This window comes from Streptomyces sp. YKOK-I1, from assembly GCF_054660435.1.
Map to the genome: position 1 here is coordinate 455,907 of NZ_BAAGDR010000001.1, position 111,233 is coordinate 567,139.

Annotated in this window: 103 protein-coding genes and 6 pseudogenes (2 of these 109 cut by a window edge); 41 read left to right on the forward strand and 68 right to left on the reverse strand. The window is 72.0% G+C overall.

Features of this window, described 5'->3' with window-relative positions; genetic code table 11:
* Nucleotides 1-203: the beginning of a VOC family protein gene (locus tag ACYQ8Q_RS02090; protein ID WP_460061237.1), read on the reverse strand. The gene continues 280 nt to the left of window position 1, outside the view; only the first 203 of its 483 coding nucleotides appear in the window; it begins with the start codon at nt 201-203; its stop codon lies beyond the left edge, outside the window.
* Between the two features lie 235 nt (nt 204-438).
* On the opposite strand from ACYQ8Q_RS02090, the gene ACYQ8Q_RS02095 reads away from it, so the two are divergent.
* A complete protein-coding gene (locus tag ACYQ8Q_RS02095; protein WP_460061240.1) occupies nt 439-1,077 on the forward strand; it encodes an ATP-dependent Clp protease proteolytic subunit in 639 nt (212 codons plus the stop codon).
* Between the two features lies 1 nt (nt 1,078).
* Nucleotides 1,079-1,681: a ClpP family protease gene (locus tag ACYQ8Q_RS02100; RefSeq protein WP_460061241.1), complete on the forward strand. Its 603-nt coding sequence runs from the start codon at nt 1,079-1,081 to the stop codon at nt 1,679-1,681.
* A gap of 7 nt (nt 1,682-1,688) precedes the next feature.
* Here the strand turns inward: ACYQ8Q_RS02100 and ACYQ8Q_RS02105 are convergent, their stop codons facing one another.
* A complete protein-coding gene (locus tag ACYQ8Q_RS02105) occupies nt 1,689-2,075 on the reverse strand; it encodes a helix-turn-helix domain-containing protein (RefSeq protein ID WP_460061244.1) in 387 nt (128 codons plus the stop codon).
* A 75-nt stretch (nt 2,076-2,150) separates the two neighbouring features.
* A complete protein-coding gene (locus ACYQ8Q_RS02110) occupies nt 2,151-4,844 on the reverse strand; it encodes a hypothetical protein (protein ID WP_460061245.1) in 2,694 nt (897 codons plus the stop codon).
* Nucleotides 4,845-5,069: 225 nt separating this feature from the next.
* Here ACYQ8Q_RS02110 and ACYQ8Q_RS02115 point away from each other — a divergent pair, with 225 nt between their 5' ends.
* Nucleotides 5,070-5,957, forward strand: coding sequence for an RNA polymerase sigma factor SigF (locus ACYQ8Q_RS02115; protein WP_460061247.1), 888 nt, complete (start codon nt 5,070-5,072; stop codon nt 5,955-5,957).
* Between the two features lie 15 nt (nt 5,958-5,972).
* Here ACYQ8Q_RS02115 and ACYQ8Q_RS02120 read toward each other — a convergent pair whose 3' ends face one another.
* Together ACYQ8Q_RS02120 and ACYQ8Q_RS02125 are read right to left on the reverse strand one after the other, a co-directional pair.
* Complete coding sequence (locus ACYQ8Q_RS02120) at nt 5,973-6,425, reverse strand: ATP-binding protein (RefSeq protein WP_460061249.1); 453 nt, start codon at nt 6,423-6,425, stop codon at nt 5,973-5,975.
* A 118-nt stretch (nt 6,426-6,543) separates the two neighbouring features.
* Entirely contained in the window at nt 6,544-7,953 is a 1,410-nt protein-coding gene (locus tag ACYQ8Q_RS02125; protein ID WP_460061251.1) for a DUF6777 domain-containing protein, read from the reverse strand.
* Between the two features lie 169 nt (nt 7,954-8,122).
* On the opposite strand from ACYQ8Q_RS02125, the gene ACYQ8Q_RS02130 reads away from it, so the two are divergent.
* A complete protein-coding gene (locus tag ACYQ8Q_RS02130; protein ID WP_460061253.1) occupies nt 8,123-9,427 on the forward strand; it encodes a streptophobe family protein in 1,305 nt (434 codons plus the stop codon).
* On the opposite strand, the gene ACYQ8Q_RS02135 is transcribed toward ACYQ8Q_RS02130, so the two are convergent.
* The 5 genes from ACYQ8Q_RS02135 to mgrA all read right to left on the reverse strand — a co-directional run bounded on the left by ACYQ8Q_RS02135 (nt 9,418) and on the right by mgrA (nt 15,013).
* Entirely contained in the window at nt 9,418-10,392 is a 975-nt protein-coding gene (locus tag ACYQ8Q_RS02135) for a serine/threonine-protein kinase (RefSeq protein ID WP_460061257.1), read from the reverse strand. The two genes, ACYQ8Q_RS02130 and ACYQ8Q_RS02135, sit on opposite strands and share 10 nt — an antisense overlap.
* Nucleotides 10,392-10,904 carry a hypothetical protein gene (locus ACYQ8Q_RS02140; RefSeq protein ID WP_460061259.1) on the reverse strand — a complete coding sequence of 171 codons (513 nt, stop codon included), beginning with the start codon at nt 10,902-10,904 and terminating at the stop codon, nt 10,392-10,394. The genes ACYQ8Q_RS02135 and ACYQ8Q_RS02140 overlap by 1 nt, the downstream gene beginning before the upstream one ends.
* Nucleotides 10,905-10,912: 8 nt before the next feature.
* A complete protein-coding gene (locus ACYQ8Q_RS02145) occupies nt 10,913-13,252 on the reverse strand; it encodes an ABC transporter ATP-binding protein/permease (RefSeq protein ID WP_460061261.1) in 2,340 nt (779 codons plus the stop codon).
* Between the two features lie 61 nt (nt 13,253-13,313).
* Nucleotides 13,314-13,724: a hypothetical protein gene (locus tag ACYQ8Q_RS02150; protein ID WP_460061263.1), complete on the reverse strand. Its 411-nt coding sequence runs from the start codon at nt 13,722-13,724 to the stop codon at nt 13,314-13,316.
* A gap of 296 nt (nt 13,725-14,020) precedes the next feature.
* Nucleotides 14,021-15,013 carry an L-glyceraldehyde 3-phosphate reductase gene (gene mgrA / locus ACYQ8Q_RS02155; protein WP_460061265.1) on the reverse strand — a complete coding sequence of 331 codons (993 nt, stop codon included), beginning with the start codon at nt 15,011-15,013 and terminating at the stop codon, nt 14,021-14,023.
* A gap of 120 nt (nt 15,014-15,133) precedes the next feature.
* On the opposite strand from mgrA, the gene ACYQ8Q_RS02160 reads away from it, so the two are divergent.
* Nucleotides 15,134-16,018, forward strand: coding sequence for a LysR family transcriptional regulator (locus ACYQ8Q_RS02160; RefSeq protein ID WP_460061267.1), 885 nt, complete (start codon nt 15,134-15,136; stop codon nt 16,016-16,018).
* Nucleotides 16,019-16,030: 12 nt separating this feature from the next.
* Here ACYQ8Q_RS02160 and ACYQ8Q_RS02165 read toward each other — a convergent pair whose 3' ends face one another.
* The gene (locus ACYQ8Q_RS02165; RefSeq protein WP_460061269.1) at nt 16,031-16,315 is read right to left on the reverse strand and encodes a hypothetical protein; all 285 of its coding nucleotides are present in this window, start codon (nt 16,313-16,315) and stop codon (nt 16,031-16,033) included.
* Nucleotides 16,316-16,523: 208 nt separating this feature from the next.
* On the opposite strand from ACYQ8Q_RS02165, the gene ACYQ8Q_RS02170 reads away from it, so the two are divergent.
* Nucleotides 16,524-17,045, forward strand: a complete 522-nt coding sequence (locus tag ACYQ8Q_RS02170) for a mycothiol transferase (protein WP_460061271.1) — start codon at nt 16,524-16,526, stop codon at nt 17,043-17,045.
* Here ACYQ8Q_RS02170 and ACYQ8Q_RS02175 read toward each other — a convergent pair.
* From ACYQ8Q_RS02175 to ACYQ8Q_RS02185, 3 genes are all read right to left on the reverse strand, one after another.
* Nucleotides 17,027-18,097, reverse strand: coding sequence for an adenosine deaminase (locus tag ACYQ8Q_RS02175; RefSeq protein WP_460061273.1), 1,071 nt, complete (start codon nt 18,095-18,097; stop codon nt 17,027-17,029). The two genes, ACYQ8Q_RS02170 and ACYQ8Q_RS02175, sit on opposite strands and share 19 nt — an antisense overlap.
* A gap of 55 nt (nt 18,098-18,152) precedes the next feature.
* The gene (locus ACYQ8Q_RS02180; protein ID WP_460061275.1) at nt 18,153-18,545 is read right to left on the reverse strand and encodes a VOC family protein; all 393 of its coding nucleotides are present in this window, start codon (nt 18,543-18,545) and stop codon (nt 18,153-18,155) included.
* Between the two features lie 259 nt (nt 18,546-18,804).
* Nucleotides 18,805-19,209 (reverse strand): type II toxin-antitoxin system PemK/MazF family toxin, encoded by a 405-nt coding sequence (locus ACYQ8Q_RS02185; protein ID WP_460061277.1) that lies wholly within the window; start codon nt 19,207-19,209, stop codon nt 18,805-18,807.
* 165 nt (nt 19,210-19,374) lie between these two features.
* Here ACYQ8Q_RS02185 and ACYQ8Q_RS02190 point away from each other — a divergent pair.
* Nucleotides 19,375-19,512 (forward strand): annotated as a pseudogene (locus ACYQ8Q_RS02190) (IS701 family transposase); the annotation flags it as partial.
* 100 nt (nt 19,513-19,612) lie between these two features.
* The gene (locus ACYQ8Q_RS02195; RefSeq protein WP_460061278.1) at nt 19,613-20,071 is read left to right on the forward strand and encodes a pyridoxamine 5'-phosphate oxidase family protein; all 459 of its coding nucleotides are present in this window, start codon (nt 19,613-19,615) and stop codon (nt 20,069-20,071) included.
* Between the two features lie 46 nt (nt 20,072-20,117).
* Here ACYQ8Q_RS02195 and ACYQ8Q_RS02200 read toward each other — a convergent pair whose 3' ends face one another.
* The 5 genes from ACYQ8Q_RS02200 to ACYQ8Q_RS02220 all read right to left on the reverse strand — a co-directional run bounded on the left by ACYQ8Q_RS02200 (nt 20,118) and on the right by ACYQ8Q_RS02220 (nt 24,731).
* Entirely contained in the window at nt 20,118-21,023 is a 906-nt protein-coding gene (locus tag ACYQ8Q_RS02200; protein WP_460061280.1) for an aldo/keto reductase, read from the reverse strand.
* 52 nt (nt 21,024-21,075) lie between these two features.
* On the reverse strand, nt 21,076-21,441 hold the full coding sequence (locus tag ACYQ8Q_RS02205) for an ATP-binding cassette domain-containing protein (RefSeq protein WP_460061282.1): 366 nt from the start codon (nt 21,439-21,441) through the stop codon (nt 21,076-21,078).
* Between the two features lie 265 nt (nt 21,442-21,706).
* Nucleotides 21,707-23,062, reverse strand: coding sequence for an aldehyde dehydrogenase family protein (locus ACYQ8Q_RS02210; RefSeq protein ID WP_460061285.1), 1,356 nt, complete (start codon nt 23,060-23,062; stop codon nt 21,707-21,709).
* 112 nt (nt 23,063-23,174) lie between these two features.
* On the reverse strand, nt 23,175-24,371 hold the full coding sequence (locus ACYQ8Q_RS02215) for an RNA polymerase sigma factor (RefSeq protein ID WP_460061288.1): 1,197 nt from the start codon (nt 24,369-24,371) through the stop codon (nt 23,175-23,177).
* A gap of 9 nt (nt 24,372-24,380) precedes the next feature.
* The gene (locus ACYQ8Q_RS02220) at nt 24,381-24,731 is read right to left on the reverse strand and encodes a YciI family protein (protein WP_460061291.1); all 351 of its coding nucleotides are present in this window, start codon (nt 24,729-24,731) and stop codon (nt 24,381-24,383) included.
* A gap of 101 nt (nt 24,732-24,832) precedes the next feature.
* On the opposite strand from ACYQ8Q_RS02220, the gene ACYQ8Q_RS02225 reads away from it, so the two are divergent.
* Nucleotides 24,833-25,861, forward strand: coding sequence for an acyl-CoA dehydrogenase family protein (locus ACYQ8Q_RS02225; protein WP_460061293.1), 1,029 nt, complete (start codon nt 24,833-24,835; stop codon nt 25,859-25,861).
* 73 nt (nt 25,862-25,934) lie between these two features.
* On the opposite strand, the pseudogene ACYQ8Q_RS02230 reads toward ACYQ8Q_RS02225, so the two are convergent.
* The 4 genes and pseudogenes from ACYQ8Q_RS02230 to ACYQ8Q_RS02245 form a co-directional block, all read right to left on the reverse strand.
* A pseudogene (locus tag ACYQ8Q_RS02230) lies at nt 25,935-26,105 on the reverse strand (LLM class flavin-dependent oxidoreductase); the annotation flags it as partial.
* A gap of 199 nt (nt 26,106-26,304) precedes the next feature.
* Nucleotides 26,305-26,472 (reverse strand): hypothetical protein, encoded by a 168-nt coding sequence (locus ACYQ8Q_RS02235; RefSeq protein WP_460061294.1) that lies wholly within the window; start codon nt 26,470-26,472, stop codon nt 26,305-26,307.
* 73 nt (nt 26,473-26,545) lie between these two features.
* Entirely contained in the window at nt 26,546-28,681 is a 2,136-nt protein-coding gene (locus tag ACYQ8Q_RS02240; RefSeq protein WP_460061296.1) for an MMPL family transporter, read from the reverse strand.
* A 77-nt stretch (nt 28,682-28,758) separates the two neighbouring features.
* Nucleotides 28,759-29,271 (reverse strand): MarR family winged helix-turn-helix transcriptional regulator, encoded by a 513-nt coding sequence (locus tag ACYQ8Q_RS02245; protein WP_460061297.1) that lies wholly within the window; start codon nt 29,269-29,271, stop codon nt 28,759-28,761.
* A gap of 158 nt (nt 29,272-29,429) precedes the next feature.
* On the opposite strand from ACYQ8Q_RS02245, the gene ACYQ8Q_RS02250 reads away from it, so the two are divergent.
* The 3 genes from ACYQ8Q_RS02250 to ACYQ8Q_RS02260 all read left to right on the forward strand — a co-directional run bounded on the left by ACYQ8Q_RS02250 (nt 29,430) and on the right by ACYQ8Q_RS02260 (nt 33,216).
* Nucleotides 29,430-30,959, forward strand: a complete 1,530-nt coding sequence (locus tag ACYQ8Q_RS02250; protein WP_460061299.1) for an SDR family oxidoreductase — start codon at nt 29,430-29,432, stop codon at nt 30,957-30,959.
* A gap of 86 nt (nt 30,960-31,045) precedes the next feature.
* Nucleotides 31,046-32,419, forward strand: coding sequence for a cryptochrome/photolyase family protein (locus ACYQ8Q_RS02255; RefSeq protein ID WP_460061300.1), 1,374 nt, complete (start codon nt 31,046-31,048; stop codon nt 32,417-32,419).
* 101 nt (nt 32,420-32,520) lie between these two features.
* The gene (locus tag ACYQ8Q_RS02260; protein ID WP_460061302.1) at nt 32,521-33,216 is read left to right on the forward strand and encodes a type 1 glutamine amidotransferase domain-containing protein; all 696 of its coding nucleotides are present in this window, start codon (nt 32,521-32,523) and stop codon (nt 33,214-33,216) included.
* 153 nt (nt 33,217-33,369) lie between these two features.
* Here the strand turns inward: ACYQ8Q_RS02260 and ACYQ8Q_RS02265 are convergent, their stop codons facing one another.
* A complete protein-coding gene (locus ACYQ8Q_RS02265) occupies nt 33,370-34,335 on the reverse strand; it encodes a MerR family transcriptional regulator (protein ID WP_460061305.1) in 966 nt (321 codons plus the stop codon).
* Between the two features lie 148 nt (nt 34,336-34,483).
* Between ACYQ8Q_RS02265 and ACYQ8Q_RS02270 the strand changes: the two genes are divergently transcribed.
* Nucleotides 34,484-35,101: a sigma-70 family RNA polymerase sigma factor gene (locus ACYQ8Q_RS02270; RefSeq protein WP_460061306.1), complete on the forward strand. Its 618-nt coding sequence runs from the start codon at nt 34,484-34,486 to the stop codon at nt 35,099-35,101.
* 177 nt (nt 35,102-35,278) lie between these two features.
* Nucleotides 35,279-35,722, forward strand: coding sequence for an SPW repeat protein (locus ACYQ8Q_RS02275; RefSeq protein WP_460061308.1), 444 nt, complete (start codon nt 35,279-35,281; stop codon nt 35,720-35,722).
* An 80-nt stretch (nt 35,723-35,802) separates the two neighbouring features.
* Here ACYQ8Q_RS02275 and ACYQ8Q_RS02280 read toward each other — a convergent pair whose 3' ends face one another.
* Nucleotides 35,803-37,248, reverse strand: a complete 1,446-nt coding sequence (locus ACYQ8Q_RS02280) for a hydrolase (protein ID WP_460061310.1) — start codon at nt 37,246-37,248, stop codon at nt 35,803-35,805.
* 243 nt (nt 37,249-37,491) lie between these two features.
* On the opposite strand from ACYQ8Q_RS02280, the gene ACYQ8Q_RS02285 reads away from it, so the two are divergent.
* On the forward strand, nt 37,492-37,755 hold the full coding sequence (locus ACYQ8Q_RS02285; RefSeq protein ID WP_460061313.1) for a GlsB/YeaQ/YmgE family stress response membrane protein: 264 nt from the start codon (nt 37,492-37,494) through the stop codon (nt 37,753-37,755).
* A gap of 85 nt (nt 37,756-37,840) precedes the next feature.
* Here the strand turns inward: ACYQ8Q_RS02285 and ACYQ8Q_RS02290 are convergent, their stop codons facing one another.
* Nucleotides 37,841-38,800, reverse strand: coding sequence for an NAD-dependent epimerase/dehydratase family protein (locus ACYQ8Q_RS02290; protein WP_460061314.1), 960 nt, complete (start codon nt 38,798-38,800; stop codon nt 37,841-37,843).
* A gap of 178 nt (nt 38,801-38,978) precedes the next feature.
* Here ACYQ8Q_RS02290 and ACYQ8Q_RS02295 point away from each other — a divergent pair, with 178 nt between their 5' ends.
* Entirely contained in the window at nt 38,979-39,686 is a 708-nt protein-coding gene (locus ACYQ8Q_RS02295; protein ID WP_460061316.1) for a TetR/AcrR family transcriptional regulator, read from the forward strand.
* A 404-nt stretch (nt 39,687-40,090) separates the two neighbouring features.
* Here ACYQ8Q_RS02295 and ACYQ8Q_RS02300 read toward each other — a convergent pair whose 3' ends face one another.
* Nucleotides 40,091-40,867 (reverse strand): GNAT family N-acetyltransferase, encoded by a 777-nt coding sequence (locus tag ACYQ8Q_RS02300; protein WP_460061318.1) that lies wholly within the window; start codon nt 40,865-40,867, stop codon nt 40,091-40,093.
* Between the two features lie 122 nt (nt 40,868-40,989).
* Here ACYQ8Q_RS02300 and ACYQ8Q_RS02305 point away from each other — a divergent pair, with 122 nt between their 5' ends.
* Complete coding sequence (locus tag ACYQ8Q_RS02305) at nt 40,990-41,466, forward strand: nucleoside deaminase (RefSeq protein ID WP_460061320.1); 477 nt, start codon at nt 40,990-40,992, stop codon at nt 41,464-41,466.
* A gap of 290 nt (nt 41,467-41,756) precedes the next feature.
* Here the strand turns inward: ACYQ8Q_RS02305 and ACYQ8Q_RS02310 are convergent, their stop codons facing one another.
* Complete coding sequence (locus ACYQ8Q_RS02310; protein WP_460061323.1) at nt 41,757-42,470, reverse strand: chaplin; 714 nt, start codon at nt 42,468-42,470, stop codon at nt 41,757-41,759.
* A 275-nt stretch (nt 42,471-42,745) separates the two neighbouring features.
* Here ACYQ8Q_RS02310 and ACYQ8Q_RS02315 point away from each other — a divergent pair, with 275 nt between their 5' ends.
* Together ACYQ8Q_RS02315 and ACYQ8Q_RS02320 are read left to right on the forward strand one after the other, a co-directional pair.
* Nucleotides 42,746-44,338, forward strand: coding sequence for an alpha/beta hydrolase (locus ACYQ8Q_RS02315; protein ID WP_460061325.1), 1,593 nt, complete (start codon nt 42,746-42,748; stop codon nt 44,336-44,338).
* Complete coding sequence (locus tag ACYQ8Q_RS02320; RefSeq protein WP_460061328.1) at nt 44,339-45,802, forward strand: glutamate synthase-related protein; 1,464 nt, start codon at nt 44,339-44,341, stop codon at nt 45,800-45,802.
* A gap of 27 nt (nt 45,803-45,829) precedes the next feature.
* Here ACYQ8Q_RS02320 and ACYQ8Q_RS02325 read toward each other — a convergent pair whose 3' ends face one another.
* A complete protein-coding gene (locus ACYQ8Q_RS02325; protein WP_460061329.1) occupies nt 45,830-46,600 on the reverse strand; it encodes an alpha/beta fold hydrolase in 771 nt (256 codons plus the stop codon).
* Between the two features lie 198 nt (nt 46,601-46,798).
* Here ACYQ8Q_RS02325 and ACYQ8Q_RS02330 point away from each other — a divergent pair, with 198 nt between their 5' ends.
* Together ACYQ8Q_RS02330 and ACYQ8Q_RS02335 are read left to right on the forward strand one after the other, a co-directional pair.
* Entirely contained in the window at nt 46,799-47,893 is a 1,095-nt protein-coding gene (locus ACYQ8Q_RS02330) for a baeRF3 domain-containing protein (RefSeq protein ID WP_460061331.1), read from the forward strand.
* 98 nt (nt 47,894-47,991) lie between these two features.
* The gene (locus ACYQ8Q_RS02335) at nt 47,992-49,017 is read left to right on the forward strand and encodes a Gfo/Idh/MocA family protein (protein ID WP_460061333.1); all 1,026 of its coding nucleotides are present in this window, start codon (nt 47,992-47,994) and stop codon (nt 49,015-49,017) included.
* A 12-nt stretch (nt 49,018-49,029) separates the two neighbouring features.
* Here ACYQ8Q_RS02335 and ACYQ8Q_RS02340 read toward each other — a convergent pair whose 3' ends face one another.
* Nucleotides 49,030-49,443, reverse strand: coding sequence for an SsgA family sporulation/cell division regulator (locus tag ACYQ8Q_RS02340; protein ID WP_460061335.1), 414 nt, complete (start codon nt 49,441-49,443; stop codon nt 49,030-49,032).
* A 349-nt stretch (nt 49,444-49,792) separates the two neighbouring features.
* Here ACYQ8Q_RS02340 and ACYQ8Q_RS02345 point away from each other — a divergent pair, with 349 nt between their 5' ends.
* Entirely contained in the window at nt 49,793-51,172 is a 1,380-nt protein-coding gene (locus ACYQ8Q_RS02345) for a PP2C family protein-serine/threonine phosphatase (RefSeq protein ID WP_460061337.1), read from the forward strand.
* 31 nt (nt 51,173-51,203) lie between these two features.
* Here the strand turns inward: ACYQ8Q_RS02345 and ACYQ8Q_RS02350 are convergent, their stop codons facing one another.
* Complete coding sequence (locus ACYQ8Q_RS02350) at nt 51,204-52,706, reverse strand: DNA-binding protein NsdB (protein ID WP_460061340.1); 1,503 nt, start codon at nt 52,704-52,706, stop codon at nt 51,204-51,206.
* Nucleotides 52,707-52,937: 231 nt separating this feature from the next.
* On the opposite strand from ACYQ8Q_RS02350, the gene ACYQ8Q_RS02355 reads away from it, so the two are divergent.
* Both ACYQ8Q_RS02355 and ACYQ8Q_RS02360 read left to right on the forward strand, forming a co-directional pair.
* Nucleotides 52,938-54,077 (forward strand): aminoglycoside phosphotransferase family protein, encoded by a 1,140-nt coding sequence (locus ACYQ8Q_RS02355; RefSeq protein WP_460061342.1) that lies wholly within the window; start codon nt 52,938-52,940, stop codon nt 54,075-54,077.
* Nucleotides 54,078-54,201: 124 nt separating this feature from the next.
* Entirely contained in the window at nt 54,202-56,151 is a 1,950-nt protein-coding gene (locus ACYQ8Q_RS02360; protein WP_460061345.1) for an N-acetylmuramoyl-L-alanine amidase, read from the forward strand.
* 4 nt (nt 56,152-56,155) lie between these two features.
* On the opposite strand, the gene ACYQ8Q_RS02365 is transcribed toward ACYQ8Q_RS02360, so the two are convergent.
* The 8 genes from ACYQ8Q_RS02365 to ACYQ8Q_RS02400 form a co-directional block, all read right to left on the reverse strand.
* Nucleotides 56,156-56,653, reverse strand: coding sequence for a hypothetical protein (locus ACYQ8Q_RS02365; protein ID WP_460061347.1), 498 nt, complete (start codon nt 56,651-56,653; stop codon nt 56,156-56,158).
* A gap of 158 nt (nt 56,654-56,811) precedes the next feature.
* Nucleotides 56,812-57,060, reverse strand: coding sequence for a hypothetical protein (locus ACYQ8Q_RS02370; protein ID WP_460061349.1), 249 nt, complete (start codon nt 57,058-57,060; stop codon nt 56,812-56,814).
* Nucleotides 57,057-57,965, reverse strand: coding sequence for a universal stress protein (locus ACYQ8Q_RS02375; RefSeq protein WP_460061352.1), 909 nt, complete (start codon nt 57,963-57,965; stop codon nt 57,057-57,059). The genes ACYQ8Q_RS02370 and ACYQ8Q_RS02375 overlap by 4 nt, the downstream gene beginning before the upstream one ends.
* A gap of 114 nt (nt 57,966-58,079) precedes the next feature.
* Nucleotides 58,080-58,322: a DUF397 domain-containing protein gene (locus tag ACYQ8Q_RS02380; protein ID WP_055637141.1), complete on the reverse strand. Its 243-nt coding sequence runs from the start codon at nt 58,320-58,322 to the stop codon at nt 58,080-58,082.
* A gap of 83 nt (nt 58,323-58,405) precedes the next feature.
* Nucleotides 58,406-59,572, reverse strand: coding sequence for a thiolase domain-containing protein (locus tag ACYQ8Q_RS02385; RefSeq protein WP_460061354.1), 1,167 nt, complete (start codon nt 59,570-59,572; stop codon nt 58,406-58,408).
* A complete protein-coding gene (locus ACYQ8Q_RS02390; RefSeq protein ID WP_460073137.1) occupies nt 59,569-60,618 on the reverse strand; it encodes a thiolase domain-containing protein in 1,050 nt (349 codons plus the stop codon). Before ACYQ8Q_RS02390 ends, ACYQ8Q_RS02385 begins: the two co-directional genes overlap by 4 nt.
* A gap of 8 nt (nt 60,619-60,626) precedes the next feature.
* Nucleotides 60,627-61,568, reverse strand: a complete 942-nt coding sequence (locus tag ACYQ8Q_RS02395; protein WP_460061355.1) for a Zn-ribbon domain-containing OB-fold protein — start codon at nt 61,566-61,568, stop codon at nt 60,627-60,629.
* Nucleotides 61,569-61,682: 114 nt separating this feature from the next.
* The gene (locus tag ACYQ8Q_RS02400) at nt 61,683-62,483 is read right to left on the reverse strand and encodes a crotonase/enoyl-CoA hydratase family protein (protein WP_460061357.1); all 801 of its coding nucleotides are present in this window, start codon (nt 62,481-62,483) and stop codon (nt 61,683-61,685) included.
* 177 nt (nt 62,484-62,660) lie between these two features.
* Between ACYQ8Q_RS02400 and ACYQ8Q_RS02405 the strand changes: the two genes are divergently transcribed.
* Both ACYQ8Q_RS02405 and paaK read left to right on the forward strand, forming a co-directional pair.
* Entirely contained in the window at nt 62,661-64,280 is a 1,620-nt protein-coding gene (locus ACYQ8Q_RS02405) for an acyl-CoA synthetase (protein WP_460061359.1), read from the forward strand.
* A 97-nt stretch (nt 64,281-64,377) separates the two neighbouring features.
* Nucleotides 64,378-65,679: a phenylacetate--CoA ligase PaaK gene (gene paaK / locus ACYQ8Q_RS02410; protein ID WP_460061360.1), complete on the forward strand. Its 1,302-nt coding sequence runs from the start codon at nt 64,378-64,380 to the stop codon at nt 65,677-65,679.
* On the opposite strand, the gene ACYQ8Q_RS02415 is transcribed toward paaK, so the two are convergent.
* From ACYQ8Q_RS02415 to ACYQ8Q_RS02445, 7 genes are all read right to left on the reverse strand, one after another.
* On the reverse strand, nt 65,674-67,170 hold the full coding sequence (locus tag ACYQ8Q_RS02415) for an acyl-CoA synthetase (RefSeq protein ID WP_460061362.1): 1,497 nt from the start codon (nt 67,168-67,170) through the stop codon (nt 65,674-65,676). The genes paaK and ACYQ8Q_RS02415 overlap by 6 nt on opposite strands.
* Nucleotides 67,171-67,203: 33 nt before the next feature.
* Nucleotides 67,204-68,115, reverse strand: coding sequence for a hypothetical protein (locus ACYQ8Q_RS02420; protein WP_460061364.1), 912 nt, complete (start codon nt 68,113-68,115; stop codon nt 67,204-67,206).
* Between the two features lie 117 nt (nt 68,116-68,232).
* Nucleotides 68,233-68,880, reverse strand: coding sequence for a response regulator (locus ACYQ8Q_RS02425; protein WP_460061366.1), 648 nt, complete (start codon nt 68,878-68,880; stop codon nt 68,233-68,235).
* Nucleotides 68,877-69,956 carry a sensor histidine kinase gene (locus ACYQ8Q_RS02430; RefSeq protein ID WP_460061368.1) on the reverse strand — a complete coding sequence of 360 codons (1,080 nt, stop codon included), beginning with the start codon at nt 69,954-69,956 and terminating at the stop codon, nt 68,877-68,879. The genes ACYQ8Q_RS02425 and ACYQ8Q_RS02430 overlap by 4 nt, the downstream gene beginning before the upstream one ends.
* A gap of 52 nt (nt 69,957-70,008) precedes the next feature.
* Nucleotides 70,009-71,568 carry an acyl-CoA synthetase gene (locus tag ACYQ8Q_RS02435; RefSeq protein WP_460061371.1) on the reverse strand — a complete coding sequence of 520 codons (1,560 nt, stop codon included), beginning with the start codon at nt 71,566-71,568 and terminating at the stop codon, nt 70,009-70,011.
* Entirely contained in the window at nt 71,565-72,674 is a 1,110-nt protein-coding gene (locus ACYQ8Q_RS02440) for an NAD(P)H-dependent flavin oxidoreductase (protein WP_460061373.1), read from the reverse strand. Before ACYQ8Q_RS02440 ends, ACYQ8Q_RS02435 begins: the two co-directional genes overlap by 4 nt.
* A 77-nt stretch (nt 72,675-72,751) precedes the next feature.
* Entirely contained in the window at nt 72,752-74,317 is a 1,566-nt protein-coding gene (locus ACYQ8Q_RS02445; RefSeq protein ID WP_460061375.1) for a phytoene desaturase family protein, read from the reverse strand.
* A 49-nt stretch (nt 74,318-74,366) separates the two neighbouring features.
* Here ACYQ8Q_RS02445 and ACYQ8Q_RS02450 point away from each other — a divergent pair, with 49 nt between their 5' ends.
* Nucleotides 74,367-75,200 (forward strand): NUDIX hydrolase, encoded by an 834-nt coding sequence (locus ACYQ8Q_RS02450; protein ID WP_460061377.1) that lies wholly within the window; start codon nt 74,367-74,369, stop codon nt 75,198-75,200.
* A 43-nt stretch (nt 75,201-75,243) separates the two neighbouring features.
* On the opposite strand, the gene ACYQ8Q_RS02455 is transcribed toward ACYQ8Q_RS02450, so the two are convergent.
* Entirely contained in the window at nt 75,244-76,041 is a 798-nt protein-coding gene (locus ACYQ8Q_RS02455) for an oxygenase MpaB family protein (protein WP_460073139.1), read from the reverse strand.
* A gap of 307 nt (nt 76,042-76,348) precedes the next feature.
* Here ACYQ8Q_RS02455 and ACYQ8Q_RS02460 point away from each other — a divergent pair, with 307 nt between their 5' ends.
* Nucleotides 76,349-77,377, forward strand: a complete 1,029-nt coding sequence (locus tag ACYQ8Q_RS02460) for an SDR family oxidoreductase (protein ID WP_460061379.1) — start codon at nt 76,349-76,351, stop codon at nt 77,375-77,377.
* 18 nt (nt 77,378-77,395) lie between these two features.
* Nucleotides 77,396-78,199 (forward strand): helix-turn-helix transcriptional regulator, encoded by an 804-nt coding sequence (locus tag ACYQ8Q_RS02465; RefSeq protein ID WP_460061382.1) that lies wholly within the window; start codon nt 77,396-77,398, stop codon nt 78,197-78,199.
* Nucleotides 78,200-78,389: 190 nt separating this feature from the next.
* Here the strand turns inward: ACYQ8Q_RS02465 and ACYQ8Q_RS02470 are convergent, their stop codons facing one another.
* Nucleotides 78,390-79,064 (reverse strand): MmyB family transcriptional regulator, encoded by a 675-nt coding sequence (locus tag ACYQ8Q_RS02470; RefSeq protein WP_460061385.1) that lies wholly within the window; start codon nt 79,062-79,064, stop codon nt 78,390-78,392.
* A 517-nt stretch (nt 79,065-79,581) separates the two neighbouring features.
* Nucleotides 79,582-80,787, reverse strand: a complete 1,206-nt coding sequence (hppD, locus tag ACYQ8Q_RS02475) for a 4-hydroxyphenylpyruvate dioxygenase (protein ID WP_460061388.1) — start codon at nt 80,785-80,787, stop codon at nt 79,582-79,584.
* 979 nt (nt 80,788-81,766) lie between these two features.
* Here hppD and ACYQ8Q_RS02480 point away from each other — a divergent pair.
* Nucleotides 81,767-82,586 (forward strand): IS5 family transposase gene (locus ACYQ8Q_RS02480; RefSeq protein ID WP_460061391.1). Its coding sequence is split into 2 segments (ribosomal slippage): nt 81,767-82,108 and nt 82,110-82,586, totalling 819 coding nucleotides; the frame shifts between segments, so codons are not numbered across the junction.
* A 326-nt stretch (nt 82,587-82,912) separates the two neighbouring features.
* Here ACYQ8Q_RS02480 and ACYQ8Q_RS02485 read toward each other — a convergent pair.
* The 3 genes from ACYQ8Q_RS02485 to ACYQ8Q_RS02495 form a co-directional block, all read right to left on the reverse strand.
* On the reverse strand, nt 82,913-83,668 hold the full coding sequence (locus ACYQ8Q_RS02485) for a class I SAM-dependent methyltransferase (RefSeq protein ID WP_384432826.1): 756 nt from the start codon (nt 83,666-83,668) through the stop codon (nt 82,913-82,915).
* 311 nt (nt 83,669-83,979) lie between these two features.
* Nucleotides 83,980-84,702: a hypothetical protein gene (locus tag ACYQ8Q_RS02490; RefSeq protein WP_460061393.1), complete on the reverse strand. Its 723-nt coding sequence runs from the start codon at nt 84,700-84,702 to the stop codon at nt 83,980-83,982.
* Nucleotides 84,699-85,232 carry a recombinase family protein gene (locus ACYQ8Q_RS02495; protein ID WP_460061394.1) on the reverse strand — a complete coding sequence of 178 codons (534 nt, stop codon included), beginning with the start codon at nt 85,230-85,232 and terminating at the stop codon, nt 84,699-84,701. Before ACYQ8Q_RS02495 ends, ACYQ8Q_RS02490 begins: the two co-directional genes overlap by 4 nt.
* On the opposite strand from ACYQ8Q_RS02495, the gene ACYQ8Q_RS02500 reads away from it, so the two are divergent.
* Nucleotides 85,219-85,593 carry a hypothetical protein gene (locus tag ACYQ8Q_RS02500; RefSeq protein WP_460061397.1) on the forward strand — a complete coding sequence of 125 codons (375 nt, stop codon included), beginning with the start codon at nt 85,219-85,221 and terminating at the stop codon, nt 85,591-85,593. The two genes, ACYQ8Q_RS02495 and ACYQ8Q_RS02500, sit on opposite strands and share 14 nt — an antisense overlap.
* A 34-nt stretch (nt 85,594-85,627) precedes the next feature.
* Here the strand turns inward: ACYQ8Q_RS02500 and ACYQ8Q_RS02505 are convergent.
* Nucleotides 85,628-85,777, reverse strand: a pseudogene (locus ACYQ8Q_RS02505) (ATP-binding protein); the annotation flags it as partial.
* A 146-nt stretch (nt 85,778-85,923) separates the two neighbouring features.
* Here ACYQ8Q_RS02505 and ACYQ8Q_RS02510 point away from each other — a divergent pair.
* The 4 genes from ACYQ8Q_RS02510 to ACYQ8Q_RS02525 all read left to right on the forward strand — a co-directional run bounded on the left by ACYQ8Q_RS02510 (nt 85,924) and on the right by ACYQ8Q_RS02525 (nt 89,353).
* Nucleotides 85,924-86,988, forward strand: coding sequence for a tyrosine-type recombinase/integrase (locus ACYQ8Q_RS02510; protein WP_460061399.1), 1,065 nt, complete (start codon nt 85,924-85,926; stop codon nt 86,986-86,988).
* Nucleotides 86,985-87,299 (forward strand): helix-turn-helix domain-containing protein, encoded by a 315-nt coding sequence (locus ACYQ8Q_RS02515; protein ID WP_316784810.1) that lies wholly within the window; start codon nt 86,985-86,987, stop codon nt 87,297-87,299. Before ACYQ8Q_RS02510 ends, ACYQ8Q_RS02515 begins: the two co-directional genes overlap by 4 nt.
* 412 nt (nt 87,300-87,711) lie before the next feature.
* Nucleotides 87,712-88,959: a tyrosine-type recombinase/integrase gene (locus ACYQ8Q_RS02520; RefSeq protein WP_460061402.1), complete on the forward strand. Its 1,248-nt coding sequence runs from the start codon at nt 87,712-87,714 to the stop codon at nt 88,957-88,959.
* Nucleotide 88,960: 1 nt separating this feature from the next.
* The gene (locus ACYQ8Q_RS02525; RefSeq protein ID WP_460061405.1) at nt 88,961-89,353 is read left to right on the forward strand and encodes a hypothetical protein; all 393 of its coding nucleotides are present in this window, start codon (nt 88,961-88,963) and stop codon (nt 89,351-89,353) included.
* Between the two features lie 35 nt (nt 89,354-89,388).
* On the opposite strand, the gene ACYQ8Q_RS02530 is transcribed toward ACYQ8Q_RS02525, so the two are convergent.
* The 4 genes and pseudogenes from ACYQ8Q_RS02530 to ACYQ8Q_RS02545 form a co-directional block, all read right to left on the reverse strand.
* The gene (locus ACYQ8Q_RS02530; protein ID WP_460061407.1) at nt 89,389-89,691 is read right to left on the reverse strand and encodes a hypothetical protein; all 303 of its coding nucleotides are present in this window, start codon (nt 89,689-89,691) and stop codon (nt 89,389-89,391) included.
* A 3-nt stretch (nt 89,692-89,694) separates the two neighbouring features.
* On the reverse strand, nt 89,695-90,231 hold the full coding sequence (locus ACYQ8Q_RS02535; protein WP_460061409.1) for a hypothetical protein: 537 nt from the start codon (nt 90,229-90,231) through the stop codon (nt 89,695-89,697).
* A gap of 143 nt (nt 90,232-90,374) precedes the next feature.
* Nucleotides 90,375-90,998: pseudogene (istB, locus tag ACYQ8Q_RS02540) on the reverse strand (IS21-like element helper ATPase IstB); the annotation flags it as partial.
* A complete protein-coding gene (locus ACYQ8Q_RS02545; RefSeq protein ID WP_460061411.1) occupies nt 90,995-91,585 on the reverse strand; it encodes a Mu transposase domain-containing protein in 591 nt (196 codons plus the stop codon). The pseudogene istB and the gene ACYQ8Q_RS02545, both read right to left, overlap by 4 nt.
* 36 nt (nt 91,586-91,621) lie before the next feature.
* Between ACYQ8Q_RS02545 and ACYQ8Q_RS02550 the strand changes: the two genes are divergently transcribed.
* Nucleotides 91,622-91,798 carry a hypothetical protein gene (locus tag ACYQ8Q_RS02550; RefSeq protein ID WP_460061414.1) on the forward strand — a complete coding sequence of 59 codons (177 nt, stop codon included), beginning with the start codon at nt 91,622-91,624 and terminating at the stop codon, nt 91,796-91,798.
* Between the two features lie 20 nt (nt 91,799-91,818).
* Here the strand turns inward: ACYQ8Q_RS02550 and ACYQ8Q_RS02555 are convergent.
* The 3 genes and pseudogenes from ACYQ8Q_RS02555 to ACYQ8Q_RS02565 all read right to left on the reverse strand — a co-directional run.
* Nucleotides 91,819-92,412: pseudogene (locus ACYQ8Q_RS02555) on the reverse strand (transposase); the annotation flags it as partial.
* A gap of 141 nt (nt 92,413-92,553) precedes the next feature.
* A complete protein-coding gene (locus ACYQ8Q_RS02560) occupies nt 92,554-93,030 on the reverse strand; it encodes a DUF6924 domain-containing protein (RefSeq protein WP_460061416.1) in 477 nt (158 codons plus the stop codon).
* Nucleotides 93,031-93,075: 45 nt separating this feature from the next.
* Nucleotides 93,076-94,674, reverse strand: a complete 1,599-nt coding sequence (locus ACYQ8Q_RS02565) for an ISL3 family transposase (protein ID WP_460061419.1) — start codon at nt 94,672-94,674, stop codon at nt 93,076-93,078.
* A 114-nt stretch (nt 94,675-94,788) separates the two neighbouring features.
* On the opposite strand from ACYQ8Q_RS02565, the gene ACYQ8Q_RS02570 reads away from it, so the two are divergent.
* Nucleotides 94,789-95,412, forward strand: coding sequence for a hypothetical protein (locus ACYQ8Q_RS02570; protein ID WP_460061420.1), 624 nt, complete (start codon nt 94,789-94,791; stop codon nt 95,410-95,412).
* Nucleotides 95,413-95,552: 140 nt separating this feature from the next.
* On the opposite strand, the gene ACYQ8Q_RS02575 is transcribed toward ACYQ8Q_RS02570, so the two are convergent.
* Both ACYQ8Q_RS02575 and ACYQ8Q_RS02580 read right to left on the reverse strand, forming a co-directional pair.
* Nucleotides 95,553-96,128: a hypothetical protein gene (locus ACYQ8Q_RS02575; protein ID WP_460061422.1), complete on the reverse strand. Its 576-nt coding sequence runs from the start codon at nt 96,126-96,128 to the stop codon at nt 95,553-95,555.
* A gap of 739 nt (nt 96,129-96,867) precedes the next feature.
* Entirely contained in the window at nt 96,868-97,365 is a 498-nt protein-coding gene (locus tag ACYQ8Q_RS02580; RefSeq protein ID WP_460061424.1) for an aldehyde dehydrogenase family protein, read from the reverse strand.
* A gap of 1,480 nt (nt 97,366-98,845) precedes the next feature.
* Here ACYQ8Q_RS02580 and ACYQ8Q_RS02585 point away from each other — a divergent pair.
* On the forward strand, nt 98,846-99,943 hold the full coding sequence (locus ACYQ8Q_RS02585) for a HEAT repeat domain-containing protein (RefSeq protein WP_460061425.1): 1,098 nt from the start codon (nt 98,846-98,848) through the stop codon (nt 99,941-99,943).
* Between the two features lie 134 nt (nt 99,944-100,077).
* Here the strand turns inward: ACYQ8Q_RS02585 and ACYQ8Q_RS02590 are convergent, their stop codons facing one another.
* Entirely contained in the window at nt 100,078-101,256 is a 1,179-nt protein-coding gene (locus ACYQ8Q_RS02590; protein WP_460073140.1) for an acyl-CoA dehydrogenase family protein, read from the reverse strand.
* A 114-nt stretch (nt 101,257-101,370) separates the two neighbouring features.
* Here ACYQ8Q_RS02590 and ACYQ8Q_RS02595 point away from each other — a divergent pair, with 114 nt between their 5' ends.
* Entirely contained in the window at nt 101,371-103,269 is a 1,899-nt protein-coding gene (locus tag ACYQ8Q_RS02595) for a PE-PGRS family protein (protein WP_460061427.1), read from the forward strand.
* A 6-nt stretch (nt 103,270-103,275) separates the two neighbouring features.
* Here the strand turns inward: ACYQ8Q_RS02595 and ACYQ8Q_RS02600 are convergent.
* Nucleotides 103,276-103,596 (reverse strand): annotated as a pseudogene (locus ACYQ8Q_RS02600) (ferredoxin); the annotation flags it as partial.
* Between the two features lie 166 nt (nt 103,597-103,762).
* On the opposite strand from ACYQ8Q_RS02600, the gene ACYQ8Q_RS02605 reads away from it, so the two are divergent.
* Complete coding sequence (locus tag ACYQ8Q_RS02605) at nt 103,763-104,128, forward strand: DUF6479 family protein (protein WP_460061429.1); 366 nt, start codon at nt 103,763-103,765, stop codon at nt 104,126-104,128.
* Between the two features lie 15 nt (nt 104,129-104,143).
* Here the strand turns inward: ACYQ8Q_RS02605 and ACYQ8Q_RS02610 are convergent, their stop codons facing one another.
* Entirely contained in the window at nt 104,144-105,013 is an 870-nt protein-coding gene (locus ACYQ8Q_RS02610; protein ID WP_460061432.1) for a fructosamine kinase family protein, read from the reverse strand.
* 178 nt (nt 105,014-105,191) lie between these two features.
* Between ACYQ8Q_RS02610 and ACYQ8Q_RS02615 the strand changes: the two genes are divergently transcribed.
* Nucleotides 105,192-107,147: a PAS domain S-box protein gene (locus tag ACYQ8Q_RS02615; RefSeq protein ID WP_460061434.1), complete on the forward strand. Its 1,956-nt coding sequence runs from the start codon at nt 105,192-105,194 to the stop codon at nt 107,145-107,147.
* On the opposite strand, the gene ACYQ8Q_RS02620 is transcribed toward ACYQ8Q_RS02615, so the two are convergent.
* From ACYQ8Q_RS02620 to ACYQ8Q_RS02630, 3 genes are all read right to left on the reverse strand, one after another.
* Nucleotides 107,131-108,108: an ATP-grasp domain-containing protein gene (locus tag ACYQ8Q_RS02620; protein ID WP_460061437.1), complete on the reverse strand. Its 978-nt coding sequence runs from the start codon at nt 108,106-108,108 to the stop codon at nt 107,131-107,133. The genes ACYQ8Q_RS02615 and ACYQ8Q_RS02620 overlap by 17 nt on opposite strands.
* A gap of 339 nt (nt 108,109-108,447) precedes the next feature.
* Entirely contained in the window at nt 108,448-110,832 is a 2,385-nt protein-coding gene (locus tag ACYQ8Q_RS02625; RefSeq protein ID WP_460061438.1) for a phosphoketolase family protein, read from the reverse strand.
* Between the two features lie 171 nt (nt 110,833-111,003).
* Nucleotides 111,004-111,233, reverse strand: the 3' portion of a protein-coding gene (locus tag ACYQ8Q_RS02630) for an RpiB/LacA/LacB family sugar-phosphate isomerase (RefSeq protein WP_460061440.1). The gene runs 220 nt beyond the window's last position; the window shows 230 of its 450 coding nt (coding positions 221-450); the start codon falls outside the window, past its right edge — the gene reads right to left on this strand; the stop codon is at nt 111,004-111,006.

The following is a 111,233-nucleotide window of genomic DNA, read 5'->3' on the forward strand; positions in this document are numbered from 1 at the left end:
GGGCCGCCGTTGAGCGCGACGAACTTCTGTCCGTTCGCGGTGAACTCCACCGTGACCACGGCGCCGACGGGACCGGGTCCGGCCTCGGTGTAGTGGCTCACGCGCCCGACGGCGGCGTTCTTGAAGATCGACACATAGTGGTGGGCGGCCTCCTCGGCCTGGCCGTCGAACCAGAGGCACGTGGTGAATCCGTCGGTGGTCATGAGGTCCCTCCTGGGGCGTGGAGCGCGGTCACCAGTGTCGACCGGGGGACGACCGGAAACTCATCGCTCCGGCCGGAAACAATCCGGATGGCGCAGAGCCCGTCAAGCCGGCATCCGGGCCCGTGGGGTGGGCTCTGCCGTCGGCGGATCTGCCGCGGGCAGAGAAACCGGCCGAGGGCGCGGTCCGGGGCCGACAGTGAAGGCGACGGCATCCCCGCGACCACGAGGAGAACCGATGCCCGCACCGACCACGCTCACCCCACGGGCCGAGGACGGCGACACCCCGTCCACCCCGTTCGACGACCAGCTCGCCGCCCAGCTCCTCGCCCAGCGGATCGTGCTGCTGGGCACCCAGGTCGACGAGGTGTCGGCGAACCGGGTCTGCGCCCAGCTGCTGATCCTCTCGGCGGAGGACCCGCACACCGACATCGCCCTGTTCATCAACAGCCCGGGAGGCTCGGTGCACGCCGGGCTGGCCGTGTACGACACCATGCGGCTGATCCCCAACGACGTCTCGACGCTCGCCCTGGGCTTCGCGGCCAGCATGGGCCAGTTCCTGCTGAGCGTGGGCGCGCCCGGCAAGCGCTACGCGCTGCCGAACGCCCGGGTGATGATGCACCAGCCGTCGGCCGGGATCGGCGGCACCACGGCCGACATCGAGATCCAGGCGGAGAACCACGAGTTCACCAAGCGGACGATCGAGCGGCTCACCGCCGAGCACACGGGGCAGACGCCGGAGACGATCGCGCGGGACGGCGACCGCGACCGCTGGTTCACGGCCGAACAGGCCAGGGAGTACGGCATCGTGGACCGGCTGGTGGACTCGTTCACCGAGGTCCGGCCGGCCCCGGCGCGGCGACGGATGGGGCTGTGACATGGGGAGCTACACGATTCCGCACGTGGTCGAGCGCACCGCGCACGGCGAGCGGTCCTCGGACGTGTTCAGCCGGCTGCTGTCGGAGCGGATCATCTTCCTCGGCACCGAGATCGACGACGGGGTGGCCAATGTCGTCATCGCGCAGCTCCTCCATCTGGAGTCGGCGGCTCCGGAGCAGGAGATCGCGCTCTACCTCAACTCCCCCGGCGGCTCGTTCACCTCGCTGATGGCGATCTACGACACGATGACGTTCGTCCGGGCGCCGATCTCCACGTTCTGCGTGGGGCAGGCGGCCTCGACGGCGGCCGTGCTGCTGGCGGGCGGCGATCCGGGCCGCCGGTTCGTGCTGGAGCACGCGCGGGTGCTGCTCGGGCAGCCGGCCAGCGGCGGCCGTCAGGGCACGGTCTCGGACCTGGCGCTCCAGGCGCGGGAGATGGTCCGCATCCGCGCCCAGGTGGAGGAGGTGCTCGCCCGGCACACCGGTCACGAACCGGCCGTCCTGCGCGCGGACATGGACCGCGACAAGGTGTTCACCGCAGGGGAGGCGGTGGCGTACGGGCTGGCCGACGAGGTGCTGAGCCGGCGCCTCGTCGGCTTCTGATCCACCGTCAGGCGACCAGGCAGAGGCCGTCGTACGAGGAGGTCGTCGTCGTACGGCCGTGCCGGGCGGGCCGGCCGAGGCGGACCAGTTCGCCCTGGGCCCGGGCGAGCAGGTCGCCGAGGCTCAGGCCGAGGGCGTGGGCGGCGGCCGCGAGGACCTCGGAGGAGGCCTCCTTGCGGCCGCGCTCCACCTCGGAGAGATAGGGCATGGAGATCCGGGCGGCGTCGGCGACGTCCTTCAACGTGCGTTCCTGGGACTGGCGTTCGCGGCGCAGGACGTCTCCGACGAGGTCGCGCCAGAGGGGCTCCCGGGGCGCGGCCCGCTCGGGGGCCGGGCGTCCGGCGGGCGGGCGCAGAGGGATCACACGGGCTCGGTTCGGCGCTTGATCGGTCACCGCACCAGCCTAGGAGCCGGGGGCGTGCCGGGCAGGGGTTCCGGTTGCGCCCTGGGGGGAATCGGGCGCCCGCCGTCAGGGGCCGGACGAATAGGAGGACTGCTGCTGGAGGCTGCCGCCGTCGGTGGGCTGCTGGGTCATGGAGACGGCCGCCGCGCCGGCCAGGACGGTGGCGACGGCGGTCGCGGCGGCCACGACCACGGCGGTGACCGGCGCGGTCAGCGAGGCCCAGGAGCGGAAGGAGCGCACCAGCCGCCACTGCACCCCCGCCCGCGCCACCAGCCGCCACTCCCAGTACATGCCGAGGACCAGGCAGAACACGATGAGCCACCCGACGCGCAGCCCGCTCGCCAGCCCGAGGTCCGTCACCTGGCGGGAGTAGGGGTAGAACAGCAGGAGCAGTTCGGGCACGAGCAGGGCCGCCAGCAGGAACTGGGCCTTCATCACGGGGGTGCGGCCGGGCAGCCGGGTGCTGAAGTAGCCGTAGAACGCCCCGTACGCCGACCAGCGCAGGGTGTGCTCGGCGAGGGCGAGCAGCTGGCCCAGGGTGAGTTCGGGCAGCAGTCTGCGCACCGAGTACCACTCGATGGCCATGACGGGCAGGGCGAGGAGGAAGGCGACGAGGGCGCCGTGCACCCCGTTGCGCCAGGGGCTGCGGGCACCGCCGGTGGACAGCGGCGGGGGTGCCTCGCCCCCGCCGAGGCGGCGCCAGTCCTCGTCGAAGCGGTCCAGTGCGAGGCTCCCGTCGGCCAGGCCGTCGCGGGCCTTGAGGAACATCGGGCGCTGGGCCGACTGGAGCAGCGCCCAGCGTGCGTAGCGGCGGACGACGGCGGCGTACTCGGTCCGGTCGACTGCGGCCAGCCGACGGCCCTCGACGCGCCGCTCTTCGCCGCGCAGCAGGAGGGAGAAGCCGAGGAGGGCGGCGGCCACCGGCAGGACGTCGGTGACGTTGCTGTGCTCGGCGGCGACCACCGGGTTGACCGTGAGCACGACGAAGGCGACGCCCAGGGCGGCCGCGCGCTCCTTCTCCATCGTGCGGGCGTGTCCGGTCAGGGGCATGGGCAGCCGGGAGCTGTGCCAGCGTCCGCGGACCATCACGGCGATCGCCACCACCATGAAGGCACCGGCCGCGTGGAAGGCGATGTCCACCAGGGTGGCCTCGAACAGCCGGGGATGCGGGGTGGAGGCCAGCACGGTCTCGGGGGTGCCGAAGGCGCGGGTGACGTCGACCGGGAGATACATCAGCAGCGCGGTCACCCCGGCGGCGAGCAGCCACAGCCTGCCCCGCGCGCCGAGGAGCAGTGTCGCGCGGGTGAGGGCGGGCCACCACAGCAGTCCGAGCCCGATCAGCAGCAGCGCCTCGGAGGTGGGCGAGTCGCCGCCCTCGGCGGCGATCAGCCGTCCCCAGCCGGTCACCACACAGGCCGCCACGGCCGCAACCACGCCGATCGCGCTCCACAGGTACGGCTCGCGGAAGCCGACGGGGGCCACGAGGGGCACCGCCGCCGCGGCCGCCACCGCGAGAAGCGGGCCGCCCACCGCCTCGGGCGGCGACACCCCGCCCGACCCGTACGTGAGGACGAGGGCGGCCTCGACGGCCACGCCCAGGCCGGTGACCGCGCCGAGGGCCAGGAACGCGCGGCGGTGCAGCACCTCCTGGACCGGTTCCCCGGGTCGCTTCAGGACGTTGTACAGGGCGGGCAGCAGATACAGCAGTCCGACGGGGACGGCCACGCCCCACCAGGTGATCAGGGCCGTGGCCACCGCGGAGCGCGCGGCGTCGTCGGTGAGGCGCGGTGACTCCCAGGCGACGACCGCGAACAGGATGCCGAGGAGGGTGAAGATCCACAGGGGGGTGCTCACGGCGGGCCGTCGTCCGTCGGTGCCGAGCGCGTCGAAGCTGCGCAGGCCGTAGGCGGCCCCGACGCCGATGAGCAGGAAGCCCAGCACGATGCCCAGGGTGACGGGGACGGGTTCGGTGAAGGACGGGGTGAAGCGCGGGCCGGTCTCGGCTGAGGGCTCCGGCAGGAAGCCGAGGTCACGGGTGCCGGCCGCCCGGAAGACGACCGAGGTGGCTCCCGCGGCGTCGAGAGGTGCCAGGACGGCACGCCCGGGGGTCTGGCGGATGGGCCGGGCTCCCGTGACGCCGGTGATCCCGGTGTCCGTCCCGTGGACCCGTACGTCCAGGGTCCAGCGGGTGCCGCTCGGCCTCGGGGTCTCGGCGGGGCGGACGGTGAACCGGAAGTCGCCGTCCCAGGCGCAGGGGCGGCGGCAGGTCTCCTCCAGCGTCCAGGCGACGACCGCCCGCTCCCGCGGCCCGTCCTGGGTCACCTCGGGTGCCGTGAGCCGGCGGGCGGTGCCGCCGTCGGTGCGCAGGCCCTCGCCCGCCACATAGCGGACGTCGCCGGCGAGCCGGTCGTCGAGGCGGGCGGCGCCGGCCGCGGTCCGGCCCTCCCTGATCACGCTCAGGAGGGGGTCTCCCGGGTGCAGGAGCAGGGTGTGCCGGACCGTGGCCCGCCAGGTGCCGGGGCCGACGGTGAGGTCCGCGCGGGTGGTGAGGGCGCGGGGCGGGTGCGGGGAACGGACGGCCCGCTCCCAGTCCACCCGTTCCGCGGGACTCCCGCCCTTCCCGGTACCGGTCCCCGTCCCGTCGTGGCCGAGGCGGCCCGTGGACAGGTGCACGGCGGCGACGCAGACCAGCGCCAGCAGGCCCGTGCACAACCACCGCGTCCACACCCCGTACGGGCCCCGCTCCCCCGCCGCGCTCATCCGCCGCTCCCCCGTGTACCTGCCGTGAATGTAGCGCCGGCGCGGGCGGACGGGGAGACTTCTGTCACGAACCGGGTACGGAGCGTGGCGGACGGGGTCGTTCCCCTCGGTACGCATGTCCCGGCGAAGTCGGGGTAACCGCCCCGTGAGCGGGTCGGGCCATCGCGCGTCCGCTCACGCAACGAGAACAGAACACGTCGAACCGTGACTTCGTGGGGAGAGGTAATGCACACCGCCGTGATCGGGTCGGAGGGCAAGGTCGTCGAGGACACCGCCGGGACCAGCACGGGTGGAGCATCGTTGCCGGGAGTCGAGGACCCGCGGAGCGTCGCTCCGCGCGACGCACGGGAGCTGTCCCGCCAGTTCTTCAAGCGGCTGACCGAACTCGAAGAGGGCACGCACGACTACCAGTACGCCCGCAACACGCTCATCGAGATGAACATGTCCCTGGTGCGGTTCGCGGCCGGACGGTTCCGCGGCCGCGGGGACGACATGGAGGACATCGTCCAGACCGGGATGATCGGGCTGATCAAGGCCATCGACCGGTTCGAGATCTCCCGTGAGGTGGAGTTCACGTCCTTCGCCCTGCCGTACATCGTCGGGGAGATCAAGCGGTTCTTCCGGGACACCACCTGGGCGGTGCACGTGCCGCGGCGGCTCCAGGAACTCCGGGTGGAACTGGCCAAGGCACGCGACGAGCTGGCCGGCCGGCTCGACCGGGAGCCCACCGTGGCGGAGCTGGCCACACTGATGAACCTGCCGGAGAACCAGGTCGTCGAGGCGCAGATCGCCGCCAACGGCTACAACTCCTCCTCGCTCGACGCCGCGCTCACCGGTGACGGCCCGGAGAACGGCGAGTCGGTCCTCGCGGACTTCATCGGCGTGGAGGAGGACGGGCTGCGGCTGGTCGAGGACTTCCAGTCGCTCGCCCCGCTCATGGCCGAACTCGGCGAACGTGACCGGCGGATCCTGCATCTGCGGTTCGTGGAGGAGGCCACCCAGGCGGAGATCGGCGAGCAGCTCGGCTGCTCCCAGATGCATGTGTCCCGGCTGATCAAGCGGATCATCACCCGGTTGCGCGAGGGCATGCTGGGCGAGCTGGGCTGCGCCTGAGCCCGTCGGCCGGGGTCAGGCGCCGAAGGTGAGCAGGGCACGGACCCGCTTGCCGACCGGCACGCGCTCGGCGCTGACCTCGGCCGCCAGCGCGTGCACGATCTCCAGGCCGTGCCGGCCGACGCGCTCGGGGTCCTTGGGGAAGCGCAGGGGCAGCGCGTCGCTGCTGTCGTAGACGGACACCGTGACGGTGGAGTCGGTGCCCTCCAGTTCGAGGATGTACGGGCCGTTGCTGTGCCGGTCGGCGTTGGTGATCAGCTCGCTGACGACGAGCATCACCTCACCGCTCGCGCGCTCACCGATGCGCGCGCACCACTCGGTCCTGAGCTGGTCGACGAAGTGCGCGGCGAAACTGCGGGCCTCGGCGATGCATCCGGGTTCACCGGTGTAGTGCGCCGCTCGCCTCAGCGGTTCCACGGGTACGTCGAAACCAGTCGGTATCACTGCCCCGTCCAGGTGCTCGATCATGCGTGTCTCTCTGGGAAGCCGGACTGGCCGGACGCTGCTGCACCTGTGCTCGTACCCCGTGCCGCGCCGCACAGTCCCCGTCCGGCGCACCCCGTGCCCGCGGCGGGCACGGGGTGCCTCACAGGGTCGGTGAGCCCGAGGAGGATCCGGAGGACGTCAGCACCGAGGTGCTCGGCGGCTGGGGCTCCGGCGGCTTCTGCCCGGAGGACGACGGCGGGGTCGACGACTCCTCCACCAGGCCGTTCTTCGGCGGCGAGGAGGACGGCGACTCCGGGCTCGGGGACTTCGAGGACGGCGACTTCGAGCCCGGCGACTTCGAACTCGGCGACTCCGAGGACGGGGACTTCGAGCCCGGCGAGGACGAGGTGGGCGGGCAGGAGTTCTTCCGGCCCGGGTCACAGGGCGACGCGGACGTGGACGGGCTCGGGCCGGAGCCGGTCGGGTTCGGCGGCGGCTTGATGATCACGAACACCAGGGGATGCTTCGGGGGATGCGTGGTGCGGTCCTGCTTGCCCCCGGTGTCGCCCCGGTGCCGCGCGAACCAGTGGTGGCCGTGGTCGGGGTCGTAGAGGACGAACTCCTTGACCACCTTCGCGGCGGGGGTGACCACGACGATGTTCGAGGGCTCGTACGAGGCCCAGGTGTCGCCGGTGCGCTCCGGCGCGGTCTGCTGCGGGACGGGCTTGGTCAGCGGGTTGCCGCAGGCGCAGCGCACCCGGGGCACGCCGCGTCCGTCGACGAGGACGGCGGTGCCGGACTGGAGGACGGACTGGTAGGTGGTGACGGCGCCGTCGCGGTAGCCGTGGTTGGTGACCCAGGTGTCCATGCGCAGCTGCACCGGGGTGAGCGAGCGCAGGTAGTCGGGGACCCCGGAGGGCTCGACACCGGCCACCGAGGCGAACGCCTTGTTCTTGGCGGGGGCCGCCCGGAGAGCGCCGATCTGCTTCTCCACGTCGCAGCCGGCGGTGTCGCGGGTGCCGCCGTACAGCCCCGCGGCTCCGCCGTCGACACCCTTGAGGGCGTTGCCGGTGGGCTCGGTCATGCCTGGTGCGGGGGCGGCGGAGGCCGTCGTGGTGGAGCTGTCGTTGGCCGTGGACTCGGTGAACGGGTCCGGGCCGGTGTGGGCGGCGGCCAGGGTGAAGATCTTGGCTCCGCCCGAGCGGCCCGCGCCGCCGGAGCCACCGCTGCCGGGCAGGGTGAGCAGGACGGCGAGGGCCACGGCGGCCACGAGGGCGGTGCCGAGCAGCGCGAGCCGGGGAGCGGACCGCCACCAGGGCCGGCCCGAGTCGGGGCCGGGCCCGGGCCCCGGTCCGGGTGGGCCGTCCGGACCGCCACCCCCCGGCCTCCCGCCCGAGGAACCACCCGAGGAACCACCGGACGAACCGCCGGACGCACCGCTCGAGGACACCGCGTCCACCGGTTCGGTGGGGGGTCCCGAAGAGGGCGGCGGGGGTGGTTGCGAGGGGCCCGAGAGGGGGCCGGAGGGCGGTCCCGTGGGGCGGTCGGAGGACGGAGGTTCGACGCTCACATGCTCTCCCGATGTGGAATACATCCCGCGATGCCCGGCTTTCGGAAAGACGCACCGCTTTCTGCCACAACGGACTCATTGTGTGCTCCGCCCGGGTGCCACCCGCAAGCCGGACGCGGACGGCCCCGCTCGACGGGCGGGCGCCCCCGGCCCTGCTTAGCGTGGCAGCGTGAGCCCACGCACCCCCACCGACCAGGCCGCCGGCCGGTCCGGCACCGGCCGGGCGACCGGCCGCCACGGATGGCCTACGGCGCTCGGCGTGGCGCTGACGGGGCTCGCCTCGATGGTGGTGGTCGCGGCGCTCGGCCTGTGGGCGGCGGGGGCCACGGATCTGCCGCAGGACGCCTTCCCCCGGGTGGTCGCGGCGACCGTGGTCACGGCGGTCGGGGGCACCGTGGAGCTGTCCGGGGACGCCGGCGGACTCGCCGACACCCGGGCCGGGCTGACGGTGGTTCCGCTGTCCGTGACCCTGGTGGGGGCGCTGGTCACCGCCGCGGGGTTCCTGCGGCCGTTGCGGCACCGGGCGGTCGCCGGGGCCCGGGAGCTGGCCGGCTGGGCGGCCCGGATCGCCGTGCTGTGGCTGCTCGGTCTGCTGGGGCTGGCGCTCGCCGCCCGCCAGACGTTCGCGGTCGACCTGGGCAGCGACACGCTGAACGACCTGGGCGATCTGTTCGGCGTCCACCCGGAGGTCGGCTTCACCACGGACGTGCCGCTCACGCTGGTGATCGGGCTGGTCTGGCTGGCCGGGGTGCTGCTGCTGGCGCTGCTGGTCTCGCGGGGCGCGCCACTGCCCGCCCGGCTGCTGCGGTTCCAGGAGTCGGTGCGACCGGCCGCGTACGCGATGGTCGCGCTGCTGCTCGCGTGTGTCGTCATCGGCCTGGTCGTGGCGCTGGTGGTGGCGGCGACCCGCGGGCACGCGCCGGAGACCCTGGCGGTGGTCCTCCTCGGGCTGCCCAACCTGGTGTGGATGGCGTTCACCCTGGGGCTGGGGGCCACCTGGAACGGCCGGGTGGACGGCCCGTTCGGGCTGCCCATGCCCGAGGTCCTGGACGAGGTGCTGCGCGGCAAGGAGACCGCCGCGCTGAATCTGAACAGCATGGCCGAGTACGACGGCCGGGTGTGGTGGCTGGTCGTGGTGGACGCGGTGCTGCTGCTGGGTGCCGCGTTCGTGATGGCGGCCCGCTCCCCGGCCCGTATGCGTGCCTGGCAGCACGCCGTGCACATGGCGGCCGCGCTGGTGCTCACCGTGCTGACGATCTGTCTGGTGGGCCGGGTCTCGGCGCACTACGGCCTGACCGTGCTCGGCATCAACGATCTCGCCGGTCTCTCTGGAGACCTGTTCCTGCACCCCGAGGTGTGGTCCGCGCTCGGGCTCGCGGCGCTGTGGGGGCTGGTCACCGGGTTCCTGGGCGCGCTGCTGGCGCGGCCGGTGCACCGGCGCGGCGCGACGGGCCCGCCCCCGGGTCAGGTCTGACGGCCGCGCAGGACGGGCCGGGCCCAGGCGGGCGGAGGCGGGGGTACGGCGGGGAGACCTGCCGGTTCGGTCGGCGGGCGCCCGGCACCGCGGTCGCCCCGGCCCGCCGCCCGCAGGGCCGCGACGAAGGCCCGGCAGGTGTCGTGACGGGCCTCGGGGGCCTTGGCCAGGGCCTTCGTGAACACGGCGTCGACCTGATGCGGCAGGTCGGGCCGGGACGCGGTGAGCGGAGGCGGCTCGTCCTCCTGGTGGGCCCAGAGCAGGGCCATGTCCTCCTCGCGGACGAAGGGCGGATGTCCGGCGAGGGTCTCGTAGACGACGCAGGCGAAGCTGTAGACGTCACAACGGCCGTCGACGGGGCGGCCGGAGATCTGTTCGGGGGCGACGTAGTCGAGGGTGCCGACGAACTGGCCGACGGTCGTGAAGCCGGTCAGCGACAGCGACTTCTTCGTCAGGCCGAAGTCGGTGAGGTAGACGTGCTCGGGGTGGTCGCTGTCGGTGCCCCGGGAGACCAGGATGTTCCCGGGTTTGACGTCCCGGTGGACCAGGCCGTGGTCGTGGGCCGCGTCGAGGGCGGAGGCGACCTGCGCGGCGATCCGTACGGCCGTGGCGAGGGGCAGCGGGCCCCGGCGGTCGAGGAGGTTGCGCAGATCGCTGCCCTCGACGTAGCGCATGGCGATGTACAGCACGCCCTCGGTCTCCCCGGCCTCGAAGACCGGCACGATGTGCGGGTGGTCGATCGCGGCGGCGACCCGGGACTCATGGGTGAAACGCTTGCGGAAGGTGTCGTTGCGGGCCAGTTCCGGGGCGAGCAGCTTGAGGGCGACGGTCCGTTCCAGGCGCAGGTCGCGGGCGCGGAAGACGACGGCCATGCCGCCCCGGCCGATCTCGTGCTCGACGCGGTAGCCCGCGATCTGCCGGCCCACCAGGTCGGAGGGGCGCCCGGCGAACGCGCTGGTCCCCATCAGGGGGCTCCGGGGGCGGGGGCCGCGTCGGGCGGGTGGTCGGTGGCGTAGGTGCTGAGGCGGGTGCCGTCGCCGTAGACCCAGCGCTCCTCGGCGGAGTCGTACAGCCACACGGACTCGCCGTCGACGACCACCCCGATCCTCAGGTCCCGGGTCCGCCGCCGGAAGGACTCGCCGTCCAGGGCGCCGCCGGCCAGTTCCCCGACCGCGGCCCGGTAGCGCGCGAGGGCCTCCTCGGCCCGGGCGAGCAGGGCCCGCGGGTCGGCGACGGTGGCGGGCGGGGCGTCGGCCAGGGGCGGGTCCTGCGGTACGGCGACGAGATGACGGCCGTCGACCCAGGCCCGCCAGCCGTTGGCGCACAGCACGTGCCCCCAGTCGCCGCGGCGCTCCAGGAGCCGGACGGGCAGCAGCGGATCCAGCGGCACGGTGGGCCGGGCGGGGTCGGGGGCCTCCCAGGCGGGCATCCCCGGCGGGGGGACGACGTGCGTGGGCGCGAAGGCGGTGGTCGTCATGGCCGGCCCTACTTCCGCATCACGGCGGGTTCGTGGCGGCGCAGCAGCCGGGACACGACGAATCCGAAGACGACGGAGAGCACGACGAGCATGCCGATGTCGAGCAGCCACACCGCCGCCCGGTGCTCGAACAGGGGGTCCGAGGTGATGTCTCCGGGTACGATCCGGGACAGCCCGATGGTGCCGGCCATCGCGCCGAGAGCCCACCGCGAGGGCACGAGCCAGGACAGCTGGGCCAGGCCGGGCACCCCGTCGAGTTTCAGCAGGGCTCCGCAGAAGACCACTTGGACGATGGCGAGCAGCACGAGCAGCGGCATGGTCACCTCCTCCTTGCGCACCAGCGCGGAGACCAGCAGGCCGAGCATCATCGCGGTGAACGCCAACAGGGCGACGGCGACGGCGATCTCGACCAGGGGTGGCAGCAACACGCCGTCGCCGCCGGGCGCGTTGAGGTCGACGCCGAGCAGGGCGACGAGGGTGAGGACGACCGCCTGGACCACGGTGACCGTGCCGAGGACGACGACCTTGGACATCAGGTACGCCGATCTGGACAGGCCGACGGCTCGCTCCCGCCGGTAGATGACGCGTTCCTTGACGAGTTCGCGCACGGCGTTGGCGGCGCCGGTGAGGACGCCGCCGACGCACAGGATCAGCAGCGCGTTCATGGCGGTGTCCCGGGTGAGTTCGCCGCCGGCGAGGGCGCGGGCCATGGCGCCCATCACGAACGGCAGGGCGATCATGATGGCCAGGAAGGTGCGGTCGGCGCCCAGCGCCGCGGTGTAGCGGCGGACCAGGGTGCCGAGCTGGGCGGCGCGGCTGCGGGGCCGGGGCGGCGGCAGCAGGATGACGGGGCCCTCGCGGGGCAGCCGGGGCTGGGCGCTGGAGTTGACGACGTAGCGGTGGTGGAACGCCGAGTCGCGGTACTGTCCGGCCCAGTCCCGGTCCTGGTCCCGTTCGAACGCCTCGAAGGCCTCGGGCCACTGCTCGAAGCCGAAGAAGCCGAGGGCGTCGCCGGGCGGTCCGTAGTAGGCGACCCGGCCGCCGGGGGCGAGGACCAGGAGCCGGTCGCAGACGTCGAGGCTCAGGACGCTGTGGGTGACGACGATGACGGTGCGGCCGTCGTCGGCGAGGCCGCGCAGCATGTGCATCACCGAGCGGTCCATGCCGGGGTCGAGGCCGGAGGTCGGCTCGTCGAGGAAGAGCAGCGAGGGCTTGGTGAGCAGTTCCAGCGCCACGCTGACGCGTTTGCGCTGGCCGCCGGAGAGGCTGTGCACCGGTTGTCCGGCGCGCTGTTCGAGGCCCAGTTCGCGGATGACCTCGGTGACCCGCTCGCGGCGCTCGGCCTTGGCGGTGTCCTGCGGGAAGCGCAGTTCGGCGGCGTAGGTGAGGGCGGAACGGACGGTGAGCTGGGCGTGCAGGATGTCGTCCTGGGGGACGAGGCCGATGCGCTGGCGCAGTTCGGCGTAGTCGTGGTACAGGTCGCGGCCGTCGTAGACGACGGTGCCGTGGTCGGCGGGGCGCTGGCCGGTGAGGGCGTTGAGCAGGGTGGACTTCCCGGCGCCGCTGGGGCCGACGACGGCGAGCAGGCACTTCTCCCCCACCGGGAACGACACATGGTCGAGCAGGGTCTTGCGGCCGCGGTCGACGGCGACGGTGAGGTCCTGGACGTCGAGGGAGACCTCACCGGTGTCGACGTACTCCTGGAGTTCGTCGCCGACCAGGCAGAACGCCGAGTGGCCGATGCCGACGATGTCGCCGGGGCCGATCGGGGCGCGGGTGACGGGGAAGCCGTTGAGATAGGTACCGTTGTGGCTGTCGAGGTCGGCGATCTCGTAGCCGCCCTCGGGCAGGGCACGCAGTTCGGCGTGGCGGCGGGAGACGACCAGGTCGTCGATGACGAGGTCGTTGTCGGCGGCGCGGCCGATGCGGACGGTCCGGGTGGGCAGCGGCCGTACGGAGGTGGGCCGGCGGAAGGTGCCGGTCAGGGAGGGCATGGACACCGCCGAGGGCCGTTCCGGGGCCGGTGGCGGGCGGCCGGCGAGGACGGCGCGGGGGCCGTCGGCGGGGCTGCCGAAGCGGATCACGCTGCCGGGTCCCACGTCGAGCACCCGGACCCGGCGGCCCTCGGACCAGGTGCCGTTGGTGCTGTCCTCGTCGGTGAGGGTCCAGTGGTCGCCGTCGGGCCGCAGCACGGCGTGGTGCCAGGAGACCCGGGCGTCGTCGATCACGATGTCGCTCAGCGGGTCCCGGCCGAGGTAGTAGGCACGTCCGGGGATCATTACCGTGGCGCCCGTCTCGGTCTCCAGCACGAGTTCGGGCGCAGTCGGGGCGACGGGGCGCTCCACCATGCCGGAATTCTATCGATTCGCGCCTGGGGACGCCCAGTGGTGTGCACGCTCGGCGTGGAGTTCAGCCGACGGGGAGGACGAGCGCCGGGAGCGTCCGCTGCATCCGCAGCGCGTCCACGGACTCGGCGAGGAGTTCGTACTCGGTGGTGTCGTCAGCGACGGCGACCCGCACCAGCCGTCCGCCCGCCAACTCGTCGCCCACCAGCTCCTGCTGGTCGATGTCCGCGCACCAGGACCGCAGCAGAGCGGGTACGTCGGGGACACTGTCGCCGACGGGCACGAGGGCGCCCTGCGGGACGTGCGAGGCGTCGGGTTGCGGATCGAGGCGCTCGGCCATCCATAACGCGCGGTCCCGTAACCACCACAGCGCGAGCGCCAGCGTCGGCGCGCGGTACGTCCCGAGCGGTACGCCGATGCGGCGGCCGTCGCAGTATCCGTACGCCGTGACATGGCACAGGAATTCGTCGTGCATGTCTCCACTCCCCCGAGTGCTCGTATGCCGGCCCTGCCTCGCTTTCCGTGCGGCTCCTGTGGGACGGAGTGCCCCTGAGGTTCGAGTATGTTCACTTCTAAAACACTGTCACCATGACTTTCCGGCCAGTCTCTTGGCATATTCAGCGCCACGACTGGCCGAAATCCGGCAGCGGACCCGGCCCCTCCGCCCACCTGCGGACCGTTTCGCCTGGTAACCGCCCGATGACACGGCGAATTCGGCTGCGGTGGCCGGATAGCGCCCTGGCCGACGATGCGTTCTTTTCCGTAAGCGGCTCAGCCGTTGATCACCGCGTCGATACGGTCCAGCTCACCGTCCTCGAAGTCCAGGTTGGCCAGCGCGCCGACGCTGTCCTCGATCTGGCGGGCGCTGCTCGCGCCGACCAGCGCGGAGGTGACCCGGCCGCCGCGCAGCACCCAGGCCAGGGCGAGCTGGGCCAGGGACTGCCCGCGGGACTTCGCGATGCCGTCCAGGGCGCGCAGCTTGCCGACCAGGTCCTCGGTGAGCGCGTCGGAGTTCAGGAACGGGCTGTCGCTCGCCGCGCGCGAGTCCTCGGGGATGCCGTCGAGGTAGCGGGAGGTGAGCAGGCCCTGCTCCAGCGGGGAGAAGACGATCGAGCCGACCTGGAGCTCGTCGAGGGCGTCGAGCAGGCCCCCACTCTCCGGGCGGCGGTCGAGCATCGAGTAGCGCGGCTGGTGGATGAGGAGCGGGGTGCCCAGCTCGCCGAGGATGCGGGCGGCCTCGCGGGTCTGCTCCGCGGAGTAGTTGGAGACGCCGACGTAGAGCGCCTTGCCCTGCTGGACGGCGGAGTGCAGGGCGCCCATCGTCTCCTCCAGGGGAGTCTCCGGGTCGGGGCGGTGCGAGTAGAAGACGTCGACGTAGTCGAGGCCCATCCGCTTCAGGCTCTGGTCCAGCGACGACAACAGGTACTTGCGCGAGCCCCACTCGCCGTACGGCCCGGGCCACATCAGGTAGCCGGCCTTGGTGGAGATCACCAGCTCGTCCCGGTAGGACGCGAAGTCCGTCTTCAGGAAGTGACCGAGCGCGGACTCGGCGGCGCCGGGCGGCGGGCCGTAGTTGTTGGCCAGGTCGAAGTGGGTGATGCCGAGGTCGAAGGCGCGGCGCAGGATGGCCCGCTGGGTCTCGGCCGGGCGGTCCGGACCGAAGTTGTGCCACAGTCCGAGCGACAGCGCGGGGAGCTTCAGGCCGCTGCGTCCGGAGCGCCGGTAGGGCATGTCCGCGTAGCGGTCGGGGTGTGCGGTGTACAACGCGACTCCATCCGGGGTTGTCCCACGATCTTCACGATCTTCCGCCTCCACTGTTCCCGAGTGCCGTGCAGCGGTCCAACAGAAGAATCCGATGGAATTGTGCGGCTACGCTTCTCAATCATGGAACTGCGCCACCTCCAGCACTTCGTCGCGGTCGCCGAGGACCAGCACTTCACCCGGGCCGCCGAACGGCTGCTGGTGTCCCAGTCGGGCCTGTCGGCGTCCATCCGGGCGCTCGAGCGCGAGCTGCGGGCCCCGCTGTTCGTACGGACCACCCGGCGGGTGACGCTGACCGAGGCGGGGCGGGCGCTGCTGGTGGAGGCGGAGCGGATCCTGGCGCAGGTGCGGGCCGCGCACGAGGCGGTCGCCGCGGTGCAGGGCGTGGTGCGCGGGACGCTCTCCGTGGGCACCGAGCAGTGCATCGCGGGCGTGCATGTGGCGGGGCTGCTGGCCGCGTTCCGGCGGCGGCACCCGGACGTGGAGATCCGGCTGCGGCAGACCGGCTCGGGGGCCCTCGGCGAGGAGGTCGCGGCGGGCCGGCTCGACCTGGCCTTCGCCTACCGCACCCAGGCGGACTCCGACCAGCTGCGCTGCGTACCGCTGGCCACCGAGCCGATGTACGTGCTGTGCCATCCCGACCACAGGCTCACCCGGGCGGCGGCGGCCCTCGTGCCGGAGGACCTCGCGGGCGAGGTGTTCGTCGACTTCCACCCGGACTGGGGGCCGCGCCGGGCCACCGACGCCGCCTTCGCGGAGGCGGGCGTACGCCGTACGGTCGCGCTCGAGGTCAACGACGTGCACAGTCTGCTGGACCTGGTGGGCGAGAACCTCGGGGTGGCCGTCGTACCGCGGCACTTCCGGCACAAGCGCGAGGCGCTGACCGCGCTGCCCCTGAAGGACACCGGCGAGGCGGCCTACGAGACGGTCGCCCTGCTGCCGGCCCCCGACGCGACGAGCCCGGCGGCCCGGGCGCTGATGGCGCTGCTGGAGGCCGGGGAGGCCTGAGCCGTCGGGATCTCAGGCGAAGGCGACCACCTCGCCGGCCATGATCTGCGGAGGGTTGGGCAGGAGGGCCGCGAGGTGCTCCCGTACGAAGTCCGCGGCCCGCGCGATCGACTCCTCGGCGCCCGCCCGGTCCTGGAAGACGCTGGTCGAGACCATCACCCCGTCCCCGGCGTCGAGCCAGTAGTACGCGACGAAGCCGGGGACCTCGCGCATGAGCGGGACGAACCCCTCGTGCACGAGCCGTCCCGCCTCCGCCGGATCGGTCACGCCTTCGTACCGCCGCACCGCTGCGTACATCGCCGAGCTCCTCACCTGAGGCCAGGGTCCGGCTGCTGCCGGACGTCCTGGATGCCGTACCCCCGCCGCGCGGGCCGGGCTCGCACGGCGTGCGGCAATCACCTCAAGGGCCGCCCGGGGTGATCCGAACGGCCGCCACCGGCCCCGGGTCCTGCCAGGGGCGGGCAAAGAAGCGGCGGACGGGCGCGGGCTGCGCGATGGTGGAGTCATGCATGCGAAGGACATCCTCATCGACGGGTTCAACCGCATCCGGGAAGAAGTCCACGCCGCCGTCGAGGGCCTGGACCCCGACGCCCTCAACGCCCGGCCCACCCCCGCGACCAACTCGGTCACCTGGCTCGTCTGGCATCTCACCCGGGTCCAGGACGACCACCTGGCCGACGCCTTCGACCTCGATCAGGTGTGGTGGGGCCGGGACGGCGACTGGGAGAAACGGTTCGGCCTCGACCTGCCGCGCCATGACACCGGGTACGGGCACGGTCCGGCGGAGGTGGCGAAGGTGCGGGTCGCCGACCCCGAGCTGCTGACCGGCTACCACGACGCGGTGCACGAGCAGAGCCACCAGGCGCTGCGCGCGCTGACGGCGGCGGATCTCGAGCGGGTCGTGGACGTGCGCTGGGATCCGCCGGTCACGCTGGGCGTACGGCTGGTCAGCGTCCTGTCCGACGATCTCCAGCACGTCGGACAGGCCGCGTATGTGCGCGGGCTGCTTCAGAGCGCGGCGGCGTAACCCGGCAGCACGACGTCCTCGATGAGGGCGTTGCGCTCGTCGAACGGGATGAACGCGCTCTTCAGGGCGTTCACCGTGACCGTGCGCAGGTCCTCGACGCCCCAGCCCGCCTGCTCGACGAGCAGCGCCATCTCACGGGTCATCGTGGTGCCGGACACCAGACGGTTGTCGGTGTTGAGGGTGACCCGGAAGCCGAGGTCCTTCAGCGCGGTGATCGGGTGCTCGGCGATGGAGGCGGCGCAGCCCGTCTGGAGGTTGGACGTCGGGCACATCTCCAGCGCGATGCGGCGGTCGCGCACCCAGCTCGCGAGCCGGCCGAGCTTGCCGTCGACGATGTCCTCGGTGATCCGCACCCCGTGCCCGAGGCGCTGGGCGCCGCACACCTGGACGGCCTGGTGGATGCTGGGCAGTCCGAAGGCCTCGCCGGCGTGGATGGTGAAGGGCACGCTCTCGCGGCGCAGGTGCTCGAAGGCGTCGAGGTGGTCGGCGGCCGGGAAGCCGTCCTCGGCGCCGGCGATGTCGAAGCCGACGACGCCGCCGTCACGGTAGGCGACGGCCAGGTCGGCGGCCTCGCGGACGTGGTCGAACATCCGCATGCCGCAGAGCAGGGTGCCGACGCGGACCGGGGTGCCGGCGGCGGCGGCCTTCGCCATTCCGGCCGCGAGCCCCTCCTGCACGGTCTCCACGACCTCGTTCAGGGTCAGCCCGCCCTTGACGTTGAGTTCGGGCGCGTAGCGCACCTCGGCGTAGACGACGCCGTCGGCGGCGAGGTCGAGGACATACTCCTCGGCGACGCGCAGCAGGCCCTCGCGGGACTGCATCACGGCGAGGGTGTGCTCGAAGGTGGCTATGTAGCGCACCAGGTCGCCGGAGTTGGCGGCCTCGAAGTACCAGGCGGCCAGTTCGTCGGGGTCGGTGGTGGGCAGGGTGTGGCCGATCGCGGCGGCGAGCTCGACGACCGTGGCGGGGCGCAGGCCGCCGTCGAGGTGGTCGTGCAGGACGGCCTTGGGGAGGCGGCGGATCACTTCGGCGTCTACGCGCGTAGCAGTCATGGCGGGTCTTTCCTCGGGCGGAGCTGGGCGGGGTGGTTCGGGTGCGGGAGGCGGATCAGCCGGCGGGCTGGAGCAGGTCCCAGCGGTTGCCGTACAGGTCCTGGAAGACGACGACGGAGCCGTACGGCTCGTGGCGGGGCTCCTCCAGGAAGGTCACACCGGCCGCGCGCATCCGGGCGTGGTCGCGGGCGAAGTCGTCGGTGTGCAGGAAGAAGCCGACGCGGCCGCCGGTCTGGTCGCCGATCCGGTCGCGCTGGGCGTCGCCCTTGGCACGGGCGAGCAGCAGCCCGGTGCCGTCCTGGCCCTCACCCGGCCGGACGACGACCCACCGGGCCCCGTCGGGCCGGGGCTCGTCCTCGGCGAGCCGGAAGCCGAGCGCGTCGGTGTAGAAGCGGATCGCCTCGTCGTAGTCGTCGACGACGAGGGTGACCAGGGCGATGCGGGACATCGGGGCCTTTCGGGAGGCACGGCAGGGCGATTGACGGGAGAGGTTATACGTAAAACGTCAGGGACGCCAGTTGCCGTAGGGGCGGACTGGCGGCTTCTGCCGTGCGCCGCTGACGACGGAGGCCGGATCCGGCATCGCGGCCTGGTACTCCAGCCGTAGATCGTGATCTCGGTGGTGAGGGGCGCCGAGGCGACAGTCGGCCAGTGTCGATCATCTGGCCGAGACCGCCCAGCCGTCGCGGGCGTCGGCTCCTTCTCCCCTACCCGAGTTCGCCGAGACGGAGGGCGTCCCTTATCGCGCTGAGCTTCGCGGTCGTCGCCGGGGTCTGCTCCTGCGCTTGTTCGGCGAGTCGGAGGGCGTCGTCAATCTCGCTGAGCTTCGCGGAGGACAGGACGGCCGCCCGCTCTATCAGGTCGTCCCGTGACACAGTGGTCAGCCATGTGCAAGGAGTGAAGCCTGGACGCGGGAACGCGAGCCGCAGCACGCCTTCGAACGGCACTCCTTCACCGGCGCCCACCGTCACTTCGATGCCCAGACCGCTGATGTCGACGCCTGCCGGAGCGACGACCTGCATCACCCGGATCCCGGACGCGTCGTCTCCCGACAGCAGTACGACCAACCTCCGCTCGTCGAACTGGACCCACCAGACTTCGCCACGGTGCACAAGTCCTCCAGACGTAGACGGCAGACAGACGCTGCGCGACCCTGACGCGCTGTGGAGACGGGTGAGGCCACCGTTGATCATCGGTGGGTGGAGACTGAGGATCATGCGGTGGCCGCAGGGCAGAGCGTAGACCCTGCCCGCTGGCAGGAGGCGTTCGAGGGTGTGATGAGCCGGATGGCGGGACGGTTCACGCGGGTCGAATCCCGCCGCCGGGCACGGAAGTTGGTACTCGGCCTGCTGTCGGACCTGCCACGCGAGAACTGCTGGACCATTGCCGAGTGCGCCGGGGACAGGACCCCGGAAGATCACGATCTACGGCTGGAGTGACTAGGTCCCCGGTCCGAGGCGGGGAGGGGACCCGGGGTGGAGGCGGTGAGGCCGCGGGAATCGTTAGTGTCCGGACATGGAGATCACTGAGCCGGTGCGCGGGCCGGAGCGCCGGAAGATGGACGTTCTGACGCGGCTGGAGCGGGAGAGCGATGTCTGGGTCGCCACCGCGGACGCGGCGGGCGTGCCCTGTCTGGTCGCCCTGTGGTTCGTCTGGGACGGGGAATCCGTGTGGCTGGCCACCCGGCTCTCGAACCCCACCGGCCGCAACCTGCGGACCGGCGGGCGCACCCGGCTGGCGTTCGGCGACACCCGGGACGTGGTGCTCATCGACGGGGAGACCGTGACGTATCCGTCCGACGACGTCCCGGAGGAGGCCGCCGGGGCGTTCCTGGCGAAGACCGGATGGGATCCGCGCCGGGAGAGCGCGTCGTACGCCTTCTTCCGGGTACGGCCGGTGGCGGTGCAGGCGTGGTGCGGGACGGGTGAGCTGCCGGGGAGGCAGGTGATGCGCGACGGGGTGTGGGTGGACTAGTCGGGCGGACCGGCCCGCGCGGTGACGGTGCGCGGGTGCGGGTCGGTCACGCCTGACCCCGGTGGGCCGCGTCGAGGCGCTCCCGTTCCCCGGGGGTGAGGCGCAGGGCGCCCGCCGCGATGTTCTCGGCGAGGTGGCCGGGGTTGCCCGTGCCGGGGATGGCGAGGACGTGGGGGCCCTGGGCGAGGGTCCAGGCGAGGCGGATCTGTGCGGGGGTGCAGGCGTGGGCACGGGCCGCGGCGAGGACGGCCTCGTCGTGCGCGTTCGTCGCGCCGAGGGCCCCGCCGTCGCCGGCGATGGCGAAGAAGGGGACGAAGGCGATGCCCTGGTCGCGGCAGGCGATGAGGAGTTCCTCGGTCGCGGGGGTGGAGGCGCCGAGGCCGTACTGGTTCTGCACGCTCACCACCGGGGCGATGGCCTGCGCCTCGGCGAGATGGCGGGGTTCGACGTCGGAGATGCCGAGGTGGCGGATCAGACCGGCCTGGCGCAGTTCGGCGAGGGCCCCGAAGTGCTCGGCGATCGAGTCCTGGCGCATCCGGCGCAGATAGACGAGGTCGAGGTGGTCGCGGCCGAGCTGGCGCAGGTTCTCCTCGACGTGGCCGCGCAGGTCCTCGGGGCGGGCCGCGGTGCCCCACTCCCCCGCCCAGGTCCGGAAGGGGCCCACCTTCGTGGCGATGAGCAGGCCGTCCGGGTACGGGGAGAGCGCGCTGTTGATGAGCTCGTTGGCCGAGCGGAGGGAGGAGAAGTAGAAGGCGGCGGTGTCGATGTGGTCGACGCCGAGCTCGACGGCCCGGCGCAGGACGGCGATCGAGCGGTCCCGGTCGCTCGGGGTGCCGTGGTGGAAGGCGGCGCTCCCGGTCAGCCGCATCGCGCCGAAGCCCACGCGGTGGACGGTGAGGTCGCCGAGGGTCCAGGTGCCCGCGGCGTCCGCGGTGATCGCTGCGCTGCTCATCGGCGCAGTCTCGCACGCGCCGCGGACGTCGGCAGCTTCTCTTGGCATGCCGTCAACAGATCATGTTCTTCCCGCACTTGCGCAGCACCGCTGGACCCTGGGCGTCGTCGTGGGCCTGATCGGGTGTCGAGGCCAGTCGGAGTGACCTCCCGACCCGGTGGCGGGGCAGTGCGGCCGGTGCGGCCAGCGACCGCAGGTGCGCCCGGCCGGACCGGCCGGGATGGGCCCCGCACGGCTCGATGTGCACGCCGCGCAGACGGGCGTCGGGCCTGGTCTTCGTGACCGTCGTGCCCCGCAGGAACACCCGGCCGGCTGTCGGCCGCGCCGGTCCGACGATCGCCTTGAGCGCCGTGGTCCTACCCGCCCCGTTCGGGGCGAGGAACCCCGTCACCCGTCCGGGCCCGAGCGTGAACGACAAGTCGTCGACAGCTGTTCTCCGGCCATGACGCTTGGTCGGTCCTTCGACTCCGATGGCCGCCGGGCCCCCAGCGGATGTGCGTGAAGAAGTCGTGCCGGAAGCCTCCGGCGCGGTGATCTCCCGGTCATCCGCCCACGGTCGAAACCTGCCTCCGGCCTGAGGGGGAGATCACCACGGCGCGCGGCCGGGGCGACGCGCGTCTTCTCCGGGAAGAACTCCTGCCGTGCGACGGCCTTCTCGGCGTTCGCCCGGCATGTCCGGGGGTTCAGCCCAGCGGCTTGTCCAGGACCGCCTTGCGGTGGCTGAAGGTCTCGATGGAGTAGCGGCCGTGGTAGTTGCCCATGCCGCTCTCGCCGACACCGCCGAACGGCAGGTCGGAGACGGTGAGATGGGCGAGGGGCAGGCCGAACCCGAGGCCGCCGGAGGACGTTTCGGCGGCGATCCGGGTGCGCGTGGTGTCCGACTCGGAGAAGACGTACAGGGCGAGGGGCTTGTCGCGGTCGTTGATGAACCCGATCGCCTCGTCGAGCCCGGCGACGGTCACGATCGGCAGGACCGGGCCGAAGATCTCCTCGGCCATGACGGGCGAGGCGGGGTCGACGTCGGCGAGGACGGTCGGCGCGATGTACTTGTCCGTACGGTCGTGACGGCCGCCGGTCACGGTCCGCCCGGAACCGAGCAGGGCGGTGAGCCGGTCGAAGTGGCGTTCGTTGACGATCCGGCCGTACTCGGGCGAGGTCTGCGGGTCGGTTCCGTAGAGGGTCTCGACGGCGCGGGCCAGCAGGGGTTCGAGGGCGGCGGCGGTCTCCGGGTCGGTGAGGACGTAGTCGGGGGCGACACAGGTCTGGCCGGCGTTGAGGAACTTGCCGCGGGCCAGCCGGTCGGTGACGACCGCGAGATCGGCGTCGCGGTCGACGAACGCCGGTGACTTGCCGCCGAGTTCGAGGGTGACCGGGGTGAGGTGCTCGGCGGCGGCGCGCAGCACGATCCGGCCGACGGTGCCGTTGCCGGTGTAGAAGACATGGTCGAAGCGCTCGGCGAGCAGGGCCGTGGTCTCGGGGACACCGCCCTCGACGACGGCGACCGCCTCGGTGTCGAGGTGGGCGGGCAGCAGCCGGGCCAGGGCGGCGGAGGTGGCGGGCGCCAGCTCGCTGGGCTTGACGACCACCGCGTTGCCGGCGGCGAGGGCGCCGACCAGCGGGGCCAGCAGCAGCTGGGCGGGGTAGTTCCAGGGCGCGATGACGAGGACGACGCCGAGCGGGTCGACCTGCGTCCAGGCGCGTGCGTCGGCGCCGAGGTGGGCGGGGACCGGGGCGGGTTCGGGGGCGAGCCAGGCGTCCAGGTGGTCGAGGGTGTGGTCGATCTCGCGGATCGTGAAGTCGATCTCGGTGCGGTACGCCTCGGTGGCGCTCTTGCCCAGGTCGGCGTGGAGGGCGGCGGCGAGGTCGGCGCCGTTCTCGGTGAGCAGCGCGCGCAGCCGGCGCAGCTGGTCCGTGCGCCAGGCGACGGGCTTGGTGCGGCCCGTGCGGAAGGCGGCGCGCAGCCGGGCGACGACGTCGGCGGGCCGCTCGGGGGCGGCGAGGGGGCCGGTGGACTGCTCGGGGGTGGCGGCGGTGGTCACGGTGCCTCGCTGGGGTTGCGCGGGCCTTGCGGCCCTGGGTTCGGACGGCGAGCGGTCAGCTCGGTGTATATGCCAACCTTTCATGGACCAAAATACATTCCCCGGGCAACCACTACGTTCCGTGCAGGGTGCGCAGGCGCTTCTCCAGGTAGGCGCGCTCGGCCGGGTTCTCGGCCAGCGCGAGGGCGGACGCGTACGCGCGGGCCGCCTCGGCGCGGCGGCCGAGGCGGCGCAGCAGGTCGGCCCGGACGGCGTGGAAGACGTGGTAGCCGTCGAGATCCAGCGCGTCCAGCAGGTCGAGGGCGGTCCGCGCGCCCTCGGCCTCGGCGACCGCCACCGCCCGGTTCAGCGCCACCACCGGGCTCGGGGCGAGGGCCGTCAGCTGGTCGTAGAGCCGCAGGATCTGTCCCCAGTCGGTGGCCGCGGCGGTCGGCGCGTCGCTGTGGACGGCCTGGACGGCGGCCTGGATCTGATACGGCCCCGGCCGGTCGCGGCGCAGACAACGGCGCACCAGGTCCTGCCCCTCGGCGATCAGCGCCCGGTCCCAGCGGCCCCGGTCCTGTTCGGGCAGCGGGACGAGCGTGCCGTCGGCGTCCTGACGGGCGTCCCGGCGGGACTCGACGAGCAGCATCAGCGCGAGCAGCCCGGTGACCTCGGGCTCGTCCGGCATCAGCTCACCCAGCAGCCGCCCGAGGCGCAGGGCCTCCGCGCACAGGCCGGGATCACCCTCGTACCCCTGGTTGAAGATCAGGTAGACGACGGCGAGCACGCCGTGCAGCCGGTCCGGGAGGTCGGCGTCGCGGGGCACCCGGTAGGGGATGCGGGCGTCGCGGATCTTCGCCTTGGCGCGGACCAGGCGCTGGGCCATCGTGGGTTCGGGGACGAGGAACGCGCGGGCGATCTGCGCGGTGGTGAGGCCCCCGAGGAGCCGCAGGGTGAGGGCGACCCGCGCCTGCGGGGCGAGCGCGGGGTGACAGCAGGTGAAGATCAGCCGGAGCCGGTCGTCGCGCACGGGGCCCTCCTCCAGGGGCGGGTCGGGGGCGTGGAGCCGGGCCGCCTCGGCGTGCCGGGCGTCCCGGCCGGCCTCGCGGCGCAGCCGGTCGACGGCCCGGTTGCGGGCGGTGGTGATGATCCAGCCGGCCGGGCTGGGCGGCGGGCCGGTCTCCGGCCAGGTCCGCAGGGCCGTGGTGAATGCCTCCTGGACCGCCTCCTCGGCGAGGTCGATGTCACCGAGCCGACGGACCAGGACGGCGACGGCCCGGCCGTACTCCGCGCGGAACACGGCCTCGACGTCGACGGGGTCACCCATCGTCCGGCCTCAGTGCCGGTCCACGAACGGCCGCACCTCGATGGGGAGCGTGGTGGCCAGGGCGGCCTTGCGGCCCCACTCCAGTGCCTCGTCGAGGTCGGCGGCGCGGATCAGGCACAGACCGCCGAGGTACTCCTTGCCCTCGGCGTACGGCCCGTCGGTGACGAGCACGTCACCGTCCTTCGGCCGGAGCACGGTGGCCGTCTCGGGTCCGTGCAGACCACCGGCGAAGACCCAGGCCCCGGCGGCCCGCAGCTCGTCGTTGTAGGCCTCCACCCGGCGCATGATCTCGGCCATCTCCTCGGGCCCGGGCGGTGTTCCGCCGGCCGGCTGGACCACGCTGAGCAGGTAGTGCTGCATGACGTCCTCCTTGGCGTCGTGTGCCGTTCTCTCACCTCCTACACGAACGGCACTCCCCCGGATCGACACCCGGGCCCCCGACACGGGAAAGAATCCTGGCCATGACCGCACCGCACCCTCTCGTCCTCCGCGCCCGCCGTCTCGCCGACGACCTCCTCGTCCCGCACGCCGAACAGGTCGACCAGGGCGAGGTGCCGGTGGGCCATCTGACGGAGATCAGACGCTCGGGCCTGCTGGGGCTCAACGCCCCCAAGGAGTACGGCGGCGCCGAGGCGCCCGGCGCGGTGGTGCGGGAGACCGCGGAGATCCTGGCCGGGGCCTGCTGCTCCACCTGGTTCGTGCAGACGCAGCACCACACGCCGGTGCTGACCCTGACGAAGAGCGAGGGCCCGGTGCGCGAGCGCCTGCTCGGCCGGCTGGCCACCGGCGACCTGCTGTCCGGGGTCGCGTACGCCCATCTGCGGGCCCACCCCCGCATCCCCGTGCGGGCCACCCGCGAGCGGGGCGGCTGGCGCTTCGACGGGAAGGTCCCCTGGTACACGGGCTGGGGCCTGAACGACGTGCTGCTCCTCGCCGGCCTCACGGACGCCGACGAGGCCCTCTTCGCCTTCGCGGAGGCCCGCGACCAGCCGGGCCTGCGCGCATCCGCGCCGCTCCGCCTGGCCGCCCTCACCGCGGCCCGCACGGTCTCCCTGGACCTGGACGGCCTGTGGCTCCCCGACGAGGCGGTGGCCCTGCGCACCCCGTACCGGACCTGGGCCGCGGCCGACCGCCTCAGAACGGTGAACGCCAACCCCGCGGTCTTCGGCATCACGGAGGCCGCCCTCGGACTGTCCGACGAGGAGACGGCCGGCCGTCTGCGCACCCGCCTCGCACGGGTACGCGCCGAGGCCTACGCCCTGACCGACGAGGTGAAGCCCCACGAGCACCTGGAAGACCGCCTGGCCCTGCGTTCCCAGGCCTACGCGCTCATGCAGACGGCGACCACGGCGGCGGTGGTGACGGGAGGGGGCCGCGCGATGCTCCTGACGAGCAGAGCCCAACGCCTGGCGAGGGAAGCCCTGTTCCTCCTGGTCCAGGGCCAGACGGGAGAATCCCGCGGCGCCCATTTGAACGCCCTTGGCGCCTAGGGGCGCGGGGAACCGCGCGAAGGGCCAGGACGAACCCGCACCCGCCGGAGCACCCCGGCCACCCCCTCAGCCGTGCGAACGGCACCTGGAAGGAGGGCACCGGCCTGCCCGACAGGTGCCGCCACACCCCCTCTCCGAACCAGTACGCCTCCCCCAGATGCGGATACCCCGACAGCACGAACTCCGAGATCCCCAGCGCCGCATACTCCTTGATCCGCTCGGCCACCTCCGCATGGCTGCCCACAGGCAGCCGGTTCGCCTCCGCCCATGCCTCCTCGGGGGTGTTGAGGGGCGCGGGCTTGAGGGAGAAGCCCCGCAACCGGTGGAAGCGAACCCGCCCTTGAACCAGCCTTTCGAGTCCACCGGGTTGTTGCGCGGGCGCCCGGTCGGGCTGTGTCATGCACCGCTTGTGCACCGGCTCCTCGGTGGCCGCGATCCGGCGCTCACTCCTCGTCGTGCGCCGGGACGACCACGAGGAACGCGTCGGACTTCAGGTCCATGACGACGGTCGCGGGGCGGCCCTCGGCGCGCAGCCTGGCCGCGTACTCCTCGGCCGGCCAGGAACCGCGGGGCGCACCCGCGGGAAAGCGTTCCAGCACCGTCGCGCACATGGGGCAGACACCTCCGGTTCGGGGTCCGTGGGGACGACTACGCTGCGTCTGCCCCGGATCGCGGCGGGCATGTTCACGCGGAGGGGACGGGGTCCTCCTCCGTCGCGGGCCGGGATGGGCCGTCGGCCGTCGTGGCCCGGTGGTCCCCGGTCAGGCGGCTCGGCCACCAGGCGCGCGGTCCGATGTCCAGGACCAGCGCGGGCACCAGCAGGGAGCGGACCACGAGGGTGTCGAGCAGGACGCCGAACGCCACGATGAACGCGATCTGGACGAGGAAGGCCAGGGGGATCACGCCGAGCGCGGCGAAGGTCGCGGCGAGCACCACGCCCGCCGAGGTGATGACCCCGCCCGTGCTGACCAGACCGCGCAGGACGCCTCGGCGCGCTCCGTGCCCGAGGGACTCCTCGCGGACCCGGGACATGAGGAAGATGTTGTAGTCGACGCCCAGCGCCACCAGGAACACGAACCCGTAGAGCGGCACGGACGGATCGGTGCCGGTGAAGCCGAACACGTACCGGAAGACGAGCGCGGAGACGCCCAGCGTGGCGAGGAAGTTCAGGGCGACCGTGGCGACCAGCAGGGCGGGCAGCAGCAGGGAGCGCAGCAGCCCCGTCAGGATGAGCAGGATGAGGGCGAGCACCACGGGGACGATGAGCGTGCGGTCGCGTTCGGCGGTGCGCAGGGTGTCGTACCGCTGGGCGGTGTAGCCGCCGACGAGGGCGTCCGCGCCGGGGACGGCGTGCAGGGCGGTGCGCAGCCGGGCCACGGTCCGCAGGGCGTCGTCGCTGTCCGCGGCGGAGGCGAGGGTGACGTCGATCCGGACATGTCCGCCGACGACCAGCGCGGACCCGCCGGGGCGACCGCTCGCGGTCCCTGCCGCCGCGGAGGCGACGCCCTCGGTGGCGCGGGCCACGCCGAGCACCCGCTCCAGCCGGTCCGCGTCCGCGACGACCACGGTGGGATTGCCGGCGCCGCCGGGGAAGTGCTCGCCCAGGGTCTTCTGGGCGGCGACGGAGGGGGCGGCGTTGACGAAGGTCTCGTCGAGGGGGATGCCCTGGGAGCGGAGCACCGGCGCGAAGGCCGCTCCGGCCAGCAGTACGGCGAGGGTCGCGGCCCAGACCCGGCGCGGCCGCCGGTCGACCAGCCCGGCCACCCGGCCCCACACCCCACGGCCGGCAGCTTCGTCCCCCGCGCCGGCCGCCGTGGGTTTGGCGGGCCAGTACGCGGCGCGGCCCAGGACCACGAGGACGGCGGGCAGGAAGGTGAGCGAGGACAGGACGGCGCAGCCGATGCCGATGGCACCGACCGGTCCGAGCGCGCGGTTGTTGGTGAGGTCGCTGAGCAGCAGGGCGAGCAGCCCGAGCGCGACGGTCGCGGCGCTGGCCACGACGGCGCCCCAGGACTGCCGCAGCGCGGCCCGCACCGCCGCGAAACGGTCGCCGCCCCGCGCGAGTTCCTCGCGGAAGCGGGCGGTCAGCAGCAGGGCGTAGTCGGTGGCGGCGCCGATGACGAGGATCGAGAGGATGCCCTGGACCTGTCCGTCGACCCGGACCATGGCGTGGTCGGCGAGGACGTACACGACCGCACAGGCGAGGCCCAGCGCGAAGACCGCGCCGAGGATGATCACCAGCGGGAGCAGGACGCTGCGGTAGACCAGCAGCAGGATCACCAGGACGGTGAGCAGGGCGACGCCGAGCAGCAGTCCGTCGATGCCGGCGAAGGCGTCGGCGAGGTCGGCCTGGCCGGCGGCGGGACCCGCCAGGTGGACGGTGGCGCCGGGGACGCGCTCGGCGGCGGCGCGGATCCGGTCGAGGGCGGCGGCGAGTCCGTCGCCGAGGTCGGGGCGGAGCGGGACCACGGCCTGGAGGGCGGCGCCGTCCTCGGCCAGGACGGCCGGGGAGATCCGGCCCCGCACGCCGGGGGTGCCGCTGAGGGAGGCGAGGGCCCGGTCGGCCGTCGCGCGCCGGTCGGCGAGGCCGGAGCCCGTCCACACCACGACGGCCGGGAGCGTCTCGTCCCGGCGGAAGGCCCGCTGGGCGGCGACGACCTCGGTGGACTCGGCGCTGCGTGGCAGGAACGCGGCCTGGTCGTTGGTGGCCACCTCGCCGAGGCGTCCCGCGTAGGGGCCGAGGACGCCGCCGACGGCGAGCCAGACGGCGATCAGGAGGAGCGGGACGAGCCGACGGGCTCGTCGGGATGAGGAGGGCATGGGGCTCCGGGCTCCAGAAATCTCAGTGATGAACAATCTCAATGATTGAGTTAACTTTGGCTGGATCCTAGCCCGGCTCAGCGGCCGTGCGGCGCGATGGTGCCGAGTTCCTCGTTCATCGCCGTCAGGAACCGCACCACCACCGCGAGTTCGTCCCCCGTGAACCGGGAGCGGGCCGCGTCGGTCGCCTCGGCGAGCGGGCGGAAGTAGGTGCGGGCCGCGGACCGGGCGTCGGCCGCGTAGTACAGGTGCACCACCCTGCGGTCGGCGCTCTCCCGGACGCGGCGGATGTGCCCGGCCCGCTCCAGCCGGTCCACGCACGCGGTGACGGCCCCGGAGGTGAGCCCGAGGTGTTCCCGCAGCCGCTTCGGCGTCATCGGCTCCTCGGAGTCGAGGATCGCGGCCAGCGCCTGGACGTCCGTGGCGTGCAGTCCGTGGTCGCCGGCGAACGCGTGCACCAGGCGGTTGATCTCGCCGTTCATCCGGCGCAGCACCACCGCGAAGGAGTGCAGATCGGTCCCCGCCCCGGGCTCGCCGGACGGCCCTTCCCGCTCCGTCGGCTGCCGGTCCTGGTCGTTCGCTGTGGCCACGCGATCAGCCTAGTCGCCCGCCCCGCTCGGCCGATCGGGCGGCACCGGCGGGAGCGGCGCATCCGGGACGGTGTTCCGGCGGGAAGGGGTAGGCACGGGAAGGGGTAGGCAGTGGAGAGCGGTCACCAGGGGGGACCGACGCGAAGGACCGGAAGTTCATGACGGCAGACGACCTCGGCGCCGGGCCCCTGTGCCTGGTGACCGGAGCCACGGGGTACATCGGCGGACGGCTCGTCCCGGAACTGCTGGCGGCGGGCCTGCGGGTGCGCTGTCTCGTCCGCTCGCCCGGGCGGCTGCGCGACCATCCGTGGGCGGGCCGGGTGGAGGCGGTCCGTGGGGACGTCACGGACGCGGAGTCCGTCGCGGCGGCGATGCGGGGCGTCGATGTCGCGTACTACCTGGTGCACGCGCTGGGCACCGGAGAGGACTTCGAGGAGACGGACCGGCGGGCCGCGCGGATCTTCGCCGGGGCCGCGCACGGCGCGGGCGTGCGCCGGCTCGTCTATCTGGGCGGGCTCACCCCGTACGGCGTCCCTGAGGAGCGGCTGTCGCCGCATCTGCGCTCGCGCGCCGAGGTCGGCCGCATCCTGCTCGGCTCCGGTGTGCCCACGGCCGTGCTGCGGGCGGCGGTCGTCATCGGCTCGGGGTCGGCCTCCTTCGAGATGCTGCGCTATCTGACCGAACGGCTGCCGGTGATGGTCACCCCGAGCTGGGTGCACACCCGGATCCAGCCGGTCGCCGTGCGGGACGTGCTGCGCGCGCTGACCGGCGCCGCGCGGATGCCGGCCGAGGTCAGCCGGGCCTTCGACATCGGCGGCCCCGACATCCTGACGTACCGCGAGATGATGGAGCGTTACGCCGCCGTCGCGGGGCTGCCGCACCGGCTGATCCTGCCCGTGCCGATGCTCTCCCCCGGCCTGTCCAGCCACTGGGTCGGACTGGTCACCCCGGTTCCGGCGTCGATCGCCCGGCCGCTCACCGAGTCGCTGCGGCACGAGGTGGTGTGCCGTGAGCACGACATCGCCCGGTACGTCCCGGATCCGCCGGGTCATCCGATCGGCTTCGACGAGGCGCTCCGGCTCGCCCTGCGGCGGGTGCGCGAGGCCCGGGTGACCACCCGCTGGTCCTCGGCCTCGCTGCCGGGGGCGCCCAGCGATCCGCTGCCCACCGACCCCGACTGGGCCGGCGGAAGCCTCTACTGCGACCACCGCGAGCTGGGGGTGGACGCCCCGCGGGCCTCGCTGTGGCGGGTGATCGAGGGCATCGGCGGCGACAACGGCTGGTACTCCTTCCCGCTCGCCTGGGCGGTACGGGGGTGGCTGGACCGGCTCGCGGGCGGGGTGGGGCTGCGCCGGGGACGCCGGGACGCCGCCCGGCTCCGGGTGGGCGACTCACTGGACTTCTGGCGGGTCGAGGAGATCGAACCGGGGCGGCTGCTGCGGCTGCGGGCCGAGATGCGGCTGCCGGGTCTGGCGTGGCTGGAGATGTACGCGGAGACGGACGGCTCCGGGCGCACGCGGTTCCGGCAGCGCGCCCTGTTCCATCCGCGCGGGCTGCTCGGCCACGCCTACTGGTGGAGCGTGTCTCCGTTCCACGCGGTGGTGTTCGGCGGCATGGCCCGCAACATCGCGCGGGCCGCCCTGGCGGACGCGGCGGCGCGGGCGGACGAACGGACACCCGCCGGCTGACGGCGGGCGCATCCGCCGGGCCCCGCCGGACGGAAGCGCCTGACAGTCCGACATCCCCTCGTCGTCCCTTCGTCCCGGAGCCCGCCATGAACGTCTCGGTCGTCCTGTACACCTCAGATCTGCGGCTGCACGACCACCCTCCGCTGCGCGCGGCCCTCGACGGCTCGCGCGAGGTGGTCCCGCTGTTCGTGCGCGACCGCGCGGTGGACGGCGCGGGGTTCGCCGCGCCCAACCGGCTGGCGTTCCTCGCCGACTGTCTGCGCGATCTGGACGCGGGGCTGCGGCAGCGGGGCGGCCGGCTGGTGCTGCGGTCCGGGGACCTGGTGGAGGAGGTGTGCCGGGTGGCCGCCGAGGCGGAGGCCGACGAGGTCCATCTGGCGGCGGACGGGAGCGCGTACGCCCAGCGCCGTGAGGAGCGGCTGCGGCGCGCGCTGGAGGGGGAGGGGGTGCGGCTGCATGTGCACGGCACGGTGACGACCGTGGTGGACCCCGGTGTGCTGGCCCCGGGTTCCTCGGACCACTTCGCGGTCTTCACGCCGTACTTCGGTCACTGGTCGCGGCAGCGGCCGCGGGACGTGCTCGGCGCGCCGCGGGTGGTACGGGTGCCGGAGGGCGTCGGCTCGGAGGAACTGCCGGACCGTAAGGGCCTGTCGGGTCTGTCACCGGCCCTGGCCGAGGGCGGCGAGACGGAGGGCCGGGCGCGGCTGACCGCCTGGCTGCGCTCGGGCGTCCCGGCGTACGAGGACCGGCACGACGACCTGGCCGGGGACGCCACCTCACGGCTCTCGCCGTATCTGCACTTCGGCGCCCTCTCCCCCGTCGAGCTGGTGCACCGGGCGCGCGCCGTGGGCGGGCCGGGCGCCGAGGCGTTCGTACGGCAGGTCGCCTGGCGCGACTTCCACCGTCAGGTGCTGGCCGCGCGGCCGGGGGCGGCACTCGCGGACTACCGCACCAAGCACGACCGCTGGCGCACGGAGCGCACGGCGGGTGAGGACGTCGAGGCGTGGCGGGCGGGCCGTACCGGCTATCCGGTGGTGGACGCGGCGATGCGGCAGCTCCTCCACGAGGGCTGGATGCACAACCGGGGGCGTCTGCTGACGGCGAGTTTCCTCACCAAGACGCTGTACGTCGACTGGCGGATCGGCGCCCGGCACTTCCTGGACCTCCTGGTCGACGGGGACGTGGCGAACAACCAGCTCAACTGGCAGTGGATGGCCGGGACCGGCACCGACTCCCGGCCCAACCGGGTGCTCAACCCGGTCACCCAGGCCAAGCGCTACGACCCCGACGGGGCGTACGTACGGCGCTGGGTGCCCGAACTGGCGGACGTGGACGGTGCGGCGGTGCACGAACCGTGGCGGCTGCGGGGTCTGGACCGGGCCGCCGTCGACTACCCCGACCCGATCGTGGACCTCACCGACGGCCTGGCCCGTTTCAAGCGGGCGCGTGGCCGAGACTGACCCGCTCACCGTACGGGCGGGCGCGCGCGTCCGTCCCGCCGGACCGGACCGGACTAGATTCGAGGGGCACGACCCACGCGACACCTCCGGAGGCACCCCCCATGGCCAAGATCCTCTTCGTGATGACCGGCAGCGACCGCTGGACGCTCGCCGACGGCACCCCCCACCCGACCGGCTTCTGGGCGGAGGAGGCCGTCGCCCCGTACGGCCTCTTCCGCGCGGCGGGCCACGAGGTGGTGGTCGCCACGCCGGGCGGTGTGGTGCCGCCGGTGGACAAGGGCAGCCTGGCTCCGGAGGCCAACGGCGGTCAGGAGGGGGCCGACCGGATCGCCGCGGGGCTCGCCGGGATGGACGAGCTGGAGCGGCCGGTGCGGCTGGAGGACGTGGATCCCGCCGACTACGCGGTGGTGTTCTACCCGGGCGGGCACGGCCCGATGGAGGACCTGGCCGTCGATCCCGTCTCGGGCCGGGTACTCGTCGCGGCGCTGGACTCCGGCAGGCCCCTCGGTGTCGTCTGCCACGGTCCGGCCGCGCTGCTGGCGGCGGTGCGGGAGGACGGTTCGAACGCCTTCGCCGGCTACCGGGTGGCCGCCTTCACCAACGCCGAGGAACGGCAGGCCGGTCTCGCCGAGCGGGCCAAGTGGCTGCTGGAGGACCGGCTCACCGAGGCGGGTGTGGACGTGCGGGTGGGCGAGCCGTGGGCGCCGCACGTGGTCGTCGACCGCAACCTGGTGACGGGCCAGAACCCGGCCTCGTCGGCCCCGCTCGCGGAGGAACTGCTGAAGCTGCTCGGCTGAGCGGGGCGCGGCTACTCGGCTGCCCGCATGGGCAGCTGGACGGCCACCCGGCTGCCCCGACTGAGCGGCGACCTCGGCTGCCCGGCCGGCTGAGGGGCGGCTGCTCGGGTGTCCCTGCTGGGCGGCTGAGCGGTCGCACGACTGAGCGTTGCCTCACCCGGCGTCGTAGACGGCCGCCAGCGTTTCCAGGGCGTCGTCCAGGGCGGTCGGGCGGGGCAGGCCGGGGGCGCGGCCGGCCCAGCCGGGGCCGCCGAGTACCACGGACGGGGTGCGGCGGGCCCCGCGCATGCCCCAGCGGGTCGCTGCGACATGCCGGGCGAGGGCCAGGCTCGCGGTGGAACGGGCCTGGGCCCACAGCACGACGGCCACCGGGCCGAGCCGCTGGACGGCCGCGGACAGCGCCTCCGCGGGCACGGCGGCGCCGAACATCCGGGTGGGCACGTCGAGCCGGCTGAGTCCGGCGTTGAGCGCCTCCAGCGGCAGGGTGTGCTGCTCCCCCGGCACGCAGGCGAGGAGCACCGGCCCCGGCCCGCCCGTGACGTCGCCGGGCGCGGCAGGGCGGGTGGCGCGGCGCAGGGCCGTGGAGACGTGCCAGGACAGCAGGTGCTCGACCTCGACGTAACGGTCCCCGGACGAGGCCCACTTGCGTCCCACGGCGTGCAGGGTCGGCACCATCACCTCCTGCCAGGCGGCGGTCAGCCCGTGCAGGTCGACGGCCTGCGCCAGCTGTTCGGCGACGGCCGGCGCGTCGAGTCGTACGGCGGCGCGGGCCAGGCCCCTGCACTCCTGGCGGGCGTCACCGCCCAGCGGGAGCCCGCCGGCCTCCCGGGACCGTTCCCGCACCCCGCCGGCCGGTGTGCCCGGGGGCGGGCCGGCGCCCTCCTTCGCGGCGCGGGCGGCCTCGGCGGGCGGCACCCCGGCGGAGGTCAGCCGGCACATGGCCTCCAGCACGGCCACGTCGTCCGGGCGCCAGCGGCGGTGCCGGCCGTCTCCGCGCACGGCGGGACCGATGCCGTAGCGCCGGTCCCAGGAGCGCAGGGTGGTGGGTGCCACACCCAGGCGGCGGGCCAGGGCGCCGGTGGTCAGTCCGGTGTCGTCGGAGGCGGTGGACTCGCTCATGTGCCGACTTTACGGCTGATACGACGCAGAAACGACGCGTGTTGAGGGGAGCCGCGTTCCGCTCGGACGATGACCTCACGGGGTCACGCCCCGTGAGGACGTCCCGCACCGGCCCGGGACGGGTCGCCCGACGTGAGGAGCCGTCGTCATGAGCCCGCAGCCGTCCCCCGCCGTCCCGTCCGCGTCCGCGCCCGCGCCCGCGCCCGGCGCGGAGCCGCTCGCCGACGAGGAGATCGCCCGTGGTCTGATGGCGGGCGACGAGGCCTGCCTGGCCGCCGCCCACCGGCGCTGGTCCGCGCTGGTGCACTCGTTGGCCTGGCGGTCCCTGGGTGATGCGCGGGAGGCCGAGGACGTCAGCCAGCAGGTGTTCCTGGGCGTGTGGCGGGGCCGGGCGGGTTACCGGCCCGAGCGCGGCACCCTCGGCGGCTGGATCGTGGGGATCACCCGCCGCCGGATCGCCGACAGCCTGGCGGCCCGGTCCCGGCGGCTCCGTCTCGTCGCCGCGGCCGGCTCCCAGCTCGCCCTCACCGACCCGGACCGGGACCGCCCCGAGGCCGCCCTCGACCGGGTGCTGGTACGCGGCGAACTCGCCCGGCTCCCCGCGCCCCAGCAGCGGGTGCTGCGCCTGACGTTCTACGAGGACCTCACCCAGACCCAGATCGCGGAGCGCACCGGCTGGCCGCTCGGCACGGTGAAGAGCCATGCGCGGCGCGGCATGCAGCGGCTGCGGGTCCGTCTGGAGCCCGAATCTCTTTTCGACGCATAAACGCTGCACACACCGTTGCCGCCCGAGCCCCTCTCCCCGGCATCGCGCCGCACCCGGCACATTGGACTGTTCCGGCCTCTACACATAAAGGCTGAATAAGCGCAGAATGTCTGTGCGCGGCGCTTACCGCACACCGCACCAGACGCGGTCAGGCCTGCCAGTCGAAGGAGACGAGTGATGGCCAACGTCTCGCCAGACAGAAGTGACATATCGACCCACCCCGACGTATCCGAGATGCGGGCACGCTACGAGGCCGTGCTCGGCGGCGGCCGTGACGTGGCACTCGTGGACGGACCGGTGTTCCTGCTCGGTCTGTACTGCGCGGTCTCGCCGTGGGTGCTCCACTACACCACCAGCCAGCCCGACCTCATGACCCACAACCTGATCGTGGGCATCGCGATCGGTCTGCTGGGCCTCGGATTCACCGCCGCTCCGGCCCGGATGTACGGCCTGAGCTGGGCCATGTGCGCACTCGGCGTGTGGATGATCATCGCGCCGTGGGTCGTCGGGACCAGCCCGGACGCCGGTGTCGTGGTCAACAACATCATCATCGGCGCCCTGGCCGTGGTCCTGGGGATGATGTGCGCCTTCACGGCGGCGAGGAGCGCCCCGCGGGAGTAGCCCCTGTCCCACCGGAACGAGAAAGGCGGCCCGGCCGGCCCGCACAGGCGGATCGGCCGGGCCGGGTCGTGCGCGGCAGGTCAGCTCACGTTGAGCGCCGTGTCGTCGATGACGAAGGACGTCTGGAGCGTGGAGCCTTCGGTGCCGGTGAACTTGAGCGTGACGGTCTGGCCGGCGTAGCTCGCCAGGCTGAAGCTGCGCTGGGTGTAGCCGCTCGCGGCGTTGAGGTTGGAGTAGGTCGCGAGCGTGCTCAGGACCGTGCCGGAGCTGTTGAGCACCTGGACCTTCAGCGTGTCGTACGCCGTGCTGGTGGTGGTCTCCGCCGTGTCGATGTGGAGGTAGAAGCTGAGCGCGGCGGTGGTGCAGCCGGACGGGATGGTCACCGACTGGGAGAGCGTGTCGGTGGTGGCGGAGCCGTATCCGTCGAGCCAGGCGTAGTAGGAGCCGGTACGGGCGGACTGGCTGGAGGAGTTGGTGATGACCCCGCTGGTCGCGCTCCAGGTGCTGGCGCCGGACTCGAAGCCGTTGTTGCCGAGGAGCTGGGCGGAGGTGCAGGTGCCGGAGCCGCCGTCGTCACCGCCGCCACTGCTGCTCCCGCCGGCGAGCCACTCGGTGGCGTTCAGGGCGAGGGCGGCGTTGGTGGCGCCTGAGTCGTTCCAGCCGTCGTAGAGCGTGTTGCCGGACTGACCGGTGCCGTCGTCGATGGGCGAGCTGTCGCCCCAGAAGGCGACCCGGCCGCTGCCGAAGGTGCTGGTGGCGAAGAAGGCGCCGGTGTTGCCGGAGTAGCCGGTGCGGTAGAGCAGGCCCTTCACGCTGGAGTTGTCGGCGGGCTTGAGCGTGGCCGTCGTACCGCTGGCGATCAGGCTCTTGCTCACGGTGCCGAAGGAGCCGTGCAGCACCGGGTCGGTGCTGTCGCTGATGGCCGAGGGGTAGTCCGAGCTGATGCTGAGGGAGTCGACGGAGAAGCCGAACGGGTCGGTGGAGTCGACGCTGTTGTTCGTCATCAGGTCGTTGAGGATCTCGACCGCGTCCTCGCCGTCGTTGTTGCGGTCGGCGCCGGTGTGGTCGGAGATCATGAACAGACCGCCGCCGTTCTTCACGAAGTTCATGATCGCCGTCTTCTCGGCGGTGGTGAACAGCGTGTTGGGCTCCGGCAGGACCAGCGTGTCGAAGTTCGACAGGTCGGTCGTGGACGAGCCGCCGTAGGTGAGGGCGCTCGTGGCGGTCTTGAGGCTGTAGTCGCCGGTCTTCTGCAGGGCGACGCCCCACGCCGACAGCGCTCCGGTCCAGTCCGTCTCCGAGGACGGGGAGGAGTCCTGGGAGAGCGGGTCGGGCTTGCTGGTGGAGATGATCCAGTCCGCGTTGCCCGCCTCCTCGGCGTGGCCGTCGTCGAAGAGGATCCGGTGGGGGGTGGCCGCGTGGGCGGGGGTGGCGGTGGTGACCTGGAGCGCGGCTCCGGTGACGAGCAGGCCGAGGCCGGCCAGGAGCGTGGTGACCTTGCGGGGGTGTCTCGGTGATCCGGGCATCCGGCGAACCTCCGTGAGGGGGTGGGGAGAGGGCGGGTGCGGCGGCGATCTGCGCGCGTAGATCTCGCAAGGAAGGGTTCTACACGCGTGGACTGATTGAAAGGTACATGGCATGACAGCCCTGTGAACATCAAGCGCGGGCAATAACGCGCGCAAAAACGTCGGCAACGGGACCGGAACCGACTGCCCCACCGCGGAACGGGCACAAGCCAAGGGACGGGCTCTCACCAAGGAGGGGCGGAGATGGAGATCGACGGAATCATCAGTGCCATCTTCATCGGCATCATCATCGGCGTGCTCGGACGGCTGGTCGTGCCGGGCCGCCAGCGGATCGGCGTGCTGTGGACGATAGGGGTCGGCATCGTGGCCGCGCTGATCGGGTCGGCCCTCGCCTCGGTGCTCGGCGTGGCCGACACCAAGGGCGTCGACTGGATCGAGTGGCTGATCCAGATCGGCCTCGCGGCGTTCGGAGTGACGGCGCTGGACCGGGCGAAGACACGCCGGTGAGCACGCCGGGGCCGGGGCGGGCGCCGATCCTCGCCCGCGCGGGCGGTCCGCCGCCCGCCCCGGCCCCCGGCCCGCCGGGCGCCTCTCACCGTCCGCCGAGCAGCCCCTCGTACCACGTCAGCGTCGCGGCCACCGTCTCCTCCAGCGGCGTCGGTGCGACGCCGAAGGCCTGCTCGAAGGCGGAGGAGTCCATGATCTGGGGCTCGATGTGCTGGTACCACATCTCGGCGTACTCGGCCATGAACTCCGCGTCGAACGGACCGTAGGGACGGGGCTCCCCGACGACCAGGACGTTCAGCGGGCCACCGATGCGGCGCTCGATCAGCGCGTGGACCGCGCGGGTGCTGACGGCGGGCGCGGTCGGAAGGTGCCAGACCCGTCCGTCGCCCTCGGGGTGTTCGCCGAGAGCGGCCAGGCCGGTCGCCACGTCCAGGATGCTCGTGTAGCTGTGCGGCAGGTCGATGTCGCCGATGCCGAGCACCTCGCCGCCGGTCAGCGCGGCCGGGAAGACCGCTCCGCCGAGGGTGGAGTTGAGCACGCCGGGGCCGACGAAGTCGGCGGAGCGGCCCAGCACCACCCTGGCCCGTCCCTCGCGGTGGGCGGCGAGGTACCGCTCGTCCAGCCGGGCCCGCATGCGCCCCTTGCGGGTCGTCGCCCGCCACGGCGTCTCCTCGGTCATCACCGCTCCCCCGGTCTCGCCGTACGGGTAGAGCGTGTCGAGGACGACGAGCCGGGCGCCGGAGTCCTCGACGGCGCCGAGGACGGCCTCCTGGATCCGGGGCATCGCCTCGACCTGGAGGTGGTAGCCGACGTTGACGCAGTGATACACGACCCCGGCGCCGGCTACGGCCGCCCGCGCGCCCTCCGGGGTACTGACGTCGGCGGCGTACCGCTCGACCCCCTCGAGCGCGGGGCCCTCGCCCTTGCGGTCCACGAGGCGTACGGCATGTCCCCGGCGGACGAGCTCCCGGGCGAGCGCGGTACCGGCGGGGCCGGAGCCGAGGACGGTGTGCAGGGTGCGGTTCTCGCTGGTGACGGCAGACATGACGGTGGTCCTCTCGCGGGTTTCCCGGCCATCCGGTTCTGATGGCCAGTCGCAACAGTTAGAGACTGTAACTCTTGCGATGATGGCTAGCAAGCGTGGGAGGTCCGGGTCTTCGTTAGGGTGTGTCACCTGGAACACGGATGCCGTGGTGACAGCCGCGGAGGAGAGAGGAGCGCCGGTGGCCGGCAGTGCGCAGAGCCCGAGGGCGCGGTATCGCGAGCAGACCCGGACCGAGATCAAGGACATCGCGCTCCGGCAGCTCGCCGAGGGCGGGACGGGGGCCGTGGCGCTGACCCGGATCGCGAAGGAGGTCGGCCTGTCGGGCCCGGCGCTCTACCGGTACTTCGACAGCCGGGACGCACTGCTGACGGACCTGATCAGGGACGCGTACGCCGATCTCGCGGGGGCCGTCTCGGCGGCGGCCGGGGTGCTGCCCGCGGGGACCGCGCCCCGGGTCCGGCTCCAGTCGCTCGCGGCGGCCGCCCGGACCTGGGCCGTGGCCGAGCCGCACCGCTATCTGCTGATCCAGGGCACTCCGGTGCCTGGCTACACGGCGCCCGCGGACACGCTGGACAGCGCTCGGGCGGTGCTGGGGCCGTTCCTGCTCGCGTTCGCGGAGGCGTCCCCCTCGGCCTCGGTGCGGCCGGTGGTGAGCCAGATGACGGAGTGGGCGGCGAAGGATCCGGCGGTCGCCGAGTGGGCCCGCGCGCAGGTGCCCGCCGGTACGGAGGGTGTCGCCCTGGCGGGCGCCGTACTCGCCTGGACACATATGCACGGCGCCACCGGCCTCGAGGTGTCCGGCCAGTTCGAGGGCATGGGACACGACGGGGCCACCCTGCTCACGGCCCAGCTCGACCTGCTGGCGGACGGCTTCGGCCTGCGCTGAGCCGCCGGGGGTCGCGGCGCGACAGGTCTTTCCAGCGCGGCGCGGCGCGGGCACGACATGAGGCCAGGGGGTAACCGGGTTTCGGCGCGACCGGGACGTGACCTGCTTTCACGGCGCGACGGGGCGCTGCGGTCTGACGGTTCTTGCGGCCCGACCGGGTCTTGCGGCGCGACCCGCTCCTACGGATCGACCGGGTCCTCCGGCACGACCGGCCCTTACAGCTCAACTGACCCTACGGAGCGGCCCGCTCCTGTGGCCCGGCCCACTCTTGTGGCACGACCGGTTCTACGGCATGACCGGCCCTTGCAGCTCGACCGGCCCTGCGGAGCGGTGCGCTCCTGTGGCGTGAGCGGTGCTGCCTGGCCGCGTGGTGCGACCTGGTTCGGTTTTCGGCGCGGCCAGGGCTACGGCGTGTAGAGGTACGGCGTGGTGGTGGTCAGCGCGGCGAAGCCGAGGCGTTCGAGGATGGGCCGGCTCTGGTCGGAGGCGTCGACCTGGAGATAGCGGTAGCCGCGCTCGGCGGCGATACCGGCGCGGTGGGCGATCAGAGCGCGGTAGATGCCGCGGCCACGCCACTGCGGAACGGTGCCGCCACCCCACAGACCCGCGAACCGCGTGCCCGGGATGAGCTCCATGCGCGCCGAGCTGACCGGTTCGTCACCGGCGAGCGCGACCAGGGCGACGATGGTGTCCGGGGCCGCGGTGAGCCGGGCGAGCACGAGGTCCCGCAGGAAGGAGCCGTCGTGGCCGAAGGCCTTCTCGTTGGCCGCGACCATGAGCTCGACGCCCGCCGCGTCGGTCACCCGTTCGATCCGCACGCCCTGCGGCGGCGGCACGTCGACGAGCTGCTCGCTCGTCTCGCCGATCATCAGCGTCTCCTCGGGCTCGGCGGTGAACCCGGCGCCCGTGAGCCGTCGTCCCAGGTCGGCGGGGCGGTCATGGCCGTGGTGCTTCCACTCGAACTCCGCCCCGCGCCCCGCGAAGAAGGCGACCTGCGCGGCGATCGCGGCGTCCGCGTCCGCGCCGTCCAGGTCGGACCAGAGGACCCCGTTCCAGCCGCCCTCGCCGCCGACGTGGCGGACCACGCCCCCGGTCCGCTCGATCCGGGCGTCGGAGCTCTCGGGGCGGGCGCCTTCGCGCATGTCCCGGTCGTACAGGGCGAGTACCGCGGCATGATCCATACGGCCCACTCCAGCATCCCGGCGCCACGCCCCACAACGGAATTTACGGCGCCGGGACTCGGCCGTGCCGCCTAGGCTGTGCGGCGCCGAAGATCGACACGCCCGCGAGGAGGCCGTACACCGTGATCGAGGAGAGCGAGCTGCCGTATCTGCGCCGCTGTGTCGAGTTGGCCGCCGAGGCGCTCGAGGCCGGGGACGAGCCGTTCGGGTCGGTGCTGGTCGGCGGGGACGGGACGGTGCTCGCCGAGGACCACAACCGGGTGGCGGGCGGCGATCGCACCCGGCACCCCGAGTTCGAGCTGGCCCGTTGGTCGGCGGCGCGGCTGACCCCCGAGGAGCGGGCTGCGGCCACGGTCTACACCTCGGGCGAGCACTGCCCGATGTGCGCGGCCGCCCACGCCTGGGTCGGCCTCGGCCGGATCGTCTACGTCGCCTCGTCCGCCCAGCTCGTCACCTGGTTGGAGGAGTGGGGGGCGGCGGCAGCCCCGGTACGGCCCCTGCCGGTGCACGAGGTGGCCCCCGGAGTGACCGTGGAGGGCCCGGTCCCGGAGCTGACCGACGAGGTACGCGCACTGCACCGCCGATTCCACGGCACCTGAGGTCAGCGGCATCCCTCCACCCTCCGGCGGTGGGGCGCCACCGACTCCGTCGTGCGATTGAATGCGGCGCCGCCTCTGCCCGCCGGACGACTCGGCCCGCCCGACACCGCCCACCCCCCGCCGGCGGGGGCCCGGCACCGCCCGCCAGCCCGGCGGTGAGGCCGGGATTTCGGCCTGCGGCTGAGTGCGGCGCTTCCGTCGCGGGAGAGCCGATGCGCCCCGCAGGTCCCCGTTCCGTGGGGGCCTGCGGGGCGGATCGGCGGAGGTTCAGGAGGTTCGAGCCCGTGCGCTCAGCCCTGGGCGCCCGGGCGGAAGCGGCGGTAGAGGACCGCGCCGGCCAGGACCAGGGCCGCGCTGCCGGCCAGGGCGGGCACGGTCGCGTCGGCGCCGGTGTGGGCGAGCGCGGACACGGTCCGTTCGGAGGCCGGGGTCTGGGGCGCCCGGGCGTGCGGGACGGTCTTCGTGCCCGGGGCGGGACGCTGCGGCTCGGGCTCGGGAGCCGAGGGCTGGCGGGTGGGCGGCACCGGCGTGCTCGGACGGCCCGGCTGCGCCGGGTGCTCGGGCTTGTCGACCGGGCCGTTCACCGACTGGTTGCCGAACACCGGGTTCAGGACCCCGACGACGTCCACGCTGTTCCCGCTGGCGTTCAGGGGCAGGTCCACCGGTGCCTGGAGGCCGTTGCCGGAGACGGCTCCGGGCGACCCGGTCGTCGTGCCCGTCGCGCCCGCCCCGGACGCCGGAGCGTGCTTCTTCGGCGCGGCGCCCTTGTTCGCACAGCTGTTGCCGAACGCGGGGTTCAGCAGGCCCACCAGGTTCACGGTGTTGCCACAGAGGTTGACCGGGAGGTGCACCGGAAGCTGCACGCCGTTGCCGGAGGCCACGCCGGGCGAGCCGGCCGCGGTACCGGCGGCGGAGGAGTCGGCGAACGCCGGCATCGTCACGGCGGCCATCGCGCCGGAGGCTGCTGCTACGGCGAGCACACCGTTTCGGGTAGCCCGTCTCATGGGTCCCTGCCTTCCATACAAGCCATACAGGTCGCGGGCACTCGCCCGCACCAGGTAAAACGCGGGCGAACCGAACGAGTTATGCCCAATCCGTCATTCACCCCATCGGGCGCTCCCGGTCGAACGGCCTCACGCCCCCGCGGGCCGCCCCCCGCGAGGCCGCCGGACGGCCCGGCGGTGACCGCCGCCCGTCCGGAGGCGCGCCTTCCGGAGGCCGCCTATCGTGATCGGGACGCCGGTCCCCGGTCCGCTGCGGGGCGTCCCTGGAGGCATTGATGCTGGCCATGCTGTCGACGCGACGCCGCCGCGCACTCGCCACGGGCGCCGCACTCACCCTGCTGGGGACGGGACTGCCGACGGCCGCCGCGGCGGCCGGGGCCGACCCGTCCGGCCTCGACCGGTTCTACGACCAGAAGATCTCCTGGTCGGCCTGCGACCTCGACGGCGTGCCCGAGGACCTCCAGTGCGGCAGGGTGAGCGTGCCGCTCGACTACGCGCACCCCGGGGCGGGCTCCCTCGACCTGGCGCTCGCCCGCTACCGGGCCACCGGCGACAAGCGGGGCTCGGTGCTGCTGAACTTCGGCGGCCCCGGAGGCGCGGGCGTCCCCGGGCTCGCCTACGGCGGCAAGGACTTCATGGAGCTGACCGACGGCTACGACGTGGTGACCTTCGACCCCCGGGGCGTCGGCCGCTCCTCCCCCGTCAGCTGCGGGGACACCGGGGAAACGGACGAGGGGCTGAGCGCCCTGGAGGACGACACCGCGCTCGACGATCCCCGCGCGCTGCTGACGCGGCTGCAGCGGACCGCCGCCGACTGCGCACGGCATTCCGGGCCCGTCCTGACCCACATCGGCACGGTCGACGCGGCGCAGGACATGGACGTCATACGCCAGGCCCTGGGCGACAAGAAGCTCAACTACCTGGGATTCTCCTACGGCACCCGACTGGGCGCCGTCTACGCGGCCCGGTTCCCCGGCAAGGTCGGCCGGGTGGTCCTCGACGGCGTCGACACCCTCACCGAGCCGCTCACCGAGCAGGGACTCGCGGGCGCCCGGGGCCAGCAGGTGGCGCTCGACGACTTCGTCGACTGGTGCGTCAAGGACATCGCCTGCCCGTTCGGCACCGACGCGCGGACGGCCCGCGAGGAGGTGCTCCGCACGGTCCACTCGCTCGACGAGGACCCCGTCCCGACGGACTTCGGTGACGACTTCACCGGACAGGACCTGGTGGCCGCCCTCGGCCAGGGTCTCTACAGCGAGGAACTGTGGCCCTCGCTGGAGCGCGCGCTCGCCCGGCTCGTCGAGGACGGCGACACCTCCGGGGTGCTGGCCTTCGCCACCGGCGGCGTAGTCTTCCCCGCCCGTGCCGCCGGCCCCGCCCCCTCCCCCAGCCCGCTCGTCGACGCCGAGGACGTTCCGCTGGACAACCTCCCGGCCGCGCTGATGGCGATCAACTGCGCCGACGACCCCGACCGCCCCACCGCCGAGCGGATCACCGCCGACCTGCGACGACTGCGCGCCGACTACGACAAGGCGTCACCGGTGTTCGGCCGGTACCGCCTGGCCGAGGTCCTGCTCTGCTACGGCCGGCCCCGGGGCACCGACTTCATCCGCGAGAAGGTGAGGGACGTCGACACGGCGAAGATGCTCCTCGTCGGCACCCGCGGCGACCCGGCGACGCCGTACCGCTGGACCGTGGAGACGGCCGCACGGCTCGGCGACGCGGCCGTGGTGCTCGACAACCGGGGCGAGGGCCACACCGGCTACGGCTCGTCCAAGTGCGTGCACCGCAAGGTCGACGACTTCCTGCTGTACGGCTCCCTGCCCCGCACCGGCAGTTCCTGTCCGTCCGACGAGGACGGCGGCTGAGTGCGCCGGTTCGTGCCGTGGCTGCTCGTCGTCCTCTGCGCGGCCGGGGCGCTGACCGCGGCGTGGGCGGTGTCCGCCCGGTGGTGGTGGGCGGTCGGCCCTCTGCTCGCCCTGGCCGTGCTCGGCGCCTGGGACCTGCTCCAGCGCCGGCGTGCGCTGCTGCGCAACCATCCCCTGGTGGGCCGTCTGGGATACCCGGTGCGGGAACCGGCGCCCCCCGTTCCCGTCCCGCACGACGGGCAGGAGTTCTTCGCGGCCTCGGCGGGCCCGGTCCCGCCGCCCGAGGAGGAGCCGAGGGTGCGCGTGGGCGGGCCCGACTGCACGCTGCCGTACGACATGGCCCTGCTCAACGTGTCGGCGCTGAGCTTCGGGGCGCTGTCCGCCCGCGCGGTCCTCGCCCTCGGCCGGGGCGCGGCGCTGGGCCGTTTCGCCCAGGACACCGGGGAGGGCGGGCTCTCCGATCACCATCTGCGCGGCGGCGGTGACCTGGTCTGGGAGATCGGCACGGGCTACTTCGGCTGCCGCGCTCCCGACGGGGGTTTCGAGGAGCGGGAGTTCGCGGACCGGGCGGCGCTGCCCGAGGTGAAGTGCGTGTCGCTGAAGCTGTCGCAGGGGGCCGCTCCGGGTGGCGGCGGGGTGCTGCCGGGGGCCAAGGTGAGCGCGGAGATCGCGCGGGAGCGGCGGGTGGTCCCGGGGCGGACGGTGGTCTCGCCGCCGGGTCACCGGGTGTTCTCGACACCGCGTGAACTGGTGCTGTTCCTGGCCCGGATGCGGGAGCTGGCGGGCGGCAAGCCGACCGGGTTCAAGCTGTGCGTGCGGTCGCGGCGGCAGGTCCTCGCGGTGTGCAAGGCGATGCTCGCGGAAGGCGTCACGCCCGACTTCGTCGTGGTGGACGGGGCGGAGGGCGGGTCGGGCGCCGGGCCGGCGGACCTGGTCGACCGGCCGGGGATGCCGCTGACCGAGGGGCTGATGACCGTGCACAACGCGCTCGTCGGCGCCGGTCTCCGGGACCGGATCCGGATCGGCGCGAGCGGCGGGATCGCCACCGGCGCGGACATCGTCCGGCGGCTCGCCCAGGGAGCCGACTACACCAACGCGGCCCGCGCGATGATGACCGCCGTCGGCTGTGTCGGCGCCGGCCGCTGCCCCACCGGCGCCTGTCCGGTCGGCGTCGCCACCCAGGACCCGTGGCGGGTGTGGGCGCTGCACGTCGGCGACAAGGCCCGGCGCGTGCGCCACTACCAGCGGGCGACGGTCCGCAGCGCGGTCCGGATCATGGCGGCGCTGGGCGTGCGCGAGCCGGGCGGGCTCACCCCCGGGCATCTGCTGCGCCGTACGGACGCGCGGACGGTCCGTTCCTACGCCGAGCTGTACGAGTGGCTGGAGCCGGGCGCCCTCACCGCCGGGCCACCCGCGGGCTGGGCGGCCGACTGGGCGGAGGCGGACCCGGACGCCTTCGGCTGAGTCCGCCGGGACGCGCCGGGCGCCGGCTCAGCCGACGAACGCGCCGATCGCCGCCGTCAGCTCGGCCGGCTTCTCCACGGGGAGTTCATGGCCCGCGTCCAGGATGCGGACGGTGGCGTCCGGGTACGCCTTCGCCATCCGGAGCATCTGCTGCACCGGCAGCTGGATGTCGTAGTACCCGTGGATCATGAGGGTGGGGGCCTTGATCTCCCCGACCCGGTCCAGGACGTCGAAGGCCCGCATGGCGCCGTACAGCGTCATGACCACCTCGCGCGGGGTGTCGGCGGAGGAGTCGACGTACCGGCGGATCTCCTCCCGGGGGAAGCCCGGCGCGAAGGCGCGCTGGATGTTGGTGGCGACGAACAGCTTGAAGGGGACCAGGGTGGAGGCGGCCATCAGCAGGCCCCGGCCCCTGCTGTACGTCATCCGGGCGATGGAGTTCACCAGGACCATGCGCTCCACCCGGCCCGGGTGGGAGAGGGCGACGGTCTGCGCGATCATCCCGCCCATCGAGTGGCCGACCAGGACGCAGCGCTCGATGCCGAGGTGGTCGAGGAGGGCGACGAGGTCCGTCGCCAGCTCGGCCACCGTCCTCACCCCGGCGCCACCGCTCTCGCCGTGTCCGCGCAGGTCGAGTCGGACCACCCGGCGCGTCTCGGCGAAGTGGGCGACCTGGTGGTCCCAGCGGCGCCGGTTCGCCGTCCAGCCGTGCACGAAGACCAGCGGCGTCCCGCCGCCGTCGCGCGGTCCCTCGTCGTCGTACGTCAGCGGTGCGCCGTCGACTTCGAGCTGCGGCATGGGTGCCTCCTGCGGTACGTCCCGGTTACTGACGCGTACGGTAACCGTCGGCCGGGGTCGTCGTCACCGTCGTACGCCGAGGAAATCCGGGACTTTGCCGGGGAACCGCCGTGGGCGCGCCCAACAGGACGGCCCACCGAACGTTTTGCGCGCGTTACCCCGAATGCCCCATAGGTGAATCGGTCCTATGGTGCTCATATGGAGCACGCACTCAGTCCCGCGACCCTCTCCGAACTGCGCCGCCCGCGCCCCTATCCCGCGGTCTCCGTGCTGACCCCCACGCACCGCCGGGAACCGGACAACGCCCAGGACCGGGTCCGGCTGCGCAATGTCGTGGCCGACGCGAAGAAACAGCTCGAATCCGACCCGGGGGTCACCCGCGAGCGGCGCGCCGACGTCGCCGACCAGCTCGACCGGGCGCTCGCCGAGGTCGACCTGACGTACACCGAGGACGGGCTGGTGATCTTCGCCGCGCCCGGGGAGCACCAGGTGTGGTCGCTGGGCCGTCCGGTGCCGGAGCGGGTCGTGCTCTCGGACACCTTCCTGACCCGCAACCTCGTCTCCGCGCAGGCCGCCGAGCGGCCGTACTGGGTGCTGTCGGTCTCCGCCGACCGGGTCACCCTGTGGAGCGGCGGGCCGGAGCGGGTCACGGAGGAGCACCTCGGCGGCTTCCCGATGCTCCGTCGGCAGGAGAACTTCGACGCCGAGCGGCGGGAGCAGATCGGCGACACCCCGAGCACCTTCCGCGACGAGGACACCCGTCACTTCCTGCGCGAGGCCGACACCGCGATGAACCGGCTGCTGCGCCTGGCCGCGCGGCCGCTGTACATCACCGGTGAACAGGCGGCCCTCTCCGCCCTGGACGAGATCGGCACGGTCACCCGGGCCGCGGTGCACGTCCCGCACGGCGGGCTGTCGCACGGCACCCCGGACTCGGTGTGGCAGGCGGTGCGGCCGATGGTCGCCGCCGAGGCCCGCCACAGCGTGGACACGGTCAGCCGCGCGCTCGAATCGGCCCTCGGCCGCAAGGAGTTCGCGGCCGGCGTGGACGAGGTGTGGCAGAGCGCCCGCGAGGGCCGGGTCCGGCTGCTCGCCGTCGAGGAGAACTACCGGGTGACCGTGCGCGACGACGGCGACCATCTGATCCCGGCCCTGAGCGGCGACCTCGACGCCCGCGAGGACATCGTGGACGAGATCGTCGAACAGTGCCTGGAGACCGGCGCCGACGTGCGCTTCGTCCCGGACGGCACGCTCGGGAACGAGGCGGGGATCGCGGGAGTCCTGCGGTACTGAGAACCGCCGTCGCTTCTGCCCCCCCTCCCCGCCCCTCCGCACCCCCTGCCCCCGCGCGTACGCTACGACAAGATCGTCGGCCGGGAGGGAGCGGGCACGTGGGGGATCTGCTGGGTGTGGCGGTGCTGGGGGCCGGGCACATGGGCGCGGACCACATACGGCGCCTGGACCGCGTGGTGAGCGGGGCCAGGGTCGCCGCCGTGGCCGATCCCGACCCGGCGCGGGCGGAGGACGCCATCGCCGGCATCGACGGGGTCGTCGTGCACACGGAGACGGAGGCCGCGCTGGACGCCCCCGGAGTGGCGGCCGTGCTGATCGCCTCGCCCGGTCCCGCGCACGAGGAGGCCCTGCTCGCGGCGCTCTCCCGGGGGCTTCCGGTGCTGTGCGAGAAGCCGATGGTGCCGGACTCGGCAGGGGCCCTGCGGATCGTCGAGGCGGAGGCCCGGCTCGGCCGACGGCTCACCCAGGTCGGGTTCATGCGCCGCCACGACGCCGAGTACCGGCGGCTCAAGGCGCTCCTGGACGGCGGGCGGCTGGGACGGCCCCTGATGCTGCACTGTGTGCACCGCAACGTCTCCTCGCCGCCCGACTTCACCAGCGCGATGCTGATCGACAGTTCGGTGTCGCACGAGATCGACGCGGCCCGCTGGCTGCTCGGCCAGGAACTGACGGCGGTCTCCGTGCTGCGGCCGCGCCCCTCCTCCGGCGCTCCGCAGGGGCTGCTCGACCCGCAGTTCGTGGTCTTCGAGACCGACGGGGGCGCCCTGGTGGACGTGGAGGTCTTCGTCAACTGCGGCTTCGGGTACCAGGTGCGCTGCGAGGCCGTGTGCGAGGCGGGCAGCGCGCGCATCGGCGACGACCACGGGATGCTGGTGACCGCGCGCGGCGACGCGGCGACCGAGGTGCCGCAGGACTATCTGGTCCGCTTCGTGGCGGCCTACGACCGTGAGGTGCAGAGCTGGGTCGACGCCGCCCGGCGGGGCCGCGTCACCGGCCCGACGGCCTGGGACGGCTACGCGGCCTCCGCCGTCGCGGAGGCCGGCATCCGGGCGCTGGAGAGCGGGGGCCGCGTCGGGATCGCCCTCGCCGGGCGTCCCGCGCTGTACGCCGGGCACGACGACTGAGACCGCCCGGACTCAGACATTGCCGAGCAGGGCCTGGAGGCCCTCGTCGACGGCGGCCCCGACGTCCTCCCGTCCCGCGGGGACCACGGCGTAGCTGCGCAGCAGGAAGCGGCGCAGGGCGAAGGTGTCGAACTGGAGCAGTGCCATCCCGAACGGCGAGTGCAGCTCCACCACCGTCCGGGCCGGGCCGCAGGGCCAGATGTGCACATCGCCGGTGCCGGCGGGGCCGTGGAGGCCCTCCTCCAGCAGGGTGCGGCCGAAGGTCCAGGTCGCGGCCTCCTCGGCGAGGGAGATCTCCGCCGGGAAGTCGAGGTGCACGGCGAACGGGTCGTGGGCGGCGTAGCGGAGCGTCGCGGCGACGGGCAGTTCCTGGTCCTCGGCGGTGATCAGGCGCGCGCGGACGGGCTGTTCGAGGGTGATGTCCATGCTTGTAGGACCCCGGATGCACCGCTCGCATTACGCGAAAGCGGGTGCTACTTGATGTGATCTGCGTCACGGCACCGATGACCTGAACATACGGCCGCCGAACAGGCGACCGGCGGTCTTCCCGTAGCCCCCTCCGCTCCCTCAAGTCACGTACGTCACCTACGACTTCACCCCGCTCCCGGCATATGACCAGCACCGCCGCGAGCCCGCCTCGGGGACGGAGGCATATGCCAGAGACACCACTGAATCGTGTGTTGCCAAATCCCTTACACGCCGTCGCGGGCTGTGCAACAGTCGTAACGGCCCTTCCGTCCCCGTTCGTCGTACCGTCCCCGCATCGGAGTGCGTCATGCCGTCCCATCTGTCTGCGGACCATCCCGCCGCCCAGCCGCCGGGACGCGGCTCGGTCGACGCGCTGATCTCGCAGACGCGACGGCTCAAGGTCGACGTCGACGCCGTACGCCGGGACGCCCGGGACATCGACACCGCAGACCCGCAGGGCCGCTGGCAGCGCGCGCTGTACGACCTGGCGCTCCATCAGCTCGAGGACCTCGACGCCCATCTCGCCCAGCTCCGGGACGGCCCGCCGCCGGCCCCCGCCGCCCCCCGGGACTCACTGCTCAGCCGGGTCGGCAGCGCGGAGTGGAATCTGCTGGCGGACCACGCCCTCTGGTCCGAGGAGCTCTACGGCATCCTCGGCCGCGACCCGGCCACCCCCGCGCTCACCCTCGACGAACTGCCCTCGCTCGTCCTCGACGAGGACCGGCCCAAGCTCACCGCGATGGTCACGGACTGTCTGGTGGACGCCCGGCCCATCGACGGCGAGTTCCGCGTCGTACGGCCCGACGGCGGGGTGCGGACCGTGCACATGATGGGTGAGCCCGTGCTGGACGGCGAGGGCGGCACCGCCTCGATGTGGGCCGTGCTGCGGGACGTCAGCGCGCTGCGCCGCAGCCAGAGCGAGGTGCGCGAGACCCGTGAGTCGCTGCAGCGCCACCGGCAGCGCACGCGGAGCGACCACCGGCTCGCGGTCGAGCCGCACGAGGCCGTGCTCCCACCCGGACACGGCGCCCTGCGGCTGCCGCACCGGGACACCGGCACCCTCGACCTCGCCGCCGCCCGGCTGCCCGCCGCGACCGGCTCGCCGCTCGGCGGGGACTGGTACGACGCTCTCGAACTCCCCGACGGCCAGACACTGCTGAGCGTCGGGGATCTCACCGGCCACGGCCCGGCCGTCGCCGCGGACACGGCGATGCTGCTGGGCGCCCTGCGCGGCATGGGCATGGCCGGCACCGCACCCGCCCAACTGATGGGCTGGCTCAACCAGTTACTGGACGCCACCGTGCAACCGGTGCTGGCCGGCGCCCTGTGCTGCCGCTACCGGCCCGACACCCGCACCCTCACCTGGGCGCAGGCCGGACACCCCACCCCGCTGCTGTTCCGCGACGGGACGGGGTGCCGGCTCGACACACCCGACGGTGTCCTCCTGGGCGCCACCACGGGCGCCGTCTACGGGCAGGCCGAAACGACCCTCGGCACGGGCGACCTGCTCCTGCTGCACACCGCCGGACTGGTACCCGGCGACCGGACGCACCGACTGCTCGACCTCGCCCCCCGCTTCCACGAGGCGCGCACCGCACAGGACTGCCTGCGGACGGTCGTGGAGGAGTTCGGCGAGAGCGCGCGCGACGACGACGCCTGTGTGCTCGTCGCCCGCGTCACCCGGTGATCAACTGCTCGTCAACGTACCGCCGACGCACTCACGTCTGAGCGGTGTTGCCGCCCCGTCCTCCCCTCGGCCTCGGCAGCGCCTGCCTGATCTGCTCACGCAGCTCGCTGATGCTCGGGTAGCCGGCGTACTCCGCGGTGAGCCGGTACATCTCGCGCAGCCGGTCCCAGGTGCGACGGGAGGAGTTCGAACCCATCGACATCAGGGCCAGCCGGGCGTAGCGGTCCGCCTGTTCCGGGTCGTCGGCGATGAAGCAGGCCGAGGCCATGGACAGATGGTCGAAGATCTTCGACCGCTCCCGGCCGTCGACCCGGAGCGCCAGGGCCTTCTCCGCGTAGTACTGGGCGTGGACGGCCGCCTGCGGCTCGAACTCGGCCAGGGTGCGGTAGGCCAGGGCCTGCATGCCGTACAGATCCTCGTCCTTGAAGGTCTGCATCCAGGACGGCGGTTCCGCATCGGCCCGGTCGGAGACGAAGAGGTCCTCCGCCTGGCCCAGGGTGCGGCGCATGGCCTGGCCCTTGCCCATCGACGCCTGCGCCCAGGCCTCGATGGTGTGGAACATCGCCCGGGTCCGCGGCAGCACCTGGCTGCCGGAGCCGGACTGGGCCAGCTTCATCAGGTCCAGGGCCTCGTCGGGCCGGCCCAGATGGACCATCTGACGGGCCGCGCGGGAGAGCGCCTCCCCCGCCCGCGGCCGGTCGCCGCCCTCCCGTGCGGCATGGGCGGCGATGACGAAGTACTTCTGGGCGGTGGGTTCGAGGCCGACGTCGTGCGACATCCAGCCGGCGAGGACGGCGAGGTTGGCGGCGACGCCCCACAGGCGCCGCTGGAGATGGGCAGGATGGTGGTAGGCGAGCATGCCGCCCACTTCATTGAGCTGTCCCACGACGGCCTTGCGTTGCAGCCCGCCCCCGCGGGCCGCGTCCCAGGCTCGGAACACCTCGACCGAGCGCTCCAGTTCCTCGATCTCCTCCGTCCCGATGGGGGCGGCCTCATAGCGGTCGAACCCAGCGGGGTCGGCATGCGGGAGGAGGGGGTTGTCGAGGACGGGAGCGTCGGCGGAGAGGGTGGGGTCGGTGTGCAGCCATTCGTACATGGCGCTGCTGAGTGCTGATCCCGCGGCGAGCGCGGCACCCGCGCCCACCAAGCCGCGTCGGTTGAGCATGAGGTCCATTCCCGTGAATTCGGTGAGGACCGCGGCAGTCCGTTCGGGCGCCCACGGCAAGCCGTCGGGATGTTCTGCGCTCCCGCCGCCCGGCCGTTTCCCCGTACGCCCGTGCCGGACCAGACCGAGGTCCTCAATGGTCACGACACGGCCGAGACGCTCGGTGAACAGGGCCGCCAGCACCCGCGGCACCGGATCGCGCGGGATCTCTCCCGTGTCGATCCACCGCCGCACCCGGGAGGTGTCGGTCGACAGCTGGGGGTGGCCCATGGCCGCCGCCTGCCGGTTGACCAGCCTCGCGAGTTCACCCTTGGACCAGCCGGCCAGGCCGAACAGGTCCGCAAGGCGGGTGTTGGGTTGTCCGCTCACGTAAGCCCCCAGGTTCTCGGCTGAGTTGACAGTAGCCCGGTGAAAGTTGCCGAGCGACTATTCGCCAGGGTTCGCCAGGGTCCGCCAGATGGTGTGCCACTGGGCGACGGGTGTCAGGTAGGAACGCGCCACCCCGACCCGGTCGCCGAGGGACATTCCCCAGGGTGCACCCGGGTGATCGGTCGGGGCAGCGCTTTGACTCGCAGGCACACGAAGGGATCTGTTCCGCCCATGTACGCAGCATCGTCCTCCGTGTCCGCCCCGCCCCGGCCGCTGCACCCCCGCCAGGGCGGCGGCGGCCCCTATCTCGCCCCCGCACGGACGGCGGCCCCCGCGCTCGGCGCGGCCGGTGTCCGCCGTCCCGCGGGGCTCGGCACCCAGCCGCTCAGCGGCAGACTCGACCTGAGCGGCCCGCAGGGCGCGCAGCTGCGCACCGCGATCGCCTCGGTGCACCGGATCTGTCCGGAGTTCGCCCCCGTGCAGGTGCTGCGGCGCAGCGGACGCTCGGTGCTGCTAGTCGGCACGACCGGACGCAGTACGGCCGTCGCGAAGTGTTTACTGGACCACTCGCCCGTCTGGGCCGAGCGAATCCGGCACGAAATAGCGTCATACCGCACGTTCGTCCGGCAGCGCCCCCCGGTGCGGGTGCCGAGACTGATCGCGGCGGACCCGGACAACTGCACCCTGGTGATCGAGCGGATGCCGGGGCGGGTGGCGGCCCTCCAGCGGCACCCGGCCGAGGCTCCGCCGCGGGCGGACATCAGGGCGGCGCTCGGCGCGATCTGCCGGCTGAACGCCTGGCGTCCGCCGGCGGGCACCTTCGACGCACCGCTGGACTACGCGGCCCGGATCTCCCGCTACCACGAGCTGGGTCTGCTCACCGACCGGGACCTGGGCGACCTGCAGAAACTGCTGCACGGCATCGCCGCCTCCGCGGGCCGGCAAGGCATGGGGCAGTTCTGCCACGGCGACGCCCTCCTGTCGAACATCCTCGTCTCACCGGCCGGTCCAGTGCTGGTGGACTGGGAGCACGCGGGCTGGTACCTGCCGGGCTACGACCTGGCGACGCTGTGGTCGGTCCTCGGTGACGCGCCGGTGGCGCGCCGTCAGATCAGCCAGATCGCCCAGTCGGCGGGACCGGCCTCCCGGGACGCCTTCCTGGTGAACCTGATGCTGGTGCTGACCCGGGAGATCCGCACCTACGAGACGGCCGTGCAGCGTTCGATGCACGACCCGGCCCCGACGGCCCCGGGCGCGGCCCACCCGAGTGCCGCGCCGTCCGGCGAGGAACAGCGGCTGCTCCTGCGGCGGCTGCACGACGACTGCCAGCTGGCCCGCCGGGCCGTGCGCGCGGCGGTCGGCACTCGCTGAGGGGACGGAGGGCCGCGGTGCGCCAGAACGGCGGTGCACCGCGGCCCTCCGTGCGTTGCTACCACGGCAAATGTCCTTTATATGGTCATGATTGACGGGTTATCGGCAGACCGAGGAGGCCGCGTTGCCAGGACCCGTCACCCACCCCCGACCACCCGTCCCTGCCCGAAGAGCCGCCGGGGCCCTCGCCTCAGCGGCTCTGCTGCTGCCCCTGCTCGGCGCGGCGCCGTCGGCCGCCGAGACCGGGGCGTCCGGTCTGCAGCAGGCCTTCGCCACGGCGTCCGCCCGGTACCACGTGCCGCAGAGCGTGCTGCTGGGCGTCTCCTACCTCCAGTCCCGCTGGGACACCCACGCCGGGGCGCCCAGCGTGACCGGCGGCTACGGCCCGATGCACCTCACGGACGCCCGGACCGCCCTGGCCGGCACCCCGCACCACAGCGAGGCCACCGAGGACGCCCGGGGCGACGACGCCCGCCGGGCCCGGCATCCGCGGGTGCGGCTCCCCGAGGGCGACGAGATCCCGGCCCGGCTGCGCACCCTCCCCCGGGCCGCGAAGCTGACCGGGCTGAGCGCCGCGAAGCTGCGCAAGGACCCGGCGGCCAATGTGGCGGGCGGCGCCGCGCTGCTCGCCGACGCCCAGCAGTACCTGGGCGAGCCGCTGAGCGAGGACCCCTCGGACTGGTACGGCGCGGTGGCCCGGTTCTCGGGCGCGGACGACAGCGAGACCGCCGCCGCGTACGCCAACGACGTGTACGAGGTGATGCGCACCGGCGAGCGGCGGGTCACCGACACCGGCGAACTCGTCGCGCTGACCGCGCAGCCGAACCTGGACCCCCGCATCACCCAGATCGACCGGGCCGGTCTGCGCCAGGGCTCGGCCGAGGGCACCGAGTGTCCGGCGGGGGTGTCCTGCGAGCGGATCCCGGCGCCGTACGAGGCGTTCGGCGCCGACGACTACGGCAACCACGACGAGGCCGACCGGCCCGCGTCCTCGCCGATCAGGTACATCGTCATCCATGACACCGAGGGCGGCTGGGAAGGGGTCATCAACCTGGTCCAGGACCCCACCTATGTGTCCTGGCACTACTCGCTGCGCTCCACCGACGGGCACATCGCCCAGCACGTCCGGACGAAGGACGTGGCCTGGCACGCGGGCAACTGGTACGTCAACGCGAACTCGATCGGTCTGGAGCACGAGGGCTTCCTCGCCCAGCCCGACTCCTGGTACACGGAGGCGATGTACAAGTCCTCGGCGCGGCTGGTGGCGTTCCTGGCGGCGCGGTACGGCGTTCCGCTGGACCGGCAGCACATCCTCGGGCATGACACCGTGCCCGGCCCGACCGCGGCGAACGTGGGCGGTATGCACACCGACCCGGGGCCGTACTGGGACTGGCGGCACTACTTCGAACTGCTGGGCCGGCCGCTGGAGCCGACGGCGCCCGCGGGCAGCCAGGTGGTGACGATCCGGCCGGACTACGCCACCAACCGGCCCGCGTACCTGGACTGCGGCGGCAAGGGCAAGACGTGCGCGGCGCACGGCTCCAGCGCGGTGCGGCTGTACTCCGACCACGACGAGAAGGCGGCGCTGGTCACCGACCCCGGTCTGGGCACCCCGACCACCGGGGTGAACGACCTGTCCTCACGGGTCTCCACCGGCCAGCAGTTCGCGGTCGCGGGCACCTGGGGCGACTGGACGGCCATCTGGTACCTGGGGCGCAAGGCCTGGTTCAGGAACCCGCAGTCCAAACCGACGGCGGTGCCCTCCCACGGGGTGCTGATCACTCCGCGGTCGGGCCTGGACGGCGTTCCGGTGTACGGGCGCGCCTACCCGGAGGCCTCCGCCTATCCGGCGGGGGTGCCGGTGCAGCCGGTCTCCGCGCTGCCGTACACCCTGCCGAAGGGCCAGCGGTACGTGGCCGGGGACAGGGTGCCGGGCGAGTACCTCTACGCGGGCTCCTTCGACCCCAGCACGCATCGGGTGGTCGAGGGCAAGGACCAGTACTACGAGATCCAGTACGGCCACCGGGTGGCGTTCGTCCGCGCGGCGGACGTGACGGTCGTGCCGGCGTCCTGACGCCTCAGCCCTGCTGGAACAGCTCCGCCGGGAGAGGCTTCAGCAGGGCGTACAGGTCGTCGGTGATGGGGCGGTCCCAGGCGGCGATGGTCACCAGGACGTTGTCGCTGCGGTCGAACTGGACGCAGGCGATCCGGCCCTCGGAGAGCTTCAGCCGCCGCACGATGAGCAGGTTGTCGCCCTGCATCACCGGCATGTCCTCGGTGCCGACGACGGTCACCTCCTCGTCGTTCTCCAGCGCGAGCAGCAGCTGGGCGACCTCGAAGGGGATCTCGCCGTCGGCGACCTCGCGGGCCGGGGAGCCCTCGGGGAGGTTCCCGATGATCATCGCGGGGCCGCGGCCGCCGAACAGGTCGTAACGCAGGAACACGCCCTGGCAGCTGCCGTCGGGGGCGGGCAGCAGGCCGGCGCCGAGGTTGCCGGGCCAGTCGCCCGGGTCCATGGCCAGCACGTCGAAATCGGGGCCGGCGGGGGTGGCGCTGCGGCGGCGGAGGAACGACATGCGGCCATCGTACGGCCCCGGGGGTTCGGTCGTGTTTCGGGTGCGGCTCGTGTGCGGCTGGTCGCGCCCACGCGGCGGAGCCGCATATCGATGCGGAGCCCCATATCGATACAGACCCGCGCCCCTTGAGCCGGCTGGACCGGCCCCCGGTTGTCAGCTCACTGTCCTGGCAGGACGGCCCGCACCTGGGGCGGCGGTATGGCGGTCAGGTCGGCCCGGTAGGCGTCGGTGCCGGGGAAGAGGTCGGGGCGGGCCCTGACCCAGGTGGTGAGGCCGGACGGGTCGCAGAGGTCGTCGGCGATGCCGCCGTCGTGGCGGACGGTGAGGGCCAGGTCGAGGGCGAGCCGGGTGTCCAGGGGAAGCGAGAGGGGTCCCTGGCGGCACGGACCACCGGCGTCGGTGGTCATTCCTCGGCCGGTACCGGTGGCACCACGGCGATCGGGCTTGCCGCGTGGAGCAGCACCGCCTGGGTGACGGAGCCGAGCATGCGGGCGGGGGCGAGGAGCCGGCGGCGGTGGCGGCCGACCACGACCAGTTCGGCGTCGCGGGAGGCGGCGACGAGGAGTCCGGCCGCGTCGCCGGGGGTGGGGACGGTGTCGACGCGGACGCCGGGGTGCCGGGCGCGGTGCGGGGCGAGGAAGCCGTCGGCGAGGGTGCGGGTCTCGTGCTCGATGGCGTCCTGGTCGTAGACCGTCGTGGGCAGGTCGCCGGGGGCGACCCAGGTCTGGATCGGCCACGGGTAGGCGGCGACCACGTGCAGACGTGCGTCGCGCAGGGCCGCCTCGGTGAAGGCGAGGTCGAGGGCGGCGTCGTCGGGGCCGTCGGTCTTGAGGCCGACCACCACGCGGGGGCCGGGCTCCACGGGCAGCGTGAGGTCGACCGTGCGGTCCGGCCGGGGCACGATCACGACGGGGCACTCGGCGTCCCGGGCCGCGCTCAGTCCGTTGGAGCCGAGCAGCAGACTGGCGAAGCCGCCGCGGCCGCGGGAGCCGAGCACCAGCAGCTGCGCCTCGGCGCCGAGCGCGGGCAGCAGGGCGCCGGGGGCGCCGTCGAGGCCGGCGTACTCCACGTCCGGCATCCCGGACCCACCGTCCCCCGCGAGGCGGGCCCGGGCGTCGGCGAGGACGCGGTCGCCCTCCGGAGGAGGGGGCACGGGGACCGGCGCGCCGGGCGGCGCCCAGGCGGAGTGGTGGCGTACGTGCGCCACCCGCAGGGGCGCCCCCCGGCGGCGGGCGGCGTCGGCGGCCCAGTCGAGGGCGCGCAGGCTGTCGTCGGAACCGTCGACCGCCGCGACGACCGGCAGGGTGCTCATGGTCCTCACCTCCGGAGGACGACCTTCGTCCCGCCGGGGCCAGCCTCGCTCAGCCGGGGCCCCGGGGCGACGTACGCGGTCGCGTGTCCGGAAAAACGGACCGAACGCCCCGGGTCAGGTCAGGTCGAACTCTCCCTCCCGCGCGCCCGAGACGAACGCGCCCCACTCCGCGGGGGTGAAGATCAGGGAGGGACTCTCGGGGCGCTCGCTGTTGCGCATCGCGATGAATCCCTCGACGAAGGCGATCTGGACATCCCCCCGCCCCCGGCTGCTGGACTGCCACTCGGCGTTGCTGAGGTCCAGCTCAGGCTTGTCCCAGCCCATGAGCGGCTGCTGCTGGATGGTGCTCTCGGCCACGTCCGTGCTCCTCCCGGTTCGTCGTCCGCGGGTCAGCCTAGCGATCGGTTCCGGGTGCCGACAGAGCACGTGAAGGGTGCCTTTCAGGACTCCGGTGGCCGCGCTCCCACGAGCCACATCGAGAAGAACTGCGAACCGCCGCCGTAGGCGTGTCCGAGCACCTTGCGGGCCCGCTCCAGCTGGTGTTCCCCGGCCAGGCCGCGCACCTGGAGGGCGGCCTCCGCGAAACGGATCATGCCGGAGGCGCCGATCGGGTTGGTGGACAGGACCCCGCCCGACATGTTGACGGGCAGGTCCCCGTCGAGCTCGGTGACCCCGGACTCGGTGAGTTTCCAGCCCTCGCCCTCGGCGGCGAAGCCGAGGTTCTCCAGCCACATGGGCTCGTACCAGGAGAACGGCACGTACATCTCGACGGCGTCGATGTCCCGGCGCGGGTCGCCGATGCCGGCCTGGCGGTAGACGTCGGCCGCGCAGTCCTTGCCGGCCTGCGGGGAGACGGCGTCCTTGCCCGCGAACAGGGTCGGTTCGCTGCGCATCGCGCCGCCCAGCATCCAGGCGGGCGGCCGGGGTGAACGGGCCGCGCCCGCACGGTCGGTGAGGACCATCGCGCAGGCCCCGTCGGAGGAGGGGCAGGTCTCCGAGTAGCGGATGGGGTCCCAGAGCATCGGCGAGGCCTGGACCTTCTCCAGGGTGATGTCGTGCTCGTGCAGATGCGCGTACGGGTTCTTCAGCGCGTTGCGCCGGTCCTTGTACGCCACCAGCGAGCCGACGGTGTCGGGCGCGCCGCTGCGCCGCATGTAGGCGCGGACGTGCGGGGCAAAGAAGCCGCCGGCGCCGGCCAGCAGGGGCTGCTGGAAGGGGATCGGCAGGGACAGGCCCCACATGGCGTTGGACTCGGACTGTTTTTCGAAGGCGAGGGTGAGGACCGTGCCGTGCACCCGGGCCGCGACCAGATTGGCGGCAACCAGTGCCGTGGAGCCGCCGACGCTGCCCGCCGTGTGCACCCGCAGCATCGGTTTGCCCACCGCGCCGAGCGCGTCGGCGAGGTACAGCTCGGGCATCATCACGCCCTCGAAGAAGTCGGGCGCCTTGCCGATGACCACGGCGTCGATGTCCGCCCAGGTCAGCTCGGCGTCGTCGAGGGCGCGCCGGGCGGCCTCACGGACCAGTCCGGCGAGGGAGACGTCCCGGCGGGCCGCCACGTGCTTGGTCTGGCCGATGCCGACGACGGCCACGGGTTCCTTGCTCATCGCGGATCCCCTTCGAGTACGGCGACCAGGTTCTGCTGCAGACACGGGCCGGAGGTGGCGTGGGCGAGGGCCCGGTCGGACTCGCCCCGGTGGACGGCGGCGGCGGCCTCGCCGATGCGGAGGAGCCCGGCGGCCATGATCGGATTGGCGGCGAGTGCGCCCCCGGACGGGTTGACGCGTACGTCGTCGCCGAGCCGGAGGGCCTTGCGCAGGACGACCTCCTGCGAGGTGAAGGGCGCGTGCAGTTCGGCGGTGTCGACGGGCCGTTCGAAGGCACCGGCCTTCTCGGCGGCCAGCCGGGTGGAGGGCGAGTCGGTCAGGTCGCGCACGCCGAGCGCGTGGGCCTCGATGCGGTGGTCGATGCCGCGGATCCAGGCGGGGCGTTCGCACAGCTCACGGGCGCGGTCACCGGCGGCGAGGACCACGGCGGCGGCGCCGTCGCCGATGGGCGGGCAGTCGCCGGTGCGCAGGGGCCGGACGAGGTAGTCGCCGTGCGGGACCGCTCCCCGCAGCTGGGCGTGCGGGTTGCCCGCCCCGTCGGCCCGGCTGCGGGCGGCGATCCCCGCGAGGGCGGGTTCGTCGGTGTCGCCCGCGTCGATCAGCGCCTGTGCCTGCAGGGCGGCGAGGGCGACGGAGTCGGGCCACAGCGGGGCGAGGTAGTAGGGGTCGAGCTGCCGGGTGAGCACGTCCCGCACCGACCCGGGCGAGGACTTGCCGTAGGAGTACACCAGCGCGGTGTCGGCGTCCCCGGTCAGCAGCTTCGTCCACGCCTCGTACAGCGCCCAGGCGCCGTCCATCTCCACATGGGACTCGGAGATCGGCGGCCAGGCGCCGACGCCGTCGAGGGCGAGGGTGAAGGAGAAGGCGCGGCCGGCGAGGTAGTCGCTGGAGCCGGAGCAGGTGAAGCCGATGTCGGCGGTCTTCAGTCCGGTCCGCTCCAGCACGTCGTGCAGGACCGGCATGAGCATCTCCACCTCGGAGTGCTCGGCGGTGCCGCGCAGGGTGTCGCTCTGTCCGAAGGCGACGACGGCGATCTCCCTGTCGATCTCCCGGGTCACAGCAGCTCCTTGTACGTCTCGTAGTCCGCGTCGGGCTCGCCGGTGGGCCGGTAGTGGTCGGGGTAGCGGCCGCCGTCCGTCCACACCGGTTCGACCCTGAGGCCCATCCGCACCTGGTCGTACGGGATCCCGCCGATGCGTCCGTGCAGCGCGAGGTCGGCTCCGTCGAGGGCGATGTGGGCGTAGACGTAGGGGACCTCGATGTCGAGGTTCTTCGCCTTGATGTTGACGATGCAGAAGGTGGTGACGGTGCCGGCCGGGCCGACCTCGACCTGTTCGGCGGTGGCGACGCCGCAGGTGGGGCAGGCGCCGCGCGGAGGGACGTAGACCTTGCGGCAGGAGGGGCAGCGCTCGCCGACGGTCCGCCGGCCGGAGAGGGCGGCGATGTAGGCGGACTGGGCCCGGCCGGGCGAGTAGGTGTAGTCGAGCCGGGCGTGGGCGACGATCCCGGCGACCTGGTCCTCGAACGTGCCGTCGCTGCGGCCGGGTGGGACCGGCTCCCCGTCGTACGGCTCGAAGCAGGCGATGTCGGTGATGGCGCCGGTGCGCTCCTCGGACCAGCGGATCCGTACCCGCATTCCGGAGTGCACGGCGTCCGGGCCGGGGGCGTCGAGGGCGTGCAGCAGGGCGGTGTCGGCGCCGTCGAGCCGGACCAGGACCCAGGCGAAGGGGGTGGCGAGCGGCTGTCCGCGGCGCGGCTCGTGGTTCCAGGCCCAGGTGGTGACCGTTCCGGTGGGCGCGACCTCGACGAGGTCCCGGAGCTCCTCGGCGGTGACGGGGTCGTATTCGACGGGTGGGACGAGGGTGCGCCCGTCGGTGGTGGCGACCCCGAGGACGACCCGCTCGCGCAGCCCGGTCAGAAAGGCGCTCTGCACGGGCCCGAGGGAGCGGGTGAAGGGGAACTCGACGACGAGGGGGGCTTTGAGGACTTCGGGCATAGCGGGTGCCTCCTTCAATGAGGTCGGCGCAGGGCGCCCCTGGAAGGGGCGCGGGGAACTGCGCGACCAGCCACTTCCGGCCCGCAGCCTTCGAACGGCCCTTCCTGCGGAGCACTACGCACGCTTGTAAACAGGCGCCCGCTTCTCCGCGAACGCACGGGCACCCTCCTTCGCGTCGGCGGTGTCGAACACCGGCCACCCCCGCTTCAACTCGGCCGCCAGCCCCTCCGTCTCGGTCATCTCGGCGGACTCGTACACCGACGCCTTGACGGCCTCCACCGCCAACGGCCCGCAGCCGTTGATCAGTTCGGCGATCTCCAGGGCCTTGTCGAGGGCCGTGCCGTCCGGGACGACATGGCCGATCAGACCTACGTCCGCGGCCTCCCGTGCGCTGTACGGCCGTCCGGTGAGCAGCATCTCCAGGGCGTGGGTGCGCGGGATCTGCCGTTGCAGCCGGACCGTGGAGCCGCCGATCGGGAACAGGCCGCGCTTCACCTCGAAGAGACCGAACGTGGCGGACGCGCCGGCGACGCGGATGTCGGTGCCCTGGAGCATCTCGGTGCCGCCCGCCACGCAGTACCCCTCCACGGCGGCGATCACCGGTTTGCGCGGCCGGTGGTGGCGCAGCATGGCCTTCCAGTGCAGGTCGGGGTCGGCCTTGAGCCGGTCGCGGTGCTGTTCCCCCTCCATGCCTCTTCCGGCCAGGGCCTTGAGGTCCATCCCGGCACAGAAGCTGCCGCCCGCCCCGGTGAGGACGACCGAGCGGACCGCGTCGTCCTCGTCGGCCTCGAGCCAGCCGTCGTACAGACCGACCAGCATGCCGATCGAGAGCGCGTTCTTGGCCTCCGGCCGGTTGAGCGTGAGCACGAGTGTGGCGCCTTCGCGCCGCACGGTGAGGTGTTCGGTTCCGCCCATCGCACTTCTCCCCTCGGAAAGAACGAGAACAGGTTGCAGGAGGCGTGAAGGCACTTCAAGGGTTTTCTGACACTCAGTCAGATTTCTTGGTGAGGACCCTTCCCAGTTGCCGCGCCCTTTGCTCTGATGACCGGCGAACCGTTGCAGGAGCCGGGGCGCCCAGGGTCAGGAGGAGCGGTGGAGTACAACCTTGCCGACCTGTTCGAGTCGGTCGTCGACGTGGCGGCGGACCGCGAGGCGCTCGTGTACGTCGACCATCCGGGCACCGGCGCCGAGCGCCGGCTGACCTACGCGGAGCTGGACGCGGCGGCCAACCGGATCGGCCACCATCTCCTGGAGAGCGGGATCCGCCCGGGGGAACACGTCGGCCTGCATCTGTACAACGGGGTCGAGTACCTCCAGACGGTGCTGGGCTGCCTGAAAGCGCGGATCGTGCCGGTGAACGTCAACTACCGTTACGTCGAAGATGAGTTGGTCTATCTCTACCGGGACGCCGATCTGGTCGGGCTGGTCTTCGACGCGGAGTTCACGGAGCGGGTGGCGGCCGCGCTGCCACAGGCCCCGGCGCTGCGGCACCTGGTGTGTGTCGGCCCCGCCGGCGAGGGGGTCACCGCGTTCGCGGACGCCGAGGCGGCCGGGTCACCGGAGCGCGGCTTCCCGGACCGCTCGGGCGACGACCAGTTCATCATCTACACCGGCGGCACCACGGGCATGCCCAAGGGCGTGATGTGGCGTCAGGAGGACCTGTTCTTCTCGGGGCTGGGCGGCGGGGCGCCGACCGGGGAGCCGGTGAAGAAGCCGGAGGAGCTCGCCGAGCGGGTCGCGGCGGGCGGCTCGGGGATCACCTTCTTCCCCACTCCCCCGCTGATGCACGGCACGTCCACCCTCACCGCCTTCATCGGCTTCAACTTCGGCCAACGGGTGGTCCTGCACCGCAAGTTCGTGCCCGAGGAGGTGCTGCGGACCATCGCCAGGGAGCGGGTCAACGCGATCTCCCTGGTCGGGGACGCCATGCTGCGTCCGCTGATCGACGCGCTGGAGGGGCCGATGAAGGGCACCGACTGCTCCTCGGTGTTCAGTGTGTCCTCCTCCGGCGCGATCATGTCGGACACCGTCCGCGGCCAGTTCCGGGCGCTGCTGCCGAACGCGATGCTGCTGAACAACTTCGGGTCCTCCGAGTCCGGCTTCAACGGCACCGCGACCGAGGACTCCGGCCCCGAGCGTGGCTTCCGCATCCGGGTCAACTCCCGTACCCGGGTGGTCGATCCGGTGACCCATGGGCCGATCGCCCCGGGCGAGGTCGGCCGGGTCGCCCAGCACGGTCACGTCCCGCTCGGCTACTACAACGACCCGGTGAAAACAGCCGAGACGTTCTTCGAGAAGGACGGCGAGCGCTGGGTGCTGCTGGGCGACATGGCCACCGTCGACGAGAACGGAGTGGTCGTCGTCCTGGGCCGCGGCTCCCAGTGCATCAACACCGGCGGCGAGAAGGTGTACCCCGAGGAGGTCGAGCAGGCGCTGAAGTCCCATCCGGACGTGTACGACGCCCTGGTGGCCGGGGTGCCGGACGCGACCTGGGGCAATCATGTGGCGGCGGTGGTACAGGTGCGCACCGGGGCTCCGCGTCCCTCCCTGGAGGAGATCCAGACCCACTGCCGGACCCGCCTCGCGGGCTACAAGATCCCCCGCCAGCTGGTGATCGCCGACACCATCCGGCGCTCCCCCAGCGGGAAGGCGGACTACCGCTGGGCCCGGGAGGTGGCGGCGGCGGAAATCCCGGGTCAGCCCCTTGCCTGACGCGCCTCGACCTGGATTACTGATCCACAGCGGATCGACCGAATGATCGGTCGCCCGGATCGGCAGGTTTGAGGCGGTTTGGCGAGGAAGGGCTCCCATGACGGACACGAGGGACCTGCTGGACGAGGGTGAGCGTCTCGACGCGGCCGGCCTGCGGGCGGTGCAGCTGGAGCGGCTGCGGGCCACCCTGCGGCACGCCTACGCGCGGGTGCCCTTCTACCGGGAGTCCTTCGACAAGGCGGGCGTCCACCCGGACGACTGCCGGAGCCTCGCCGATCTGGCCCGCTTCCCGTTCACCGTGAAGGAGGACCTGCGGGCCCAGTACCCGTACGGGATGTTCGCCGTCCCGCGCGAGCGGGTCCGCCGTATCCACGCCTCCAGCGGCACGACGGGCCGCCCCACGGTCGTCGGGTACACGGACGGCGATCTGTCCCTCTGGTCGGACATGGTGGCCCGTTCGATCCGCGCCGCGGGCGGCCGTCCGGGCGACACGGTGCATGTGGCGTACGGCTACGGCCTGTTCACCGGCGGGCTCGGCGCACACTACGGCGCCGAACGCCTCGGCTGTACGGTGATCCCCGCGTCCGGCGGGATGACCTCCCGTCAGGTCCGGCTGATCCAGGATCTGGAGCCCCGGATCATCATGGTGACCCCGTCGTACATGCTGACCCTGCTGGACGAGTTCGAGCGGCAGGGCGTCGACCCGCGGTCCACCTCGCTGCGGGTGGGGATCTTCGGCGCCGAGCCCTGGACGGAGGGGATGCGGCGGGAGATCGAGGAGCGGCTCGCGATCGACGCGGTCGACATATACGGACTGTCGGAGGTGATCGGTCCGGGGGTGGCGCAGGAGTGCGTGGAGACCAAGGACGGGCTGCACATCTGGGAGGACCACTTCTTCCCGGAGGTCGTCGACCCGATCACGGGTGAGGTCCTGCCGGAGGGCGAGGAGGGCGAACTGGTGTTCACCTCCCTCACCAAGGAGGCGATGCCGGTGATCCGCTACCGGACCCGGGACCTGACCCGGCTGCTGCCGGGCACGGCCCGGGTGTTCCGGCGGATGGAGAAGGTCACCGGCCGCAGCGACGACATGGTCATTCTGCGCGGGGTGAACCTGTTCCCGACACAGATCGAGGAGATCGTGCTGCGCACCCCGGGCGTCGCGCCCCACTTCCAGCTCCGGCTGACCCGCGAGGGCCGCCTCGACGCGCTGACGGTGCGGGCGGAGGCCCGTCCCGGCACCGGACCCGCGGACCGCGACAGCGCCGCGCTCGCCATCGCGGCGGCCGTCAAGGACGGCATCGGGGTGTCGGTGGCCGTGGAGATCGTCGAACCGGAGTCGCTGGAACGGTCCGTGGGGAAGATCCGGCGGATCGTGGACGAGCGCCCGAAGGACTCATGACCCGAACCGGTCCCGCAGCTCCCGCTTCAGGATCTTCCCGCTGGCGTTGCGCGGCAGCTCCTCCACGAACACCACCCGCTTCGGGGCCTTGAAGGAGGCGAGCTTCTCCCGGGCGTGCTCGAGGAGTTCGTCCTCCGTGACCTCGCCGCGCGGGACGACCACCGCGGTGACCGCCTCGATCCACTTCTCGTGGGGCAGGCCGATCACCGCGACCTCGGCGACCGCGTCATGGGTGTAGAGGGCGTCCTCGACCTGCCGGGAGGCGACGAGGACACCACCGGAGTTGATGACGTCCTTCACCCGGTCGACGATCGTGAAATACCCGTGGGCGTCCCGCACGGCGAGGTCCCCGGAGCGGAACCAGCCGTCCCGGAAGGCCTCGGCGGTCTCCTCGGGCTTCTCCCAGTAGCCCTCGCACAGCTGCGGGGAGCGGTAGACGATCTCGCCGGGCGTGCCGTCGGGGACCTCGTCGCCGTTCTCGTCCACGACCCGGGCGTCCACGAACAGGACCGTGCGCCCGCAGGAGTCCATCCGGCCCTTGTGCTCGTCCGGGGCAAGGACGGTGGCGAGCGGGCCGATCTCGCTCTGCCCGAAGCAGTTGTAGAAGCCGAGCTTCGGCAGGCGTTCCCGCAGCCGTTCCAGGACGGGCACCGGCATGATCGACGCCCCGTAGTAGGCCTTGCGCAGCCCGCTCAGATCGCGGGTGGCGAAGTCGGGGCGGCCCGCGAGGCCGATCCAGACGGTGGGCGGTGCGAAGAGGCTGTCGACCCGGTCCGCCTCGATCAGGTCGAAGAGCCGGTCGCCGTCGGGGGCGTCGAGGACGAGGTTCGTGGCGCCGACCGCGAGGTACGGCATCAGGAACACATGCATCTGCGCGGAGTGGTACAGCGGCAGGGAGTGCCCGGGCCGGTCGCCGGCGCTGAGGTCGAGGGCGGTGATCGCGCTGAGGTACTCGTGCACCAGCGCCCGGTGGGTCATCATCGCGCCCTTGGGCAGGGCGGTCGTGCCGGAGGTGTACAGCAGCTGGACCAGGTCCTCGGTGCGCGGCTCGGGCCCGTCGTACGGCTCGGTGCCCGCCAGCCGGGCCAGGAGCGAGTCGTCGGCGTCCCGCAGGGGCACCGTCCGTACGCCCTCCGGGAGCCGCTCCCGCAGATCGGGATCGGCCAGGACCAGGGCGCTGCCCGACTGCTCGACGATGTACGCGAGGTCGTCCCCGGTCAGGTTCTGGTTCACGGGCACGTGCACCAGGCCGGCGCGGGCGCAGGCGAGGAAGGCGATGAGGTAGGCGTCGGAGTTGTGGCCGTAGGCACCGACCCGGTCGCCCCGTTCGAGCCCTTCGCCGAGCAGGACGGCCGCCGCGCGCGAGACCGCGTCGTCGAGCTCCTGGTAGGTCCAGGTGCGGTCGCGGTACTCCACCGCGACGCGTGCCGGGGTGCGGTGGGCGCTGCGCCGCAGCACCCCGTCGACCGTGCTGCCGTGTCCGGACGTCATGGCACATGATCCTCTGCGTGCCACCGGGACAGGTCAAGTGCGGGACCGGGCTCCGCGTTCAGCGGCGGCCTGGACCAACGTGACGAGCGCGGCCGCCGCCGTGGTGAGGAGCCCGGCCACGAGCAGCACCGCCATGGGGGCGGAGGGGTGGAGGGGGGCGCGTCCGTCGTAGGCCGTGACGGTGATCGCGGTGAAGGCGGCGGCGTAGCCGAGGGCCGCGACGCCCGTCACGAGGCCGGCCGCACGGTCGCCGAGCCGGCCGGCCTCGCACAGGATCGCGAGCACGGCGAGGAGTTGCAGCCCGTGCAGGCCGACGGCGTGGGCCAGCTTGGCGCTGCCCGCGGCCCCGAAGACCAGCTCGTACGGGACGTGCCCCGTCTCGTCGAACACCTGCTCGCCGAGGGCGGCCATCTTCTGCCCGATGGCGCCGGCCGCCAGCACACCGGTCAGCCCCACGAGCACCGCGACCCGGGACGCGGGACGTCCCTCGAACCGGACGAGCGCGGCCACCCACAGCACCACCACCCCGAGGACCAGCAGCAGGACGAGGCTGCCGATCACGCTCCAGACGGCGGCGTCGGTGCCGGTGGCCTGGTTGAAGTGGGAGGCGGTGCCGCGCCAGCGCTGGGCGGTGATCAGCGCGGCCTCGGCCACCGAGGTGAGGACGACCAGGCCCGCGCCCGCCCGGATCCACCAGCGGACGGCGAGCCGGCGCAGGATCCAGACCACGGCCCAGGCCATCAGCCCGAAGGACACCCCGAACACCACCGGCTTGCGCCAGGACACCGGCCCCCACCAGGGCGCGAAGTCGACGAGCGCGACCACGCCGTGCACCGTGCCGGACACCAGCATCGCCGTCCCGCACCACCACAGCAGCCGCTGGTAGCGGTCGACCGGCCGCACGGCCCGCCACACCTCGCTCGCGCACCCGCCCAGCACGTTCATGCGCACCCCCGCCGTCCCGCCCCGTCGTCCCGCCGTCCGCATACCGACGGAAGCGACGGTAGGACGGTGTCCGGCCCGGGGCGTCCCCCCGCCGGGGTACCCCCACGGGGGTACGTGTCAGACGAGCCCGGAGCGGTGGGCGATGGCCACGGCACCGGCGCGGTCACGGGCGCCGATCTTGTGCAGGATGCGTTTGACGTGGGTCTTCACCGTCGATTCGGCGATGCCGAGGCGGTCGGCGAGTTCGGCGTTGGTCAGCCCCTCGGCGACCAGACGCAGGATCTCCGTCTCGCGGGAGGTGAGATGGCGCAGCCGGGCGTCGTCCGGGGTGCCGCCGCGCCCGGTGACCAGACGGTCCACGAGGGGCCGGGTGACCAGCGGGTCCAGCAGGGTGTGTCCGGCGGCGACGGTGCGGACGGCGTCCACGAGCCGTTCCGGCGCGGCGCGTTTGAGCAGGAAGCCGTGGGCTCCCGCGCGCAGCGCCCGCCACACGTACTCGTCGTCGGGGAACGTGGTCAGGACGAGGACACGGGTGGTGAGTCCGGCGTCGACGATGCGTGCGGTGGCCTCGATGCCGTCGTGGCCGGGCATACGGACGTCCATCAGGACGAGGTCCGGCGCCAGTTCGCGGCACAGCTCCACCGCCCGTACGCCGTCGCCCGCCTCGCCGACGACCTCGATGCCGGCGGCTTCGAGGACCACGGCGACACCGGTGCGCAGCAGGGGGTCGTCGTCGGCGAGCAGCACCCGCAGGGTCGGGTTCACGGCAGCGGCACCCCGACGCTCAGGGTGAACCCGCCGTCGTCGCCCGGCCCGTGCTCGACCTTGCCGCCGAGGGCGGCGGCGCGCTCGCCGATGCCGCGCAGGCCGCGACCGGGACGGTAGTGCGGGGCGGGTCCCTCGCCCCCGTCGGCGATCCGTACCAGCAGGGTGTCGTCCCGGCTGCCGACGGTGACCTCGGCGGTGCGGGCGCGACCGTGCCGGAGCGCGTTGGTGAGGGCTTCCTGGACGATCCGGTGGACCGACGTCCGCAGCTGCGGGGGCAGTTCACGGGCCTCGGGCGCGATGTCCAGCCGGACCTCCATGCCCGCGTCGGCCAGCGGCCGCACCAGCCGGCCGAGGCCGAGGGGATCGTCCCGGTCGCCGGGATCCTCCTCGGCGCGCAGGACGCCGAGCAGCCGGTCGAGTTCGGTGAGGGCGTCCCGGCCGGTGCGCTCGACACCCGCCAGCAGCTCACGGGTGCGGTCGGGCCGGATGTCGAGCACCACCCGGGCGGCGCCCGCCTGCACCAGCATGGCGTTCACGGAGTGCCCGACGACGTCGTGCAGTTCGCGGGCGATCCGCACCCGCTCGGCGAGCACGTCCTCCCGGCGCCGGTCCGCCCTGCGCTCCTCCGCCTCCCGGCCCCGGCGCGCGGTGCCGTACCCGGCCGCCCACACCAGCAGCCACACGAAGACGACGGCGACCGGCACCGAGGCCGGCCCGTCCTCGGGCGCGAACCAGGCCAGCACCCCGGGCAGGACGAGCAGCGCGCCGAGTCGGGCCCTCGACGGGGTGGCGCACAGGCCGACGTAGTACACGCCGATGAGGTTCGCCACCGGTGTCAGCGGGCCCGGCCCCACCCACAGTGCCTCGGCGCCGAGCCCCACCGTGCCGACCCCGTAGGCGGTCAGCGGCAGTCGGCGGCGCACCGCCAGTCCGCCGGCGATGACGAGGGCGAGCGCGAAGGCGGCCCACAGGGGGCCCTCGTCCTCCGGGCGCGGACCGAGCCGTACGGCCGTCATGGCGGCGAGCATGACGACGGCCGGCCCGAACTCGCCCACCCGCTGCGGAAGTCGCACGGCCCACTCCCCCGTCGTATCTGACAGGGTCTCAGTATCACAGGTCCCGGTGTCACACCGGCCGGGTGCGGCCCTCCCAGTAGGGCTCCCTCAGACGGCGCTTGTAGAGCTTGCCGTTCGGGTCGCGGGGCATCTCGGTGACGAAGTCGACGGACTTGGGGCGCTTGTAGCCGGCGAGGCGGTCGGCGCAGTGGGCCAGGAGGGCGGCGGCGAGGTCGGGACCGGGTTCCTGGCCCGGGGCCGGTTCGACGACCGCCTTGACCTCCTCACCCCAGTCGTCGTGCGGGATGCCGAAGGCGGCGGCGTCGGCGACCGCCGGGTGGGCGAGCAGCGCGGACTCGATCTCGGCGGGGTAGATGTTGACGCCGCCGGAGATGATCAGGTCGATCTTGCGGTCGCGGAGGAAGAGATAGCCCTCCTCGTCGAGGACGCCCAGGTCGCCGACGGTGAAGAAGTCGCCGATGCGGTTCTTCCGCGTCTTCGCCTCGTCCTTGTGGTAGGCGAAGCCCCCGGTGCTCATCTTCATGTAGACCGTGCCGAGTTCACCGGGCGGCAGCCGGTTGCCGTCGTCGTCGAAGACGGCCAGTTCGCTGATGGGCCAGGCCCTGCCGACCGTGCCGGGCTTCTTCAGCCAGTCCTCGGCGGTGGCGAAGGCGCCGCCGCCCTCGCTGGCCGCGTAGTACTCCTCCACGCACTCGCCCCACCAGTCGATCATCGCCCGCTTGACGTGGTCCGGGCAGGGCGCGGCACCGTGGATGGCATGCCGCATGGACGAGACGTCGTACGCCTGCCGGGTGGCCTCGGGGAGGGCGAGCAGCCGGTGGAACTGGGTGGGGACCATGTGGGTGTGGGTGCAGTGGTGGGCGTCGATCAGGCGGAGCATCTCCTCGGGGGTCCACTTGTCCATGAGGACCAGGCGGTGGCCGATGTGCAGGGACGAGCCGGCGAACTGCAGGACGGCCGTGTGGTAGAGCGGTGAGCAGACCAGATGGACGTTGTCGTCGAACGGCCGGACGCCGAAGAAGCCGAGGAAGCCGCCGAGATACGCCTCCTCGGGGAGCTTGCCGGGCAGCGGGCGCCGTATGCCGCGCGGGCGGCCGGTCGTACCGGACGTGTAGTTCATGACCCAGCCGAGGGTGCGGCCGGTGGGGGCCGACTCCGGTTGTCCGTCGAGGAGTTCGGCGTACGGCCGGAAGCCCTCGGCCGCCCCGACGCCGTACCGGTGGCTGGCGGGCAGGCCGGCCTCGTCGGCGGCGCGGCGGGACTGCTCGGCGAAGCGCTCGTGGGCGATGAGGACCTTGGCGCCGGAGTCGGCGACGATCCACGCGATCTCGGGGCCGACGAGGTGGTGGTTGACGGGGACGAGGTAGAAGCCGGCCTGGGTGGCGGCGAGGTAGGCGGTGAAGAACTCGGCGGAGTTGGGAAGGACGACGGCGAAGGCGTCGCCGCGTTCCATGCCGGCCGCGCGCAGTCCGTGCACCAGCCGGTTCGCGGCGGCGTGCAGCCGTCCGGCGGTCCACTCCTCGCCGTCCGGCGCGATCAGGGCCGTACGGTCGGGGTCGGCGGTCGCCTGGGCCCAGAAGCCCGCGGGGGGTGTGCTCGTGCCGGTCACTGTCCGCTCCTTCCGGCGATGCGGTTGACGCGGTCCACGGCCTGCTCGAAGCCGCGGGTGAGGTCGTCGAAGACCGCCTGGACCGGGCGGACCTCGTTCATCCGGCCGACGATCTGCCCGACGGGGGTGCCGAGCAGCGGGTCGACCTCGTACTTCTGGATGCGGGAGACCGCCTCGGCGACGAGCAGGCCCTGCAGGGGCATGGGGAGGGTGCCGGGGCCGTGCGGGTCGTCCCAGGCGTCGGTCCACTCGGTGCGGAGCTGGCGGGCGGGTTTGCCGGTGAGGGCGCGGGAGCGCACCGTGTCGCCGGAGCCGGCCGCGAGGAGCTTGCGGGTGAGGGCGGGCGAGTGCAGGTCGGCCTCGGCGGTGGTCAGCCAGAGGGAGCCGAGCCACACGCCCTGGGCGCCGAGCGCGAGGGCGGCGGCGATCTGCCGTCCGCTGCCGATGCCGCCGGCCGCGAGGACGGGCAGCGGGTCGACGGCGTCCACGATCTCCGGGGTGAGGATCATCGAGGCGATGTCCCCGGTGTGCCCGCCGGCCTCGTACCCCTGGGCGACGACGATGTCGATGCCCGCCTCCTGGTGCTTGCGGGCGTGCCGGGCGCTCCCGGCGAGCGCGGCGACCAGCACGCCGCGCTCGTGGGCGCGGGCGACGACGTCGGCGGGCGGGGAGCCGAGGGCGTTGGCGAGCAGCCGGATCGGGTAGTCGAAGGCGACGTCGAGCTGGCTGCGGGCCACCTGCTCCATCCAGCCGGTGATCCGCCAGCCGGAGGCCTCGCCCTCGGCCAGCTCCGGGACGCCGTACTTGGCGAGGGTGTCCCGCACGAACTGCCGGTGCCCTTCGGGGATCATCGCCTCGACATCGGCCTCCGTGACGCCTTCGACCTTCTTGGCGGGCATGACGACGTCGAGCCCGTACGGCCGTCCGTCGACGTGCGCCTCGATCCAGTCGAGGTCGCGTTTGAGGTCGTCGGGGGCGGTGTAGCGGACCGCGCCGAGCACGCCGAAGCCGCCCGCGCGGCTGATGGCCGCGGCGACGGCGGGGAACGGCGTGAAGCCGAAGACGGCGTGCTCGACTCCCAGGTGATTGCTCAGCTCCGTCTGCATGGGCGCAGGATGCCGCAGCGGACCGGCCGACGGAAGAGGTTTTCTGATAGACCGTCAGATTTCCTCGGCGGCGGGCTCTACCGGTCGGCCTCCAGGACCGCCATCGCCGCGTTGTGCCCCGGCACCCCGCTCACCCCTCCCCCGCGGACCGCGCCCGCCCCGCACAGCAGGACGTTGGCGTGCGGGGTCTCCACGCCCCAGCGGCCGGTGCCCTCGTCCGCGTACGGCCAGGACAGGTCACGGTGGAAGATGTTGCCGCCGGGCAGCCCGAGGTCGCGTTCCAGGTCGAGCGGGGTCTTCGCCTCGATGCAGGGGCGACCGTCGGCGTCGACCGCGAGGCAGTCGGCCAGGGGCTCCGCGAGGTGGGCGTCGAGCTGGGCGAGGGTCGCCTCGAGGAGTGCGTCGCGCACACCGTCGTTGTCGCGGGCGAAGAGCCGGGCGGGGGTGTGCAGCCCGAACAGGGTCAGGGTCTGGTAGCCCTGTGCGACGAGGTCGGGGCCGAGGATCGACGGGTCGGTCAGCGAGTGGCAGTAGATCTCGGACGGCGGGGCGGCGGGCGGTTCACCGGCGGCGGCCTGGGCGTGGGCGGTGGCGAGCTGCTCGTAGCCCTCGGCGATGTGGAAGGTGCCGGCGAACGCCTCGCGCGGGTCGACCGAGCCGTCCCGCAGCCGGGGCAGCCGCTTGAGCAGCATGTTCACCTTGAGCTGGGCGCCCTCGGCGGGGGCCGGCGGCGCGTCGCCGGTGAGCGCGGCGAGGGCCTGCGGGGAGGCGCCCACCAGGACGTGCCGGGCGGTGGTGACGCCCTCGCCGTCGGCGGTGCGCCAGGTGACCTCGGCGCTGTGGCCGTCGGTGGCGATGCGGACCGCCTCATGGCCCGTGGCGAGGACGGCTCCCGCGTCGCGCGCGGCGGCGGCGAGCGCGTCGGTGAGGGCGCCCATGCCGCCGACGGGCACGTCCCAGGCGCCGGTGCCACCGCCGATGACGTGGTAGAGGAAGCAGCGGTTCTGCCTGAGGGAGGGGTCGTGGGCGTCGGCGAAGGTGCCGATGAGGGCGTCGGTGAGGACCACACCGCGCACGAGGTCGTCGCTGAAGTTCGCCTCGACGGCGGCCCCGATCGGCTCCTCGAACAGCGTGCGCCAGGCGTCCTCGTCGTCGATGCGGCGGCGCAGCTCCTCCCGGCTGGGCAGGGGTTCGGTGAGCGTGGGGAAGACCCGCCGGGCGACGCGCCCGGTCATGCCGTAGAACCGCTGCCAGGACGCGTACTCGCGCTCGCCGCCCGTCAGCCGGGCGAAGGCCTCCCGGGTGCGCTCCTCTCCCCCGCCCACGAGGAGGCCCGTGGGGCGTCCGCCGCGCTCGACGGGGGTGTACGAGGAGATCGTGCGCCCCTGGACGCGGAAGCGCAGCCCGAGGTCGTCCACGATCTTCCGCGGGAGCAGGCTGACCAGGTAGGAGTAGCGCGAGAGGCGGGCGTCGACACCGGTGAACGGGCGGGTGGAGACGGCGGCGCCGCCGGTGTCCCCGAGCCGTTCCAGCACCAGCACGGACCGTCCGGCCCGGGCCAGGTAGGCGGCGGCGACCAGGCCGTTGTGTCCGCCGCCGACGACTACGGCGTCGTAGGTGTGGTGTCCCTCGTGAGCAGGCATGGTTCTTCGTAACACGATCTACGGCGGGTTGGATACGAGGGGGGATCCCATGGACACCGAGCCGAGCCAGACGGCCGCACTCCTGGTCAACGAGCGGGGACAGTACCTGCTGCATCTGCGGGACGCGTACAAGGCGATCTGGGATCCGGGCGCCTGGTCGCTGCCGGGCGGGGCGCGGGAGGGGGACGAGACGCCGGAGGAGGCGGTCGCGCGGGAGCTGCTGGAGGAGACCGGACTGGTGATCGAGGGGCTGACCCGGTTCACGGTCACCAACGACACCACGGTCTTCCTGGGCCGTTGGGACGGCGACCCGTCGCGGATCCCGGTCGGCGAGGGCATCATGTTCGCCTTCTTCGACGTGGCGACCGTACGGCATCTCGTCATGGCGCCGTGGGCGGCCGAGGTGCTCGCGCTGCACCGGGGCGACGCGAGTGTGCCCGTGCGGCGGGAGGCCCCGCACGTCCTGGGTGTCCATCTCTACCTGGAGCGGGACGGGAAGGTCCTGCTCGGGCTGCGCCACCCGGACGCCGCCTTCGCGCCCCGGACCCACCATTTCCTGGCCGGGCACTGCGAACAGGAGTCGGCCGTGACCTGTCTGGTGCGGGAGGCCAGGGAGGAGGCCGGCCTGGAGATCGACCCGGCGGACGTGGAGCTGGTGCACACCGTCCATGTCGACAACGGCTTCCGGCGGCGGCCCCGCATCCAGCTGGTGTTCCGGGCCCGCCGCTGGGCCGGCGAACCGCGGCTCCTGGAACCGGACAAATGCCTGAGCTGGGACTGGTGGCCCCTGGACGCGCTCCCGGAGCCGATGGTCGACTACGCGCGCGCGGCGATCGACGGCATCCGGACCGGGCGGCCGTACACGGAGCTGGGCTGGGACTGAGCCGCGCGGGAGTCCGCCCGTCCCCCCGGTCCTGGGTGTCCGTCTACAGCGGGACTTTGTGCGGTGCGGGACGGGCCTGTGGGCCCAGCCTCGCCATGGCGCGCAGGATGTGCTTCGGCGGGAGCTGCCAGCGCACGTGGGCGGGGATGCAGCGCAACAGGGTGCCCATGGCGCGCAGTTCCCGGGTGACGGTGGCGGGGCGCGGTGCCGGTCTGCCGTACAGGTCATGGGCGTACGGCGGCAGCGAGGCGTAGGCGAGATGCGCCACGCGCCGCCACAGCAGGGCGCGCGCCGGGACGAGCAGGGGGTGCGTGGGCGGGCTGCGCAGGAAGTCGTCCACGGCCAGGGCGTCGGCCCCGGCGGCGAGTTCGGGCCGCACCGTGTCGAAGTAGGCGTCCATCCCGGCGCGGTCGGCGGGCACGTCCTGCGGGTCGAGGCCCACCAGCCGGGCGCTGACCCGGTGTTCGGAGACATACCGGTCGGCGGCGGCGTCGGTGAGCGGGTAGCCGGAGCGGCGCAGGACGTGCAGATAGGAGTCGATCTCGGCGCAGTGCACCCACAGCAGCAGCGCGGGTTCGTCGACCGGATACCGTTCGCCGGTGCCGGGGTCGGTGGCCGAGAGCAGCCGGTGGATCCTGCGGACGCGGGCGCCCGCCTTCTCCGCGGCCTCCGTGGTGCCGTACGTCGTGGTGCCGACGAAGTTCGCGGTGCGCATGAGCCGGCCCCAGGCGTCGCGCCGGAAGTCGGAGTTCTCCATGACCCCGCGCACGGCACGGGGGTGGAGGGCCTGGAGATAGAGGGCACGGATGCCGGCGACCCACATCATGGGGTCGCCGTGCATCTGCCAGGTCACGCTCGAGGGAGTGAACAGCCCCGGGTCACCCGTCCTACCGGCAGGCGAGACCACAGCCGCTGGATGTCTCCGGTGCACCACGTCGCCCCGCCCTTTTGCCAACTGGTTTCAGCAGGCCAGGGAAACGACCTGCCGGGGATTCCTGGCACACAGGTACAGCGTTCGGGACAACGACGCAACCACGACGTCACTCGCTCCCTCCTGGCCCGCCGACACGGCCGTCATGCCTGTCCCTGCGAGTACCGGTATCAGCAGGATCTGGAACCGGGCGGTCGCGCGCGGTGATCCTGTCGCCATGGCACACGTACTCGTCACCGGTGGGACCGGCTTCCTGGGCTCCCACACGATCGCGCGGCTCCTGGCGTCGGGGCACGAGGTCACGACCACGCTGCGCTCGCTGAAGCGGCAACCCGACGTCGAGAAGATGCTCTCCGTGGCTGAGGCGCCGGGGCGGGAGCGGGTCTCCTACGTCGAGGCCGACCTGGCCTCCGACGCCGGCTGGGACCGGGCCGCGGCGGGGGCCGACCATGTCCTGCACATCGCTTCGCCGTTCCCCGGCTCCCGTCCGAAGGACGAGAACGAACTGATTGCCCCGGCCCGCGACGGTACGCTGCGGGTGCTGCGCGCCGCGCGGGACGCCGGCGTCAGGCGGGTGGTCCTGACGTCGTCGTTCGCCGCGGTCGGCTACGGTCACGGACCGACGGACCGGGTCTTCACGGAAGCCGACTGGACGAGCCTGGACGGGCCCGGCGTGACCCCGTACGTCAAGTCGAAGACCGTCGCCGAGCGGGCGGCGTGGGATTTCGTCGCCGCCGAGGGCAACGGTCTGGAACTCACCACCATCAACCCGGTCGGGATCTTCGGTCCGGTACTCGGTTCCGACTACTCCAGCTCGATCCGCATCATCCACGCGATGCTCACCGGCGCCCTGCGCGCCGCGCCGCCGATCTGGACCAACACCGTCGACGTCCGGGACGTCGCCGACCTGCACATCAAGGCGATGACCTCGCCGGCTGCCGCCGGGCAGCGGTATCTGGCCCTGGCCGGCGAGCCGATCTCCTTCGGGCAGATCGCGCTCGCCCTCCGCTCCCAGCTGGGCGAAGCGGCTGCGAAGGCCCCCACCCGGTCGGCCCCCGCCTGGATGCTGCGGCTGCTGTCCACGGTCAGCCCGCGGCTGCGCGAGGCGGTGCCGCAGCTGGGCGTGGTCCGCCGGGCCGGCAACGCCAAGGCCCGTGAGCAGCTGGGCTGGGCACCGCGCTCGAACGAGGAGAGCGTTGTCGCGAGTGCACGCAGTCTGGTCCGGCTCGGCCTGCTCGCCGACTAACGTCGAAGGATGAATGACATGGCGGACACCCTCGGCCACTTCCTGCGGGCCCGGCGGGAACAGCTCAGCCCCCAGGAGGCCGGGCTGCCCGCCGGAGAGCGCCGCCGTGTCCCGGGGCTGCGCCGGGAGGAGGTCGCCCACCTCGCCGGCATCAGCCCCGAGTACTACCTGCGCCTGGAGCAGGGCCGCAACCAGCACCCCTCCGACCAGATCCTCGAAAGCCTGGCGGCGGCGCTGCAACTCGACGACGACGCCGTCGCCTACCTGCACCGCCTCGCCCACCCCACGCCCCCGGCCCGGCGACGCCGTCCCCGCTCCCGGACGGGCCGGGCCGACCTCCAGCCCCTGCTCGACGGCTGGCCCCTCACACCCGCCTATGCCCAGGGGACAGCCGGCCGCGTCGTCGCCGCCAACCATCTGGCCGTGGCCCTGTGTCCGTTCTTCGCCGTGGGGAGCAACCCCCTGCGAGCCGTGTTCCTCGAGCCCGAGATGCGCAGCCTCTATCCCCAGTGGGACGACGTGACCGCCAAAGCCGTCTCCGGACTTCGCGCGACCCTCAGCCTCGACGACGCCGATCCCGAACTCCTGGAGACCATCGGCGAGCTGACGGTCGCCAGCGAACGCTTCCGCACACTGTGGGCCAGACGGGAAGTGCGCCGCCGCTCCACCGGCTGCACGCGGTTCAACCATCCCTTGGTCGGGCAGCTGGAACTGCGCTACGAGAAGCTCCTCAGGCCAGAGGCACAGCAGCTCCTCGTCGTCTACCACGCCGACCAGGGCTCACCCAGCGCCGAGCGCCTGCAACTGCTCACCAGCCTCTGAACCCGGGCACCGACAGCACGCCAGGGCTGGGCCGACTCGCCGGTTCCGGTCCGGCGGAGCCCACTCCCGTCCAGAAGCGGACCGCTGTCGCCAGGACGCACCCAGACACACGGCGTCACCCTCGTCACCGGCCACGTCTGCGCCCGCTGACCAAGGCGCCGTCGGCGACCTGAACGCCGACGGTGCCCGGTCAGACCCGGGAGGCGGGGACCACGCTGAGGTGGCCCGCTGTGCGTCGCGTCGAGGTACGACGGGTTCCGCGAGGCGCGGGCATCGGGCGCGGCTCGCGCAGCACCAGCGTCAGCCGCCTGTATCCCATGTCCAGGAGGGCCGTCGGGGTCTCGACGACGACACGACACCAGGTGTCGCCCCGGCGGGCGTCGGGGTGGTGCAGCGAGCGGACCGCCCCGTCGAGTTCCACGGCGACCTCGCCCACCGCGCGGATCCAGTGCGGCAGACCCTGCCGGTAGGCGGCCTCCATGATGGGGTCCTGCGCGATCTCCCGCCGAATGGCCTGAAGCCCGGCGTCGTGCCCGTGCCGCTCCACTGCCGCCGAGAAACAGGCGAGCATCGGCAGGCACCAGCCTGACTCGTGGTCCGCGAGGACGGACGACGCGTCCGGGTGGAAGAGAACGAATCGCAGGAAGTTGTCCCAGGGCAAGGCTGTGGGGTGCGGGCTCACGCCGGAGAAGAGAGTCTCGAAAGCGGTGTTGGCCAGGACCACGTCCCAGCGGTGGTCGAGGACCACGGACGGGAAGGGAACGGCCTCCAGATAGGTGGCGTAGTCCTGCAGATACGCCTGGGCCTCGAGAGTGTCGGGGACGGGCCGCGGTACCAACCGCTGCCCTCCTGCCTGAAACGCCATCGGGAGGTCACCCCTCTTGCCCGTGCCGCCTTCACGCGGCGTCCCGATCCTGCTGCCCGGGGGCAGGAGGTGTCAACTACCGTGGCATTCCGTGCTCGTTGACGGCTGAAATTGGCCACAACTGTGGCGTGACCTGGATGCGAGGCCGACGGACGACCCACTCGCCACCGGGCCGCCGTCGGCCGTCTCGCCGTAACTGCCGACCGGCCAGACATCGACTGCCGGAGGCGCTGCGCGACATCGCGCGCTCTCCGCAGCCGCATCTTCGCGTTGCCCGGACAGGAGACCTTCGGCGGCACGGTCCGGCACTCCGTCACCTTCCGCGACGGCCTGGAGTTCCGCAGCAGGCGGGTCCAGCACTTCTAGGGCGAGCACCGTCCAGCTCGACGGGGTGGTCCACACGCTGTTGCCGGCCGACTCGTCCACATCGGGTGCGGTCGGCAGAGAGGTCCTGCTCGGGGTGCGGCTGCGTGCCGGGATCGGCGGCCCCGCCGCGCCATCACGACCCTTACGGGTCCTAGAAGTTGCCGCGCTTCTCCTGCTCGCGTTCGATCGCCTCGAACAGGGCCTGGAAGTTGCCCTTTCCGAAGCCCAGCGAGCCGTGGCGCTCGATGAACTCGAAGAACACCGTGGGCCGGTCACCGATCGGCTTGGTGAAGATCTGCAGCAGGTAACCGTCCTCGTCGCGGTCCACGAGGATGCCGCGCGAGGCGAGTTCCTCGATGGGCACGCGGACCTTGCCGATCCGGGCGCGCAGCTCGGGGTCGGTGTAGTAGCTCTCCGGCGTGGCGAGGAACTCAATGCCCTTGGACCGCAGTGTGTCCACGGTCCTGATGATGTCGTTGGTGGCGAGGGCGAGGTGCTGGGCGCCGGGACTGCGGTAGAAGTCGAGGTACTCGTCGATCTGCGAACGCTTCTTGCCGACCGCCGGCTCGTTGAGCGGGAACTTCACCCGGTGGTTGCCACTGGCGACGACCTTGCTCATCAGCGCCGAGTACTCGGTGGCGATGTCGTCGCCGATGAACTCGGCCATGTTGGTGAAGCCCATGACGCGGTTGTAGAAGTCGACCCACTCGTCCATGTTCCCGAGCTCCACGTTGCCCACGACGTGGTCGAGCGCCTGGAAGACGCGCTTGGGCTCGCCCTCGGGCTTCACATAGCCGGAGGTCCGGGCGACATAGCCGGGCAGGTACGGGCCGGTGTAGCGGGAGCGGTCCACGAGGGTGTGGCGGGTGTCGCCGTACGTGGCGAGGGCCGCGATCCTGACGGTGCCGTGCGCGTCGGTGACGTCGTGCGGCTCCTCCAGCACGGTCGCGCCCTCCGCGCGGGCGTGCTCGATGCACTTGTCGACGTCGGGGACCTCGAGGGCGATGTCGATGACGCCGTCGCCGTGGCGGCGCTGGTGGTCGTGCAGCGGGCTGTCCGGGTCGACGCCGCCCTTGAGCACGAACCGGATCGCCCCGGAGCGGAGCACGAACGCGTGGTGGTCGCGGTTGCCGGTCTCCGGACCGGAGTAGGCGACCAGCTCCATGCCGAAGACCATCTGGAAGTACAGCGCGGCCTGCGTCGCGTTGCCCACCGACCAGACCACCGCGTCCCACCCGGTCACCGGGAAGGGGTCACCGTCGGCGTCGTACTCCACGAGCCCGACCAGCTGCCTGAGCTGCTGCAGGTCGAGGTCCGCGAGGCGCTCCTGGCTGGTGAGGGTCTGTTCGATGCTCATACGTCATCCCTTCGGTGTGCGTGTCTCCAGCGCGTGGCGGTAGAACACACCGGGTCGCCTCGACTGCACAAGAGTCGCCTTCCGAGCTGTTCAGGCTGCTCAGCCTGCCTCGCTCAAGGCCGTCTCATATATACAATCTGCCTAGCTGAAGTGATGATCGTCATGGCTGAGGGTGGTCGCTGAGTTCGCATGACATCGACTTGCCGAGATCCGCTCGGCCGACGTCGAGGCCGAAGAACTGCGCGCGTTGCCGGGCCGCTACCCGGCGTCACGGACGGGTGTCAGGGACCGACCGCAGGAATGCAATCGCGGAAATGGACCGGCTGGCACACGAGTGCGGGCCGGCCGCTGTGGCGCTCGCCGACGCCCTCGACCGGCTGACGGGTGCAGGGGTTCTCCGTCCACGGAACCTGGAAATCGTCCACAAAGACCCTGGTCAGCAGGACCAGCGGCCAATCGGCTGTGACCACAGGCGCTAGGTGTCTCTTGAGCATCGCTTTGACCTGCGCTTTTGCCAGGCATCTTCAGCACTACGAGGATAGGTCTGCAGAGGCTTCTTGGCACATTGGTACAGATTCTTAGATCTTCCTTCCCCGCACCGCATACAGCCCCCCCTCCCTCGTCCGGCTGCCTGTATCGGCACGTCCCCAACCACAACGTCACTGCGGATCCTCCCCAGCGCGCCACTGGATCACTCCCTCGAAAACGGACCACGGCCCCCGGTCGCCAACGCTGCCGCAGTGAGCGCATCACGGAAACTGCCGCTCAGATCACTGCGGTAAGGCGCCGCGTCGCCGACCGGGACGCCCCGTTGCACAGTCACCTTTCTCTGGATCGATCAGTGGGAGCACAGCAAGTCGTGACGTCTCCCTGAGGCCCTCCAGCGCAGCTGCCGTAATGCCCTTGCTGGCAGTCGGCGCGATGGGCACGACGGAGATCCGAAGACCCTTAAGACCGTGTCCTATGTGGTGAGGCGTCGTTGTCCAGGGCATGGGGCGGGGTGATTGTTCCGGACGGGCTGTGGGAGATCGCGAAGCCGCTGATCCCTGCGTCGAGGGTGCGGCCGCAGGGTGGAGGGACGCAGGACACGCCTGATGAGACGGTGTTCGCGGCCATCGTCTACGTCCTGGTCAGCGGCTGCGCCTGGCGGTCACTGCCGCCCTGCTTCGGGATATCTAAGTCGACGGCGCATCGCCGCTTCCTGATTTGGTCCCGGGCCGGCGTCTGGGGCCGCCTCCACGAAGCTGTGCTGCACCGGCTCGACGACGTCGGCCTCGTCGATGTCACCCGCGTGGTCCTCGACACCGCTCACGTCAGGGCTAAAAAAAGGGGGCGAACATACAGGTCCGAGCCCCGTGGACCGCGGCAAGCCGGGTTCCACGATGCACATCCTGTCGGACGCGAACGGACTGCCCCTTCTCGTCGGCGTCTCGGCCGGCAACACCCATGACAGCGAAGGCCTGAAGCCCATGGTCGAGGGTCACCAAACGAGACACGACCCCCACCGCGGCCGCTGCTTCAAGCCCCAGCGCCTGCACGCGGACAAAGCCTACGACCGTGCCGACCTGCGGAAATGGTTACGCGGCAAGCACATCGGAGTCCGGATCGCACGCAAAGGCATCGAGTCCAGCGAGCGATTAGGCCGCCGCAGGTGGGTGATCGAGCGCACCATGTCGTGGCTGTCCGGCTACCGCAGGCTCAGCCCCCGTTATGAACGGGATCCCTGCAACTACCTAGCCTTCCTCGGACTCGCCGCCGCCATCTGCTGCTACAAGCGCCTCGTCCGCCTCACCACGTAGGACACGGTCTAAAGGGTGTCATTTGCGGCTGGTGCCAGCGCTCTTACCGGCACCCCTACTCGACCGGCGTCGGCAAGACCGCCGAGCGCATCGGGGAGGCCCGTCCCGGGTGTGAGTAGTTGAGGTATAGGAAATCCCGGTGAGATTGATCTTGCTGGGTTCGTCTACAGCTCGAAGGCCAGCTGCCCGGAGACTTCGAGGGCGGTGCGGTGGGCCTCGGCCCGGGTGCGGGCGTGTTGGTTGACCACTTGAACCCGCACTGATGAGAGGGCGCCGTCGTCCTGCGAGCAACCGCGCGGTCCGGCCAGGGACTGAGAGTCCGGTGCTTATACTTTGCTCGCGACCACCATGTAGTTCTCGGCCTCAAGATCGAACGTGCTCAGTTCCGTCTGAAGTCCGACCCGGTGCAGATCGACTTCGAGTTCCTCGTACCGGTAGGGCCAGCAGGACAGCAGTTCCGAGCGGACAAGAACCAACCCGGTCGCATCAACCTGCGCGATCGCAATCTCGATGTGGTGCTCCTCCTCCCAATGCGGCGCAATCTCCCAGCGGTAGACCACGACGGCATCGCGACCGTTCCGGCGGACGAGTCGGTCACCGATCTCCAGCCGGGAACCTCTGGCCCTCACGAGTTCCCAAGTGCGGGATGTGAGTACCAAGCGCCCGCCAGGGCGCAGAAGCCGTGACATCGACTCCAGAGCAGCACCCCTGCCTGTCGCGCCCGTGGCATGGTGAAGCGAGTTACCAACGCAGAACACCATGTCGAACGTGTTGTCCTGGAAATGGTCGGGCAACTCTTCCCAGCTCGCCCGTAAGGCCCGGACGGATGCCCCGAACTCCTCAGACAACTCTGCAGTCCGACGAACCATCGCCTCGCTGGCGTCAGTTGCGACAACCTGCATGCCACGACTGGCGAGGCCAACCGCCAGCTGTCCGGTTCCGCACGAACAGTCGAGGACGTGAGCGTTCGACGGCAGGAGACTGAGGACGTCGTCGAACGACGCAGCGAACTCGGCTGGAGGCAACCTTGCATCCGAGATGAGCCATTCGTACACCTCGGCAAGCACGCCATAACCTGTCACAACCACTACCTCCGTCACGCGGGCAGACTCGCGGTAGGACGTCAGTCCATCAGCGGAGCAAGCCGGGCACCAATGGTTTTCACGGTCAAAGCCAGTCGTCAGGACGACGCACGAGCCGGTGCCGTATGCGGGCTGTCCGTGCAGGTTGGGGGCACCGGCCGGGGTGGGTGCCGCGTCCGTAATCGGCCCCGGGCTCCTATCCGTGGCCCACGGTGCAACGTGGCTGTGAGGGCAGCGGCGACGGGAGGCCGGCAACAGCTTCTTCCGCGTGCCGGTACTGACGTCCGGCCGGGGCCGTGAGCCGCCGGATGTCACTCGTCGTCCTCGTCCGGATCGTCATCCAAGATCGGGTGCAGCGGCACCCCGACCGCTATGCGTGCCTGCTTGAACTCATCATCTGCCGGGCCCTTCAGCATGTAGACGTTGCGGATCAGGGGCACCGGCCAGTCAGCGGTGCGCATCGCTTCGGTCTGGGTCGCACCGGCCGTGGCCGCCCATCGTCTGAGACCTCGCAGCGCGGTCTCAGACGCGGCTGCGGTCATGTTCGCCGAGTACACCAGCCATCTCTCGGCAGCGAGCACCTCTCCGTTGGCACACTCGGGGCTCCCCTTGGACGGCCCGAGTGGCTCGTCCGTCCCGACAACGAGGACGCGGGCGCCGTCCATGCGGGCCAGGAACAGCACCACCCGGGACAGGTCCGCCTGGTCTTGCACCTCACCAGCCGCCGCAACCACCCAGTCCCACAGTTCCGCCGCCGACACCTCGTCGAGGTCCACGGTTTCACTGTGGCCGCCCTGCGGCATTCGTTCCGCCGGCATACGCCCGGCCACCCCGTCGGCTTTGAGCTGCGCCTTGACGGACCGTTCCACTTGGTCCGCTGCCTGCCGGGAAGGCAGCAGTACGGCGCGGTACAGGTGCCAGCCCCGCCTCCGGTGCTCATCGATCCTTGCGGAGTCCAGGTCTCCGATCCCGACCTTCCCGACATGAGTGGCACTGTGCGTCACGACGTAGACGTGGGTCGCCATCGAGGTCATGCGTCGATCCCCGTCCGGGCCGATGCACGCAGTTCGGTGAGGTCGGGGATGTGGTTGTAGAGGGTGCCGGGGCTCACGCCGAGGAGCTTGGCGATCGAGGTGATGGAGCGTCCGGGGTCGGGCAGCAGGTCGCGGGCGGCGCGGATGACCTGCGGGGTGGCGACGGTGGGGCGTCCGCCGACGCGGGCGCGGGCGCGGGCGCGGGCGGCGGCCAGGCCCTCGCGGGTGCCCTGGACGATGAGTTCGCGGATGAACTCCGCCAGGGCGGCGAAGACGTGGAAGACGAGCCGTCCGCCGGGGGTGGTGGTGTCGAGGTTCTCGTGCAGCGACGTGAAGCCGATGCCGCGTTCGCGCAGTGCGGTGACCATGTTGATGAGGTCCTGGAGGCTGTTGTCGGCGTACGGACTTTTCTCCCCAGTTGCGTACGGACGAACGTCCCCAGCTCTGGTCTCGGGTTGCGGCAGTTCAGCAGGGATCTCGGTTGAGATCGACGTCCCGACCAGGGACACTCGCGCGATGAGCCGCAGCACATCGTCTGAACCGATCGAGCGAGGGTGGGACGAGCCCTGGTATCGGGTCCGTATGGAGGGTTTCGAGGCGTCGTTCCTGCCCAGCGACGGCGAGGACTTGGACGAGGTCTGCAACGTCGATGTCTTCGTGACTCTGGAGGATGGCTCTCGTTGGACCGCGACCGTGTTCACCGTCGCGGAAGTCGAGCGCCTGATGAAACTCTGGGCAGGGACCGACGAGGCACTCGGGGGCCGGTACTTCTGGGTCTCGGACGGCCTGATCGTGAGGGATCCGGGCATCGACAGCATGACCGGCGTGATCGCCGGACTGATCGAGAACGGCGAGTTCTCCGAGATCTTTCAGCCGGTGATCAACAACTGATCACGTGTTCGGCCGCCGAAAACGACGTGGGTTGTCAGGCCACGTCGTTCTCTCGCTCGATCGCCTTGAGGCGGTTCTTGAGCCGGTAGCTGGGGCCGTTGATGGAGATCACTTCGCAGTGGTGGAGGAGCCGGTCGAGGATGGCGGTGGCGAGGACCTCGTCGCCGAAGACCTGGCCCCATTCAACTGGGGCTTGCACTTGTTCCCTGCGGGCAGTCTGCCCTGCCACCTGGCCGTAGGCGGGTCCTGGGCGTCTCTTTGATTGTCTCGCTGACAGCATGCTTTTGAAGGCGCTACCTTCATTCATCAGGTGCGAGGAAGGTGTGCCCGATGGTGGAGTCGCGTCTGCGGGTGATCGAGGGCCGAGCAGTCCCTGACCTGCCAGCTGCCCTGGACCCGTGGGAGTTCCAGGCGTTATGCGTGGAAGCGTTCGTGGCCTCCTGGTGGGCCCGCGGGTTCAGCCCGGTGACCATCGAGAACGACACCGGCCTGCTGGAGCGGACGCTGCAAGCCCTGGGCCGGCCCGCTTGGGACGTCACTCCTGAGGACATCGACCGCGTGGTCGGCGGCTTGGCGGTGGACGGGCGTGCCCCGTCCACCCGCCGTGGCTATGTCCAGATCTTCAAGGGCTTCCACCGGTTCCTGCAGGCCCGCAAGGCCGTGGAGATCGAGGCCGCGTTCGGGATCCGGCTGGTCTGCCCGGTCGACGAGTTCAACGCCTCGCGCCATGTCGGCGACGACTCGCCAGCTCTGCTGCCGCCACCGACCCCGGAGCGCGTCGAGGAGTTCTTCGCCTTCCTCAAGGCCCGCATCGCCACCGCCCGCAAGTACGCACCCGCCGCCCGCGACTATGCGCTGTTCCGGACGCTGTATCACGCTGGCCTGCGCTCGGACGAGGCAGCGCGCCTGGACCGCCCCGATGTCCACTTCGACCGCGGCCCGTTCGGGAAACTGCACGTGCGCTTCGGCAAGGGCGCCCACACCTCCGGGCCGCGGCCGCGTTGGGTGCCCATGCTCGACCAGCTGGACCTGGTCCTGCACTGGTTCCTGGACGACGTGCGCAGCAAGTTCCCCGACTCGCCCGCGCTGTTCGCCGACGAGTCCGGCGGCCACCTCCACCAGGGCACCGTCCGCAACCGGCTGCGCTATCTGATGGAACTCGAAGGCCGCCCGTCCGCAGTCCGCTTCAGCCCGCATGCCCTGCGCCGGGCCTGCGCGACCCACAACTACGAACGCGGCGTGGACCTGGTGGCCATCCAGCAACTCCTCGGTCACTGGACCGTCAGTTCAACCATGCGATACGTCCGGCCCTCGGCCACGTTCATCGAGGACGCCTATCGCCGTGCGGTGACCAGCACCCTCAGCGAGCTCACCGGAGAGGATCCCACGTCGTGAACATCAAGTGGAAGCTGCGGATCGCCGCCGCCCAGCGCGAGGTCTGGACCGGCGCCCAACTGCGGCGGCTCCTGGCCGAACGGGCCGGCCTGGAGCTGTCCTCAGCATCGGTGTCGGCGCTGTTCACCAAGGAGCCCTCGCAGGTGAAGATGTCGACCCTGGCCGCGCTGTGCACCGCGCTCGAATGCACCCCCAACGACCTGATCGAGGTCGACACCACCCCCGTCCAACGCCCCGCCACCCCCGCCCGACCAGCAGCAGAGCTGCCCCGGGCCGCCTCAGCCACCGGCCGGTCCATGCCTCCGATCTGACGCGAACGGGGACGGAGCGACGATGGGCATGCGACAGCGGGATTGCGTCGGCTGCGGGGCGTCGGTCGGGATCATCGGCCGGGACTACTGCTGCCGCTGCACCGCCCGGCTCAAGGACGAAGCCGCCCGAACACCCTGCCCGACCTGCCGAAAGTCACGGGTCCTGCAGAAAGACACCGGACGGTGCATAAACTGCTCGCGAACCTGCACCACCTGCGGTCGGCCGGTGCGCTCTCCGGCCGCCACCAGCTGCGGGGCCTGTCGGCGGGAAGCCGAGCGAGTCGCCGCCAAACGGACCTGCCCGCGCTGCCAGCGGCCCGGCTTCCTGCAGACCGCCACCGGCTGGTGCGGCCACTGCTCACGCGTCCGCCAGCCCAAGCAGCCACCGCGTGCGTGCGCCGGGTGCGGCCAGGTGCGACGCCATGCCGGACTGGGACTGTGCTCGGCCTGCTGGCAAAAGCACCCCGACCGGCCGTTCATCACCGCCGCCAACCTGCAAGAACGCCTCACCGACCCACCGCCGTGGCTGGGCGACTTCGCCGGCCACCTCGCCGCCCGGCACTGCGCCAGCCGGGCCTGCACCATGATCAGCGCTCTCGGTCGGCTCCTGGAGGACGAACACCCCAATCATCCGCAGGCTCTCCTGGAGCGTGCTCGTCGCCCCGGCCGCTCGATGGGCTCCCTCGCTCGCGCGCTGGAGGACTTCTTCGCCCAGCGCGCCCTGGCGCTGCCGACCAATCACGCCGACCAGCTAGCGGCCGGCCGCCGCCGACGCCGTATCGAAGCCGCCCCGCTGCCGCTGCGGCCCCAGATCCAGGCGTTCTCCGACGCACTGCTGCGAGCACGTGAACGTGCCCTGCGCGCCGGGACCCTGCCGCGCGCCGACATCACGATCGAGGCGGCCCTGGCCGTCGTCCGCGACCTCGCCCGCTTCCTGGCCGACCAGCGCGGCAAACTCGACTGGGCCCTGGCCGACGTCCACGACATCGAAGCGTTCCTGGCCACCCGGCCCAAAGCCCGCCAGCGCCGACTGACCGTGCTGCGGCAGTACTTCCGCTTCGCCCGCTCTGGCAAAGTCGTCCTCGTCGACCCCACCCGCGGTCTGAAGGCGAAAGGCCCGTACGGGTTCAGCGGCGCCACCGTCGCCGTCGACCAGCAGCGCCAGCTGTTCCGCCGCTGGACCACCACCACCGACGCCCACCCCCACGAGGCCTTCCTCGGAATGCTGGCCCTCCTGCACGCGGCCTCCAGCAGCGAAGTGCGAAACCTGCGCGTGGACGACATCGAGCCGATCAACCGCACCGTCCAACTGGGCAAACGCCCGCATCCGGTGCCGATGGACCCGGCAAGCTGGTCGGTATTGCAACGCTGTCTGGCCCACCGCGAGAGCCAGCGCACCGACAACCCCCACGTGATCGTCACGAAGATCACCAAATCCGGCCAGTCCGCGGCCTCGACCGCCTATGTCAGTCACATCATGGACCCCTGCGGTGTTCCGCCCCGGACGCTGCGGTGCACCCGTCTGGCCGACCTGGTGAACACCCTCGACCCGAAGCTCGTCGCCGCGGTCCTCGGCATGGACCCCGAAGGCGTCATGATCTACCTTGCCGACCATGTCGAGGCTGGACGCCTCCCCGAACAGCGTGAACGGAGACACTGAGGTGCGACACCTGACGCCCGTGTTCGCCCTTGGAGCACTGCACCGAGGGAAGGAGATCGAGCAGTTCCTCGGCGGCATCGAGCGCGACGGCCGCCAAGGCGTTCGCTGGATTGCCATGAGCCCCAACCGCTCGGGCGTCACCGTCTATCTCAGCGAAGTCGTGGACACCGGCACCGACACTTTCCACGACGTCACCGAGTTCCCGCCCCTGGACCCGGACGAAGAGAGCTGGGGACGGGAAATCGCCGTCCTGGCGACTCCCGAGGAAGCCCTCCAGGTGGCCGTTCAGGAGCTCGGAGCGGATCCCGGACGCTGGGTCAATCAGGGCATTGTGTGCGACGAATACCGTGACTTCCGGATCGCTCGTAAAGCCCAGAGTCCGACGCAACCGTGACCTCGCGTCAGACCCGGCCTTGCCTCGGAATGTGGTCAGGCCTGGTCGACCACGTCGAGCGCCACGAGCAGTTCGTCGACAAGTGCGTGGTGCTGATCCCGTTCGCCATTGCGCGCCGGAGTGGCGAGGACCAGCGTCTTTGCCAGACCAAGGTCTCCCGGCCCAGCGCCCAGTAGCTCGCGGGTGACGATGATGGAGTCCATCACGCCGATGCCACGCGCGCTGAGCATCGACTGGATCGCTGACATCTCCGTGCCCGTCGCCAGCAGGGGGCGGAGCTCGTCGGTCAAGGCCGAGAGCCGGATGGCCCGTTCGGCGTCGAGTCCAAAGAGTGCCATCGCTCAGCTCCCGTCCTTTGCCGGTACGGGTTCGTCCGCAGCGTCGGCCATGACGAGGCCAGCGCTGACGGCCTGCCTGTCGTCGATCCCGACATGCCGCAGGAAGGCCCAACGGTCCAGCTGAGTGCATGCCCAGTTGGGATCGTATGCCGCGGTGGGCAGCTGGGGGATGCGCTTGCGGCCCGTTTCGTCCAACCGATACGGCTCCTCGAATGCGGTGTTCCACGCTTGGACAGCGGGGGTGTACCGCTCTCGGGCCTCTTCAGCACTGATATCCAGGTAGGCCGCGACCTGTGCCCAGGAGCTGCCGCGTTCGACTTCGTAGACGACGGCCGAGTTCAGAGTCCGCTCAGCTAGTTCGATGAGCTGTCGGGCTTGGCTGACGCGACCGGCGAGTCCGGTATCAACATCGTTTCGAGTACCCACCAGCCCGGCGGCGCTGTCCGCCACCTCTGTGGCGTGGTCGGCAAGTACGAGCCGGGCCAGTCCTTCACGGGAGTACGCGGATCGGTCATGGTCGTAGGGGGTCGGCTCGCTCATGAGGGACAGGGTTCCATGTCCACGTGTTCTGCGGGTACTGAGTATTCACGGCCGACTACCCCATGAACGGGCCGATTGACCACAAGGCGGGAACCTGCCCTGTTTCGGCGCTGCCTGGCACAGGTTCGCCGGAACATGTGCGCTTTGCTGAAGGTCTTGTTCGAGGTCAGGATGATCGAACCTTTCTCGTAGCGCTTGGAGATGACCTGGAAGACCAGGTTCGCCCCGGCTCGTTCGAGGGGTTGGTAGCCGACCTCGTCGACGACGAGAACGCTGGGCCGCAGGTAGGTACCGAGCTTGTTCGTCAGACGGCCGGCAGCCTAGGCGGCTTTGAGGTTGCGGACCATGTCGTCGAGGCTGGTGAAGTAGATCGAGTAGCCGGCCCGGCAGGCCGCGACCGCGAGCACGACGGCGATGTGCGTCTTGCCGACCCCAGGCGGCCCGAGCAGGGCGGCATTCGCCTTGCCGTCGACGAACGAGAGGGTGGCCAGGTCCTTGACCTTGCGTGGGTCAAGGTCGGGCGGGAAGGAGAAGTCGTACTCGTCGAGCGTCTTGTGGTGCGGCAGCCGGGAGAGCCGCAGGCCCTGGCGGAAGCGGCGGTCGTCGCGGACGGCGAGTTCCTCGGATAGGACCAGGTCGAGGAAGTCGAGGTAGCCCATCTTTCCCTCGTCTGCCCGCCGGGTGTACTCGTTGATCGTTTCGGCCAGGTGGGGCAGGCCGAGCTTGCCGGCCGTGTTGCGGATGCGGGTGGAGACCAGCTCGCTCAAGACGTTTCCCTCGTGCTCGGACGGGTGGTGAAGGGACGGGTTCCGGTCAGCTCGTCATAGACCGACAAAGGACGGCGGCCGACCTCGATATGGGTGGCCGCGGCCCGGTTCAGCAGTGCCTGCAGAGGTCCGGCCTCCTCGCCCCGTGGACGTTCGTGGCGAGGTTGTGGCAGGACCTCGCCGGTGGTGGTGCGGCGTCCCTTGCCGGTGGGCAGGCCTTCCCAGTGGGCCTCTTCGACGACGCGGACGCCGCGGCCGATCGCCCGCGGGTGGGTGGCCAGCAGTGTCTCGCCGTTGCTGTCCGCGATGGTGGAGTGCAGCATGACCTGCGACTTCGTGGCCCTGATCTCCACCAGCTGACGCGGTCGGACCCTGTGGGCGGGCACCGAGTAGAGGTTGCTGCCGAAGGCGACCAGGCAGTCCTTGCCGACCGGCCGCAGGTGCCGCTCAGCCACCAGATACGGAGTCTCCGGCAGCGGTTTGAGGGCCATGTGGTCGCGGGCCGCCCGCTCTCCGATGATCTGCTGGTGCGTCCGGTGGGCCTGAGCCCGTCGCTGCGGGACCCAGGTGGTGAAGGCGGCGTCCATCTCCTCGACGGAGGAGAAGGACCAGCCGGACAGGACGTGGTCGCGGACGATGAGAACCTGGCGCTCGACGCGTCCTTTGCCGGTGGGGCAGTAGGCCGCCAGGACGTCGATGTCGAAGTCGTAGTGGCCGGCGAACCCGACCGCTTCCGGGTGAAGGGGACCGCCTCACCCGGAGCGACGTGGCGGCGGACGACGGTCTTCGTGCGGTCGTAGACGATCGTCATCGGCACCCCACCGAAGTGGGCGAACGCGCGGCGGTGGCAGTCGAAGAACGTCTGGAGGTCCTGGCTGGTGGTGAAGCAGCAGAACGGGTCGCGCGAGTACGACAACGTCATGTGGAACGAGTAGACCTTCGGGATGCCCATGTGGGCGAGGATCTTGCCCTCGTCGCCCCAGTCGACCTGGGCCTGGGCGCCGGGGATGACCTCGAAGCGGCGGTGCATGCCAGCGAGTTCCGTCGGCGTGATGCCGAGTTCCTCGGCGATGCGAGGCCGGGCCTCCTGAACGTAGAGCTTGACCCTCTGGTAGTTGCCGGTGAACCCGTACTCCGCGGTCAGCCGCTCGTGGATCACCGCAGCCTTCATCAGGATTTCTGCCCGGAGCATCGAGTCCACCAGCGGCGCGAACTCGTCGATCACCCTCGCCTTCGACCGCCCGTTCGGCGACCTGCGCGGCGGGGATGCCGGACCTGGTGCCGACAGATACTTGCGGACCGTCTTCCGGTCCAGCCCGGTCTCCCGGGCCACCTCCGAGAGGCTGATCGCCCCGGACTCCAACAGACTCCGGAAGCGCCGCAGTTCCAACCATCGATGCGGATTCAGGACCATCGTCGACCGCCTTCCGCCGCCTCTCACCGACCAAGCAGCAGAGTGCCGAGCAGCAGGCCTGAACGCATCAACAACTGTCCCTTTTCATCCGTACGCGGGTGGGGACGTTCACGGGCTCTGTCCGCAGTTCCGTGAACCCGTTCAGAAGGACCGGAAGATCCCCTCGAGATCATCGTGAGCCCATGCCGCAAACTCCTCGAAGCCCAGGTTCCCGATGCTCAGGTTCGCGTGGACCTCGTGGAGGCTTGCGGGGATGATGCGGAAATCACGACCGAACTCGGTCAGTTGTTCGTAGTCTTCTTCGTCCACGCATTCCTCCCGCGTCAGCGTGGTGACCGCCAGTAGCGGGTGGCTCTTGGCCTGCATGGTTGTACGGTCGGCAAGAAAGACGACGGCCAGGTTGTCGTCGCCGCGGACTGCCGTCAGCACCTCGTCAACGGTCGCCCCTGACCAGGCCGGATCGTCGATGAAGTGGACGTCTGCCTCGTACTGTCTGTCTCCCCAGGGCTCCGTCAGCGCCGCCGCCACGTCCTGCCACACCTGGTCGTCGAGGTAGTCGGTTCTGACGACCAGGGCATCGAACTCATCTCGGCCCGTGACGGCGGGCAACGCTCTCATGGATCCTTCTCCTCGGTAACGATCGGTGAGCCTTGCCCGACTGTCTCATGGGCCGTTTCCGAGGATGCGGGTCCGGAGGAGTTCGAACGAGGCTCGGCCGTACATAGCCCGCTTGAGCGTCTTCACCCGGTTCACGTTTCCCTCGACGGCTCCTGAGCTCCAGGGCAGGGTCAGGCCGGCGGTCACTGCGTCGAGGTCCTGGCGGAGGAAGCCGGCGAAGCCCCTCATGGGCTTCGGTGCGTCCTGCTCGGCCTGCCGGATCCACTCCAGTAACAGGTACCCGCGCCGGTGACGGGCCATGTCGGCGAACGCCCGAGCAAGATCGCAGGCCCGGGTGATGTCCGGGCAGGCGAGCCGGACTTGAAGGAGCCGCTCGTCCTGGCTCTCGGTGAGCGTCTCCCGGGGCCTCATGATCCACGAGGTGATCTTGCGGGGGCTGGGAATGTCGGCCCGGACCGGTTCGGCGGTGCCCGCGCGGAGGGCGGCGAGGTGTTTGCGGACGACCTGGCGGCTGCCGCGGTAGCCGCGAGCATGGATCTCCATGAAGAGCTGGGTGCCGCTGGCCTGGCCTTGGGCTTCGGTGAAGCGGGCGTTGAGGTATGCCTTGAACGGCTCCAGGACGCCGTTGGGGCGGCGCTCGCGGGCGGAGGCCAGCAGCTCGTCGAGAGCAGTGTCGCGGAATCGGCGCACGGTCTTGCGGTCGAGGTTGAGACGGCGGGCGATGGCGCTGATCGTCCAGCGTTTCTCCAGCAGGCGGTGGATGTCCTCGTAGCGGTGGCGGGTGCGTTCGATGATCTGGGTGCGGGGCAGTTCCGTGGGCGGTAACAGCATTGTGGGCGGCTCTGGCACCTCGGTCACCGTCTCCTCCTCGGCACGTTTGCGCAGGCAGTCGCGATGCTGGTGACAGGTCTTCTCCACCGCTGCGGACAGGTTCTGCAACAGGTGCCACCGGTCGGCCACTTCGAGGGCGTGAGGGGCGGCTTCCTTGACTGCCTTGGTGTAGGCGGTGGCCCGGTCCCGGCAGATGATCTCGGCGCGGGGATGCTCGGTGAGCCAGGCCGCGAACGTCTCCGAGGTGCGGTCGGGCAGCACGTCCACGACCCGGCCGGCCTCGACGTCGACCAGCACGGTGCCGTAGGTGCAGCCCTTGCGGAAGGCGAACTCGTCCACCCCCAGCACCCGCGGCGCGCGGTCCGGCACCGTCGGCGCCGTCAGTAGCCTGAGCAGCCGCGTCCGGCCCGCGGCCAGCCGCAGGCGGCGGCACAACCGTGCGGCCGGACGTCCGCCGAGCTCGATCGCGATCGATCGTAGCCAGCCTGTCAGCCCGGTGCTGGAGCGACGGTGCCGCTCGGACAGGCCTGGTACCTGCTCCACGAACGTCTTGCGGGAACAGATCTTCCGGTCACAGAAGTATCGGCGAACCCGCAGCCGGATGACGACCCGGTGAGAGCCCAACGGCCTTTCATTCAGGGTGCGTTGATACGAGCTGTGCGTGCGCCTCGCCTGTTTCCGGCAGTCCGGGCACTGGCCCGGGCGAGCTGTGGACACCGCCTCCACCACCAGGACGTCGGAGGAGTCGCTGACGCGCTCCACTCGCACATCGATCCCGGGAAACAGCACAGCCTCGACCGTCTTGCTCGCCATGCCGGGACATACTCTGCCGAAACGATCCCTCGCTCACCACGCTGACCTGGGGATTCACGGAACTGCGGACAGAGCCCGTTCACGTGTACGCCGACACCCTTCCTGCTGTGGTGCGTGGCCAGCAAGCTCACCCGGCGCTTTCGACTGCCGGCCGCGGTGATCCGCCAGGCGTCGCCCCTCCCGCAGCACGAGCGCGTGGACCTGCTCGGCCGCGTCCTGACCGACCATGACCTGCCGCTGCGGCCCCGGGTCGCGGCCGCCATCGTCCTGCTCTACGCGCAACCGCTCAGCCGCGTCGTCCGCCTCACCATCGACGACGTGATCCACGACGACGACCAGGTCCTCCTACGACTCGGCGAACCACCATCCCCGGTCCCCGCCCCGGTCGCCGATCTCCTGATCAGATGGATCCCCAACCGGGACAACATGAACACCGCGACGAACCGCGCCTCACGCTGGCTGTTCCCCGGACGCCGGGCCGGGCAGCCAATGCACCCCGACGCCCTCTCTGCTCTAGTCAACGACCTCGGCATCCCCACCACCGCCGGCCGGGTCTCCGCGATCCGCGAGCACGTCCTGGAGATGCCCGCCCCTGTCGTCGCCGACGCTCTCGGCTACCACCAGGTCACCACCGCCAAGCTGGCCGCCCAAGCCGGAGGCACCTGGAGCCGGTACGCCGCCGGGAACCACCTACGGTCACCATCAGGCTGGACCCCAGGCAGAACTGACGACAGCTGAATAGGCGAGCTCACCAGTAGGACCCCGGGTGGCAGGGACCGCCCCGGTGCTCGCGGTGCTGCCGGGCCAGACGACGTGACATGAGGGTGATGAACCCCCGCTGGATCGCCCGGCCGGGCAAAGGACCTCGGTGCCTGCTGTCACGCGTCCGAGCCGCAGGGATCCACTGGCTTGATCTTAGGGGGCCCGTCCGGGGTGACAACGCCCGTGTCGTCGTCTGCGTCACCAACACCGCTTCTCCCCGCCGACTTGGACAGGGTTGTTTCGGTACGGGACCACAACTGTCCGGTTCGGTCCATGAAGTGGAGGCTCTCAACGTCCCATCCCACCTCTGTCAGCGATAGCTTCGCGTCATCCCCCAACTCCGTGAGATGCAACCTGGCTGGATCGAACACGATCTCGGAGCAAGGGCGTAAGCCCCTGTCGACGAGGGTATATGCCTCCCATTTCTCCTTGTCCTTCGTTACGCGCAGCGTGATCTGGATGCCGGACACAGCGTCGGGAGACCGGTTGACGACGTGAATCCGCTCGGTCCCGCCCCAGAAGGAACCCTCCATCCAGTAGGTGACTCGGGCTGCTTGTTCGCGCTCTCTCTGCCCGCTGTCCTCTCGGGACTGTTCGAGCTGTTCTTGGGCCACTTTGGCGCTGTAATACGTGGCGATACCAGTGAAAATGAGGCCACCGGCAGCACCAACTACGCCCACAGTGGTTCCCACATGCACCCAGGGAATGCGGCGCCACCACCTGAGCGATCCCTCTTCCCGCAGGCGAGCCCTGACTCGGTCGGGCCCAGACCGCTGTCGTGCGAGCCGCACTCGAATCCGCCGCTCTGAGTTGTCGGTCATGTCCCCCCTGGTGATGTCAATAGCGCTACGAGAGTTGGTTGCCCTCTTTGGACGCTATCGGCATTACCGACACCTCAGTTCCTATCCCCGTGTTCCTGTTCCTCGAACGCGACCACCAGGTAGGCAACCAGGCATCCCGCCCGCAGGGCAGGCCAGCCCGCCCCGACCACCTGTCCGCACTCCTGGGCGAGATCGGCGTTCCGGTTGCCGCCACCCGCGGCGCTGCCATCCGACAACAACTCCCTGAGCTGCCCGCCCCGTCGTCGCGGACGCTCTCGCCTACCACAACAAGGCCGCCAGCCACCTCCTCAAGGAGACCGGCGGGACGTGGAGCCGATTCTCCGCTGGTGATCACACACGGTCACCGATGGGTTGGGTTCTCCGGAGAACTGGTGACAGTTGAATACGAGAGCCCACCAGTATCAACCCCCTTTTCCTGCGCACCAGACCTCGGCCGCACGAGGTCCGCCAAGAACGCAGCCCCTGACTGGAGCCATTGGGGACATGAGGCCGTTCAGGCGAGCGACGTCCAGACGCTCTTCACCTCCGTGTAGAGGTCGATGGCTCCGGAGCCCATCTCCCGCCCCCAGCCGCTGGACTTGAACCCTCCCTAGGGTGCGGCGGCGTCCAGAGGGCCGGCCATGTTGATGAACACGGTTCCGGCGTGGACGGCACCGGCCACTCGGTGGGCGGCGGCCACGTCACGGGTCCATACGGCTGCTGCCAGGCCGTACTCGGTGTCGTTGGCGCGGACGACGGCTTCGTCCTCGTCGTCATACGGAAGGATGGACAGGACCGGCCCGAAGATCTCCTCACGGGCGATCCGCATGTCGTCGCGGACGTCGGTGAAGACGGTCGGGCGGTAGAAGAAGCCGGCCAGGTCGTCGGCCGGGGAACCGCCGGTGAGGAGCTGGGCGCCTTCGGCGATGCCACTGCGAACCCGGTTGTCCACGTGCTGCCGGTGCTCGGCGCTGACCAGCGGGCCGAGTTCGGTGTCCGGGGCGCTGCCCGGGCCGAGCCGCATGGCAGCGGCCGCCTTGGCGCAGCGTTCCGCGAATTCGTCGGCGAGGGACCGGTGAACCAGGAGCGGGGTACGTTCCCGACACATTCATCAATGCCGCGACAGAGCCGCCGGTGTATGCGGACACGTACCGAAAGCGCCGAGACCTCAGAGGCCCGGACACGCGGACCCGGGTACGGGAGATGCTCAACTACCTCGCCTCCGCGCTGCCGGCTAATACCGGACCCGCCGCCCGACTGATCGCCTTGCAATGCGCCTTACGCATGAACGACTCAGCTCAAGTCCGCCTGCCACGCGGGGTACTGCGCAGCCTTCGCCTGGAACCAGCCACGGATTCCTGGCGGGAGCTCCACCAGGCACGATGGCTATCCGCGACGCCACCGACGTCGCGATCCAACGCAGTCGCGGTGGTCGTCCAGCTCCTCGACGTCGGGCTCCTCGCCCAATACCCAGCCCGCCCCGACCGGCTCGCCGCCGCGGACTGGGCGCTGCGAGCCGCTTGCCACGTCCGTACCGACAGCGCACCGCTTCCCCGGCTCATCGCCATGTGCCTCACGTCCCACACCGCCCCCGAACGCACTTACGGAACAGCGGAAATGGATCGATTGGCACGCGAGTGCGGGCTGGCCACAGCGGAGTTCACGGATGCACTTGACCGATTGACGGCCGCAGGTCACATCGCCTCCTGGAGCGCGCACTCAACGCCGGGAGAACTGCACTGGACGCTGGCGGAACGCAGCGGGCGTGGATGCGAAGTCGCGGCTCGCCCGTGACCGACAGACGTCGTTGTCCCGCCACGCTGAGGGCAGATCCACGCTGCCACACGCCTGATCACCCCCGGCATCGGCTGCATGTGGTGCACCGGCCTCATCGACCCGACCGAACTCGCCGTCGAGATGCACTCTGAGGCCGAACGCGAGCAGGCCCGATACGTCCCCGGTGTACCCGCGCCCAGCGTGATGCCCTTGAACACTCTCGCCGTCGGCGAGGCCTTGACCCACTTCCTTCTCGCCTCCGCCGGCCTGCACGAGAGCGACCACGATCCAGGTTCAGTCACCCACCGCCCTCGAATCCGCGAACGACATCTCGAAGAGCCCCGCCAGAACACCCGCTGCCGGTGATGTACGCCTACGGGCAGCCTCGGACGCGGTCCCGACGGAGAACTCGCGGCCCGGCATGCAGCAAGTTCTCGATCTTGATTGGGAGCCGCCCTGCCCCGGAGTGGGAGTCGGCGGCGTTCCCAGTGCGCGTGGCGAAGTGCCACCTGCCTGGTCACGTGTCCTGTCAAAGTGCATCTGTCAGAGTGCGAGCTGTTGACCTGCTGGGACGCCAGGCCGATCGAGAAGGCGGAGGCTCGTGTTTCTCAAACGACCTGGCTTTCACGGAGGAGTGGTTCACAGAACCGCTCAAGTCGGCAACAGGTGAGGCGTACGTGCGGAATCCCCCCGGCACCCCGGTGCAACCGGTTGTCAGTGCTGTTCGGCAGGGTGTGCATGTGACGAATCGTGACGAGGAACGTGGCACCCCGATCTGGTCTGGACTGCCTCCGACGGCCAGAGAGCTGCTCGTGGCAACCGAATGGGACGCCCTGCAGCATGCATATGGGAGCGCCGAGGACACCCCGCCGTACCTGCGCCAACTCCTGAACGAGGATCCCGAGGCGCAGGCCGAGGCATTGGGAATGCTCGATATGTCCGTGCTGCATCAAGGATCCCTGTACAGCTCCACCCCGCCGGCCGCACTGTTCGTTGCAGCGATCCTGTCCCACCCCCAGACTTTGGCCGAGCACGAGAGCTTCTTCCCCTGGGACGACCGGACCCGGCCCCTGCGGGCTGCACTACTCGACTGGCTCGGCCAGATCGCCGACTCGGCCTCCTACGGCGAGGACCCCGGCAGCGAGGGCGAGTACGGGGATGAGTACGACGGCGAGGACGAAGACGAGATCGAAGCGATCCGCGCATGCCGAAGTATCCGACCCGAGCTCTACGACGCGGTCGAACCGTTCCTCGACGATCCGCATCCAGACACCCGAGAGGCAGCCCTCGGAACGGTTACCCTGCTTCTGAAGGCACCCGACCTCGCCGAACTCGTCCCCCGCGCCGCCCACCGCCTGCGCAGCGTTCTCGAAGCAGACGGCAGCCGCCGAGAACGCTCCTCCGCAGCTCTGGCAATGGGCGCCTGGGGCCAGGACACCAGCGGCCTCCTCAACGATCCTGATCCAGCCGTGCGCACCTGCGCCGCTCTGGCCACCGGATGCGCGCACATGCCCCGCGCCACCGCCGTCCTGCTCGAAGCCCTACAGAACCCGGCCGAGGCAGACCATTGGTTCCCCGACCCCCTCCCTCAGATCGACGGCTGGCTCCGCTTCACCCTCCTGAAGGCCCTCCTTGACCGCGTCGACGCCTTTGAGGACCTAGCCCCGGCGGCCATGGCCCTGATGCCGCTCGCCAGCGACTACACCGTCGACCGCGACTGGGGTCCGCTGCTCGTCAAAGCCTTCCCCACCGGCTACCGCCCCGGCCTGCCACTGTCGGCCGCACAACGGGAGCTTCTGCAAGCCGTTACCGCCAATGACAACTGTTGGGGAAACATTGGCAACAAAATCCGCTGGCTCAGGGAAGCCGGCCTGCCGGAGCAGCGCGACGCCATCCGAGCCCTGCTCTGACTGACAGGTACAGCGAGAACCGGACCAGATAAATGAGGACAGGACATCACGGCTCAGCCGCATTCTCGATCCCTCCGCATCCCGGTGCCACCTATCCTCGGTATGTGACAACTAGCGTCGGTGGTCACAGCAGGCTAGCGCCGCACCCGCGGCATCCCCAGGCCGATCCAGGAGATGATCTCCCGCTGGATCTCGTTGTTGCCGCCGCCGAAGGTGAAGATCACGGCGGAGCGGTAGCCGCGTTCCAGTTCGCCGTGGAGCACCGCCCCCGCCGAGCCCTCCTGGAGTGCGCCGGGGGCCGCGACGATCTCCAGGAGCCAGGCGTAGGCGTCCCGGCGGGCCTCTGAGCCGTAGACCTTCACGGCGGAGGCGTCCTGCGGGGTGAGGGTGCCGTTCTGGAGGGCGCCGACCATCTGCCAGTTGAGGAGCTTGAGGGCGTCGAGCCTGACATGGGTCCGGGCGAGGCGGTGGCGGACCCAGGGCAGGTCGACGACCCGGCGGCCGTCGGCGAGCTTGGTCTCGGTGGCCCAGCGCTGGACGTCGTGCAGGGCGCGGATCGCCATGGTGCCGTGCGCGGCCAGGGTCACGCGTTCGTGGTTGAGCTGGTTGGTGATGAGCCGCCAGCCCTGGTTCTCGGCGCCGACCCGGTGGGTGACGGGGACGCGGACGTTCTCGTAGTAGCTGGCGGTGGTGTCGTGCGAGGCGAGGGTGCGGATGACCGTGCAGGAGTAGCCGGGGTCGGTCGTCGGCACCAGGAGCATGGTGATGCCCTTGTGGGGCGGGGCCGCGGGGTCGGTGCGGGTCGCCAGCCAGACCCAGTCGGCCGTGTCTCCGTTGGTCGTCCAGATCTTCTGGCCGTTGACGACGTACTCCTCCCCCTCCCGCACGGCGCGCGTCTTGAGGGAGGCGAGGTCGGTGCCGGCGTCGGGCTCGCTGTAGCCGATGGCGAAGTCGATCTCGCCGGAGAGGATCCTCGGCAGGAAGTACGCCTTCTGCTCGTCGGTGCCGTACTGCATGATCGTCGGGCCGACGGTGTTCAGGGCCATCAGCGGCAGCGGTACGCCGGCCTGGGCGGCCTCGTCGAAGAAGATGAACTGCTCGATCGGAGTCAGGCCGCGGCCGCCGTACTCCTTCGGCCAGCCGACGCCGAGCCAGCCGTCCGCGCCGAGGCGGCGGATGGTCTTGCGGTAGAAGCGTTTCGCGCCGACCGGGTCGGCGTGCCGGGCGTAGGCGTTGTGCGGCACCAACTCGGCGAAGTAGGCGCGCAGTTCGGTGCGCAGTCGCTGCTGCTCGGGCGTGTGGTCGAGGTGCACGGCGCCTCCAGGCTTCCCCAGGCCGGTGTCCTGACGGCGCACACGGTAGAACGTGTTCCAGTAATTGGGAATGGCGGCGCGGGAAGAGGGCGGGTGCGGGAAGGATGTCGTCCCATGACGGTTGACGACATGCGTGCCCGGCTGGAGCGGGCGGGGCTCGAGATCGCGGATCCCTGGCACTCCGAGGGACCACTGCCGCCCCATGAGGCCTGGCGCCGGGTCACCTCCGGGGAGACCGCGCCACTGGTCACCCTGCCGGGGGACCGGCCGGCGGAGGTCGACGCGCGGTGGCACCGCCTCGCGGAGGAGAACGGCTTCTTCGACGGCGACGGCCTGTTCCTCGTCGAGGCCGACGGGCCACGCTCCGGCAGCGGGCCCCGGCGCTGGGCGCGGGTGCGGCTGACGCCCGGACGGGATCTCGCGGGCGGGCTGCGCCCGACGCCGGACGGGCAGGCGGAGTTCGTCGCCATGGCGGTCGGCGGGGACACGCTGCTCGGGGTGACCGCGGCTGCGGACGGCGTCCGGATCACGGTGGTGGACAGGATCGCGGAGCGCGTGGAGCAGGAGGCGCACCAGGCCGCCGAGGAGACCCCGCGCCAGCGGGAGGAGGCCTGGGAGTCGCTGCTCGCGGAGGTGCCGAGGAAGTTCTGGCTGCTGTGGGCGGAGAGCCTCGGCGGCAACCCCGGCGTCCCCGACGACCTGCGGATCGAGCTGCTGGGCCTGTCCGGCGCCCTGCCGTACCACCGTCAGTCGGCCGCGGTGGTCGAGGCGGCGATGGCCCACGAGGACGCGAGGGTACGGGTGAGGTTCGCCGAGTACCAGCCCAGCCTCACCGAGGAGCAGCTGGGGCGCCTGATCGTCGCCGAGACCGAGGTCCGGTACCGGGCGTACCTCGTGTGGACGGCCCGGCGCACGGGGCTTCCCTCCGGCGTGTGCGAGCGGCTCGTCACCGACCCCTCCTTCGAGGTCCGCGAGGAGCTGGCGTGGCTGCCCGGGCTGCCGGTTCCGGCCCTGACCGCCCTGGCGGCGGACTCCCACGCCGGTGTGCGGGCCGCCGTCTGCGGGCAGGCCTGGCCCCATCTGGACGAGCGGACGCGCGAGGGCCTGCTGCACGACGACGACGGCAGCGTCCGCGCCGCCGCCCTGCTGCGGTATCACGAGGACCATCCGATGCCCCGGTCCGTGTTCGAGGCGGCGGAGGCAGGTGTGCGGACCCGCGCGGTGGAGGGCCGCCGGCTGGCGCGCGACCTCGCCGAACAGCTCGCGCGGGACGAGGACCCGGCGCGACGCCGCGGCCTCGCACGCAACCCGTTCCTGGAAACCGACCTGCTCCTGCTCCTCGGTGAGGACGCCGACGGCGACGTCCGGTTCCAGGCGTCGGTGCACCCCCGTCTCGGCGAGGAGGAACGCGCCCGGATCGACTTCCCCTTCGCGCCCCAGAGCATGTCCCGCGATCTCGGCTGGGTCGCGGCGCTGCACGACGACCCCGACGCCATGCGCCGCCTCGCCGCCTCGGCACACCCCATCGTCCGCCGGAGCGTCGCCCGGGCCCGGCACCTTCCGGCGGACGTCGTCGAGCGGCTGGCCCGGGACGAGGACCGGGTCGTCCATCTCTTCCTCGCCGAATCGTGCGAGGACGCGCCCGCCGAGCTGCTGCTGTCGGTGTGGCGGTGGTGGACCGGCAGCTTCAGCCACCCGGACCGACCGCACGGCCACCCGAACTTCCCGCGCCACGATCTGCTCCGGTACGCCGACGACCCCAGCCCCCGGATGCGGCGGCTGGCGCCGGACGACCCGGACGCGACGCCCGAGCTGGTGGAGCGCCTTGGCCGGGACCCGAGCGAGGAGGTGCGGGCGCGGGCGGCAAACGACCCCCGGCTGTCGGCCGCTTCGGCCGTACGGCTGCTCAGCGATCCCTTCGACACCGTCCGCGCGGCGGCGGCCCGGCATCCGGGGCTGCCCGTGCCGGTTATGCGGCGGATCATCGAGGAGGCGCGCGCGGCGCTCGCCTAGCGGCGCTCAGCGCAGCGTGGCCATGAGGTCCGTGCAGGTCCGGGCGCAGGCGCGGCAGGCCTCGGCGGTCTCCGCCGCGCCCGGCGGCACCGGTCGTTCCCGCCGGCTCCCGAAGGCGTGCGCGGTCTCCAGGCAGACGGTGCGGCGGCACCACTCCAGCTGGACGCGCAGGCCCGCCTCGTCCACACGGGTGTCCTCGGCCGGCACCCGGCAGGTCGCGTCGCACACCTCCGCGCACAGGTTGGCCTTGCGGCGCAGGAGCCGCAGCCGTTCCGTGCCCTCCTGACCCAGCAGGCCCGCCCGGAGCGCGCAGGCCCGCGCGCAGTCGTGGTCATGGTCGTCGTCGAAGTCACGGGTCGCGGGTAGCCCGGGCGGACCGTGTCGAACGCGGGCGTGCCCGCACCGCGGACGCCCTGTGTGCCGGTTTGCCGACGCTGAGTAATGGGTAGGGCGGTGCGGGATTTGCGCCCTGTTCCTGGGGTATTGAGGCGTTATGAGTACTGCAAGCGAGCAGTTGGCCGCCGCGAGCGGCCTGATCAGCCTGGTGCTGTTCCTGGTCGCGGTCGTCGTGGTGGCGCTGCTGGCCGGGAGCTTCTGGTTCGGCGCGCGCGTCAAGGCGCGCGAGTCTCCGAGGCCGCGTCCCGAGGAGCAGCCGCACCTTCCGCCGGACGGCGCGGTGCACGAGATCCGCGAGAACCGTGAGTCCCAGGAGGTGCCCCACGTGGCCAAGGGCGAACGCCCCCTCACCCCCTATGAGCTGACCAACCTCCAGACCCGGTCGAGCACCGACAAGACCAGGCCCCGTTGGAGCAAGGGCAGCAGCGGCTCGTTCGGCGGAGGCGGACTGGGCGCCCACTGAACAGCGGGAGACGGGTCACAGGGCTGTGCGGGCCACCGCGAGCGCCTGCTCGGCGTAGGGCCTCCCGAACAGCACGGCGTGCACCAGCAGCGGGAAAAGCTGGTGCACGCCGACGCGCGCGGCCCACCCCTCGGCGAGCGGGGCGACCTGTTCGTACCCGTCGAGGACCTGCCGCAGGTACGGGCAGCCGAAGAGGGCGAGCATCGCGAGGTCGGTCTCGCGGTGGCCGCCGTGCGCGGCCGGGTCGATGATCCGGACGTGGCCGTCGGCGCCCCACAGGACGTTGCCGTTCCACAGGTCGCCATGGAGCCGGGCGGGCGGCTCGGCGGGCCCGGCCAGCTCGGGCAGCCGTAGGCAGAGGCGTTCGAGGTCGGCCGCCTCGGCGGGGCGCACCGTGCCGGCGTCGACCGCGGAACGCAGATAGGGCAGCACCCGGTGCTCGGCGTACCAGCGCGGCCAGTGCTCGCCGACCGTGTTGCGCAAGGGGGCGCGTCCGATGGACGCGTTCTCGGGGCCGCCCGGCGGGGGCGCGCCGAAGCCGGGGGCGCCCGCGGCGTGCAGCGCGGCGAGGTCCCTGCCGAACCGTACGCCGGCCTGAGCGCCCGGCGCCCCGGTCACCACCCGCTCGGTCACCAGCCACCGCTCGTCGTCCCCGAGGACGTCGGGCACCCGTACCGTGTCCGCCGCGGCGAGCCAGCGCAGTCCGGCGGCCTCGGCCCGGACGGCGTCCCGCTGACCGCCCCGTTTGAGCATCACCGTGCGCCCGTCGTCGAGCAGGGCCTCCCAGAGCGTCCCGGACAGCGGGCGCACCCGGTGGACGGATCTCCCGGTGAGCCGGGAGGCGGCGGAGGCGGGGCCCGGGTCGGGCCGGTGGGGCGGGGGCACGGGGACGAGCGTACGGCGGGCCCCGCCCGAGTCGCAGAACTGCGTTCGCCATCACGCGGCCATCCCGTGACCTCACGTTCAGGTTCGGACAGTGAACGGACAGTAAACGACTTCCCGGAGCGGAGGCGACCGAAAGGCGCTGTAGTGGCCTGAATCGTCGCGCAGGGTGAGGTGGAAGATGGCCGACGTGATGCAGGCAGATCCCGTGCTGCGTTCGGGCAGGGCACAGCAGAAACGGTGCGGCTGTGGTGCGCCCATAGCGGACGGGGCGCCGAGCGGCGCCGAGGAGCGCTTCCGCGGTCTGCTGGAGGCGGCGCCGGACGCCATGGTCATTGTCGACGACCGGGGCGCCATCCGGTTGGTGAACGCCCAGACGGAGGCGCTGTTCGGCTACGGCCGTGAGGAACTCCTCGGCCATCCGGTCGAGTTGCTCATCCCGGACCGCTTCCGCGACCAGCACACCGGGCACCGGGGCGCCTACACGGCCAACCGTCAGGTGCGGCCGATGGGCGCCGGGCTGGAACTGCACGGACTCCGCAAGGACGGCACCGAGTTCCCCGTGGAGATCAGCCTCAGTCCGCTGGAGACGGCCGACGGGCTGCTGGTGTCGGCGGCCGTGCGGGACGTCAGCGACCGCAAGGCGGCCGAGGCCCGGATCAACGAGCTCGCCGCGCTGGTGGAGTCCTCGCAGGACGCGATCCTCGCGAAGACCCTCGACGGGTACATCACCTACTGGAACGCGGCCGCGCAACGGCTGTACGGCTACACGGCCGAGGAGGTGATAGGGCGTCATGTCTCGGTGCTGGCACCGCCGGAGCTGCGGGGCGAGGTCCGGTCCCTGCTGAAGCGGCTGCGGCACGGCGAGAAGGTCGAGCACTTCGAGACGCTACGGCTGACCAGCACGGGAGAGCTGCTGGACGTGGACGTGACGCTGTGGCCGACCCGGGACACGCACGGCACGGTGGTGGGGGCGTGCGCGATTGTGCGGGACATCAGCGACCGCAAGCGCGCCGAGGCCGAACTCACGGCGCTCCTGGAGCAGCAGCGGCACATCGCGCTCACCTTGCAGCGCAGTCTGATGGGCACGCCGCCCGCACTGCCGGGCCTGGACACGGCGAGCCGCTACCGGCCGGCCACCCAGGGCGCCGGAGTGGGCGGCGACTGGTTCGACCTGATCCCGCTGGGCGCCGACCGGGTGGGCGTGCTGATCGGTGACGTGATGGGCCGCGGGCTCGAAGCGGCCGCCGTGATGGGCCAGTTGCGGTCGGCGGCGCACGCGCTGGCGAAGACCGGGATGCAGCCGCGTCAGCTGATGCGGGCGCTGGACACCTGCGTCGCCGATCTCGACGTCCCCGATCAGCTCGTCACCTGCTGCTATCTCGTCATCGCCCCGGACGCGGGCACGGTCACCGTCTGTTCGGCGGGTCATCTGCCGGTGCTGGTGGCGGGGGTGGGCGACGGCATCACCGCACTGCCCTGCCCGGTGAACGCGCCGCTCGGGGTCGGCGACGTGCTCTACGAGCAGTCCAGCACCGAGATACCGCCGGGCGCCACGCTGGTGCTGTACACGGACGGGCTGGTGGAGACGCCGGGCAGCGACATCGAGTTCAGGATCGACGAACTCACCGTCCTGCTGGAGGGCATGTTCTCCGCGACGCCGTCGCTGGAGGCCGCCGCCGACCAGGTGCTGGCGGGTCTGCTGCCGGACGCCGACAGCCACAACGACGATGTGACCCTGCTGTTCGCCCGGCTTCCGGAGCCGCCGCTGGCGGCGGTCACCACCGATCTGGCGGCCGATCCGTCGTCCGTTCCGCAGGGGCGCGCCTTCCTGCGCCACACGCTGGCCTCGTGGAACTGCGCGACCCGCACCGACGACGCGCTGCTGCTGCTGTCGGAGACGCTGACCAACGCCGTGCTGCACGCCGAGGGCCCGATCGGGCTGCATCTGCACCGCACGGCCACCGATCTCACCGTCGAGGTCAGCGACCGCAGCCCGCAGCTGCCCCAGCCCCGGCTGGCGGCCGAGGAGGAGGAGTCGGGGCGGGGCCTGATCCTGGTCCGGGCCCTCGCCGCCGGCTGGGGTGTGCGGCCGACGGACGAGGGCAAGACCACCTGGTTCACGCTGAGGCTGTGAGCCCCCGGGACGGGCCGCCGCGCGCCAGTTCGAAGGCGTCGAGATGGGCCTGGACGTAGGGCACGGCCACCTTCTCCACCTCGACCCGCCCGTCGACGAACGCGGGCTGGACGTTGACCTCGAAGACGACCCCGCCGTTCTCGACCGCCAGATCGACGCCGGCGAACGGCAGCCCGACCGAGGCCGTTGCCGCGACGGCCAGCTCGGTCAGGCGCGGCGGCAGGTCGGGCGGGTCGATGTGGACGGGGGTGGCGCCCCGGCAGGTGTTGCAGGGGGTGTCGGGTTCCGGCTGGAGGTGCTCACGGGCGTGCACGACCTGCCCGCCGAGGACGAAGACCCGGAACTGGTGGCGCAGTCCGTCGGCGGTGATGTTGCCCGCGTCGCGGGAGAGCATCCAGTCGGTGCCGTGCTCGGCGTAGTAGGCGGTGGCGTACTCCAGCAGGTCGGGGGTGGTGACGTGGAAGGTGTCGTCGCCGCCGGTGCCGACGACGGGCCGGGCCCAGGTGTCGCCGCCGAGCCGGTCGAACACGTCGGCCGCCTCCCAGACGGAGGGCCGGGACAGGACCACGGTCTCCATCTGGGCGATGCCGTCCCGGCGGAAGCGGGCGACGGTGAGGTTCTTCTCCGTCGCCGTCCGCCAGGCCTCTGCTCCGGTGCCCAGCGTCACCACGTCATGGGTCGCCAGGAGTTCCTGGAAGGCGGCGAGGTCCCGCCGGCGGTGCGGGGGAATCTCGTAGAGCAGGACGACGTCGGGGACGAAGTCCAGCCGCTCCTCGGGGACCTGGAGCCGTAACCGGCCCCCGTCGCGGACGCCGCGGCCGCGGCCGCCGGTCGCGAAGTGCCGGGAGTCGACACGGACGGGCGGGGCGCCGGTGAGCAGTTCCACCGCGTCGGCGAGGTACTCCCGGCAGCCTTCGGACGAGGTGGGATCGGCGATCAGGGCGATGCTCGGTCGGGACACAGCGGCCTCCAGTGGTGTCGACGCGCGCTCGCGCCGCGGGTGCCCTCGTGCGCGCGGTGCGTGCGGTGTCACGGATGGTGCCTGTCGCGCGGGCGGTCCTCGCGCCGGTCGCCCTGGGAGCCGCGCCGGTGTGCGGGAGCCGAACCGGGGGGCCGGGCGGACGCCCGGCCGGGACCACGGGGATGTCGCCCCGCCGGATCCGCGTGCAGGGCTGGCCGACCACTGTAAGCACCGGGCGAGGCGCCGTGCCAGGGCGCACACGCGCCGTCCTCCTGCCCCACGGTCTGCGCCGTCCGCCCCCGATCGTGCGCCCTGCCCGGCCGCCCGTGACCTGCCGTCTCAGCCGCCCCAGGACCAGTCCGCGACCTCGGGGAGGTCGGTGCCGTGGACCCGGATCCAGTCATGGTGGCGCAGCCGGGCGTCCTCCATCCGCTGGCGTACGGCCGCCGCGCGCACCGCGAGTCCGGGGACCCGGTCGATGACGTCCATGACGAGGCGGTAGCGGTCGAGGTCGTTGCGGACCACCATGTCGAACGGCGTGGTGGTGGTGCCGATCTCCTTGTAGCCGCGCACGTGCAGGTTGCCGTGCCCGGCGCGCCGGTAGGCAAGACGGTGGATGAGCCACGGGTAGCCGTGGTAGGCGAAGATCACCGGCTTGTCCACGGTGAACAGTCCGTCGTACTCGAAGTCGCTCATGCCGTGCGGGTGTTCGTCGCTCGGCATGAGGCGGGCGATGTCGACGACGTTGACGACACGGACCGCGAGTTCGGGCAGGTTGCGGCGGAGCAACTGGGCGGCGGCCAGCACCTCCTGGGTCGGGACGTCCCCGGCGCAGGCGAGAACGACGTCGGGCTCACGGCTGCCGTTCTCGGTGCCGGCCCAGTCCCAGATCCCGGCGCCGCGGGCGCAGTGGACCCGGGCGGCGTCCATGGACAGCCAGTCGAAGCAGGGCTGCTTGCCGGCCACGATGACGTTGACGTAGTCGCGGCTGCGCAGGGCGTGGTCCGCGACGGACAACAGGGTGTTGGCGTCCGGCGGCAGATACACCCGTACGGCTTCGGGGCTCTTGTTGAGGATGTGGTCGACGAAACCGGGGTCCTGGTGGGAGAAGCCGTTGTGGTCCTGGCGCCAGACGTGGGAGGTGAGCAGGTAGTTGAGGGAGGCGATGGAGGCGCGCCAGGGCAGCCGCCGGGTCACCCGCAGCCATTTGATGTGCTGGTTGACCATGGAGTCCACGATGTGCACGAACGCCTCGTAGCAGGAGAACAGACCGTGACGACCCGTCAGGAGGTAGCCCTCCAGCCAGCCCTGGCAGGTGTGTTCGGAGAGGATCTCCATCACCCGGCCGTGCCGGTCGAGGTGTTCGTCGCCCTGGAGGGTCTGCGCCTGCCATGCCTTGCCGCTCGCGCCGTAGACGGCCTGGAGGCGGTTGGAGGCGGTCTCGTCGGGGCCGACCAGCCGGAAGTCCCGGCGCCCGGCGGTGGACCGCATGACGTCCTCGAGCAACTGGCCGAGCACCCGGGTGGGTTCGTGCAGGGTCGTGCCGGGCTTGTCGACCGGGACGGCGTAGGAGTCGAGGGCGGGCAGGGGGAGTTCACGCAGGAGGAGTCCGCCGTTGGCGTGCGGGGTGGCGCCGAGGCGGCGGGGGCCGTCGGGGACGCAGGCGAGGACGTCGAGGCGGGGTGCGCCGTGGGCGTCGAAGAGTTCCTCGGGCCGGTAGGAGCGCAGCCAGGCCTCCAGCTGGCGCAGGTGGTCGGGGTTGTCCCGGACGGCGGACAGCGGGACCTGGTGGGCGCGCCAGGTGCCCTCCACGGGCAGCCGGTCGACATGGGCGGGCCCGGTCCAGCCCTTCGGGGTGCGCAGCACGATGACGGGCCAGCGCGGCCGCTCCCCGGCGCCCTCCACCCGGGCGGCGCGTTGCAGGGCGGCGATGCGGTCCAGGGCGGTGTCCATGGCCTGCGCCATCGCGCGGTGGACGGCGTACGGCTCGTCGCCGGTGACGTGGATGGGGTCGTGGCCGTATCCGCGCAGCAGCTCGTCGAGTTCCGGCTCGGGGATGCGGGCCAGCACGGTCGGGTTGGCGATCTTGTAGCCGTTGAGGTGGAGGATGGGCAGGACCGCGCCGTCGTGGACCGGGTCCAGGAACTTGTTGGAGTGCCAGGAGGCGGCCAGCGGCCCGGTCTCCGCCTCGCCGTCGCCGATCACACAGGCCACCAGCAGGTCGGGGTTGTCGAGCGCGGCGCCGTAGGCGTGGGAGAGGGAGTAGCCGAGCTCGCCGCCCTCGTGGATCGAGCCGGGCGTCTCGGGGGCGACATGGCTGGGGATGCCGCCGGGGAAGGAGAACTGCCGGAACAGCCGGGCCATGCCGGGCGCGTCCCGGGTGACGTCGGGATAGGTCTCGGTGTACGACCCCTCCAGCCAGGAGTTGGCGACCACCGCCGGGCCGCCGTGCCCGGGGCCCCATACGCACAGGGCGTTCAGATCACGGCCCCGGATCACCCGGTTGAGGTGGGTGTACACGAGGTTGAGGCCCGGTGAGGTGCCCCAGTGGCCGAGCAGCCTCGGCTTGACGTGCTCGGGGCGCAGCGGCTCGGTGAGCAGCGGGTTGGCCATGAGGTAGATCTGGCCGACGGACAGGTAGTTCGCGGCGCGCCAGTGGGCGTGCAGTGTCCTGAGCTCGTCGTCGGACAGCCGGACGGAGGACTGCTGCGGTTCGACGGGCATCACGGGTTCCCTTCCGGATGGGGGTCGCGCGCAGGTGCGTGCCGGTCCGTACCTCCCCACTCTGTCCGGTCCTGCGGGCACCCGACAGGGCCGACCGGCCCATACGGCCGAGCGGATGCGTCCTTAAGGGGCGAGGGGTGCTGCCGGGGCGGGCGCTTCGGGGCGGGGTCCCTAGGCCCGGTCCGTGTCGAGGCCGGCGATGTGCCGCACGTTGCGGCGGTCCTCGGCGTCCGGGCTGGGCTCCGCGCCGAACCAGGCGTCCAGGATCTCCTTGAGCAGCGGCTCGGACGTCAGACGCAGGCTGAGGGCGAGGACGTTCGCGTCGTTCCAGCGGCGGGCGCCGTCGGCGGTGTAGGCGTCGGCGCACAGGGCGGCCCGCACACCGGGCACCTTGTTGGCGG

Excerpts from the sequence above, each read along its gene's own strand:
- ACYQ8Q_RS02355 (WP_460061342.1), top strand. The coding sequence starts at position 52,938 with ATGTACGCAGCATCGTCCTCCGTGTCCGCCCCGCCCCGGCCGCTGCAC.
- ACYQ8Q_RS02625 (WP_460061438.1), bottom strand. The coding sequence starts at position 110,832 with ATGCCCGTCGAACCGCAGCAGTCCTCCGTCCGGCTGTCCGACGACGAG.
- ACYQ8Q_RS02490 (WP_460061393.1), bottom strand. The coding sequence starts at position 84,702 with ATGACCTCGATGGCGACCCACGTCTACGTCGTGACGCACAGTGCCACT.
- ACYQ8Q_RS02170 (WP_460061271.1), top strand. The coding sequence starts at position 16,524 with ATGCATGCGAAGGACATCCTCATCGACGGGTTCAACCGCATCCGGGAA.
- ACYQ8Q_RS02260 (WP_460061302.1), top strand. The coding sequence starts at position 32,521 with ATGGCCAAGATCCTCTTCGTGATGACCGGCAGCGACCGCTGGACGCTC.
- ACYQ8Q_RS02275 (WP_460061308.1), top strand. The coding sequence starts at position 35,279 with ATGGCCAACGTCTCGCCAGACAGAAGTGACATATCGACCCACCCCGAC.
- ACYQ8Q_RS02605 (WP_460061429.1), top strand. The coding sequence starts at position 103,763 with ATGAGTACTGCAAGCGAGCAGTTGGCCGCCGCGAGCGGCCTGATCAGC.
- ACYQ8Q_RS02460 (WP_460061379.1), top strand. The coding sequence starts at position 76,349 with ATGGCACACGTACTCGTCACCGGTGGGACCGGCTTCCTGGGCTCCCAC.
- ACYQ8Q_RS02325 (WP_460061329.1), bottom strand. The coding sequence starts at position 46,600 with ATGCCGCAGCTCGAAGTCGACGGCGCACCGCTGACGTACGACGACGAG.
- ACYQ8Q_RS02565 (WP_460061419.1), bottom strand. The coding sequence starts at position 94,674 with ATGGCGAGCAAGACGGTCGAGGCTGTGCTGTTTCCCGGGATCGATGTG.
- ACYQ8Q_RS02115 (WP_460061247.1), top strand. The coding sequence starts at position 5,070 with ATGCACACCGCCGTGATCGGGTCGGAGGGCAAGGTCGTCGAGGACACC.
- ACYQ8Q_RS02110 (WP_460061245.1), bottom strand. The coding sequence starts at position 4,844 with ATGAGCGCGGCGGGGGAGCGGGGCCCGTACGGGGTGTGGACGCGGTGG.
- ACYQ8Q_RS02145 (WP_460061261.1), bottom strand. The coding sequence starts at position 13,252 with ATGGTGGAGCGCCCCGTCGCCCCGACTGCGCCCGAACTCGTGCTGGAG.
- ACYQ8Q_RS02235 (WP_460061294.1), bottom strand. The coding sequence starts at position 26,472 with ATGTGCGCGACGGTGCTGGAACGCTTTCCCGCGGGTGCGCCCCGCGGT.
- ACYQ8Q_RS02470 (WP_460061385.1), bottom strand. The coding sequence starts at position 79,064 with ATGGCGTTTCAGGCAGGAGGGCAGCGGTTGGTACCGCGGCCCGTCCCC.
- ACYQ8Q_RS02140 (WP_460061259.1), bottom strand. The coding sequence starts at position 10,904 with ATGACGACCACCGCCTTCGCGCCCACGCACGTCGTCCCCCCGCCGGGG.
- ACYQ8Q_RS02315 (WP_460061325.1), top strand. The coding sequence starts at position 42,746 with ATGCTGGCCATGCTGTCGACGCGACGCCGCCGCGCACTCGCCACGGGC.
- ACYQ8Q_RS02175 (WP_460061273.1), bottom strand. The coding sequence starts at position 18,097 with ATGACTGCTACGCGCGTAGACGCCGAAGTGATCCGCCGCCTCCCCAAG.
- ACYQ8Q_RS02200 (WP_460061280.1), bottom strand. The coding sequence starts at position 21,023 with ATGAGCAGCGCAGCGATCACCGCGGACGCCGCGGGCACCTGGACCCTC.
- hppD (WP_460061388.1), bottom strand. The coding sequence starts at position 80,787 with ATGAGCATCGAACAGACCCTCACCAGCCAGGAGCGCCTCGCGGACCTC.
- ACYQ8Q_RS02595 (WP_460061427.1), top strand. The coding sequence starts at position 101,371 with ATGACGGTTGACGACATGCGTGCCCGGCTGGAGCGGGCGGGGCTCGAG.
- ACYQ8Q_RS02270 (WP_460061306.1), top strand. The coding sequence starts at position 34,484 with ATGAGCCCGCAGCCGTCCCCCGCCGTCCCGTCCGCGTCCGCGCCCGCG.
- ACYQ8Q_RS02385 (WP_460061354.1), bottom strand. The coding sequence starts at position 59,572 with ATGAGCAAGGAACCCGTGGCCGTCGTCGGCATCGGCCAGACCAAGCAC.
- ACYQ8Q_RS02095 (WP_460061240.1), top strand. The coding sequence starts at position 439 with ATGCCCGCACCGACCACGCTCACCCCACGGGCCGAGGACGGCGACACC.
- ACYQ8Q_RS02465 (WP_460061382.1), top strand. The coding sequence starts at position 77,396 with ATGGCGGACACCCTCGGCCACTTCCTGCGGGCCCGGCGGGAACAGCTC.
- ACYQ8Q_RS02415 (WP_460061362.1), bottom strand. The coding sequence starts at position 67,170 with ATGACGTCCGGACACGGCAGCACGGTCGACGGGGTGCTGCGGCGCAGC.
- ACYQ8Q_RS02615 (WP_460061434.1), top strand. The coding sequence starts at position 105,192 with ATGGCCGACGTGATGCAGGCAGATCCCGTGCTGCGTTCGGGCAGGGCA.
- ACYQ8Q_RS02450 (WP_460061377.1), top strand. The coding sequence starts at position 74,367 with ATGGACACCGAGCCGAGCCAGACGGCCGCACTCCTGGTCAACGAGCGG.
- ACYQ8Q_RS02135 (WP_460061257.1), bottom strand. The coding sequence starts at position 10,392 with ATGGGGACCAGCGCGTTCGCCGGGCGCCCCTCCGACCTGGTGGGCCGG.
- ACYQ8Q_RS02150 (WP_460061263.1), bottom strand. The coding sequence starts at position 13,724 with ATGCACGACGAATTCCTGTGCCATGTCACGGCGTACGGATACTGCGAC.
- ACYQ8Q_RS02400 (WP_460061357.1), bottom strand. The coding sequence starts at position 62,483 with ATGGGCGGAACCGAACACCTCACCGTGCGGCGCGAAGGCGCCACACTC.
- ACYQ8Q_RS02375 (WP_460061352.1), bottom strand. The coding sequence starts at position 57,965 with ATGAGCACCCTGCCGGTCGTCGCGGCGGTCGACGGTTCCGACGACAGC.
- ACYQ8Q_RS02310 (WP_460061323.1), bottom strand. The coding sequence starts at position 42,470 with ATGAGACGGGCTACCCGAAACGGTGTGCTCGCCGTAGCAGCAGCCTCC.
- ACYQ8Q_RS02510 (WP_460061399.1), top strand. The coding sequence starts at position 85,924 with ATGGTGGAGTCGCGTCTGCGGGTGATCGAGGGCCGAGCAGTCCCTGAC.
- ACYQ8Q_RS02265 (WP_460061305.1), bottom strand. The coding sequence starts at position 34,335 with ATGAGCGAGTCCACCGCCTCCGACGACACCGGACTGACCACCGGCGCC.
- ACYQ8Q_RS02280 (WP_460061310.1), bottom strand. The coding sequence starts at position 37,248 with ATGCCCGGATCACCGAGACACCCCCGCAAGGTCACCACGCTCCTGGCC.
- ACYQ8Q_RS02120 (WP_460061249.1), bottom strand. The coding sequence starts at position 6,425 with ATGATCGAGCACCTGGACGGGGCAGTGATACCGACTGGTTTCGACGTA.
- ACYQ8Q_RS02530 (WP_460061407.1), bottom strand. The coding sequence starts at position 89,691 with ATGGCACTCTTTGGACTCGACGCCGAACGGGCCATCCGGCTCTCGGCC.
- ACYQ8Q_RS02545 (WP_460061411.1), bottom strand. The coding sequence starts at position 91,585 with ATGGACGCCGCCTTCACCACCTGGGTCCCGCAGCGACGGGCTCAGGCC.
- ACYQ8Q_RS02180 (WP_460061275.1), bottom strand. The coding sequence starts at position 18,545 with ATGTCCCGCATCGCCCTGGTCACCCTCGTCGTCGACGACTACGACGAG.
- ACYQ8Q_RS02330 (WP_460061331.1), top strand. The coding sequence starts at position 46,799 with ATGGAGCACGCACTCAGTCCCGCGACCCTCTCCGAACTGCGCCGCCCG.
- ACYQ8Q_RS02255 (WP_460061300.1), top strand. The coding sequence starts at position 31,046 with ATGAACGTCTCGGTCGTCCTGTACACCTCAGATCTGCGGCTGCACGAC.
- ACYQ8Q_RS02500 (WP_460061397.1), top strand. The coding sequence starts at position 85,219 with ATGAGCCGCAGCACATCGTCTGAACCGATCGAGCGAGGGTGGGACGAG.
- ACYQ8Q_RS02225 (WP_460061293.1), top strand. The coding sequence starts at position 24,833 with ATGACCGCACCGCACCCTCTCGTCCTCCGCGCCCGCCGTCTCGCCGAC.
- ACYQ8Q_RS02160 (WP_460061267.1), top strand. The coding sequence starts at position 15,134 with ATGGAACTGCGCCACCTCCAGCACTTCGTCGCGGTCGCCGAGGACCAG.
- ACYQ8Q_RS02250 (WP_460061299.1), top strand. The coding sequence starts at position 29,430 with ATGACGGCAGACGACCTCGGCGCCGGGCCCCTGTGCCTGGTGACCGGA.
- ACYQ8Q_RS02220 (WP_460061291.1), bottom strand. The coding sequence starts at position 24,731 with ATGCAGCACTACCTGCTCAGCGTGGTCCAGCCGGCCGGCGGAACACCG.
- ACYQ8Q_RS02285 (WP_460061313.1), top strand. The coding sequence starts at position 37,492 with ATGGAGATCGACGGAATCATCAGTGCCATCTTCATCGGCATCATCATC.
- ACYQ8Q_RS02535 (WP_460061409.1), bottom strand. The coding sequence starts at position 90,231 with ATGAGCGAGCCGACCCCCTACGACCATGACCGATCCGCGTACTCCCGT.
- ACYQ8Q_RS02560 (WP_460061416.1), bottom strand. The coding sequence starts at position 93,030 with ATGAGAGCGTTGCCCGCCGTCACGGGCCGAGATGAGTTCGATGCCCTG.
- ACYQ8Q_RS02445 (WP_460061375.1), bottom strand. The coding sequence starts at position 74,317 with ATGCCTGCTCACGAGGGACACCACACCTACGACGCCGTAGTCGTCGGC.
- ACYQ8Q_RS02215 (WP_460061288.1), bottom strand. The coding sequence starts at position 24,371 with ATGGGTGACCCCGTCGACGTCGAGGCCGTGTTCCGCGCGGAGTACGGC.
- ACYQ8Q_RS02370 (WP_460061349.1), bottom strand. The coding sequence starts at position 57,060 with ATGACCACCGACGCCGGTGGTCCGTGCCGCCAGGGACCCCTCTCGCTT.
- ACYQ8Q_RS02420 (WP_460061364.1), bottom strand. The coding sequence starts at position 68,115 with ATGAACGTGCTGGGCGGGTGCGCGAGCGAGGTGTGGCGGGCCGTGCGG.
- ACYQ8Q_RS02365 (WP_460061347.1), bottom strand. The coding sequence starts at position 56,653 with ATGTCGTTCCTCCGCCGCCGCAGCGCCACCCCCGCCGGCCCCGATTTC.
- ACYQ8Q_RS02165 (WP_460061269.1), bottom strand. The coding sequence starts at position 16,315 with ATGTACGCAGCGGTGCGGCGGTACGAAGGCGTGACCGATCCGGCGGAG.
- ACYQ8Q_RS02195 (WP_460061278.1), top strand. The coding sequence starts at position 19,613 with ATGGAGATCACTGAGCCGGTGCGCGGGCCGGAGCGCCGGAAGATGGAC.
- ACYQ8Q_RS02100 (WP_460061241.1), top strand. The coding sequence starts at position 1,079 with ATGGGGAGCTACACGATTCCGCACGTGGTCGAGCGCACCGCGCACGGC.
- ACYQ8Q_RS02240 (WP_460061296.1), bottom strand. The coding sequence starts at position 28,681 with ATGCCCTCCTCATCCCGACGAGCCCGTCGGCTCGTCCCGCTCCTCCTG.
- ACYQ8Q_RS02345 (WP_460061337.1), top strand. The coding sequence starts at position 49,793 with ATGCCGTCCCATCTGTCTGCGGACCATCCCGCCGCCCAGCCGCCGGGA.
- ACYQ8Q_RS02395 (WP_460061355.1), bottom strand. The coding sequence starts at position 61,568 with ATGCCCGAAGTCCTCAAAGCCCCCCTCGTCGTCGAGTTCCCCTTCACC.
- ACYQ8Q_RS02580 (WP_460061424.1), bottom strand. The coding sequence starts at position 97,365 with ATGTGTCGGGAACGTACCCCGCTCCTGGTTCACCGGTCCCTCGCCGAC.
- ACYQ8Q_RS02440 (WP_460061373.1), bottom strand. The coding sequence starts at position 72,674 with ATGCAGACGGAGCTGAGCAATCACCTGGGAGTCGAGCACGCCGTCTTC.
- paaK (WP_460061360.1), top strand. The coding sequence starts at position 64,378 with ATGACGGACACGAGGGACCTGCTGGACGAGGGTGAGCGTCTCGACGCG.
- ACYQ8Q_RS02455 (WP_460073139.1), bottom strand. The coding sequence starts at position 76,041 with ATGCACGGCGACCCCATGATGTGGGTCGCCGGCATCCGTGCCCTCTAT.
- ACYQ8Q_RS02340 (WP_460061335.1), bottom strand. The coding sequence starts at position 49,443 with ATGGACATCACCCTCGAACAGCCCGTCCGCGCGCGCCTGATCACCGCC.
- ACYQ8Q_RS02300 (WP_460061318.1), bottom strand. The coding sequence starts at position 40,867 with ATGGATCATGCCGCGGTACTCGCCCTGTACGACCGGGACATGCGCGAA.
- ACYQ8Q_RS02290 (WP_460061314.1), bottom strand. The coding sequence starts at position 38,800 with ATGTCTGCCGTCACCAGCGAGAACCGCACCCTGCACACCGTCCTCGGC.